The sequence below is a fragment of the Vibrio sp. ECSMB14106 genome (assembly GCF_000972265.1).
GTDB classification, from domain to species: Bacteria; Pseudomonadota; Gammaproteobacteria; order Enterobacterales; family Vibrionaceae; genus Vibrio; species Vibrio kanaloae.
Map to the genome: position 1 here is coordinate 115,344 of NZ_LAUM01000005.1, position 115,343 is coordinate 230,686.

Below are 115,343 nucleotides of genomic sequence, written 5' to 3' on the forward strand. Positions count from 1 at the left end.
CCATTAGTGCTTTGTTTTGCATTCCCTGACCGAATAGCTCAGGCGAGAAGTGCGACTGGCAGTGCTTTCCTTCTTGCGAATGGTCACGGCGCTGAAGTTCGTGATGATGATCCATTGGCGAACAATGATTACATTGTGGTGATTGATTTGATGCGCAGCACAGGACGAGCCAGTCAAGTTTTCTTGGCAACCGCTGTCGATATTGCGCAGTTAGAAGAAGCGTTTCCCAAACTCTTCGTCTGTTCAGATTATGCGGATTGGGATGAGAAGCGTGGCCGCTTGGTTGCTGAGCAGCGAGTGTCTTTGGGTAAACTGATTATCAGCACCAAAGCCTTACCTGAGCCGAGTGCGAATCAGGCAAGCCAAGCACTACTCAATTATATCGCTCGGTGTGGTCTTGATCGTTTACATTGGACGCCCGCCGCGAAGCAGCTAGTTGAACGCGTACGTTGTGCCCAGCTTTGGATGCCGGAGCATGATTGGCCTGCAATGGATGAGATTAGTCTAATTGCACATCTAGATACCTGGTTGTCGCCGTATTTGAATGGCATTAAGTCAGCAAAAGGGTTGTCGAATGTGTCAATTGAACAAGCACTGTCGGCGTACCTTGGTTGGCCATTGAATCAAGAAATCGACCAATGGCTACCGACGCATTACGTGATGCCTACAGGCAGTAAAAAAGCGATTCGATACCAATATCAATCGGAGCCTGTGATCTCGGTGCGAATGCAAGAAGTCTTTGGTGAACAAGACTCACCCTTGATAGCGCAAGGTCGTAAAAAAGTCGTGCTTGAGTTACTTTCTCCTGCGCAGCGACCATTGCAAATCACTCAAGATTTAGCTGGCTTTTGGGCTGGCGCGTACAAAGAAGTACAAAAAGAGATGAAAGGCCGTTACCCAAAACATCCTTGGCCTGATGATCCTGCTAACCATGTAGCAACCACTAAAACCAAACGACAGTTGAACCGATGATGACCAAAATGTTAACGCCCAAAAAGGCACCACCTAAAAAAGCGCCAGCAAAGAAGTCACCTGCGACCAAAGCCAAGCCTCGAAAACCGAGAGCTGCCGCGAAGAAGACCAAGCCAAGAGCAAAAAAATCGGGCAACCGAGGTTGGTTGAAAATCTTGTGGGGGATTACTTGGAAAGCGGGTTTAGCCTTGGCTGCACTGTTGTTGTTTGTTGGTATTTACCTAGACTCTGTAGTCAAACAGCGATTTGAAGGCCAACTGTTTGATTTGCCAACCGTGGTTTATGCTCGTGTGTTGGATCTGTCTCCAGGTACAGCGGTGAATTTAGTCCAGGTAAAGAATGAACTGGATGTACTGAATTACCGTAAGGTGAACTCTCCTCTTCATCCGGGTGAGTACTCTTCCTCGTCAACCAAGATAGAGATGATTCGTCGTCCGTTTGAGTTTGTCGATGGGCCAGAAGCCGATCGTCATGTGATGCTGCACTTTAATGGCAACGAATTAACTCGAATCCAGTCGCTAGAGAGGAAAGGTGACATGGGTTACCTGCGTGTAGAGCCGAAAATGCTTGGCATGCTTGAGAAGAGTAACGAGGAACAGCGTTTGTTCTTAAAACGTAATCAGTTCCCTGAAGTAATGGTTGATGCACTATTGGTAACCGAAGACCGAAACTTCTATCAGCACGATGGAGTGTCCCCGTTAGCGATAGCTCGTGCGATGGTGGTTAACGTTAAAGCGGGGCGAACGGTACAAGGGGGCAGTACGCTGACTCAACAGTTGGCAAAAAACCTGTTCTTGTCCAGTGAGCGCACATTGTGGCGTAAAGTTCGTGAAGCCTATATTGCTCTGATCTTGGATCATCGCTATAGCAAAGACCGAATCTTAGAGGCTTACTTGAACGAGGTTTACTTAGGACAAAATGGCGGTCAAGCCATCCATGGCTTCGGTTTGGCTTCGCGCTTGTACTTCGGTCAACCTATTCAAGAGCTTCGTATTGACCAATTAGCGTTGCTTGTCGGAATGGTGAAAGGACCATCGTATTATAACCCCGTTCGTTACCCTGAGCGTGTTAAAGCTCGTCGTGATTTGGTACTTCGTTTGCTAATGCAACAAGACATACTGACACCGAAACAGTATGAAGAAGCTGCAAGCCGTGATTTGGATATCCAAGATAATCCTCGTATTGCGAGCCGTCAGCCAGCGTATTTTCAACAGGTCAACATTGAACTTAAAAAATATGTGGGTGAGCGATTTGAAGCCAAGAAAGGGATACGAGTTTTTACCTCTCTGGACCCGGTTTCTCAAGACCAATTAGAAAAGTCCATAGCACGTAAGGTGCCTGAGTTATCCAAAACTGGAGGTAATCAGCTTGAAGCCGCGGCGATTGCTGTCGATAGGAATACCGGTGAGATCCGTGCGATGGTAGGGGGGAAGCGTACTGGCTACGATGGCTTCAACCGTGCTCTGAATGCGAGCCGCCCTATTGGTTCACTGGTGAAACCTGCAATTTATCTGACAGCATTGGAACAGCCACAAAAGTACACGCTTGCGACGACTTTGATGGATTCTCCACTCAGTTTGAAAGGCAGTAAAGGCAGCGTATGGAGCCCGAGAAACTTCGATCGTAAGTTTCGCGGTGAGGTGCCTTTGTATGTGGCACTTTCGAAATCTTATAACGTGCCCACGGTTCGGTTGGGGATGCAGCTAGGCATTGATAGTGTCTCAGATACGATTGGAAAGCTGGGTGTCGATAAAAATGAGATACGCCCAGTGCCGTCGATGTTTTTGGGTTCATTCTCACTGACTCCGTTCCAAGTCGCGCAGATGTACCAAACCATTACTAACTCTGGGCGTATCGCGCCGTTATCGGCACTTCGTTCAGTGGTTGATAATGACGGTGAGGTTTTATATCAATCGATTCCTCGCGTATCGCAAAGTGTTGATCAGCAAGCGGCTTGGCTAACGACTTATGCAATGAAGCGAGGGGTGTCGGAAGGCACAGGTCGCTTCTTACAAGGTCAGTTTGCATGGGCAGGTTTGGCCGGTAAAACGGGCACCAGTAACGACAGCCGAGACAGTTGGTTTGTTGGGGTCGATGGCCGTGAAGTGACTACTATTTGGCTAGGGCGTGATGACAATAAACCAACAAAGCTAACCGGTTCTAGTGGTGCGTTACGTGTTTATGCTGATTACTTAAAGCAGAGAACACCTGAACAATTGTTACTGCCGTGGCCAACAGGAGTCGCGACAGCTAGTTTTACCCGAACGTCAGATGGTGCCTTAGAGTTAGACTGTGATGGCGCTGTTAAATTGCCGGTGTGGGATGAGAACGGAAATATTAAGAAGGGCTGTGAAAGTCAACCAAAACAGTGGCTAAAAAAGCTTTTTCAGTGGTAAAGTCGCAGCAGTAAACAATGACAAGGATAGTTTAAAGAATGATTTCTCGTTGGTTAGTGAGTGGCTTGAGCATCGCCAGTGCTGTGATCAGTTTTCAGCTGTTTGCATATACAGCAGTGAAGGTTGATGAGTCTCAGCAGGCTGAACAAGTGGGTCAAAGGCCAACGGTTGCTGTGGTGCTTGCTGGTGGGGGAGCAAAAGGTGCTGCTCATATTGGGGTGCTTAAAGCCTTAGAAGAGATGCGAATTCCGGTGGATTATATTACCGGTACCAGCATGGGCTCTTACGTTGGTGGATTGTATGCGACAGGAATGAGTGCCGACGAGATTGAAAGTTTTATTTATACGGTGGATTGGAATCGTGGTTACCGAGATCGTGTTAACCGTAGTGATCGCCGAGTACGTGATAAAGAATATGAAGACCGCTATCAGCTAAACACCGACCTAGGATTAGGTTGGGGAGAAGTCAAAGCGAGTAAAGGTGTGGTACAAGGTCAGAATATGCTGCGTATTCTACGTGAGACTACGGGTAACTTAGCCCCGATAGACTCTTTTGATCACCTTGCTATCCCTTATCGTTCAGTCGCAACGGACATTATTGCTCTTGAAGAAGTGGTCATCGAGCATGGTTATCTTGTTGATGCCATGATGGCCAGTATGTCGGTGCCCGGAGCGCTTCCGCCTTATGAAGTCGAGGGGCGAATGCTCGTTGATGGCGGCGTGACCAATAATATGCCTGTTGACGTTGCAAGAGCGATGGGCGCTGACATCGTTATCGCCGTTGATATTAGTACTAACTATAAAGGTATGGAAGACTACACCAATTTTCTAGCGGCCGCCGATCAACTCTCTAATTACCTTGTTCGCCGTAGTACTCAAGATCAAGCCGCTACGTTAACGGAGGACGATGTGTTCTTGCGTCCCGATGTTGGACAAATGGAAACGACAGAGTTCGATAAAATGCCGACGGCTTACCATGCCGGATACGAGGAAGCTAGGCAGTATACCGATCAGCTTTCCAAGCTGTCGCTCTCCTACGCGGACTACCAACGCTATATTGATGATAAACAGAAGGCTCGTAGACAGCTTAAACACGGTGACAAAACTGTGGTCGATAAAGTGGTTATCAATAACAACACCCATTACTCAGATAAACTGATTGCGAACCGTTTAAACCTCGATTCTGGTGAAGTTCTGAAAACCAGTGAAATCGAATCCAAAGTACAAGATCTCTATGCATTGGATCGGTTTGAGTTGGTCACTTATGAATTTGAGACTGTTGATGGCGAAGAGCAGTTACAAGTGGATGTTAATGAAAAGTCTTGGGGCCCAAACTACCTCAATTTTCGATTCTTTCTTGAAGATGACTTCTCTACAGAAAGCCAATACTCGATCGGTATCTCTGCCAACTTTACCGATATTAATCAACATGGTGCTGAGTTGAGAACCAACGTCGAGATGGGGACTGATAAGAGAATTGAAGCCGAGCTTTTCTCGCCATTCTTTTCGAGTCAAAAATTGTTCACTTCAGCATCGGTTGTTTATAGCAAAGAGAACCGAAATCTACCGGCAGATATTGACGATATTGAAGAACCGACACTGGACGTAACGAAAGATTATCTCCCAATGACGTATAGTGAATATATCGGTGAACTGGCATTAGGCTATCAACCTACCTTGTGGCAAGAACTGAAATTTGGTCTTCGTTATACTGATGGGGATATTGAGGTATCTTCGTTACCTTCACTGGGCAGCGGTGGCTTCAAGCGTCTTGGTGGATTTATGGGTTACCGACTGGATACTTTGGATAACTTCAGCTTGCCGACCAAGGGTTACTTTGTCGATTTAGAGTACCTTGTCTCTCATGATGACTTTGAAAATGACAGTTCGCTTGGGGATTCTGATTTAACATCGAATAGTGATACTGTTTATGAGTTTTCAGCAAACTTCATGGCTGCACAAAGTATTGAGAAGCATACTTTAGTCGCAAAGCTGGATTTTGGTATGGTCGAAAGCAAAAACTCTGTTTTTCCCATTGATCCGAAAGAGCTTGGTGGATTCCTGAATTTATCCGGTATTCCAAGAAACAGCCTAATAGGCCAGAACTTAGCGTACAGCAGCTTAACTTATCGATACAAGTGGTTTGAAAACGACTTTGGTTTGTTTGAGTCTCCATTCTATATAGGTGCATCGATAGAACATGGTGGAGTATGGTCTAACAATGAGCTGAGCATTGATGAAGCGCCAATGTTCACGGCTGGCTCAGTTTTTGCTGGAGTAGACTCCCCAATAGGGCCCGTTATTCTGGTTTATGGACGAACTGAAGGTAACTACGACTCGGTCTACTTAATTATTGGAACGTCTTACAAATAAACATGAGTGGGAGAAGTGTTTAACTGCGTAAATAGGTAAAAATAGTAAGACTTTCGTCTTAACTTGCTATGTTGGTCAAAATGATAAGATTTTAATTTAACGTTAAATTTGCTATTCTACCGCCCACAGTTTGGCCTCTATGACGCCGCTCATCAATACAAATTGAATGACAAAAATGGCAATGGAGAGCCAAGTTTCCAAGGATGTCCACTTCTTTATTTTACTAATAATTATGAAGGTAAGAAGTGAACCGCAATGAGAGGAAAAAGTCGTGCTTGAAGCCTACCGTAAACACGTCGCAGAGCGTGCTGCCGAAGGAGTTGTTCCAAAACCACTAGATGCTGAGCAGGTAGCTGGCCTAGTTGAACTTCTGAAGAATCCACCCCAAGGTGAAGAAGAAATCATTCTTGACCTACTAGAAAATCGCATTCCACCAGGCGTTGATGAAGCTGCTTATGTAAAAGCTGGCTTCCTCACGGCTATCACAAAAGGCGAAGTCGCTTCTCCACTAGTAAGTAAAGAAAAAGCGGCTGAGCTGCTTGGAACTATGCAAGGCGGTTACAACATCGAGTCTCTAGTATCTCTACTTGATGATGCTGAACTTGCTCCAATCGCTGTTAAAGCATTGTCTCATACTCTACTGATGTTTGATGCGTTCTACGACGTAGAAGAGAAAGCGAAAGCTGGCAATGCAGCTGCACAACAAGTACTTCAATCTTGGGCTGATGCTGAATGGTTTACAGCGAAAGATAAAGTAGCAGAAAAAATCACTGTTAAAGTATTTAAAGTCACTGGTGAAACGAACACCGATGACCTATCTCCAGCGCCAGATGCATGGTCACGTCCTGATATCCCAGTGCACGCCAAAGCGATGCTGAAGATGGAGCGTGAAGGCATTACTCCTGACGAACAGGGTAACGTTGGTCCAATTACTCAAATTGAAGAACTACAAAAAGATGGCATTCCACTGGCTTACGTTGGTGATGTTGTTGGTACCGGTTCTTCACGTAAATCTGCGACAAACTCAGTGCTTTGGTTCATGGGTGAAGATATCCCATTTGTACCAAACAAGCGCACTGGTGGTGTTTGTCTAGGTGGTAAAATTGCTCCAATCTTCTATAACACAATGGAAGATTCAGGCGCACTACCTATTGAACTGAACGTACAAGACATGAACATGGGCGATATTATTGATATCTACCCGTACGAAGGTGTTGTTCACAAAAACGGTTCTGTGATTTCAAACTTCGAACTTAGCAAAGTGCTTCTAGATGAAGTTCGTGCTGGTGGTCGTATTCCACTGATCATCGGTCGTGGTCTTACAGGTCGAGCTCGTGATTCTCTTGGCTTAGCTGAAACAGATCTGTTTGCTAAACCAATCGACCCTTCTGTTTCTGACAAAGGTTACACGCTAGCTCAGAAGATGGTAGGTAAAGCATGCGGCGTTGAAGGTGTGCGTGCTGGTCAGTACTGTGAACCTAAAATGACGACAGTCGGTTCTCAAGATACGACCGGTCCTATGACGCGTGATGAGCTTAAAGACCTTGCATGTCTTGGCTTCTCTGCTGATTTGGTTATGCAGTCTTTCTGTCACACATCTGCATACCCGAAACCAGTTGATGTAAACACTCACCATACGCTACCTGATTTCATCATGAACCGTGCGGGTGTTTCACTTCGCCCGGGTGATGGTGTAATCCACTCATGGCTAAACCGTATGTTGCTTCCCGATACTGTTGGTACAGGTGGTGACTCGCATACTCGTTTCCCATTAGGTATTTCATTCCCTGCGGGTTCTGGCTTGGTCGCATTTGCAGCTGCAACCGGTGTTATGCCGCTTGATATGCCTGAATCTATCTTGGTTCGTTTTAAAGGTGAAATGCAGCCAGGTATCACGTTACGTGACCTAGTACATGCGATTCCTCTATACGGTATCAAGCAAGGTCTACTAACAGTAGAGAAAGCCGGTAAGATCAACGAATTTTCTGGTCGTGTACTAGAAATTGAAGGCGTTGAGCACCTATCTGTTGAGCAAGCATTCGAACTGTCTGATGCATCTGCAGAGCGTTCAGCTGCAGGTTGTACGGTTAAGCTATCTGAAGAGTCTATCTCTGAGTACTTGAACTCGAACATCGTGATGCTTAAGTGGATGATCGCTGAAGGCTACGGTGATGTGCGTACTATTGAGCGTCGTATTACGGCAATGGAAGAGTGGCTAGCAAACCCTGAGTTACTGTCTGCTGATTCAGATGCTGAATACGCTCATGTTATTGAAATTGATCTTGCTGACATCGACCAACCAATCCTATGTGCACCAAACGATCCAGATGATGCTCGTCTTCTTTCTGACGTTCAAGGTACTGAGATTCAAGAAGTGTTCATCGGTTCTTGTATGACGAACATCGGTCACTTCCGTGCAGCAGGTAAGATGCTTGAAGAGTTTAACGGCTCACTAAATACTCGCCTATGGGTGGCTCCGCCAACGAAGATGGATAAAGACCAGCTGACAGAAGAGGGCTACTACGGCATCTTCGGCCGTGCTGGGGTACGTATCGAAACTCCGGGTTGTTCTCTGTGTATGGGTAACCAAGCTCGTGTCGCGGACAAGTCGACGGTAATGTCTACGTCTACGCGTAACTTCCCGAACCGTTTGGGTAACGGTGCGAACGTTTACCTAGCGTCTGCTGAGCTGTCAGCTGTTGGTGCGATTCTTGGCCGAATCCCGACCAAAGAAGAGTACTTAGAGTATGCAGAGAAGGTTAATGCAACGGCTGCAGACACATACCGTTACCTGAATTTCCATAAAATGGGTCAGTACACGGAAAAAGCAGACACGGTTATCTTCCAAGAACCAGCTTAGTTCCTCGTTATATTTGTAGCTGCAGCGTTGTTGACTGCGTACGTTCACCCTAATCACATAGAGCTTCTATGCTCATAGGGATGAACTTACTTGTCGCCTAGCTGCAACTCCAACTATTTAGAGGAACCCAAATGATAGAGCGTCTACTTCGGTAGGCGTTTTTTTATGTCTGAATCTAGGGCGACGAGCGACTCGATCTCTTGATGACTTCGCTATATACTCTCGCCTCATTTTTTACTACCTATTGATTGAGCCTTATTTTTATTAGAGCTTTGGAGCCTTATGGAATTCGAATTTGTTAGAAACACTCTAATGGGTGAATACTATGTGAAATGCAGCATGGGCCATGAGATTGTTGGCCGTTGGCTTCAAGAAGAGATCGGTAAAGATAAGCAGAAATTAGATCATGTGATGGCGCTTATTGATCGCTCCCGACAGGATCTGAGTAATGAGGTGACGCTACTCGGTAAAGAGATCAGCCTAGCGATCAATGAAGATGAAGTCACGATTCAAGAAAACGTACTTGGCCACGATCAAGAGATGGAAGAAGGCAGTGAGTTTGATTTCTATAACTGTGAAAGTCAGGCAAGCTGTGGAATCGATGATTTCGAGCTACTCATTGATCGTTGGATGGATTTCTTAGGTTACTAGCTGTTTCGGGCTTTTAAGGTTCCCGTTGCCCAAAACTGGAGCAACAATCGCGTCACGCATTAAGATAGTGAAAAGGCTGCACCGAATTGGTGCGGCCTTTTTTGTTATTACGGCCTTGTTTATTTTATCCCCTTTAATATCAATGGTTTATTTTTTTGGCACGCTACTTGGATTGTAAGAAGAGAACTAACGGATTACTGAAGAATTTAAGGAACGAATATGAAAATAATAAATGCCATTGTTAAGCCATTCAAATTAGACGATGTACGTGAAGCGCTCTCTGATGTGGGCATTGAAGGTATGACGGTTTCTGAAGTGAAAGGCTTTGGTCGTCAAAAGGGTCACACTGAACTTTATCGTGGTGCGGAATACCAAGTTGATTTTCTACCGAAGGTAAAGATAGAGATTGCAACCCAAGCAGAGAATGTTGACCGAGTTGTTGAAGCAATTAGCCAAGCGGCACACACCGGAAAAATAGGTGATGGCAAAATCTTTGTGTATGACCTAAGCCAAGCCGTACGAATTCGTACTGGTGAAATGGATGCTGAAGCACTTTAAAGAATTACAAGGACTGGAGACTTTAATATGGAACTTACAACAACAGTAACGGAACTACGTTACGCACTAGACACTTTTTTCTTCCTCATTTCGGGTGCGTTGGTAATGTGGATGGCAGCAGGCTTCGCGATGTTAGAAGCTGGCTTAGTTCGTTCAAAGAACACCACGGAAATTTTAACTAAGAATATCTGTTTGTATGCCATTGCTTGTACGACTTTCTTAGTGGTTGGCTACAACATCATGTATGTAAACAATGGTGAAGGCGGCTGGTTACCTTCGTTTGGTGCTTTAATTGGTACGCAGGGTGAAGGTGCAGATCACTCTCTAGAGTCTGATTTCTTCTTCCAAGTCGTATTCGTCGCAACAGCAATGTCTGTCGTTTCAGGTGCAGTTGCTGAGCGTATGAAGCTTTGGTCATTCCTAATCTTCTCTGTTGTACTAACAGCGTTTATCTACCCGATGGAAGGTTACTGGACTTGGGGCGGTGGTTTCCTATCAGAAGCAGGTTTCAGTGACTTCGCCGGATCAGGTATTGTTCATATGGCTGGTGCAGCCGCTGCGTTAGCTGGTGTTTTACTATTAGGTGCTCGTAAAGGTAAATACGGGAAAAATGGTGCAATCTATCCAATTCCTGGTTCAAATATGCCACTAGCAACATTAGGTACATTCATTCTTTGGTTCGGTTGGTTTGGTTTTAATGGTGGCTCTCAACTTATGGTTTCAGATTTTGAGAACGCGACAGCAGTTGGTCAAATCTTTCTGAATACAAATGCGGCAGCTGCAGCGGGTGCCATTGCAGCACTACTAGTATGTAAGACAACTTGGGGTAAAGCGGACCTAACAATGGTACTGAACGGTGCATTAGCTGGTTTAGTTGCCATTACGGCAGATCCACTATCTCCTTCTCCATTATTTGCGGTCGCTATTGGTTCAGTATCTGGTGCATTAGTGGTATTCAGTATCATTGCTCTAGATAAAGCTAAGATTGATGATCCTGTAGGTGCAATCTCTGTACACGGTGTATGTGGTTTCTTTGGTCTAATGGCTGTGCCACTAAGCAACGCTGATGCAACATTTGGTGCTCAACTATTAGGTGCTGCAGTCATCTTTGCATGGGTATTCGGTGCGAGCCTTGCTGTGTGGGCTGTGCTTAAAGCAACAATCGGCATTCGCGTCACTGAAGATGAAGAACTTGAAGGTATGGACATGCACGATTGTGGTGTAGGCGCTTACCCAGAGTTTGTATCAGTAAAGTAAGATCAGCAGCAACCGCCTAATCTGAAAAGTTAAGCTGTAAAGTAAAGCCCTTCAACTCATGGTTGTAGGGCTTTACTATTTATAGTCGCCTGGCTAGCAGTGATATATCAAGCGAGGCTGAGTGTTCAACTAGAAATTGTGATAAGAATGGTTGTAATATATTGTTACAAAAGTGCGAGTTTTAAGATGCTGAACGGAGTGTTTTTTTGTCGGTCGTCATTGTAATTATGTTATTGATGAATATAATAACGCAACTGATAGACATTATCATTTCGATATAAAGGACTTTACAATGAAGAAACTGCTAACACTTTCAGCTCTAGCGTGTAGTGTAATTGCTCCGACAGCAATGGCTGCGGAAGAAGTAAATGTGTACTCTTATCGTCAACCTTTCCTAGTTGAGCCAATGTTCAAGGAATTCACGAAAGAGACTGGCATTAAAGTAAACGTTAAGTTTGCTAAAAAAGGTTTAGCAGAGAAGTTAGCACAAGAGGGTGAATACAGCCCAGCTGACGTTGTATTAACTGTCGATATCAGCCGTCTATCTGAACTTACTAAACAAGATCTAGTTCAATCTGTTGAAAGTGATGTGCTGGAAAAGAACATTCCTGCTCAATACCAAGATACTGCTAACGAGTGGTTTGCTCTAACAACTCGTACACGTAGCGTTTATTCTTCGCGTGACCGTGTTGGTCGCCTAGGTGAAGCGTTCACTTATGAAGATTTAACTAAGCCTGAATTTAAAGGTAAAATCTGTACACGTAGCGGTAAGCACCCATACAATGTTTCTCTAGTATCTTCGATGATTGCTCACAAAGGTGAAGCTGAAACGAAAGAATGGCTAGAAGGCGTAAAAGCAAACCTAGCACGTAAGCCTCAAGGTAACGACCGTGCACAAGTTAAAGCGATTAAAGAAGGTCTATGTGATGTTGCTCTTGGCAACAGCTACTACCTAGGTAAGATGGTTAACGATAAAGAGCAAAAAGCTTGGGCTGACGCTGTTTACATTAACTTCCCTAACCAAGAGACAACGGGTACTCACGTAAACATCTCTGGTATGGCAATGGCTAAATACTCTCCAAATGAAGAGAATGCCGTTAAGCTAATGGAATTCCTATCTGGTAACACAGCACAAAGCATGTACGCAGAAGTGAACTACGAATACCCAGTGAAAGCAGACGTTAAACCTTCTGAGCTTGTTGCTTCATGGGGTGAATTCAAAGCTGATACAATTTCTCTAGACCAGATCGCTGACCACCACGCTGCTGCAATCAAGCTATTAGACGAAGTTAAGTTCGATCTATAACTTATTCTTGTAGGCTTTTGCCCGCAAAAAATCACAACCCCAAGTCGCCACTTTTTGGCCACTTGGGGTTGTTTGTTTTTTGAAAGTCACTTTTTGATACAAAGCTCGCCGTTAATCCTCTGAGTTATGAGCATCTCACCTTGAAGTCATTACAGTATATGGGTATAAATACCCCCACCATTAAAAGGATATGAGATGTATTTGCAAATGCATTTGTGTTTCATTAAGCCTCGTTGTAGTTAGGCGATGAAAGAGAATAATTATTTATGGAACACCAGCAGCGTCATCATTGCTGTATTGCTGGTTTTACCTGTCTTAGCAATTTTTACGACGGCTGTTGGAGAAACTGATGAGCTATTTTCTCATCTGATGTCCACAGTGATGCCCACCTATGCTTACAATACGGTGGTTTTAGTCATAGGAACCATGTTCCTGTCTTTAGTTTTTGGTATTCCGTCTGCTTGGATTATGGCAATGTGCCGTGTGCCGGGTGAGCGTGTTTTACAGTGGGCACTCGTCCTGCCATTAGCAATGCCAGGCTATATCGTTGGATATATCTTTACTGATTGGTTCGACTTTGCTGGCCCTGTTCAGGTTCTACTGCGAGATCTTACTGGGTGGGGACCAGGAGAGTATTGGTTCCCGGATATTAGAACCTTGTCGGGCGCTATTATTGTTCTATCTCTCGTCCTTTATCCTTATATTTATTTGTTGTGCCGTGCAGCATTCATGGAACAAAACGTCTCCTTATTGCAATCCGCCCGTTTGCTAAAATGCTCACCTTGGGAAAGTTTCCGTCGTATCTCCTTACCACTTGTTCGTCCATCAATGGCGGTAGGTTTGTCTCTTGTTGCGATGGAAACCATAGGTGATTTTGGTACCGTGAGTTACTTTGCGGTAAATACTTTAACGACTGCGGTTTACGATACTTGGTTGGGCTATTCGAGCCTAACAGCCGCTGCAAAGATATCGGCAATCATGTTGGTGATCGTCATTCTCTTATTGAGTACCGAGCGATATAGCCGTCGTAAACAGAAACTGTTCCAGAATCAATTCAGCAGTCGCGAAGATTTTCGTTACGATCTTTCCGGTTGGAGAAAATGGTTGGCACTGTTCTGGTGTTGGGGATTAGTGTGCGTTGCATTCTTGTTCCCTCTTGGCCAGTTAATGATCTATGCCTACAAATATTTCGCACAAAGCTGGACGCCTGAATTCAGAGAGTACGCCGTTAACAGCCTTTATGTGTCTGTAGTTGCGGCGATTATTGGCGTTATCATTGCGATGATTGTGAATTTTAATCAGCGTGTTAGCCCAAGTAAGAAAAATCAGGCTTACATGAGACTTGCTTCAATGGGTTATGCCGTGCCAGGCACCGTATTAGCGATTGGCGTGATGGTACCTGTGTTGTTTATGGATCACTTGGTCAATGACATCGCAAAAGTGATGGAGTGGGGGCGACCAGGACTTATTTTCTCTGGTTCCATGTTCGCGCTTATCTTTGCCATGGTGGTGCGTTTTTCGGCGGTTGCTATTGGTAGTATCGAAAGTAGCCTAAGTAAAGTATCTCCTTCATTGGATATGGCTTCTAAAACCATGGGTTGCAATACCAACCAGATGTTGCGTCGTGTTCATTTACCTTTGATTAAGCGCGGCGCGCTGATCGCTGGTTTATTGGTGTTTATCGAATCAATGAAAGAGTTAAATGCGGCATTGCTGTTACGTCCTTTCAATTTCGAAACATTGGCGACTTATGTTTATAACTATGCCTCAGATGAGCACCTAGAATTGGCGGCGATGCCTGCTGTATTATTGGTGTTGGTGGGTTTAATTCCTCTGATCATCGTAAACCGTTCCTTGGAGCAGAAACACTAATGAGTTGTGCATTATCAATTAAAGAGCTGACGTGTAAGTATGAGTCGCAAACCATTTTGGAAGCGCTTTCTTTAGAAGTTGAGCATGGTGAAATTGTTTGTCTGCTTGGTGCAAGTGGCTGCGGAAAAACCACCTTGCTTAAGGCGATTGCGGGTTTACTTCCATTGAGTCGCGGCGTAATGAGCTTAAACTGTCAAACCATCGATGATGGTGAGCGTTGGTTGCCACCAGAACAACGAAACATCGGTATGATTTTCCAAGATTACGCCTTGTTCCCGCACTTGACGGTCAACCAGAATGTCGGTTTTGGCTTGAAAGATCTCTCTGAACATCAAAAGAAAGAGAAGGTCCAAGAGATGTTGGAGTTGGTTCATTTAGATGAATTCGGTGACCGATATCCACACCAACTTTCGGGTGGTCAACAGCAGCGAGTGGCGATTGCTCGTTCTTTGGCATATAAGCCAGACTTACTACTGTTAGATGAACCATTCTCAAACATCGATACTCAGGTTCGCCATGAGTTGATTTCTCAGATTCGTAAGATTTTTAAGAAGCAGGGTGTCACAGCAATCTTCGTAACTCACAGCCGTGAAGAAGCGTTCGCATTTGCAGATAAGATGGCAGTAATGAACCATGGTGTGATTGAACAGTATGGTTCGGCATCTGAGTTATATTTCCATCCTTCGAGTAAGTTCGTTGCAGACTTTTTGGGCGGTGGTAGCTACCTTAATGCACAGCGTATTTCAGAGCATGAATTTGAAACCAGTTTGGGTATGGTTGAAGCCAAACCGCAAACGGAGATCAAATTCGGCAGTGCGTGTGAGCTTCTTTTAAGGCCACAGCATATTCAAGCTAGTTATGAACAAGACAGTGCTATTTCAGTGTTAGAGCAGCAATTTATGGGCGATCACTGTCGTTATGTCATCGAAGCGCATGGTCAGAAGTTATTAGCAACTTCATCAGAAGCACTTGAAGTGGGTATGCCGGTCAACGTAAAAGTAGATACCAAAGGCGTATTGGCTTTTTAAAGAGATATAACGCGATACTAATCGTTACAAGAATCGCGATAAAAAAGCCCAGCACTTTAATCAAAGTACTGGGCAAGGGTTCTTCACTTATAGGCTTTAACAAGGCAGTGATTTGTTAAGGCCATACAAAACTGCTGCACTCTATAAGCCTATAGAGAGAGGAAGTCTTTCACTTTTTGAAGAACATGTTCTGCAGTGTCTTTATCTTCCATTTCTGCGAAGATTCGTAGTAACGGCTCTGTTCCTGAGAAGCGAGCAATGACCCAGCCGCCATTCTTGAAGTACACCTTAGCGCCATCTTCATAGCTGACTTTTTCAATTTCGTATTCAAACTCAGGCAGTTGTTTCTCTACGTAGATTTTTGTGTAGAGCGCTTCTTTCTCTGAAGGTTTGAATTTGCAATCCCCTTCCGCTGTATACGCATAGCCATACTTAGAGTAAATCTCATCAAGTAATTCAGACAGCTTCTTGCCCGTCACACTGATCATCTCAACCAGTAAGCTTGAAGCAAATACGCCATCCTTACCTTTGATGTGGCCTCGAATAGTTAAACCACCCGAACTTTCGCCGCCAATCAGAGAATCATCAGCTTCCATTTGCGAGCTGATATGCTTAAAGCCTACAGGAACCTCAAAGCTCTTCTCTCCATGATCTGCCGCCACTTTATCCAATAGATGTGTGGTTGCGATATTTCGAACCACAGAACCTTTCCAGCCTTTGTATTCCAATAAGTAGTAGTACAGAAGTAGCAGCACTTCGTTAGGGTGAATGAAGTGACCTTTTTCATCAATGATGCCTAAACGGTCGGCATCGCCATCAGTACCAATACCAATGTCGTAACCTTCAGCCGCAACTAAGTGCTTCAAGCGATAGAGCGTTGCAGCATTTGGCGATGGCATCAAGCCACCAAAATCTGGGTTTTTGCCATCGTTGATGACGTCGACATCACAGCGACCGTTAATCAGCACTGTTTGCAGCGCATTTTTTGCCACGCCAAACATTGGATCAATCAGTACACGTAGGTTAGCTTTCTTGATCGAATCGATATCGATGAAGTTGATGATTGAATCAACAAAGTCGTTCATCGGGTTGATGATCTCGATTTCTTTGTCGTTTAATGCTTGTTCGAAATCGACGCGGATAACATCTTCGTTGGTCAGTGTTGCGATTTGCTGTTCGATCTTCTCTGTGATGATCTCATCGGCATCGCGGCCGCCTTCAATGAACACCTTAATACCATTGTAATCAGCGGGGTTGTGAGAAGCGGTAATACACGCCGAGTAGGTGCAGCCCATCTCTTTTGCTTGGAACATCACGATAGGTGTTGGAACAAACTTATCGATGAAGCTTACTTTGATGTTGTTCGCCGCAAGTACTTCTGCAAACCAACATGCGGCTTTATCGGAAAGGAAGCGACGGTCATAGCCGATCACAAACCCATTCTTGGCTGCATCTTCGTTGTTGATGATGTTAGCGAGTGCTTGCGCTACCAAACGGACGTTTTCTCTAGTGAACTCCTCACCAATGAAAGCGCGCCAGCCACCTGTACCAAATTTAATCATTAGAAAATCCTTTTAGTCTCATTGTCTCAAGCCTGTAAAGACTTGAGACAAGAGCTGTTCGTTAAATTGCGTGACTAGCCTAGAACAACGATAACATCGTTCACGCTGTCTTCTGCTTGTACTGGGATTGCGCCTTCAACTGACTCACCATTGATAGTGATAGAGGCAACGCCTTTGCTTACTGCATTCGGGTTTTGCACTTTGATGTTGTAAGTCGCGCCACGCCATTGACGAGTAACCTCGAACTCTGGCCAATCAGTCGGGATACAAGGATCAACTGTTAAGCCTTCAAAGCCTGTACGGACACCAAGAATGAAGTTGGTTACCGCGAAGTAAGCCCAACCCGACGTACCCGTTAACCAAGGGTGGTTTGCACGGCCGTGGTCTTGGTGATCTTTACCCATGATGAACTGCACGTACGAGTATGGTTCTGCGTAACGCGTTTCAATCATGTCGTTTTGGTTGTACGGGTTTAGTGCGTCGTAGAATTTCATCGCACGGTCACCACGGCCAAGTTTCGCCTCTGCTACCCAAGCCCATGGGTTAGGGTGAGAGAAGATTGCACCGTTCTCTTTTACGCCTTGGTAAACGCGAGTTACGAAGCCGATGTCATCGTTTGGTGTTGCAAATGAAGGAGAGTTTAGGTGTAGGCCGTATTCAGAGAATAGGTTCTCATCAACAGCGTCCATCGCTTTCTCACCGCGTTCTTGAGATACCGCGCCAGATAGAACGGCTAGCGTATTTGACTCAAGGTGTACACGACCTTCAGCTTGTTGAGCGGTACCGATCTTGTCGCCATTTTTAGTTAGACCACGGATGTACCAGCCACCCTCGTCATCCCAAAGGTGCGTTTCACACGCTTCGCGAACATTCGCTGCCATTTCAGTGTATTTAGCAACGTCAGCGTCATTATTGCGGAACTTAGCAAGGTCCAAGAATTCTTGTAGCGCCCAGAAGTGCAGGAATGAAACCATTGACGATTCACCGCCACCTAGGTTCAAACAGTCATTCCAGTCAGCACGAAGGCCTTTACAAATACCCGTTTGACCCACGTATTCAGCAGAGAAGTTCAGTGCCGCTTTCATGTGTTCGTAAACTGTCGCGTCGCCACCGTCTGCGTATGGGATCACTTCATCAAAGAAGTCGTGCTCACCGGTTTCCATTACGTATTTGATTATGGTCGGAACGATCCATAGGTGATCATCAGAACATGTGTCCTCAATGCCGTGGATCTTGTCGTCATCTGACGGTGTTGGAACAACCGTTGGTGATTTTGATGGCTCAACGTCGGCTTTCTCTGGATCGAACCAGTCAGGATCGAACAAGTGTAGACCGTAGCCCGCTTTCACTTGGCCGCGAAGCAGGTCGATAATACGCTTCTTGGTCATTTGTGGGTTGGCATGAGGTACTGAAATAGCGTCTTGCGCCGTATCACGGTAACCAAGACCAGTACGACCGCCAACTTCGATGAATGATGCAAAGCGTGACCAAACCACACAGGTTTCCGCTTGGTATAGCGTCCACGTGTTGATCATTGTATCTAAGCCTTCGTTTGGCGACTTAACTTGGAATTTGTTGCAACGCTCGTCCCAGTGATCTTTGATGCCTTGGAAAGCGGCGTCTACGTTTGCTGTGTCTTGGTACTTCTCACGTAGGCGTTCACCGTTGCCTTTACCTATACCAAGTACATACGCAAAGCGAACTTCTTCACCCGGTTGAATCGTGAATTGTTTATGTAGAGAACCACAGTGGTTGTAACAGGTTTGAGCGCTGTTAGAACATTTACCGTTTTCAACTGCAATTGGGTTAGCTTCATCACGATACATGCCAAGGAAGTTGTCACGCTGACCATCGTAGCTGTCTGGCGAGAAAGTTGAAGCTAGGTAGTAGAAGCCTTCAAAGTTGTTAGTGTTGTAGTACAGATCGTATTCCAGAACACCTTCTTGGTAAGACGTGCCCGCAGAGTACAAAGACATCTGATGGTTTTGGTTATCCGATTGAATATGACTGAAAGAGAACTCAACAAACGAGAAAGTGCTGATGGTTCTTGGCTTGTCAGTGTTGTTCTTTAATACAACGTCCCAAACTTCTGCATCTTCACCCTTAGGCACAAAGAGAGTCTTAGTTGCGGTAATGCCGCTGTATTCACATTTGAATTTTGAGTATGACAGACCGTGACGAACTTCGTAGTTCGCTTCATCTAGGCTTTTTGCCACTGGCTGCCAAGAGATAGACCAGTAATCACCCGTCTCATCATCACGCAGGTAAACATAGTGTCCTGGGCGGTCGAATGTGCCGTTTGGACGGAACTTAGTAACACGGTTGTATTCCGGAGAATTGTAGAACGAGTAACCGCCCGCATTGTGCGAAATTACAGTACAAAACTTTTCAGTACCTAGGTAGTTGGTCCAAGGTGCTGGTACATCAGGGCGAGTGATGACGTATTCGCGATTGTCGTTATCGAAATAGCCGTATTTCATTGTCATTTCCTTTTTAACAAACTGCATCAATGCAGCTAATTTTTAAATAGTGATGCTGAGTCGTATCTAACTGAGCACCTTAATTTGAGTCAGCAACTTAATTTAAGTCAGCAACCGTTCGATGTGAGTGTCGCTTTGGTTTGTTTTATTGAGCTTTCCAAGGGTTGCGATAATCAACATTGAGTCTGTCGAGTAATGGCAGATGCCCCTTTAGGCGAGATAGGTAATCTAGCCAGTTTCGGTTGTTTTTATGTGTCCAACATCCTTCAGCTAAAGCGCTAATTCTTGGGAATACCATGTAATCCATACGCTTTTGGTTGGTGACGATCTCACACCATAGAGCACACTGAATTCCGCGGATCCGCTTACGAATTGGGTCGGTGTCGGATATCTCAGCAAGTGCTTCGTAGGTATAAGCTTGTTCTAATGGGATAACGGCAGCCCAATCTACGCCCGGTTCTTCCGGTGCATAATCTTGGGTCATGTCGAGATAGGTAAACTGTGCAGGTTGCAACACCACATCAAAGCCTTGGCGAGCGCAATTGACAGCCGCTTCTTCACTGAGCCATGAGTAGATGATGGTCTCTTTACTCACTTTGTCGCCGTGCTGTGCTTCTTCCCAGCCGACCATGCGTTTGCCGAGTTGCTTAAGCTTGTTTTCGGCATAGCGGAATAGGTGACCTTGTAGGTCTTTGCTGTCTTGGTACTGGTGCTCTTTCATCAACGCTTGAGCAGCAGGGCTGTTGCTCCACACTCCCGGTGGCACTTCGTCTGCACCCATGTGAATTAATTCGCTCGGGAACAGCTCTGCGACTTCTTCAATAACTGCATCTAGAAATTGGTAAGTGCCTGGTAAACCTGGGTTTAGGACGTTGTCGTTGTAGTGCTGAATGCTCTTGTATTGAGTGGTGTCAGCTTGCTCTACCAACATGTCAGGCAGTGATTTGATTGCGGCACGGCAGTGTCCCGGAATATCGATCTCTGGGATCACCGTGATGCTGCGTTGCTCTGCATATTCAATGACTTCGCGAATCTGTTGTTGTGTGTAGAAGCCGCCATAGTTGTCAGCAATGTGGGTGTATTGCGGTTCTAATGCATGATCAGGGCCACGCCAAGCGCCAATTTCTGTTAGCTGTGGCAGGCTCTTTATCTCAATTCTCCAGCCTTCATCATCGGTTAGGTGCCAGTGAAAAACGTTGAATTTGTACTGCGCCAATTGGTTGATCAAACGCTTCACTTGCTCCACAGAGTGGAAGTGACGAGCACAGTCCAACATCATTCCGCGGTACTTAAAGCGAGGTTGGTCGGCGATTTTGCAACATGGAAGAGAAAAACGAGTACTACCCGACGGCTCAATTAATTGTATTAAGCTAGCGACGGCATGGATAAAGCCAGACTGGCTACCAGACTCAATATTAACGTGTTGTGAGGTGATATTTAGTTTGTACTCGGCTTCATCTAAAGTTGGGTTATTACGAAATAGAATGTTGCCGCTATTCTCGGTAACTAGAGATAAATCAAAGGTAGAGAGCAACTCTTGTTCTAACCAAGTCACGGCGTTGTCTGCAAGGTGAGATTTAATCTCAACTTTACAATTGCTGTTTAGTTCAAAATGACCTTGATCAACCTTGAGCTTGTTTGGACGTGGGATGAGAGCTAGCCTTGAAGCGCTTACTGCTGGAAGTTGACTACGTTCACTATAAGGAGATGCTAGCACTATTGGAGAAATAGCCACCGGCAGAACAGAGGCTTCTCCCTTTGAGTACGATTGGATAAAGGCATCATTCAAGCCATCCGAATAGAAGCGGAATGGTGCGCTTTGAATACTGAATTCAAGGTAGTAATGGTTGTTGGCCTTTAACACTGACGAACTTGGTGTGAACGAGTAAAAGCTGCCAACTTGAGTCAGCTCTCCTTGCGATAAACTCTCTGGAAGGATGAATCGATCAAATGCAAAGTGCAGAGACCAATCTTTTACGTCGAGGTCACTTAAGTTATGTACCGTAAGGCCAAATCGACAGTTATTTTTTTGTTCAGAAAGAACAGCTAAGTCGATGCGATAATTCATATAACTTCCCTGCTAAGCCTGTTGATACAAGTTGTGTTGTGGTTTTCCGGCAAACATCAATGCGCCTTCAATAGCGTCGAATTGAGGTTTAACGATCCATTTTTGTACTGGTGGTGATAGCCAGTTGAGAATACGCTCAGCGATACTTCCCATTAAGCACACCTTGTCAGCGCCTTTTCGATGAAGTGCCAAGACAAACATTTCGATATCAGCTGCAGTCTGCTTAAGCATCTCGATAGCCAGCTCATCTCCTTCATTAGCCAATTGAAAAATAACTGGAGAAAATTGACCGTAATCTTTTGGAATCGCGCCTTTTGACCACGCCACGATCGCATCAACATCATTATTGAAATGATTCATAACGTGTTTGGTCAGCGCGGTTTTGTTGCGAATACCATCTTCAGCGAGTAGAACTTGCTGAATTAAACGAAGGCCCATCACTGCGCCTCCGCCTTGGTCTGAAATTGGGAATTCACGACCGCCAACCACATGTTGCTCACCGTCTTTTAGGTAGATACCGCAAGAACCCGTACCACCAATCATGATTGCGCCGTTTTGGCCATTGTGAGCACCAATGCAAGCGCCATAAGCGTCGGTATTTAGTGTCATGCTTGCGAAAGGGTGTGGTTGAGCCATGAAGTCGAACCATGCTGATTTTTGCTCAGCACCAGCCAGTGCTAGGCCAACATGCATGTTTGAAAAATGGTCTGAGTTGAGTTGCCCTTGCTGAGCAGCTTGGGTAATTGCATCAACAATTGAGCTCATCGCTACATCAACACCCAAAAGGATGTTGGCGCTGCCACTTTTCGCTTCACCAATGAGTGTGCCTTGGTCATCGCGAATACGCGCACGACAAGAAGTGCCACCACCATCAATACCTACGTAGTAAAGAGTCATGATTATTGCTCCTTACGCTGTGCTAGGAAATTGAATTGCGCAGCGGTTGCCAATAGGAACCAAGCGCCGTGAGGGATCCATTGCTCGCCCCAGCGCCAGTTTTGGAGCATGTCATCTTTTTGTGCTGGTGGATTGAACGCAATGTCTTGGTCATCTTCAAAGCCAGCGGTGATGCCGTTACAAATACCGCCTTTAGCATTGAAAAAACCAAGCTGCGGTAGGTAGTCAGGGTTGTTATGACCATGACCATCAAGCATGCACATGTGGTATGGGTTGAGCCCCAAGATCCAATCTAAGCTGTTCTGTGACAGCTGGATTAAACGCTTTTGCAGTTCGCTGTCTTGAATGTGTGGCTGAACTAAGTACGCCATGGTTGCGAGTGAACCAAGGCGAGCATTTTCGCCTTGCCACCAGTAGCCAGTTTCGTTCTTCTGAGCGACGAAGAAAGCATCGCGCTTATCACCATCAACATTTTTAACGTACTGTCTTGGGTAGCCAAATGGGTTGGTTACTTTATCGGTGATGCTGATTTCGAACTGACACGCTTGTTCAACAACAATGCGAGCTTGTTCTTTCAGCTCTCTATCGATTTCATTGTTGATGTACTCACACAGGGCAATTACTGGAAGGCCAGCTTCAGCGGCATGAAAGTATGGGCGAGAGCCATCAGTATTAGCTGACCAGAAGTGCTCAAATGAGTCATCTGACTGTTGGCGAGAGGTTAAACGAGTCGCCCAAGTTCTTGCTTCTGTTAGGTATTGCTGGTCTTGAGTTACGCGATACAGCTCATTGGCTGAGAGTAGGGCGCAATACTCATCGATGATGTTCTCTTCGCCATCGTTTAGGTATTGAAGGTTGTGTTCTTTAAGGTGCCAATAGCCTTTCGCAGCTGTATCAAGGTAGGTTTGGCTAGAGTAGCTGCCAGAGGCTTCAAGCTCAGATGCAGCAGCCAATGCTGCAATAGCAACACCTGCACCTTGTCGGTAGCCCGCTTGTAAGTCCGTTGATTTATGACCTTCTTGAGTCGCATAAGCGCAGATATCGCGTTGGTTGATATCTTTACTCCATTTGTCGAATACCGTCATATAGAAGTATCCGTCAGCGTCTTGCATGCGCACTAAGAAGTCGGCACCGAACAGAGCCTCTTCCGTTAGACGAGTCATGGAGAATTTTGGGAAGTCAGGGTTATTGATGGTTAAGCGCACGCTTTTAAGCATGTTCCAAACAACCATAGGAATCTGTTGAGGATTGAGGTAGTTACCATAAGATAGGTGGCTAAAGTACTTACTTACATCGCCTGATGCGTCATACCATCCACCGTGTACATCGACGTATCTGTCAGTGCCGAGAATTTTTGCTTGTCGATCTTTCTTGTCAAAAGTGCCGCCACAACGTTGTGACTTGAAGTAATGAAGCACATCAGAAAAGGTGTGGTTCATTAATAGGTTGCTCCCGATCTCGAACACTTCTGAGCGTAGGTTATCAAAGCGCAGGTAGTAGCGACCAGATTCAGTAACTGAACTGAAATCGATAGTGAAGAATTGTCCTTGATGCCAATTTGCTACATGGCCTTGTTTAACCACATCAAAACTTCCGACAGTCATATGGTTGTCAGCACAGACGAGTAAAGCCGTAGTGCTCGATAGACGAGCTTTCTTTGTTTGTAAGATAGCTTGCTTTGGGCCTGTGGACTCATAGCCAATATGGTTGGTCAATAACAGCATCAATATTCTCCGACAGTCCTAGTTTCTATTGGCTAGGTACTTGAATGTTTTGGATATAAATAGTTAGGGTCCGCAGACCCTAACTTGGACTTTATTGCTTAGCTTTCGTGTAGGTAACAACGTACAAAGTGGTTATCAGCTAACTGTGTAACTCCTGGCAGCTGTTCTTTACACTTGTCCATCGCGTGAGTACAACGGCCTGCAAATGGGCAACCTGCTGATACTGGTGTCCAAAGTGGGATCTCCCCTTTGTTACCTGCTAGTTGGTCGTGTATCGATTTCTTAGGATCTGGAACTGCCGAAACCAATAGCTGAGTGTAAGGGTGTTGAGGGTTAGCAATCACATCATCGGTATCGCCCCATTCCACCATGTGTCCCACGTACATCACTGAAAGATCTTCAGCAATGTAACGAGCGGTTGCGATATCGTGAGTGATGTAAAGAAGTGACATTTGCTTCTCAAACTTCATCTCTTCCATCAGGTTCAAAACACCAGCACGAATCGATACATCAAGCATTGAAGTTGGTTCATCAGCTAATACAACTTCGGCACCTACCGCGATGTTGCGGGCTAGGTTGACACGTTGACGCTGACCACCAGAGAGTTGGTGAGGGTATTTTTGCGCCGTCTCTTTTGGTGGGATTAAGCCTACTTGCTCTAAAAGATCGTAAACGCGTTCTTCTAACTCTTTCTTGTTACCCGGAGATACTTTCTTGTGGATCAACAGTGGTCGAGCAATGTGGTGGAAGATATTGTGCGTTGGGTTCAATGAACCAAACGGGTCTTGCCATACCATCTGCACGCCTTCACGGTAGTGCATAAGATCTTTTCTGCTTGAGATCTCTTGGATATCACGACCTTTGTATTCGATCGTGCCGCCTGAAGGCGCATACATTTTTGCGATCATTTTTGCGGTTGTTGATTTGCCTGAACCAGACTCACCAACCACTGCTAGGCCGCGGCTTTTGTACATCTTGAATGACACGTCGTTAATTGCACGCATCATTGGGGTTTGAATGGTGGTACTGCTTATTGGGAAGTCTTTTACGACATTCTTGCCTTCCACCAATAATTGACCTAAATCTTTGCTCATAATTGTCTCCAGAATCCTTATTCGCTTTGCTTGTTTTTAGGCGGTCGAGCCGCCTTGTTCGTTATTCACGCTGAGTCAGCGTGCAAGCTATAGCTTCCTTTGTACTATTGGGTCACCGTACAGGTGGCAGTTAGACAAATGTCCCGGGTCGATAGAACGCAGCTTGGTTGGCACCTTGGTACACGTTTCATGTACACGGTCACAACGAGCTTGGAAACGACACCCTTCAGGGATCTCTAACAGGTTCAGAGGGTTACCCGGAATACCTGCTAACTTTGTCTTTGGCCCTGTCAGTGGAGGGAAAGAACTTCCCAGCCCTTTGGTGTAAGGGTGGTAAGGGTTTTCTAGAATATCTTGAGAGTTAGCCACTTCGATTAGCTCACCCGAGTACATGATGCCGATGCGGTCAGAGAACTCGACCATCAATGACAAGTCATGGGTGATGAACAGAATCGAGAAGCCAAACTCTTCTTTCAGTGCATAGATCTTTTGTAGGATTTCGCGTTGTACAACCACATCAAGTGCGGTTGTCGGCTCATCCATGATGATCAGCTTTGGATTCAGTGCGAGAGCGATAGCGATAACTAAGCGCTGACGCATGCCACCAGAGAATTGGTGAGGGTAGTCACTCAATCGGCTCGGGTGAATATCTACGATTTCAAGTAGACCTTCAGCACGTTGTTGAGCTTGCTCACGAGTCATGTTGGTGTGACGCATAATTACGTCACAGAACTGCTCTTCCATCGGTAGTACTGGGTTGAGTGCGTTCATTGCGCTCTGAAATACCATCGACATCTCGCTCCAACGGAACGACTGCATACGGTCATCACTGTATTCCAGTATGTTTTCACCGTTGAAGATAACCTCACCACCACTGATGTAAGCGGGCGGCTTATGAAGACGCATAAGAGAGAAAGCGACCGTTGATTTACCACAGCCAGATTCACCAGCTAGGCCGAATACTTCACCTGGAGCGATGTCGAAACTTACGTTGTTACACGCACGAACATCGCCAGACTCTGTAATGTAATCCACGCATAAGTTGCGGATGGAAATTAGTGGTTCAGACATGATTATTTATCTCCGCTCCAAAGTGCATTTTGTGGTGGTAGTTCTGGTTCACGTTCTTCTTTGTCTTGAGCTGCTAGTTTCTTCCAACGCTTCATGCCTTTGTGAGAACGCAGTTGCGGGTTAGCAATTTCATCGACAGCGAAGTTAAGTAGAGCAAGGCCAGTTACAAGTAGTGTCAGTGCGATACAAGGAGCCAACAGTTCCCACCAAGCGCCAATCAGCATTGATGAAGAGGTTTGAACGTTGTAAAGCATGATGCCCCAGCTGATTGTGTTCGGGTCACCAAGACCTAGGAACGAGATGGTTGCTTCCATCATGATTGCGTACATCACCGAACCGATGAAGCTTGCGCCAACGATAGAGATAAGGTTTGGCAGAATCTCTACGAAGATGATGCGGAATGAAGATTCACCCAAAACTTCAGCGGCTTTTACAAACTCTTTTTCACGCAGTGCTAAGGTCTGGGAGCGAACAACACGGGCGCCCCAAGCCCAGGACATAAAGCCGATAACCAAGGTTATGGTGAGTGGCCCTGCCTCACCGATAAAGGCAGCTACTACGAACAGTAATGGGTATTGAGGGATTACTAGCATGATATTCATTGCGGCTGTTAGAACGTCATCGACACGGCCACCGAAGTAACCTGCAGAAACACCAATAACAGTTGCGAGTAAACATACTGTTAGACCCGCACCAAAACCTACAGCAAGAGATACGCGTGCGCCGTATACCACTTGAGACCAAACGTCACGACCCATACGAGTTGTACCTAGTACGTGGTCTGCCTTTTTGGACATGATCAATGTACGACGGTCGTCTGCTAGGTTTTGAGCAACCCAGCCATCAGGGTTAGTTTGTGCAGACTTCACCACGAAACCAGGATATTCGTGTGGGTTACCTGTACGCTTGTCTGGTACATGTTTAGTGATCAATGGAGCTGCAATCGCGCCAAGAATAAAAATACTTAGGATGATGACGCCTGTTAGGGCCATCGGGTTACGCCAAATGAGTTTTAGAAAGTCTTTCATGATTATTTACCACCCTTACGAAGACGAGGGTCAAGAACAACGTAAAGCATGTCTGCAACTAGGTTAAAGAACAGCATGAATAGCGTCATGATAAGCAGCTGACCTTGCAGTACTTGGTAATCACGAGCGTTAATTGCGTTGAAAAGTACGCTGCCAAGACCTGGGTAGTTAAAGATAATTTCGATAATTAACTGACCACCGATTGCCATACCTAGAGACATCGAAAGCGCTGTCACACTTGGTAGCATCGCGTTACGAGCTGCGTAATTGAACACCACTCGGTTTTCGCTAAGGCCTTTGCCTTTCGCCATTGTGATGTAGTCTTCGGCTAGTAGGTTGATCATGTTGTTACGCATGTTTACTAGGAAGCCACCAATTTGAACAATGGATGCACATAGCAAAGGTAAAAAGGCGTGGTAAGCGACATCTTTAATGAATGCCCAGCTTGTCCAATCTGGAATCGTACCTGCGGTATAGGCGTAACCTGTTGGGAACCACTTCAAGCCAATTGCAAAGGTAAATAGTGCAATCATTGCGATAACAACTTGAGGAACTGCTTGTAGAATCAGCATTCCTGGAGTTACGAAGGCATCGTATTTACTGCCGCGTTTCCACGCTGCGAAAATACCTAGGATTGAACCAATAGAGAAAGAAAGAATAACGGCGGTGCCTGCTAAGAATAGCGACCAACCAAATGCTCCACCCAACAGTGTATTAACAGAAAGTGGGTAGAATTGAATTGATGTACCAAGCTCCCAGCTTAGAATGTTCTTCATGTACGCTACGTATTGAACAAAATAGCCGCCATCAACGAAGCCTAATAGTTCTTTCATTGCAGCAATACGCTCAGGAGTAACTTGTACAGAAGCGTTCGCAAACATCATGGTAACTGGGTCACCAGGCATTGCTCTTGGAATAATAAAGTTTAACGTCGCTGCAACTAATAGCGCGACAAAATAAAATGACAAACGTCTTAAAAAATAACCCATAACTCACACCTTACTCACCCAGATTGTTTCCCTGTTTCTGGATTCAGGTCGCTCCTAGCGAAATTTGGAACGAAAAATCCCCTGACGACTAGCGCCATACTTTCAATTGAGAGAGTGGGGATTTTTATAAGCGGCGTAAGAGGTTACGCCGCAAGGATTGAACGATTACTTATTTAACTGGTTTTAGGTCCAGTACATGAAGTAGACGCTCTGGAATACCAGCCCAAATGTTTGGACGGCCTTTTGGATTTTCTTCGTTCCACCAACCAGTGAAGCGAGTTGTGTTGTATTGGTACATGTAAGCACCAGACATCACTGGGATTGTCACTTGGTCTGCAGCGATGATTTGCTGGATACCGTGTGCAATATCTAGCTGCTCGTTCTTATCAGCTGTTTTGTAGAAGCTGTTTAGAAGACCATCTAGCTTGTCGTTTTTGTAGAAGTGCATTGCGAAACGAGGCATACCATCACCAGATTGTAGTGATGAGTTGTAAGCACTGTTCCAGTACGTGTATGGATCCGCACCGTGGAAGTAGTTTGTGTATGCTACGTCGTATGTACCTTCAAGCATTGCTTGGTTGTAAACAGAGAAGTCAGGTGTACGAGCTTTCGCTTTAATACCGATTTCGTTCAGTTGTTCTACCGCTAGTTGAACTGTGTTGTTGAAGTCAGTCCAGCCGTTTGGCGATTGAATCATTAGTTCGAAAGACTTGCCTGATGGAGTGTCAACAAAACCATCTTTGTTTACATCTTTGAAGCCAGCGTCAGCAAGAAGCTTCTTCGCGCCTTCAGCGTTATAAGTGTTGAAGCCTTTGTACTTGTCGTGAGTTTTTTCATCAGACCAAGCTTCAAACGCGTAGCCAAGACCCGATGCGAAATCGTTCACAGTACCGCCGCCGTAGAATGCGATGTCGATGATAGTTTGACGGTCAAGAGCCATAGAGAAAGCACGACGGAAGTCAACGTTGCTCAATGCTTCATGCTTCGCAGCATCAGGGTGCTTGAAGTTAACGATGAATGCCTGTGTACCTGCCGGCGGGTACCAGTAGTGGTGTTTAGGGCTAGCTGCTGCGTATGTACGATCGATATCTGGAACGAAAGAAGACGTCCAGTCCATTTCACTGTTTACAACTTTACCTAGGAATTGGTCGTTGTTCGCAATTTGTGGAACACGTAGACAGTCAACATCTAGGTTGTCTGCATCCCAGTAGTTCGGGTTTGCACACTGGATGTATAGTTGCGCTGTAAACGTATCGATTTCTGTAAATGGACCAGAACCTACTGGGTTCTCATTGGTAAACGTTGATGGATCTTTAACGTCTTTCCAGATGTGCTTAGGTACTACAGGTACTTTAGCAATCTCGTAAGGTACGTTTGAGTTTGCTTCGGTTAGTGTGAACTTAACTTGGTTGTCGTTCAGTTTTTCTACAGACGTTACCCAAGAGTTGATACCAGATTGGTCAAGCTCTGGTTTCTCTTTTACAAGGTTGAAAGAAAAAACAACATCATCAGCAGAGAAAGTTTCTCCGTCAGACCATTTCACACCCTTACGAATGTCGAAAACAACGCTCATCAGATCATCTGACATCTTGAAGTTTTCAGCTAGACGGAACACTGGAGTGTTACCGTGCATTTCGTTAAATACTACTAGCGGCTCATACATGAAGTCAGTTGTAGTATGTAGGTTAGTAGCACCAAGGTACGGGTTAAAGTTACGTACGAATGTAGTGTACTCTTTCGGGTGAACGGTCAGTTCACTGCGTTCTGCAGCGGTTGCTACTGATGCAAAACCTGTTGTAGCAGTTGCAATAATTGCTGTTGCTATTGCTGTTTTTTTTATATTGGCAAGCATAGCTGTTCCTTACTATTTGCTTTCATTTCACTAATGGATTGAATGTTATCTGTCGCTAAATTTGCTTAGTAGATACACACTCTGGTTAAAGGCCTACCTCTTCTTCTTCGTTGCTCCAGATTCATCGCTGATTCCGAGAAGTGGTAAGAGTGGCCTGTAGGCCTTTGGCAGGAGTAAGAAAACACCTTATCGATGAATTAATCAAACTCGTTTCCCGTCAAAAACGTTAAAAATACACAACACCACGTCATTAACGTCAAAATAGGTTGCTTTGGTGGTTTTTTGTGCGCAATTGTTAAGGTGATGTGACTCGCATTTGGTTTTGAGGTTTTTGCTATTTGTAAGTAGTCACTAACGTTAAAGGCTTTTTATTATAATGATTTACCCTACGTTGGTATAATTGTAGATCTTGGTCACTTGCCAGTTTTACGTTAAATTTCCCTAGAAAATTAAATCTGCCGTTCTGTTGTGACTCGCTTCTCAAACTGCAACAAAGAGTCAGCTAACGGTCAGATATGATTGAGAATAGAACGAAAAGTACTGACGGTTACGAGGACGCACTGTCCGTAATTGGCGTTAACTCTTCCTTGTTTAAAGGCGTAAAAAAAGTGCGTTGCAAGTGTTGGGATTCTACTTTTTGTGATTATTAGGCGTACAAAAAAGCCCACGCTAGGTGGGCTCCATTATTCAAAGTATCGTGATGTTGGTTCAGGGTTTAACTGGTCAGTAGTTTCTGAAGTTTATCCCTTAGCATCTCAATGTGGGTTCTTTCTGGCGTCTGTTCTTTGCAGTGTTCCAGTATGAATTCGATTGAGCTCAGTACCGTTCGCCAGCGAGGCGTTTTCGGTAGGGTTTCTACGCGTAGGTATTTGTCTAGCGTTCGAGTTTGCAGCGTACTGCGGTCTAAGTAGACGCGCCACAAGCCACTCTTCTCGGCGAAAGCAAACTTGGTTTCACCAGTCACCGATTCCCAGTAGATGATGGCATTCGTCATCGCATCGACCAGTACCTCACGCATTAATTCCTGTTTATTTTTACCTTCACCGCTCGCTTTATCTGCGATACGAGTAAACTCACCTCCCAGCTCTTTCAGCTGTTGGAGCTTATCTTTGTCACCTTCAAAGGCGTAGCTTGAAAGTGCCTCAACCGCCGTTTCAAGGTTATTGACTCGGTTTGAGTTAACGCCACCACCCACATTGAAGATGTACATGGTGTTGAGCCCTGAGCCTTCAGGTAGCTTAAGGATATCACTTGGAATGCGCTGACGTGTGTCATCTATGTAGATATCAATATCACCGCAGTAGTGGGCTTGTTCTATTTTGAGGTACTTAGGAGCAATGATTTCGTCAGCCATTGAACGCTTAAGTTGCTCTTGCCCACGCCTAAAGAGTTTCGCTGCTGCTTCGTTGGCGAAGCGAATACGTTGATCATCACGAATACATATAATGGCTTCAGGGGCTGATTCTAACTGTTCTAGTAAACGTCCTTGTGTCTCTAGTAAATTAGCTTCAACCATGGCTCTGTGTTTAAGCTCTAGTTGCAGTTGGTCATTTTCAAGTCGTCTTTGCTCAGCTTTGCTTGCTGATAGGTGCGCAGTAATTCGAGCGGCTAACTCTTGTTTGTTGAATGGCTTGGATAAGTAGTCATTGGCTCCGACTTCGAAGCCTCGCACTCGGTCCTCTGCCTGGTTAAGCGCCGTAAGCATGATAATTGGTAACTGTGCATGGTCATATTGTTTACGCAGTGTCTCACAAACCTGGTAGCCACTCATACCAGGCATCATGATGTCGAGTAGAAGTAATTCAGGCTTCTCTTTTTCAATTATTTCAATGGTTTCTGGGCCGTCACATGCGGTACGAACTCGAAAACCTTCTAACTTCAAGAAACTGTCTAATACTCTTAGGTTTACTGGCTCATCATCTGCGATTACTAAGAGTGGGCCGTCAGGGTTTTCATTGATAACGCTGTCTTCTTGTTGAGTATTATCAATTAAATCTGGAGCTTGAAAGTGTGAGTAGTTGCCAGAATTGCTGTAGTTCTGCAATTCTTCTTGCGTAGCTAAAGGTAGCGTAAAGCTGAAGGTAGTGCCAAGCATCGGTTGACTACTTACGTAAAGTGACCCGCCCATAAGCTCAATCAGTTGACGGCTAATGGATAACCCAAGCCCTGCACCTTGACGATAGTTGCCTGCATCTTGACCTGCTTGAACTAAGGGTTCAAAGATGTGCTCTAGATACTCAGCGGGTATACCTTGTCCGGTATCAACAACTTGCACGCGAATGTTGTCGTCAATAACGCTTGCAGAGATGACAATCTTACCTTCTGATGTGTACTTGATGGCATTACCGACCAAGTTATACATCACTTGCTCAAGGCGTTGAGGGTCAGATGAAACTAGCCCCAAATCACTAGGAACTTGGTTAATAATGCGGATTGGTTTACTACCCAGCAGGTGATGTGACAGCTCAAGCACCAAGCTGGTGGCTGCAGACAGATCAACCGCAGATTTCTTTATATCCAAGCTGCCGTAGCGCATTTTGTGGTAATCAAGCAGGTCATCAACCAGTGTTGCTAGTCTCTGACCACTATTAATGATGATATCTAGCTGGTATTTCTGGTTAGATGGAATTGGACCGTTCGCACCAGATATAAGTGCTTCGGCAATACCAACCATCCCATGCAGTGGTGTTCTAAGTTCGTGTGAAGTCGTCGCTAAGAACTCATCTTTAAGTTTGTTGGCCAGTTGCAACTCTTCGTTTTGCTTTTGAATGGTCTTAAGGTTGTCCTCAAGTTCATCATTCTGGCTTCTTATCAGCTGCATCTTTTCGCGAATTGAGCGCTGCATTCGTTCGAAGCTTACGGCAAGGCGGCCTATCTCATCTTTTCTCTCGGTATTGATCATCGTTTCATCAAGATCACCAGCAGATACTTTCTCGGCTGCCCAAGTGAGTTTGAGGAGCGGCGATGTGATGAAGTTGGATAGGTAATGCGATGAAACAAATACAAGAATGATTGCAGTTAACATTACGATTACGAAGATCTTTTCTAGCTGGTGAATTCGGGCAAATGCTTCTTTCTCTGGCAGCTCGACAACGAGAGCCCAAGTTGCATATTTGAGTTCAATTGGCGTATAGGCAGCGATGATCGCTTGATCTTGAGTGTTATCGAACGTACCCACTGCAGTTTCGCCCGCAAGCGCTTTATCAACAACGTCTAGGCTTAAGTTGATCGATTCTTGCGAATGCGCAAGGCTACGCGGCAGGTGATCATCACCCACAAGCAGCGTCTGAATATTTGAACTCTTGTTGAGATCCGCGATAAGTTTCGTTATGCCGTTGATCGGTAATCTAAACATCGCATAGCTGTGCAGATAGCCCTGCTGTACGATAGGCGCACCTAACCATGCTGTTTGTTTACCATTCTCGTCTTTAAAGTCAGAGACAATAACAGGCGTGTAATCCTCATTAGATTTGCGTCGGTCGGTTACGTCTTTTTTTAGTTGTTGAAAGGTAGTGCCTAGGTTTGAATCCTTGTACTTACCTGTCAGTAAATTGGTGCCATAATCATCATGCTTAGATACGGAATAAGCGACGTTACCGTTGATATCAATCAATAAGATATCGTCAAAATCAGAGCGCTTAAGCAGTTCTAGGTAAGCGTTGTGGTAGCGTTTGTGTAGTAGGCGATAACGCTCACTGCCAATAAAACTGTTCGATTCTGGAAGAATAGATGTTTTGATTTGATCGCCTGATCCTTGAATATAACGCTGCTGTGCATTGCTACGTGCTTCGTCAATATCTAGGCCGAGCCTTTGAAATGCATTGATCAATCCATAGAATCGCCCACCACTGGCATTAGCCAGTTCTGATCGTACAAAGCCCATGACTTGGGACTCTTGAGCTTGAAGGTAATCGACGATTTGCTGTTGCTTAGTATCACGAACCGAAACAAGATGTGAGGTGCTTTGTTCCTGTAGATCTTGACTGTGCGACTGGAGGAAGAATATTGCGATTAGTGTCACTGGGGTAATACTGAGGACAAGAAATGCCAGCATTAGAGTATTTTGAAGGCGCTTAAACTTCTGCTTACGATAGAATCTAAACATAAATTGGGTACTACTTTCCTTTGATGTACTGCTAAAAGAGTCGAAAACAAGTACAGAGAATAGAATTAACGGGTTCCAATTTAACGAAATTAACGAGTTTTTTTACTTTGACAAGTAAGTGGTATTTAAAGCGTGTGCAAAAGCTCATTTTTATAAGCTTTTGATAAAAACATGAACAGAAAGCGCAGATAATGCCTCTGCGCTGTGTTGAATAGACTACTTATTTGCGTGGTAGATCGCGAATTTAGTGGTCTTATTTAGAGTCGCGCATTTTCCAAAAGATTGTTCAATAATTGGAATGTATTTTAAGAAGCTGTTCGCAACGATGAATAACTCTCCAGCACGCTTTAAGTGCTTCGGTGCCTGCGCCAGCAGAGTTTCCGTTGCACTGTAGCTGGTGTCTAAACCTGAGTGGAATGGTGGGTTACTGATGATGAATTGGTAGTCTTGTGCTGTATCAGAATAGACATCTGACGCGAAGACTTTACCTGTTAAACCATTCGCTTCCAGTGTTGCTTGGCTTGATGCCACGGCAAATGCACTGATGTCACACATTTCTAGCTCGATATCAGGGTTACGAGACGCCATTACTGCACCTAACACGCCGGCACCACAGCCAAAATCCAGTACCTTGCCTTTTAGTTTTGGCAAAGTATCCAACAGCAGTTGGCTACCCACATCGAACTCACCGTGGCTGAATACGCCAGGAAGACTTTTTACGGTAAGTGATTGCTCACCAATGTTAACTGTGTAGGTTTTAAACCAGTCTTGTAAGTTGAACGCTTGTGGCTGTTCGAAGCATTGGCCCCAGTAGAAAGAACAGCGACGCGCTGAATCGTATTTTACGACCTTGCCGTAAGGCGCAAACATCTTCTCAATACTTTTCACACCAGAGCGGTTTTCACCGACAACGACAATCTCTGTGTCCTTACCTAGCTTGGCAAACAGCATCGCTAACAAATACTCCGCTTCTGCCTTGGCTTTCGGCCAGTAGAGCATCACTAAGTCAGCTTTGGTCTCTTCGGTAAACTCAGCACCGTAAAAACGTTGGATGGTGCTACAACCTTCAAGCTGACGGTAGTAGCTGTAATTAGAAGTGAACACAGAGACAGATTCACAATGCTTCGCTAATTCAACAGGGAATAAGTCTTCGGCCTCACCAGCAACTAAAACATGTTTGCCTTCAAAGTAGGCGAGTTGACGCTGAGCAATCTGGCTTGGGGCAATGTAGGCGGACATAGGACACTCTATTGAATTGTTATCAAAAAATGAGGGCGGATTTTCGCATAATCCGCCCCAAGCTTGAAGTGTTTAATACGCGTTCGGCAGCAAGTTGTCTAAGAATCGGTTAACTCTTGTCTTGCTGGTTTAAAAAGTCTTTAAACTCTTCATCGTAGATATTGAATAGGACAATCGTTATAGCAAAAATCAACGGGCCATAGATAAGACCAATCAAGCCAAACAGTTGAATACCACCCAATAGTGAGAAGAAAATCATCAGGGTGTTCATGCCTGCGCTGCCTTGCATCAGAAGAGGACGCAGAAGATTATCAATTGAACCAACAATTGCCACACAGTAAACCGTTAGGAAAATTGCCCATGTGGTATCACCTGTTAGGAATAAGTAAGTTGCGGCTGGAATCCAGATTAGCGCCGTACCGACTACAGGGATGAAAGAGGCGAAGCCCATCATGGTGCCCCAGAATAGACCAGGGAAACCGGCGATCCACATGCCTAAACCACCAGCAATACCTTGTGCGATTGCGGTTAAGAATGACCCCATTACGGCAGACTTCGATACTTGCTCAATCTCTGTTAGAAGTTTGTCTTCTTGGCTACGAGACAATGGAAGAATATGACGAACGACGCTGATGATTTTATCGTGGTCTCTTAACAAGAAGAACAGAACAAACAGCATCAAGAAAAAATCCATCAAAAAACTGGTCGCATCTCCCAAAATCTTGGCACTGATCCCCACCAGTTTTGAACCAAAGCTAGTCGCGAACTCACCGACTTTTTGAGCGATGGCTTGAGGCTCAATGTTGTCAAAAGGGAGGTAGTTATTTACAAACGACAGCGCTTTGACCACCAATGGATGGGCAAATAGAGTTTGAATGCCACCGTGTGTTACCCATTGATAGGTGTTTTGAGAAAACAGAGAACCTTGTTGAACAATTGCAGCAAACACTGCTAATAAAGGAATAACGATAATAAAAGTCAGTATCACACAAGAAAGCAATGAGACGATGTTTTTTTTCTTTGGTATCTTTCTTTCAAGCCACTCGTGGATCGGGAACATCAAAAGTGAAATGATAAATGCCATTATTATTGAGTTCACATAGGGTTCGATAAGCAGATAACAAGCAAAAGCCGCCGCGAGTAGGGCTATTATGATCACCCAATGGCTAGAATTAATTTTAATTTCTTCTGACACGATAATGGTCTCTATATTGGCATTCTAAGTTTATAATGGCTGCAAAACAGAGAGTTAGCAATGAGGAGTTTTGATTATGGGGTGCTGTGACAAAGATAAGAAATGCCAAGACGAAGAACAGCAAATAAAAAAAGAGATCCCGTGGTTCAGAATGTTCCTTGGTACGTTGATGCTGTTGGTTTTCCTTTTTTGGGAACGTTAGACGCTTTTTGTTAAGTTTTCGAACAAATTGACGGATAATCTAAGTGGAAATACTCGAGGCTGAATAACTCGGCGCACTAAAAAGGGCTGCGTTAATGCAGCCCTAAATTCAATCGGTTAGCGACTTATAAAGGACTTTCGATTAATTACTTTCAGAAGCAATGATCGCGAAACAACGGTCAGCCGCTTCTAGTGTCGCATCAATCTCTTTTGAACCATGAGCCAGAGAAGTAAAGCTTGCTTCAAATGCTGATGGGGCAAGATAAACACCATGCTTAAGCATTAGGTGGAAGAAGCGCTTGAAGCGTTCAACATCACACTTAGTTACATCTTCGTAGCAGGTTACGGTTTCTTGATCTGTAAAGAAGAAGCCGAACATACCGCCAGCTTGGTGTACAAGTAAAGGAATACCGTGCTTGTCAGCAAGCTGCTTGAAGCCATTCGCTAGTTGTTTCGTTTTCGAAGCTAGACGTTTTTCGTTACCTTCTTCTCGTAGAAGGTTCAAACATGCGTAGCCAGCTGCCATTGCTACAGGGTTACCTGAAAGCGTCCCCGCTTGGTAAACTGGGCCTGTTGGTGCGATGTATTGCATCACTTCTTTGCGACCACCAAAAGCGCCCACAGGCATACCGCCGCCGATCACTTTACCAAGGCACGTTAGGTCTGGCTTGATGTTGTAGTAAGCCTGCGCACAGCCTTCAGCAACGCGGAAACCTGTCATTACTTCATCAAAGATTAGCAATGCACCTTCTTGGTCACAGATTTCACGTAGACCTTCGTGGAAGCCTTCTACTGGTGGGATACAGTTCATGTTGCCCGCCACTGGCTCAACGATGATACATGCGATTTCACCTTTGTTTGCAGAGAATAATTCACGTACTGAATCTAGGTTGTTAAACGTTGCCGTTAATGTCAGCTTAGCAAAATCAGCAGGAACACCTGGAGAGCTTGGTTGACCTAAAGTCAATGCGCCAGACCCCGCTTTTACTAGTAGGCTGTCTGCATGGCCATGGTAACAGCCTTCAAACTTGAGGATTTTGTCACGACCAGTGAAGCCACGAGCAAGGCGAATTGCACTCATTGTTGCTTCAGTACCCGAGCTAACCATACGTAGCTGTTCCATTGATGGAACCATCTCAGATACCAGTTCAGCCATTTTGATTTCAGTTTCAGTTGGAGCACCGAAGCTAAGGCCTCGTTGAGCTGCTTCAATGACTGCATCACGAATAACAGCGTGGTTGTGACCCAAAATCATTGGACCCCAAGAGCCAACGTAATCGATATATGCTTTACCATCAGCATCAAAAATAAGTGGGCCATCAGCGCGTTCAACGAAGATTGGCGAACCACCTACGCCATTGAATGCACGAACTGGAGAGTTTACGCCACCAGGAATAGTTTGCTGTGCTTGTTCGTATAGCTCTGCTGATTTGGTCATTGATATATCCTCTTTTGACTGTCGGACCAATTGGCACGCATTGTACCTATCCCGAATCCAACTAGGAATGCTTTCGCCGATATAATCATCCGAATCTGGTTGTTTTGTGTGGTTACACGTTTTAATTGCCAGTTTACAGCAGTAAAAGGGAGGATCCGGTGGTGAATACTTGAACGTTTCAGTCAGGTATTAGATAATCAGCTGAATATAAGAAAATACTCAACAACTATGGTCTCGAATTAGATTTGTATCATGTTGTTTTTGACACAGGTAAGAGAGGTTGTCGTGAGCGAAGTAAATATCCCATTGTCTTTTTCTGATGCAGCAGCTACCCGCGTACAAACGCTAATTGCTGAAGAAGAAAACCCAGAACTAAAACTGCGTGTATATATTACAGGTGGTGGTTGTAGTGGTTTCCAATACGGCTTCACATTTGATGAAAAAGTAAATGATGGTGACACTACCATTGTAAACAGCGGTGTAACGCTGGTTGTTGACCCAATGAGCCTACAGTACTTAATGGGCGGCATGGTTGATTACACAGAAGGCCTAGAAGGCGCACGTTTCTTTGTGAACAACCCGAACGCGACAACAACATGTGGTTGTGGTGCATCATTTAGCGTCTAGCTTTAGTGGAAAGTAGGGCTTGAAAGATTGTAAACGCCGGACTGATGTTCGGCGTTTTTGTTTTAGAGGAACCTTAAAAATACTTACTGCTACTTTAAATTTATTATTTTTCAAAGTATTCCGGCTTTTTGTAAACAGCATATTTTTTAAACTGTCGATCGTGTCCAACTTCATTCTTCGTTGGTCTGTTAAGGTTACTTTTGTACATCAGGAAGTTGTATATAACATGTTAAATTAATTGGCGTAATTAATTATATAGTATAAAAGGATTTGCTATGACCTCTCTCTTTTCTGGCCCATTGCTTTCTCAGAAACTTAAACAGCCATGGTTGGTTTCTTTGATTCTCGTGATGTTGTTGTCTATTTGGCTTGGTTTAGGAGTGGGACAAGCGGAAGAATCGCCAGAGAAAAAAACGGCAGAGGTTCCGCTGGCTAAGGTTTCTTTTCAAACATTCACTTCTTCACCTACCTATAAAAGTATTAATCTCTATGGTAGAACGGCGCCAGATAGACATGCTCGTTTAGGAGCCGAAGTCGCGGGAAAGATTGTTCGATTGAACGTTGTTAAGGGGGATATGGTTAGAGCTGGACAAGCCATTGCTCAGATAGATAAGGGTGATTTAGAAATTCAACTTGAGCGAGCCTCGGCTTTATATCGCTTGAAGCAGAAAGAGTTCAAAGCGGCGCAGTCACTGAAGAAAAGAGGGCTGCAAGGCGAGATAGCCTATACCACCGCAGAGGCTTCACTAACGGAAGCAAAGGCCATGAAGCGCAACGCGGAACTGGCTCTAAAGAATACCGTTATTACTTCGCCTTTTTCGGGCGTGGTTCAAGATTTGATGGTTGAATTAGGGGATTTCGTTGGTGTTGGCGATCCAGTTGCAGGCGTGATTGACCTCGACCCTTTGGTCATCGAAGCCGATGTCAGTGAACGTCATATCCAGCATTTGTTAGTTAATCAGTCTGCCTTGGTTCGCCTGTTGGGAAGAGAAGATGCGGAAGGTCGCTTACGTTATGTTTCTCGAATCTCTTCTGCCTCTACCAATACCTTCCCAATCGAGATAGAAATCGATAACTCTAAAGGTCTATTACCAGCAGGTGTCAGTGCCGAAGTTAAACTCAACCTAGAAACAAGAGATGCAATCAAAATAACACCGGCGATGCTGGCACTGGATGAAGCGGGTAACCTCGGGGTCAAAACTTTGGTCTCTGCTAGTGACTCACCAACGGTGAAGTTTGTGGGCATCCAATTAGTAAAAGCCGAGCAAGATGGCGTGTGGCTCACAGGACTTGGACAACGCGTTGATATCATCACGGTAGGCCAAGGTTTTGTGCGTGATGGCGATTCGGTGATTGCGGTTGCGCAAGGCGCTGAACCCTCAAATGTAACCGCTGAGTAGGAGATTGCCGATGTATTCAATCATTGATGCAGCCTTGTCTCGAGCTCGAACAATGCTCTCCCTTTTGGCGTTAATCCTTGTAGCCGGTGTCGTCACCTATATCACGATCCCCAAAGAGTCGAGCCCAGACATTACTATCCCGATTATCTATGTCTCTGTTGGGCACCAAGGTATTTCGCCAACCGATGCTGAACGCTTATTGGTTAGGCCGATAGAGCAAGAGCTGAGGTCGATTGAAGGCGTAAAAGAGATGACAGCAACTGCAGCAGAAGGCCACGCCTCCGTTGTGTTGGAGTTTAACGTTGGTGTCGATCTTACTAAAGCGATGGCCGATGTTCGTGATGCGGTGGATCTTGCTAAGCCAAAGCTACCAGAAGACAGTGATGAGCCAACTGTGAATGAGGTGACGCTTGCTTCAGAGCAGCCGGTACTTTCGGTTGTGTTATTCGGTACTGTCCCTGAACGAACTATTGTGCAAATAGCCCGCGATCTTGGTGATGAATTAGAAAGCTACCGGCAAATTCTAGAGGTCGATATTGCGGGTGATCGTGATGATATCGTAGAGATTCTCGTTGATCCTTTACTAATGGAAAGTTACAGCCTCGATCAAGCTGATATCTACAATCTGATTGCTTTGAATAACCGAGTCGTGGCGGCGGGTTTCGTTGATACGGGTTATGGGCGTTTCTCTGTCAAAGTTCCTTCGGTTTTTGATTCCTTAAAAGATGTGCTTGAGTTACCTATCAAAGTGGATGGTAAACAGGTGGTGACATTCGCTGATGTGGCTACGGTTCGTCGAGCATTTCGAGATCCAGAGAGCTTTGCTCGTTTAGATGGTAAATCTGCAGTTGTCTTAGATATTAAGAAGCGTGCAGGCGAGAACATCATCGAAACCGTAGAGTTAGTCAAAGCTGTTATGGTCGGAGCTCAACAGCAAGCGGAATGGCCAAATAATTTATTGGTTAAATATACCTGGGATGAATCTAAAGATGTGAAGATCATGCTCAATGATCTTCAAAACAATATCTTATCCGCCATCATTTTAGTGGTGATCGTTATCATCGCAATTCTTGGTGTTCGTACCGCATTACTGGTTGGCATTTCAATCCCCGGGTCATTTCTTACGGGGTTATTGGTTTTGTCTGTATTTGGCTTAACTGTCAATATCGTGGTGCTATTTTCGTTGATTATGGCTGTTGGTATGTTGGTCGATGGCGCGATTGTGGTTACTGAGTTTGCTGATAGGCGGATGCAAGAAGGGGAAGGGCGTAAAGCAGCCTATCGAGATGCGGCTAAGCGTATGGCATGGCCAATCACTGCCTCTACGGCAACAACCTTGGCGGCGTTTGCTCCGTTGTTGTTTTGGCCGGATGTAACGGGCGAGTTCATGAAGTTCTTGCCATTAACACTGATCGCGACCTTAACTGCTTCATTGATCATGGCGTTGTTGTTTGTTCCCGTACTAGGCGGGTTGATTGGTAAACCTCAATACGTATCTCCTCAGAGCCAAGCTCGAATGGTGGCTTTGCATAATGGCGATTTTTCACAAGCAACGGGCTTAACCAAGGCGTACTACCACACATTATCTATTGCGATTAGTCACCCATTTAAAATTCTTTTCGGTGCGATATTACTTGCGGTTGCGGTGGGTTTTACTTACTCCAAGGCCGGGCTTGGTGCTGAGTTCTTCCCTGAAGTCGATCCGCCATTTTTTAACGTCAAAGTTCGTTCACATGGTGATCTTTCAATTCAAGAAAAAGATGAGATTATGCGCGATATCGAACAGATGATGCTGAATCATGATGAGTTCGATACTGTTTACACACGAACGGGTGGCGACGATCAAATTGGTTTGATCTCGATTACACCTGTCGATTGGCAATATCGTCGTAGTGTTAAAGCGATCATTGAAGAGTTGAAGCTACAAACTGAACCTTACCCAGGGGTTGAGATTGAATTCAAGTTTCCCGATGCAGGACCGCCAGTTGAAAATGACTTAGTGATTGAGCTGGCGGCAAAAACACCAGAGCAACTTAATCAGGCGGCTAAAATTGTGAGGCATTGGGCGGACGGCAACCAAGCGCTAACCAATGTTAGTGATACCGCGAGTAAAGACGGTATAGATTGGAAGGTGGATATTCGCCGAGACGATGCTGCCCGTTTTGCTGCGGATGCAACCTTAGTTGGTAATACCGTTCAGTTTGTCACCAATGGATTAAAGATTGGTGATTACCTGCCAGATGACTCATCAGAAGAAGTCGACATCTTAGTGCGTTACCCGAATGATAAGAGAGACATTGGCCGCTTTGACCAGTTAAGAGTCAAAACACCGGCAGGTCTTGTTCCGATTACCAACTTCGCGCAGATTGTTCCTGACCATAAGCAAGACACGATCAAGCGTCTTGATGGTAAGCGAGTAGTGAACATCATGGCGGATATGGAAGAGGGCTATAACCTTGCCCTCGAACTGCCAAAGATCGAACAGTCGCTGAGAGAGTTGGGGCTGCCGAGTAGCGTTGAGTTCCGTATCCGTGGTCAAAATGAAGAACAAGAAAACTCTTCGGCCTTCTTACAAAGTGCATTCATGGTTGCTCTTGCAGTAATGGCGTTGATTCTGATCACTCAGTTCAATAGCTTCTATCAAGCATTCTTGATTCTCAGTGCGGTGTTGTTTTCAACGGTTGGTGTGTTTGTTGGCTTGCTTATCTTCCAGCGTCCGTTTGGCATCGTGATGTCTGGCATTGGGGTTATTGCGCTTGCTGGGATAGTGGTGAACAACAATATCGTGTTGATTGATACCTATAACCAGTTAATTAAAAGAGGCTTAGATAAGCGAGATGCCATTCTAAGAACTGGTGTTCAGCGTTTAAGGCCGGTAATGTTAACGACGATAACCACCATTTTAGGTTTGATGCCAATGGTCTTAGAGATGAACATCGACCTGATAAATCAAAAAATAGAGTTCGGTGCTCCGAGTACGCAGTGGTGGTCTCAATTGGCTACGGCAATTGCAGGAGGATTGGCGTTTGCGACGGTACTGACATTGGTACTGACGCCTTGTTTGTTAATGATAGGGCGAAACAAAAAATCTGAAATAACAGACACTGTGGTTCGACGAAAATAAAAAAGAGCACCTAAATAGGGGCTCTTCTCATATGGTTATTTAACGGTGAAGTTGCTGAAACCTGTAAACGATCTAATTGGTCGCAAGCAACTGACCATATCGCTCAAGGTTTTGTAGTCGGAGCCCTGAATTCGCAATGAAGGTCGTTTTCGTTTTGCCGGTCAACGATTTTGATTGAGGCAGTTTCACCGTCCGTGCATTCTTATGTATGCCGTTGACCAAGAATTCATAGTGTAAGTGTGGGCCAGTCACGCGACCGGTTCCACCAAGAGTACCGATAGTTTGGCCTTGTTTTACGCGCTGACCTGTTTTCACCATACGTCGCTTCATGTGTAGGTACTTGGTGATGTAGGTGTTGCTGTGTCGGATGAACACGTAGTTACCATTGAATTGGTTGTAACCTGACTTTTGAACAATACCGTCACCGGCTGCCCAGATAGGCGTGCCAACAGGAGCTGCGTAGTCAGTACCGCGGTGAGCGCGAACCTTACCGGTTACTGGGTGTCTCCTGGTAGGATTAAAGTTCGATGTTACTCGACGAAAATCAATTGGTGAGCGCAAGAACGCTTTCTTCATTGCTCGACCATTTTCATCGAAGTAGTTGCCGCTCTTATCATCCAATACCGCGGTAAATGAGTCGCCTTGGTTTTTGAATACAGCTGCCATAATTTTACCGCGACCAACCACTTCACCTTCAACCACTTTCTCTTGGTATAAGATTTTGAAGCTGTCGTTCTTGCGAATATCTAACGCAAAGTCGATATCCCAACCGAAGATCCCCGCTAGCTCCATCATTTGATTTGCGGTTAGCCCTGCGCTCACGCCTGCATTCCAGAAATTCGACGTAATATTGGCTTCGGCATAATTGTATTGGTAGGCAATTTCTTTTTTGTCAAAACTCGAGGAAAAGGAATCACCAGACTTGGTGATTTTAAAGTTTTCAAATGCACTAAGCTGTCGTTTTAGCTGAATAAGGTTGTTGTTTTCATCAAAACCAAATTGCAAAACATCGCCGGGTCTTAGGTTAGATAGCTGATTTTTAATATCATTATTGGTATTAAGTAGAGTGATCAGTAAGCGGTATGAGAGGCCGATGCGTTCGAATAAAACAGAGGTGCTTTCGCCAGAGCGAACGGTATATTTTTCCCAATTGAGTACTGATGTTGGTAGTGTGTCACTTGAATTGGTAAGAATAGATGCATTGATAGCTAGTGGGTAATGTTTTCCCACGACTAAAGCGCCAGTGTCGTCACGTAAGCTGTTGACATCAGGGAGTAAGAAAATCGCGACGAAAATTACAGCACTAAAAAATGCGATAAAAGCCCGGTGCAAAATAGGAAGACGTGCAAAAATTGATAACATGTTCCGGTTCGTTTTGTAAATATGATGAAAATCGACGATGGAATAGTGTAACTGGTTTCAAAATACATCGCTATTCAAGTAAGATGTCTAATTATTATATTTTTGCCAAATCTGTGGGAGTGAACAAGAATGGCGAGTATTGAAGCTGCACTAGCCGAGATCAAACGTGGCGTAGAAGAACTAATTCCAGAAGACGAACTGATAGCTAAGTTAAAAGAAGGTCGTCCTTTACGCATTAAGCTGGGTGCCGATCCAACTGCTCCAGATATCCACTTGGGCCATACGGTTATCTTTAACAAGCTTCGTGCTTTCCAAGAGCTTGGTCATGAAGTGACATTCCTTATTGGTGATTTTACTGCAATGGTTGGTGACCCATCAGGTAAGAACTCCACTCGTCCACCACTAAGCCGTGAAGACGTATTGAAGAATGCTGAAACTTACAAAGAGCAAGTATTCAAGATTCTAGATCCTGCGAAAACACAAATTCGTTTCAACTCTGAGTGGTTATCTGAGCTTGGTGCTGAAGGTATGATTCGTCTTGCTTCTAACCAAACCGTTGCTCGTATGCTTGAGCGTGATGACTTTAAAAAACGTTATGCTGGTAGTCAACCGATCGCAATCCACGAATTCATGTACCCACTTCTACAAGGTCACGACTCTGTTGCACTAGAGAGCGATGTTGAACTTGGCGGTACTGACCAAAAGTTTAACCTTCTAATGGGTCGTGAACTGCAAAAAGCGGCAGGTCAAAAACCACAAACAGTATTGATGATGCCACTGTTGGTTGGTCTAGACGGTGTTAAGAAGATGTCTAAGTCTGCGCACAATTACATTGGTATCAGCGAAGCACCAAGCGAGATGTTTGGTAAGATCATGTCGATCTCTGACGATCTAATGTGGAGCTACTACGAGCTACTATCTTTCCGTCCACTTGAAGACGTTGCGGAACTAAAAGCTGGCGTTGATGCAGGTAAAAACCCGCGTGACGTGAAAGTTCTTTTAGCTAAAGAGATCATTGCTCGTTTCCACAGTGAAGCGGACGCAGAAGCGGCTGAACAAGAATTCGTTAATCGTTTTGCGAAGAACCAAGTACCAGATGATATGCCTGAATTCGAATTCGAAGCAGGCCTACCCATTGCTAACGTTCTAAAAGAAGCGGGTCTAGTAAACTCGACTTCTGATGCGATGCGTATGATTAAGCAAGGCGCAGCTAAGCTTGAAGGCGAAAAGATTGAAGACAGCAAATTTGTACCGGAAGCAGGTACCGCCGTTTACCAAGTTGGTAAGCGTAAATTTGCTCGTATTACTATCAAGTAATATTAAGGCTCGATGATTTATCGAAAAGGCATCTATGGATGCCTTTTTTATTCCCCTCAAAATAAGAACTATTGACCGAAATTTGACAAAGTTTTTGAACGTGAGCTGCTACACTGCGCGCGCTGTCAAATTGGCAGTAATTCTGGAGATTTTTATGAACAATACCGACCATCCTCCTAGTTTGAATGGAGAAGAATAACCTGACTCGGTATTGATCTATTGTCCTGCCGTTCCGGTAGGGTATCTTTGTTTTCCCCTCTAATTCTTTTCCACACTCTAGATTCTAACAAATAGACACATCTGTGCGTTAAGCTCTTGGTGCGCCTAGCGGTATGCTTTTTGTGTACTAGTGTAGGCTATTTGTTTTGATGGTCGTTACCTTTGCCAATCGGGAGATTCGTCATGACGGTAATGAACAACACTTTTTTATCTATTGAAGCTCTGTATTCAGAGCAAGACATCCGAGCTGTATCTAATGCATTTCAGCAATACGGACGTGAGCAACAAATTAACCTTTTGAACCGTATGCCACTTGAGGATGCGGTGTTAGTACTTGGACAATGTTCTCTCAGTGCGATTCAGGCCTTACTTAGTGGTTTAGAGGAGCAAGGCTTTGAGAAGCGTTCTCGACATTTAGCTCACCAACTAGGGTTGATCTATTCAGAGGTTGAGCCTCAGCAGGGTTACCTTTCAACGGGGGTTATGAGCCACGTTAGGCAGCGTATCGGTTGGATTATCGCCTTAGCGTTACTTGGTATTGTTTCTGGACTTATCATTGCTCAATATGAAGATATCCTGAGCCAATTGGTACTGCTGGCGATCTATATGCCTGTTATAGCCGCAGCGGGTGGTAACACGGGCACCCAAGCTGCGACTCTGGTGATCAGAGCCTTAGCCACCGGTGAGATGAAGAAGCGCCAATGGGCTCAAGTTTTATGGAAGGAGTTTAGAGTCGCCATTTGCTTAGCTTTTGCTATAGCTGTGGTGATGATCGGTCGTATCTTATTGTTTAGTGATAACCAGTCAATAGGGGAGTACGACATCAATATGATTGCTTTTGCGATTGCGATGGCGCTATTTATTCAGGTGACGATATCAACAGTATTAGGTGCTGGGTTACCGATCGTAGCAAGGTTGTTTAAGCTTGATCCAGCGGTGTTAGTGAGCCCGGTGCTTGCTTCGATAGTTGATATCTCAGGAATGTGGATCTACTTCACTGTCGTGAACTCATTCCTAGGAATCGCTTAGCTCTTATAAAAATAGGCACTTATAAAAATAGTTAAATACATCTGAGAAACAAAAATGGCGCTGAAGATTGAAGGTCTTCAGCGCCATTTTTATTGTTTAAGTAGATGCTTACACAGAACTACGCATTACTTAGATTTGCTTTGTGTTTGACTGAACTCGACCACATCTTTGTAGAAAGCACGTTCAAACTGAGTGATCGGCGCTTCTACTGGTTTGTCTGGATTCTGTTCTTCAGGGAAGTAATCACGGACAAACTGCACAAACAGAGAGTTTGGTTTTCCCGCCTGATCTAATCCGTATCCCGCCATGTTGTAACTGCCGTATAGAGATCCACTCTTGGCAATGATGTTGCCTTGGGTAGGTGCTTTTCTCATGCTTTGACGATATTTGAGCGTTCCATCAGTGCCTGATGTAGGCATAGCCTCAATCAGGTTGAGCTGTTGGTCATTATCCCAGATGTAACGCAGAACCTGAGCCATGGTTTGTGAGGTCATGCGATTATTCCTCGATAACCCTGAACCATCGACCAACTGCGCTTTGCTTAGGTCAATGTTGGCCTTGGTCTGCAATATCTGTTTTATTGCTTCAGTACCATTATTAAAGCTACCGGGCTGGGCATAAAACGTTGCACCAAGCGTTTTGGTTAGGTTGTCTGCGATGAGGTTGTCTGATTTCTTCAGCATGGTATCGAGCAGTTCTGGAAGTTTTTCAGAACGGTGACTCGCGACTAATATGGTTTTGTTTACTTTAGCTTTTTTACCAATAACTACGTCGCCTTTAACTTGGATTTTCAGCTCTTTAAGAAGCGAAGTGACGACTTGATAGGTGTAAAGTTCTGGGTTTTGAATCGCGAACTTGAGTGGTAATGGCTTCTTACGTTCAATCAAGCAACCAGAAAGCTTGTAAGTATTGTTTGGAGTAGTAATGAGCTCTAAGTTGCATTGTGTGGCCTTCTGCCCTGATCGAGTTACGGTGGCTGCGGTGGTTGTCACGTCTATCGGATAATGAGCTGGGATATATACTCGTGTGGTACCGTTATCTTTCGTATAAATAGAGGCTTGTGCGCAGTTGCTGTCTAACGTCATTGCACTAGAAGGCGCGCTGTAACAAACGCCTAGAATGTCCCAAGGCCAACCAACCGCTCGTTGATAGCCCGTAAAAGCCGAGTTATCTAGGTATAAGTTGCCCGTGATGGTTCCGGATTGAGATTTAGCGTATTGAGCTAAAAGGCTTTTTAGATCCTCTCGCTGTAGCGTTGGGTCTCCGCTAAATGAGATCACTGCATCCTTACTAGAACGAGAAATGCTAGTCGTATAGTGAAAGTCATCCCCTAATTCTAATTTAGCCGCCAAAGCCGTGACCAGTTTTAAAGTGCTAGCTGGTGGATAGAAGCCACCACTGTCGATATCCATTTCATTTAAATCGCCACTTAGAGATCCTAAGATTAAACTTGTGCTACTGCCAGCGGGCAGTTTATTTAAAGGAGCGTAAGCGAAAGAGGTAATTGAGTAGCTACCAAGTGATAAGCCACATAGAAGTAGTGTGGGTAGAAGGTGCATAGAAGATTTTCTTGGATGGCTGATATTTTCAGTATACAGATATAAAAAAACGCCCGCTAGATAGCGGGCGTTTTGATTCTCAATTAACTAATCAATTAGATAATCAGAATTAGAAGTCGTAACGTAGACCTAGAGCTATTTCGTCTTCAGCGTCAGCAGAAGTTGCTGAAGAGCTTAGTTGCGCAGTGCTACCGATCTTATCGCCTTCAGAAATTAGGTTGAAGTTGTAAGATACGTAACCACGGAAGTTAGGCTTGAAGTAGTACGTAGCGTCGATTGCGATGTTGTCTGCAGACGTTTCATCGTTAGTTTCAGCGTTGTTGTACGTAGTTGTAAATACAGTTTGGCCAAGAGTGTAAGCTGCTGCTAATTCGTAACCTGTGTAGTCAACAGAATCTTTGAATGCTGCTGCTTTTTCGCCGTCTGTGAATACACCTGCGAAGTACAGGTCAGAGATAGCGTAAGAACCAGAAAGCATGTACTCGTTAGATTGGTCTTGGTCTGCGTAACCAGCACCTAGCTTAACGCCAGTCTCGCCGATCGCGTAGATAGCAGATAGAGAGTAGCCATCTGCGTTGTTATCAACGTATTCACCTGCAGCATTTTCCGAGCGGTCAGCAAAGCGGTAGCTTGCTTTTAGGCCTAGGTCTTGGAATTGACCTTTGTAAGAAAGCATGTTGTCAGAACGGTCAGCTACAGCGATTTTGTCTGCAGCAGAGTTACCGTGGTAAGCCATGATATCGGTGAAGTCTGTGATTACACCTAGAGCACCTTCGTTTTTACCGTAAGTCACTTCACCAAATGTACCGCCTAGACCAGCGTACGTGTAACGGTTAGTAATGTCAGTGCTATCTTCGTTATCTGTAGCGCCACCGTTTTCGTTTGTTGTGAATTCACCTTCGTAGAAACCAACGCCGTATAGGCCGTCTTGGATTTCAACTTTACCTAGGAAGTTAAGACGGATACGTGTTTTGTCTTCAGCTTTGCCATCTTTTAAAGATAGACGAGCTTCAGCACGGCCGCCCATTTCAACAGAGTTACCGTCTTGGTTGTATAGTTCTGCCGCGTTAGCGCCAGTAGCAAGAGCTGCAGCAGATACAGCAAGCGCGATCATAGTCTTGTTCATGTTATTAATTTCCTAATTACTGTCCATAAAGGTATTTATCAAGGATTTGAATCCTTTTTGTGTATTACTCGTATTAATCAAGCTTCATAATCATGCTTAGAGCAAAAGTGCAAAACTTGCTAGAGCAATTCATGGGGTTCTTTTTACCCTTAAAGTTCAATGCTTCGTTAGTAAAATGATATCAATAAAAATACTGAACGCTGTTTTATTGGTTTTTTTGTTATTTAAACTGTTGTTTTAAAATAATTTTAGTTGAAGTGTGATCTATGTTTATTTGGTTTGTTTTTGTTATTTTTAGGTATTTTATCTCCGATTTGTTGGTCGGGAGATTAGTATTGATTTTTGTGATGCCTGTAATTTAGACTTAGATAAAGCTTTTATAATGCAAAGTTGAATAAAGATGATTTAGCTATCAAGTTTGTTTACACTAAGCCATATCGTTTTGTTTCTACCACCCAGTAAATACGTTGGGTGGATTTATGTTGGCCAAAGAAAGCTTTGGCATAGAGGTAAAAAATGGAAAAGGTTCCAATGACAGTACGTGGCGCTCAGCAGCTACGTGACGAATTAGATCGCCTACTTAAGCTACGCCCTGTTATCTCAGCAGCTATTGGTGAAGCACGTGAACTAGGTGACCTAAAAGAGAATGCTGAATATCACGCGGCTCGTGAAGAGCAGGGTATTTGTGAAGCTCAAATCCGTGATATCGAATACAAGCTATCGCTGGCTCAGATCATCGATGTAACGCAAATGGATAATACGGGCAAGATTATCTTTGGTACGACAGTGACGCTTATCGATGTGGATACAGATGATGAGTTCCGCTACCAAATCGTCTCAGAAGACGAAGCAGACATCAAAACGGGTCGCATTTCTGTGAAATCGCCAATTGCTCGTGGCCTTATCGGTAAAATGGAAGGCGACGAAGTAATAATCTCCACCCCTGGAGGTGACAAAGACTTCGAAATCGACAAAGTAGAATATATCTAATTGAATTGTCTTTGTTTTTGATAAGTAAAAAGGTCGCTTAATGCGACCTTTTTCGTTTCTCACGCTACACTAAAAGATAAGAGCAGTAGATCTTTCTTTGTGATGCTAGCTTATTATATCGCTAACTTATTTACGTGGAATCTCGATTTTTCGTGCTTCTGACTGACGGAACAGTACTAGAACCTTACCGATAGTCTGGACTTTCTCAGCTTTAGATTCACGTACAATGGCGTCGATAATCAGTTGCTTAGTCTCACGGTCTTCTGATGCAACTTTAATTTTGATCAGTTCGTGGTGGTCTAGAGCTAATTCGATTTCCGCTAGAACAGCTTCAGTAAGTCCATTTGCGCCCATTAGCACAACAGGTTTTAAACTGTGAGCTAGGCCCTTTAGATGCTGCTTTTGTTTGGTACTTAGGTTCATTACGCGGCCAATTTTCTTTACTATTAGGGTTGAAAAAACCTATTTTAACGCCATCTAAAGCTTAAGACTATAATTTATTCAGTAATTAGTACTTTCCTCTAATTTAGGTATCCAATGAGTAAACAGAAACATTCGGCTAGTTCAGGCCGTTGGTTGAAGGAGCACTTCGACGACAAGTACGCAAACGAAGCAAGAAAAAAAGGTTATCGCTCGCGTGCTTATTTCAAAATGGAAGAGATTCAGACGAAAGATAAATTGATGTCTCCAGGGATGACTATTGTGGATTTGGGGGCCGCACCTGGCGGTTGGTCTCAATATGCTGCTAAGATTGCGGGAGACAGCGGACAAATCATTGCGTGTGACTTATTGCCAATGGACCCTATTGCTGGGGTTAGTTTCTTACAAGGCGATTTCCGCGAAGATGTTGTGCTAGAAGCTCTACTGGAACGTATACAGCCAAACATGGTCGACGTAGTGATGTCAGATATGGCGCCTAATATAGCAGGTAATAATTCTGTGGATCAGCCACGAGCTATGTATTTAGTTGAATTAGCTTTGGATATGTGTCGACAAGTTCTAGCTACCAATGGTAGTTTTGTTGTAAAAGTATTCCAAGGCGAAGGGTTTGATCAATATGTTAAGGACGTCCGTGAGATGTTTAAAACAGTCAAAGTTAGAAAACCCGACTCTTCTCGAGCTCGCTCTCGTGAAGTGTTTATCGTAGCCACTGGTTACAAAGGTTAACGATTCTCTTCTAAGAGTTAGAGTTAACAATATGGCTACAGGTTATAAACTGTAGTACCCTACCTTTAATTACAATTAGTTATCGAGAGGCTGACACCTTGAGTGACATGGCAAAAAATTTAATTCTGTGGCTTGTTATCGCTGTAGTGTTGATGTCGGTATTCCAGAGCTTTGGCCCTGGGGAAAGTAACGGCAGATCAGTAGATTACACCACGTTTGTACAGGAAGTTGGCCAAGGCCAGATTCAAGACGCACAGTTCAATAACAGCGAAATCACTTTCACACGTCGTGGCGGTGGTGCTAAGTATGTAACTTACATGCCTGTTTATGATCAAAAGCTACTTGATGACTTAATTAATCAAAACGTAAAAGTTCAGGGTACACCACCTGAAGAGCAGAGCCTGCTTGGCACTATCTTCATCTCATGGTTCCCAATGATCTTACTGATTGGTGTATGGATTTTCTTCATGCGTCAAATGCAAGGCGGTGGCGGCGGTAAAGGCGCGATGTCTTTCGGTAAGAGCAAAGCTCGTATGATGAGCGAAGAACAAATTAAAACGATGTTTGCTGATGTTGCAGGTTGTGACGAAGCAAAAGAAGACGTTAAAGAACTTGTTGACTACCTTCGTGACCCTAGTCGTTTCCAAAAACTAGGCGGTAAGATCCCGACAGGTATTCTGTTGGTTGGTCCTCCTGGTACTGGTAAGACATTGCTTGCAAAAGCGATTGCAGGTGAAGCGAAAGTACCTTTCTTTACTATTTCAGGTTCTGACTTCGTAGAAATGTTCGTTGGTGTTGGTGCATCTCGTGTACGTGACATGTTTGAACAAGCGAAGAAGGCTGCACCATGTATCATCTTTATCGATGAAATCGATGCCGTAGGTCGTCAACGTGGCGCTGGTGTTGGTGGTGGTCATGATGAACGTGAACAAACGCTGAACCAAATGCTGGTTGAGATGGATGGTTTCGAGGGTAACGAGGGTATTATTGTTATTGCTGCGACTAACCGTCCAGATGTACTTGACCCAGCATTACTTCGTCCGGGTCGTTTTGACCGTCAAGTTGTGGTTGGTCTACCTGATGTACGTGGTCGTGAACAGATTCTTAAAGTACACATGCGTAAAGTTCCATTATCAGGTGATGTTGAACCATCTCTGATTGCTCGTGGTACTCCAGGTTTCTCTGGTGCAGATCTAGCGAACCTTGTTAACGAAGCGGCGCTATTTGCTGCTCGCGGTAACAAGCGTAATGTATCTATGGTTGAGTTTGAACTTGCGAAAGACAAAATTATGATGGGTGCCGAGCGCCGTTCGATGGTTATGTCTGAAGAAGTGAAAGAGTCAACGGCTTACCATGAAGCGGGTCACGCAATTGTTGGTCGTTTGGTGCCTGAACACGATCCTGTGTACAAGGTGTCAATCATTCCACGTGGTCGTGCGCTTGGTGTAACTATGTACCTCCCCGAGCAAGATCGCATAAGCATGTCTCGCCAACATCTAGAGTCAATGATCTCTAGTTTGTACGGTGGTCGTCTTGCTGAAGAACTTATCTATGGTAAAGACAAAGTTTCGACTGGTGCGTCTAACGATATCGAACGTGCAACTGATATTGCTCGTAAGATGGTTACGCAGTGGGGCTTCTCTGAAAAACTGGGCCCTCTTCTATATGCTGAAGAAGAAGGCGAAGTTTTCCTAGGTCGCGGTATGAGCCAAGCGAAACATGTTTCTGACGATACTACTAAGCTGATCGATGAAGAGATTCGTATCCTAATCGACCGTAACTATGCTCGTGCGAAGCAAATTCTTGAAGAGAACATGGATATCATGCACTCGATGAAAGATGCGCTAATGAAGTTTGAAACGATTGATGCTGGTCAGATTGATGACTTGATGGAACGTAAAGACGACATTCGTGAGCCTGCTGGTTGGGGTGATCAGGCGAAAGCAGAACCTGCAAAGGAAGAAGCTAAACCTGAAGCGAAATCAGAAGAAGCAACAGCTGAAGAGTCGAAAGTTGAAGAAGTTAAGTCTGAATCAGATGATGCTCAAAACAAAGATTCTTAATCACTAATCTATAAATTAAAACCCTGACTATGCTCAGGGTTTTTCTGTTTATAGCCTTAAGTGTTTTACTTTTTAAGAGCTGCATTTCATGATATTAAAAGCAAACAATAAAACTCTTGTTTTAGACCGCCCACATGTAATGGGCATCCTCAATATCACCCCTGATTCTTTCTCTGATGGTGGGAAATTCAATTCATTAGATAATGCCTTACTGCAAGCAGAACGAATGATTCAAGCTGGCGTGAGCATTATTGATATTGGTGGTGAATCGACTCGCCCAGGAGCACCTGACGTTTCCCTAGAAGAAGAGCTTTCCCGGGTGATTCCTACAATTAAAGCAATTCGCGCTAAATTTGATGTTTGGATCTCTATTGATACCAGTAAACCTGAAGTGATGCGCGAGGCTGTTGAAGCGGGGGCTGATTTGATCAATGATGTGCGCGCATTGCAAGACCCCGGAGCTTTACAAGTTGCCGCCGATGCGAATGTGCCAGTTTGCCTGATGCACATGAAAGGTCAGCCAAGAACCATGCAAGCCAACCCAAATTACGATGATGTCCTAACGGATGTCGAAGCGTTCTTAAAAGAAAGGGTAGAGGCTTGTGAGGCTGTTGGTATATCAAAAGAGCAGCTGATTCTGGATCCTGGTTTTGGTTTTGGTAAAACCATTGAGCATAATTACCACCTATTAGCGCACCTTGAAAAATTTCACACGCTTGGGTTGCCAGTCTTAGCGGGGATGTCGAGAAAATCGATGATCTTTAAGCTACTAGACAAAGCCCCAGCAGATTGCATGGTCGCTAGTGTCACTTGCGCGACTATCGCTGCAATGAAAGGGGCTCAAATTATTCGCGTTCACGATGTTGAAGACACGTTAGAAGCGATGAAGATAATCGAAGTGATGAATAACAATCACTAATAATAATTAAGGAAAATCCACATGTCAGATAAAAGACGTTACTTCGGAACAGATGGTGTGCGTGGCAAGGTAGGCCAATACCCGATTACCCCTGATTTTGTTCTGAAGCTTGGCTGGGCTGCGGGACGTGTTCTTGCGAAACAGGGTACAAAGAAAGTAATCATTGGTAAAGATACTCGTATTTCTGGCTACATGCTTGAATCAGCTTTAGAGGCAGGCCTTGCTGCAGCTGGTCTTCAGGCGACCTTTACAGGCCCTATGCCGACCCCGGCTGTTGCTTACCTAACACAAACATTCCGTGCGGAAGCTGGGATAGTTATCTCTGCGTCACATAACCCATATTACGATAATGGCATTAAATTTTTCTCTTCGGAAGGTACAAAGTTGCCTGATGATATTGAATTGGCCATTGAAGCAGAACTAGATAAAGACATTGAGTGTGTTGATTCTTCTGAGCTGGGTAAAGCAGTACGTCTAAACGATGCGGCTGGTCGTTACATTGAATTTTGTAAGAGTACATTTCCAAATCAGATGACGCTTGCTGGAATGAAGATCGTTGTCGATTGTGCACATGGCGCGACCTACCATATTGCTCCTGCTGTATTCAGAGAGCTTGGTGCTGAAGTGATTGCGATTGGTGTTGAGCCTAACGGTACCAACATCAATCACGAAGTAGGCGCAACAGATGTTAGAGCGCTGCAAGCTAAAGTACTTGAAGAGGGAGCGGCTTTAGGGCTTGGTTTTGATGGTGACGGCGACCGCATCATTATGGTTGATGAACTCGGTAACAAGGTAGATGGCGACCAAATCGCTTACATCATTGCTCGTGATGCATTGCGTCGTGGTGAGCTGAAGGGGGGCGTTGTTGGTACATTAATGACCAACCTTGGTATGGAAAACGGCCTTAAGCAGCTAGGTATTCCATTTGTACGTGCCGCTGTCGGTGACCGTTATGTAATGGAGCAGCTTCTGGCTAAAGGTTGGAAAATCGGTGCTGAAAACTCTGGTCACGTTATCTTGTTGGATAAAGTAACTACGGGTGATGCTATTGTTGCTGCCCTGCAAGTACTAGCATCAGTCGTGGACAGTAATATGACATTGAATGAACTTTCTCAAGGTATGACTTTATACCCTCAAGTTCTCGAAAATGTTCGCTTCAGCGGAGACTCAAACCCACTAGAAGCAGAAGCGGTTAAGGCGGCTGTGGTTGAAGTGGAAGCTGAACTTGGTGAGAAAGGTCGTGTACTACTTCGTAAGTCTGGCACAGAGCCTTTACTGCGCGTGATGGTCGAGGGTGAAGACGCTGAACTTGTTCAATCATCTGCACTTAAGATTGCTGATGCAGTAAAAGCTAACTGCTAATCAGCCTTAACTTTAACAGGCGTACTGAGTGTTCCCTGTTATTAGAAATGGTTGAGTTATATAGGGGCTAAAGGGACCTGAGTGTGTTTAGTGTCGCTTTTGGCCTTTTTTTGACCACTCACTTGGTAAAGACTTATTTTTTGGAAAAATCCTCTTGTCAGGCCACGCTGCATTCGCTAGTATTGCTCGGCCTTCAGTTAGGAGGCCGCTAGCCTTGTTCATGAAAGTATTTTTTGAACGGCGCTGGCTCAACAATTAGGAACATAGGTGGAAAAATGTTTACAGTTCTACTTGTGATTTACCTGTTGGCAGCGCTTGGTGTAATTGGCCTAGTGTTGATTCAACAAGGTAAAGGCGCAGATATGGGAGCCTCTTTCGGTGCTGGCGCTTCAAACACTGTGTTTGGTGCTGGTGGCTCAGGAAATTTCCTTACCCGAATGACTGCAGTTTTTGCAACTACATTTTTTATCCTTAGCTTAGTACTTGGTAATATGTCTACACATAAAACTGAGTCTCAGTGGATTGACCCGACCCAAGGTCAGGTAATTCAACAAGCTGAAGATGCAGTGAGTGAAGTTCCGACGCAAGGCGACGAAATTCCACAATAATCTGTAAAGATTTGATGCCGAGATGGTGAAATTGGTAGACACGCTAGCATGAGGTGCTAGTGCCTTAGGGTGTGAGGGTTCGAGTCCCTCTCTCGGCACCATGTTTACAAACTTGTAAAACATCTTGTTGGGCGTATAATGCTCACAAGTCGGACGCGGGATGGAGCAGTTTGGTAGCTCGTCGGGCTCATAACCCGAAGGTCGTCGGTTCAAATCCGGCTCCCGCAACCAATTTTCAATGCTATAATGTAGCATGTGTTGGTGGCAAGTTTGCACAGTGTGAACCTCACTGTGAGCTAAGTGAATATCTAATATGATAACTCTTAGCATATAAGGGTCCAGCAATAAAAACCCCGGCTTATACGGGGTTTTTTGTTATCTAAGCATTTGTAAATGCGTTTAGATAATATTTGCTTGGAATTTAAATTGGGCTTTGAGCCCTTTTTTTGTTTCTGGAGTGGTTAAATGACTGGTTTAGAAAGACAACTTACTGAAATGCTTGACGCTCCAGTAGCAGCATCAGGTTATGAGTTAGTTGGATTAGAATTTATTCGTGCTGGTGAGCACTCAACGCTACGTATTTACATCGATTCACCAAACGGTATTAATGTAGATGATTGTGCTGAAGTTAGTCACCAAGTCAGTGCCGTAATGGACGTTGAAGATCCAATTTCAGTGGCTTATAACCTTGAAGTGTCTTCACCAGGTTTAGAAAGACCATTGTTCAAAGCAGAGCATTACCAACAATTTATTGGTCACGAGGTAAGCATCGTTTTAAAAATGGCTGTCGGCAACCGTCGTAAATGGAAAGGTAATATCCAATCTATCGAAGGCGAGACAGTGAAAGTATTGGTAGAAGGACAAGAAGAAGAATTCGTCCTTAGCAATATTGCGAAAGCTAACCTGATCCCTAAATTTTAGTTCTCCTAGAGAGAAGAGCTTAAGAGGCTAGATTAATGAACAAAGAAATTTTGGCGGTAGTAGAAGCTGTTTCTAATGAGAAAGCAGTTCCTCGTGAGCGTATTTTTGAAGCGCTTGAAATCGCGCTTGCTACGGCAACAAAAAAGAAAAGCGAACTAGAAATTGAAGTTCGTGTTGAGATTGACCGTAAAACGGGTGATTTCGAAACTTTCCGCCGTTGGGAAGCTGTTGAGGAAGTTGAGTTTCCAACAAAAGAAATCTCTATTGAAGCTGCAAAGTACGATGATCCAGAGATCGAACTTGGCGGTTTCATCGAAGATGATATCGAATCAGTAACGTTTGACCGTATTACGACTCAAACAGCTAAGCAAGTTATCGTACAAAAAGTACGTGAAGCTGAGCGTGCTCAAATTGTTGAACAGTTTATTGATAACGAAGGCGAGCTAGTAACTGGCGCAGTTAAGAAAGTTAACCGTGATACCATTATTCTAGACCTTGGTAATAACGCAGAAGCGGTAATCCTTCGTGATGACCAACTTCCTCGTGAAAACTTCCGTCCAGGTGATCGTGTTCGTGGTCTTCTATACGCAGTGAAACCAGAAGCTCGCGGCTTCCAGCTTTTCGTTACTCGTTCGAAGCCAGAAATGCTAGCTGAACTATTCCGTGTTGAAGTACCTGAGATTGGTGAAGAGCTAATTGAACTTAAAGGTGCTGCACGTGACGCTGGTTCTCGTGCTAAAATCGCTGTGAAAACAAACGACAAACGTATTGACCCTGTTGGTGCGTGTGTTGGTATGCGTGGGGCACGTGTACAAGCTGTTTCTAACGATCTTGGCGGTGAACGTATCGATATCGTGCTTTGGGACGATAACCCGGCACAATTCGTAATCAACGCTATGGCTCCTGCTGATGTTGCTTCTATTATCGTAGATGAAGATACACATTCAATGGACATCGCGGTTGAAGCTGACAATCTAGCGCAAGCTATCGGTCGTAGTGGTCAAAACGTACGTCTAGCATCTCAACTAACTGGTTGGGAACTGAACGTCATGACTGTCGAAGATCTTCAGAAGAAGCACCAAGAAGAAGCAGTTGCTTCTATTGAAAACTTCATGAAGCATCTAGATATTGAAGAAGACTTTGCTCAAATGCTTGTTGAAGAGGGCTTCTCTACGCTTGAAGAAGTAGCATACGTTCCTGTGAACGAGCTTCTTGAAGTAGATGGTCTAGACGAAGGCATTGTTGAAGAACTACGTAACCGCGCAAAAGACGCACTGACTACTCTAGCGCTAGCGCAAGAAGAAACTTTCGACGGTGTCGAGCCAGCTGAAGATTTACTTGCACTTGAAGGTCTTGAGCGTGAAATGGCTTATAAGCTAGCAGCAAAAGGCGTTGCGACATTGGAAGACCTAGCTGACCAAGGCGTTGATGAACTAGAAGGCATCGAAGACCTAACTGCAGAGCGTGCAGGCGAGCTAATTATGGCTGCGCGTAACATCTGTTGGTTCGGCGACGAAGAATAATTCAGCAAGGAGAGAAAGCGGTATGACACAATTAACAGTTAAAGCACTGAGTGAAGAGATTGGTACGCCAGTTGACCGCTTAATTGAACAACTTGCTGATGCAGGCATGAAGAAAGCAGGGTCGGATCAAGTGACTGATTCAGAGAAGCAAACATTGCTAACGCACCTTAAAAAGGAGCACGGCGATACTTCTGGCGAAACAGAACCGACTCGTTTAACTCTTCAACGCAAGACCCGCAGCACGCTAAGTGTTGCCGCTGGAGGCGGTAAGAGTAAGGATGTTCAAGTCGAGGTACGTAAAAAGCGTACTTACGTGAAACGCAGCACTATTGAAGATGAAGCGAAACGTGAAGCTGAGGAAGTAGCTAATCGTGAAGCGGAAGAGAAAGCACAACGCGATGCTGAAGAGCAAGCGAAACGTGATGCTGCAGAGAAAGCACAGCGCGAAGCCGAAGAAAAAGTTAAACGTGAAGCGGATGCAAAACGTGATGCTGAAGAGAAGGCTCAACGCGCACAAGCTGAAAAGGCTAAAAAAGACATGAATTCAAAAAATGCAGACGCTAACGCACAAGCGAAAAAAGAAGCGGATGAACTTAAAGCTCGTCAAGAGCAAGAAGCAACTCGTAAAGCAGAAGCTGAAGCAGCTAAGCTTGTTGAAGAAGCTCGTAAGTTAGCTGAAGAAAACCAAGAACGCTGGTCTGAAGAAGAGAAGAAGAAGAAAGAGCAAGAGAAATCTGCGGATTACCATTTGACGACTTCTACTTACGCTCGTGAAGCCGAAGATGCAGCAGATAAAAAAGAGGAGAAAGCTCCTCGTCGTCGTAAGAAGAAAGCGGCTCCGGCTAACCAGCCAGGTAATAACCGTGGTGGTCGTAACCAACGTGGTCGTGGTGGTAAAGGTAGACTTGCTAAACCAACTTCAATGCAGCAAGGCTTCGATAAATCAGCAACTGTTGCTAAATCTGACGTTGCTATCGGCGAGACTATCGTTGTTTCTGAACTGGCAAGCAAAATGTCAGTTAAAGCAACTGAAGTTATCAAAGTGATGATGAAGATGGGCGCTATGGCGACTATCAACCAAGTGATTGACCAAGAAACAGCGCAGCTTGTTGCTGAAGAGATGGGCCACAAGGTTATCCTTCGTAAAGAAAATGAATTAGAAGAAGCAGTACTAGCTGACCGTGATAGCGATGCTATCGCAGAAGGTCGTGCTCCTGTTGTAACTATCATGGGTCACGTTGACCACGGTAAAACTTCAACACTGGATTACATTCGTAAAGCACACGTTGCTTCTGGCGAAGCTGGCGGTATCACACAGCACATTGGTGCTTACCACGTGGATACTGACAATGGTATGATTACGTTCCTTGATACTCCTGGACACGCGGCGTTTACTGCTATGCGTGCTCGTGGTGCTCAAGCGACAGATATCGTTGTACTTGTTGTTGCAGCAGACGATGGCGTAATGCCACAAACAATCGAAGCAATCCAGCACGCGAAAGCGGCAGGCGTTCCTCTGATTATTGCTGTGAACAAGATCGACAAAGAGGGTGCAAACCCAGACAACGTTAAGAATGAGCTGGCTCAATACGACGTTATCCCTGAAGAGTGGGGCGGCGAGAATATCTTCGTTCACATCTCTGCAAAACAGGGCACAAATATCGATGGTCTTCTAGAAGCAATTCTTCTTCAGTCTGAAGTTCTTGAGCTTACTGCGGTTAAAGAAGGCATGGCTTCAGGTGTTGTTGTTGAATCCCGTCTTGATAAAGGCCGCGGTCCAGTTGCAACAGTATTAGTACAGTCTGGTACTCTAAACAAAGGCGACATCGTTCTTTGTGGTCAAGAGTACGGCCGTGTTCGTGCAATGCGCGATGAGAACGGCAGAGACATCGAAACTGCAGGTCCATCTATCCCTGTAGAAATTCTAGGTCTTTCTGGCGTACCTGCATCAGGTGACGAAGCGACTGTTGTACGTGATGAGCGTAAAGCACGTGAAGTTGCGAACTACCGTCAAGGTAAATTCCGTGATGTTAAACTAGCTCGCCAACAAAAAGCGAAACTAGAGAACATGTTCGCGAACATGACGGCTGGCGAAGTAGCTGAGCTTAACGTTGTACTTAAAGCTGACGTTCAAGGTTCTGTAGAAGCGATTGCCGACTCTCTACTGAAATTGTCAACTGACGAAGTTAAAGTGAACATCGTAGGTTCTGGTGTTGGTGGTATTACTGAAACTGATGCAACGCTTGCTGCAGCTTCTAACGCTATCATCCTTGGTTTCAACGTTCGTGCTGACGCAACTGCGCGTAACACGGTTCAGAATGAAAACCTAGATCTACGTTACTACTCAATCATTTACCAACTGATTGACGAAGTTAAACAGGCGATGGGCGGTATGCTTGCTCCTGAATTCCGTCAAGAGATCATTGGTCTTGCACAAGTTCGTGACGTATTTAAGTCGCCTAAACTTGGCGCAATCGCTGGTTGTATCGTTACTGAAGGTACGATTAAGCGTAGCAACCCAATCCGTGTACTTCGTGAAAACGTTGTTATCTACGAAGGTGAACTAGAGTCACTTCGTCGCTTTAAAGATGACGTTCAAGAAGTTAAGAATGGTTACGAGTGTGGTGTCGGCGTTAAGAACTACAACGACGTTCGCGTTGGTGACCAGATCGAAGTATTCGAAATCGTTGAGGTTAAACGTACTCTAGACTAATCAGTCTGTACGACTCGACATATTGACTAAGGTTACTAACATTACTACTAGTAAAGGTAATAAGTAATCGGTTGTTGAATACACCATGGGGGGCTGGTAATTACCAAGCCCCCCATCTTTCTAAGTGAGAAAAGAAAATGTCAAAAGAATTTAGCCGCACACAACGTGTGTCCCAGCAGCTTCAAAAAGAACTTGCTCTTATCCTACAACGTGAAGTTCGTGACTCACGTATCGGTATGGTAACGATTTCAGACGTAGAAGTGTCTCGTGACCTTGCTTACGCAAAGGTGTTCGTGACTTTCCTATGTATCGGTGAGCAGACACCTGAATCTTGTTTAGCTGCGCTTAAAGAGCACGAAGTACCAGTACGTATGATGCTAGGTAAACGTATTCGTCACCGCTTAACACCTGAAGTTCGCTTTACTTACGACAACACTTTGGTTGAAGGCATGCGCATGTCTAACTTAGTGAGTGAAGTACTAAGTGACGACAAGCGTAAGCAAGAAGAAGCTGGTCGTACTGACGAAACTCAGTCTAAGGACGAAGAGTAATGGCTCGCCGTCGTAAAGGTCGCCCAATTAACGGGGTAATTCTGTTAGATAAGCCGACAGGTATTTCATCTAATGATGCACTGCAAAAAGTAAAACGCATTTACTTTGCAGAGAAAGCAGGGCACACCGGTGCTCTGGATCCTCTTGCGACTGGTATGCTGCCAATTTGTCTTGGCGAAGCAACGAAGTTTTCTCAGTTTCTGCTAGATTCTGACAAGCGCTACGTAGTGATAGCCAAGCTTGGTGAGCGCACCAACACCTCAGATTCTGATGGTGAAGTAGTTGAAACGCGTGAAGTGAATGTGAGTCAAGAGCAGCTTGAGCGTTGCATTGCAAGCTTCAAAGGTGAAACTGACCAAATCCCATCAATGTTCTCAGCATTGAAGTATCAAGGTAAGCCTTTGTACGAATATGCTCGCGCAGGCATTGAAGTGCCTCGAGAGTCTCGTAAGATCACGGTTTACTCTATTGAACTGCTTCGCTTTGAAGGTGATGAAGTTGAAATGGAAGTACATTGTTCGAAAGGCACTTACATTCGCACAATTACCGACGATCTTGGTGAAATGTTAGGTTGTGGTGCTCACGTGACCATGCTTCGTCGCACTGGTGTAGCAAAGTACCCCTATGAGCGTATGGTGACTTTGGAGCAGTTAAACGAGATCCTAGAGCAAGCACAGGCGCAAGAAGTTGCACCTAAAGAATTGCTTGATCCACTGCTGATGCCAATGGACACTGCTGTTGAAGACTTACCAGAAGTAAATTTGAATGCGGAACTGACTGACTTAGTCCAGCACGGTATGCCCGTTCAGGTTTCTGGATCGCCAACTGAAGGCACGGTTCGAATGACCAGTGGTGAAGAGAAGCTGTTTGTTGGCGTTGCTCAGATTGCTGAAGATGGCCGAGTTGCACCGAAGCGTTTGGTTGTTTTCAGAGATGAAGAGCCACAAGCGTAGCGATTAAGTCGCGTCAGACCTTAGTAGTTTTTCTTGAAAAACGAGCAAATAAAATAGAAAGCGAACGCCTAATATAGGTGGTTCGCTTTTTTTGTTTTTAATGGGTTCGATTGTTATTGCACCAACTGACAAACTTCCCTATAATCCTCGGCTCGCGTAGCGGCTGAATCAGAGATTGGCTGCTACAAATATAAACTTACTCTTATCAGGAGAGAATTATGTCTCTGAATGCAGAAACTAAAGCAGCAATCGTTGCAGAATACGCACAATCTGAAGGCGACACAGGTTCACCAGAAGTACAAGTAGCACTACTTACTGCTTCTATCAACCACCTACAAGGTCACTTCAAAGCACACAAACACGATCACCACAGCCGTCGTGGTCTACTACGTATGGTTTCTAGCCGTCGTAAGCTTCTTGATTACTTGAAAGGCAAAAACCTTGCTCGTTACCAAGACCTAATCAAGCGTCTAGGCCTACGTCGCTAATAGCGATGTCTGCGAAGACAGTTTGAAGAAAAGGAGCATTTGTGCTCCTTTTTTTGTGTCTGTAAGAAAATGTTTGGCCAGATGCTCAGAATATCATCTGGCTTTTTCTGATAGGAAATATATCTCCTAATAAAAATAGTTTATACTACGCCCGGCTAAAGCGTTTTCAACGTTTGGCAATCAACCCTCTCAAGAGATTACAGTCACAGATGTCGGCCAATAGGTCGCGACTATTCAAAGGCGGATTTGGTTTTAATTCGGCGTATGAACACATACAAAGAGTCACCATCCTAAGTCCCTTTTCACTAGTCGCGATTGGTAATATCTTGAGTCATTATTCACTTAATCTAAAGTTATGACTTTAGAGCTAAGGATATACAATGTTTGAAAAACCAGTTGTAAAATCGTTCCAGTACGGTAACCACACCGTTACTCTAGAGACGGGCGTAATGGCACGTCAAGCTACTGCTGCTGTAATGGCAACGATGGACGATACATCAGTATTCGTTTCTGTTGTTGCTAAGAAAGAAGCTGTTGCGGGTCAAGATTTCTTCCCTCTAACAGTTAACTACCAAGAGCGTACATACGCTGCGGGTAAAATCCCTGGTGGTTTCTTCAAGCGTGAAGGTCGTCCATCTGAAGGTGAAACGCTAACTGCTCGTCTGATTGACCGTCCAATTCGTCCACTTTTCCCAAGTGCGTTTAAAAACGAAGTTCAAGTTATCGCTACGGTTGTTTCTATCAACCCTGACGTAAACCCAGACATGATCACTATGATCGCAACGTCTGCTGCACTTGCTATCTCTGGTGCTCCATTCAATGGTCCTATCGGTGCTGCACGTGTTGGTCACATCGACGGCGAACTTGTTCTTAACCCATCAAATACTGAGCTTGAAAACTCTAAACTAGACCTAGTTGTGTCTGGTACAGAAGGCGCAGTACTTATGGTTGAATCTGAAGCAGATAACCTATCTGAAGAAGAAATGCTTTCAGCTGTTGTTTACGGTCACGACCAACAACAAGTTGTAATCAAAGCAATCAACGAGTTTGCTGCTGAAGTCGCAACTCCAGCTTGGAACTGGGAAGCACCAGCAGTTAACACTGAGCTTAAAGCTCAAGTTGCTGAACTTGCTGAAACTCGTCTATCCGACGCGTACCAGATCACTGAAAAAATGGCGCGTTACGAGCAAGTTGGCGCAATCAAGAACGACGTTGTTGAAGCTCTAATTGCACAAGACGAAAACCTAGATGAGCGCGAAATCCGCGGCATGCTTGGTTCTCTAGAGAAAAACGTAGTACGTAGCCGCATCATCGCTGGCAACCCACGTATCGATGGCCGTGAAAAAGACATGGTTCGTGCGCTAGACGTACGTACTGGTGTTCTTCCACGTACACACGGTTCTTCTCTATTCACTCGTGGTGAAACTCAAGCACTTGTTACTGCAACGCTTGGCACACAACGTGATGCTCAAATCATCGACAGCCTAATGGGTGAGAAGAAAGACAACTTCCTTCTACACTACAACTTCCCTCCATACTGTGTAGGTGAAACTGGTTTCGTTGGTTCTCCTAAGCGTCGTGAAATTGGTCACGGTAAGCTTGCTAAACGTGGTATCCAAGCAGTAATGCCTTCTGTTGAAGAATTCCCATACACAGTTCGTGTTGTATCGGAAATCACAGAATCTAACGGTTCTTCTTCAATGGCTTCTGTATGTGGTACATCTCTAGCGCTTATGGATGCTGGTGTTCCAATCAAAGCTTCTGTTGCGGGTATCGCAATGGGTCTTGTTAAAGAAGGCGACGATTTCGTTGTTCTTTCTGACATCCTTGGCGACGAAGATCACCTAGGTGATATGGACTTTAAAGTAGCAGGTACTAACGCTGGTATCACTGCACTTCAAATGGACATCAAGATCGAAGGTATCACTAAAGAGATCATGCAAATTGCACTTAACCAAGCGCAAGGTGCACGTAAGCACATCCTTTCTGTAATGGATGAAGCTATCTCTGGTGCTCGTGAAGATATCTCTGAATTCGCTCCACGTATCCACACAATGAAAATCAGCTCTGATAAGATCAAAGATGTTATCGGTAAAGGCGGCGCAGTTATCCGTGCTCTTTGTGAAGAAACGGGTACTACAATCGAAATCGAAGACGATGGCACAATCAAGATTGCTGCTACTGAAGGCGCAGCTGCTAAAGAAGCTATCCGTCGTATCGAAGAGATCACTGCTGAAGTTGAAGTTGGCCGCATTTACCAAGGTAAAGTTGCTCGTCTAGCTGACTTCGGTGCATTCGTTACTATCCTTCCAGGTAAAGATGGTCTAGTACACATCTCTCAAATCGCTGACAAGCGTGTTGAGAAAGTGTCTGACTACCTAACTGAAGGTCAAGAAGTTCCTGTTAAGGTTCTTGAAATTGACCGTCAAGGCCGTGTACGTCTAAGCATGAAAGAAGCAGTTGAAACGCCAGCTGAAGGCGAAGCACCTGCTGCTGAGTAATTCTCAGTGTGTCGATGGTGATATCGCTTTTTAGTGATTTCTAACCCATTGGTAAAAAAGCATGTTATAAAGGGGAGCATATCGCTCCCCTTTTTTTATTGCGGTCATAACAGGAGTAATTATTTGTGAAATGGTTTCAAACCGCGAGTATGTGTTTACTGCTTGTACTAACAGGTTGTGCGACAACATCAGATAACAACTCACGTTGGGTTTATCCACCGATGGCTGTGCCACTGCAACCAAGCGTTCAGCAAGAAGTTCAAATTGCACGTCTTAGTCAGTTATTACAGCGGCCAGATTTGAACGATGAAGTTCGATCTAAGATGCTGTTTGAACGTGGTAATTACTACGACAGTGTTGGCCTGCGTGATCTCGCGCGTCTTGATTTCAACCAGTCTCTTTCATTGAACCCTGCTCAACCTGATATCTTCAATCTTTTGGGTGTTTACTTTACACAGGTAGGGGAGTTTGATGCGGCTTATGAATCTTTTGATTCTACGTTAGAGCTTGATCCTGCAAACTCTTACGCAGAAAGAAACCGCTCTATCGCGCTTTACTATGGCGAGCGTTACGACTTAGCCAATGAAGAGATGATGAAGCACTACGCCGATGACCCTAGCGATCCGTTTCGCGCTCTGTGGTTGTACATCATTCAGCACGAGCTAACGCCAGAGCAAGCTAAGCTTGATTTGCAAAAACGTTACGAGAGCCGTGATGAGCAGTGGGGCTGGGTATTAGTCGCGATTATGCTTGATGACATTACTGAAGAGCAGGCTTTCAAGGCGATCTTAACCGGTACTCGTGATAACACGTTACTAGCGCAGCGCCTAACAGAGACGTACTTCTATCTTGCTAAGCGTTACCATATGAATGGTGACTACGCGAATGCTATCTCTTTGTACAAGTTAGCGGTTTCTTTTAACGTGTATGAATACGTAGAACATCGTTACTCTTTCTTAGAGTTAAGCCGTATCTTCACAACGCTTAAAGCTGAGCACTTAGCGCAAGTTAAGCTGGCTGAGGCCGAAGAAGAAGCTAACGCTAAGTAAGCAACACATTTTGATTCCGAAAAGCCGCTGCTTGTCAGCGGTTTTTTTATGCTCATTTTTTATGATCTTCATCTTGTTTTGATTGCTTTTTATTTAAACAATACTAAAATAGTTAGCCTTGCTAACTAAATGCTATTCTTTGATTAGGTGAGTATGCTGAACCAGAATTTAGAAAAGATTGAGCGCTTCGCCTCTAAGATATGGCGCACTCAGGTAAATGAAGATCCTATTTGCCAATTGAGCTTCAATGAGTATGACTATTTGAAGGTCATACAAGCCTCTCCTGAACCGATCCGATTGACTGATCTGGCGATTGAGATGCAGGTGACCAAGCCTTCAGCAACCACTATGGTTCAAAGGCTAGAGAGAAAGGGGCTTGTGGAGCGTAAAGCTTCGCTCGAAGATGCGAGATCTAAGTTAGTGGTACTGACCAGCAAAGCGGAAGTTGGCTTGGAAGAAGAAAGTAAGATCTATCAGGTCATGGCACAGATACTGGAAAGTCGTTTGTCTGAGCAAGAATCTCAGCAGCTAAACCTATTATTAAATAAAGCTTTGAAGTAAATAATTTAGATATTTAGTTAGCCTTGTTAACTAATTTTTCAAGTCATATCTCGTTGGTATGCGACTCACAAATGAAAGTAGAGTAAGAAATGAGCAACCCAATTAGTCGCCAGTTTTGGCGATACACAATCCCTACCGTGGCGGCCATGTTGGTTAATGGCCTGTACCAAGTGGTGGATGGCATCTTCATTGGGCGCTATGTGGGGTCTGATGGACTTGCAGGTATCAATGTTGCGTGGCCTGTGATTGGTTCGATTCTCGGTATTGGTATGTTGGTGGGTGTGGGTACAGGTGCGCTTGTCTCGATTCGCCAAGGTGAAAAAGATACTCAAGGCGCTAAGCAGATTTTAGCAACGGGCTTAACCTTGTTGTTGGCGATAACCCCCATTGTCTCTGCATTGTTGTTTTTGTTTGCTGATAACTTCTTGCTTTGGCAGGGAGCTGAAGGGCGAGTGTATGAGCTTGGCCTGCAGTACTTACACATTCTGATTGGTGCTAGTGTCTTCACGCTAGGTTCCATTGCGATGCCGTTTTTACTGCGCAACGATGACAGCCCGAACTTAGCGACGATACTGATGATCGTTGGTGCGGTGATTAACATCGTACTCGATTACCTGTTTATCGCGCTCTATGGTTGGGAGTTGATGGGCGCAGCATTAGCAACAGCGATTGCCCAGTTTGTGGTAACGGGCCTTGGCTTGGCTTACTTCTTCTCACGTCGAGCAAACCTACGTTTACGTTGGAATGAGTTGAGACTGAAGCTGGATGTGATTCCACAAATCTTCGCGATTGGTACATCAAGCTTCTTTATGTACGCTTATGGTTCGATGATGGTGGCGCTGCACAATGCGTTGTTCTCTCAATATGGCGACCAGTTAATGATTGGCGCTTACGCGATTTTGGGCTACATCGTGACGGTTTACTACCTCACGGCTGAAGGTATCGCCAACGGTATGCAACCATTGGTGAGCTACAACCATGGTGCGCGTAACCAAGCGAACATCCGTAAGTTACTTAAGATAGCGATGATGAGTTCGGTATTGATTGGTGTGGCGTTCGTGCTGCTTCTGAACGCGTTCCCACGTGAGTTTGTATCAGTATTTAACTCAGACGAACCTCAGCTAGTAGAGTACACCGTGTTGGGTATTCGACTTCACATGTTTGCACTGGCGCTGGATGGCTTCTTGGTAGTAGCAGGTGCTTACTATCAGGCAGTGAACAAGGGCAGCAAGGCGATGTTTGTAACGATAGGCAATATGCTGATCCAGTTACCTTTCTTGTACATTATGCCTAAGTTGTATGGTGTACCGGGGATCTGGATTGCGTACCCACTGTCTAACATCGCGCTAAGTGTTGTGGTGATGGTGATGCTCTACAAAGACTTAAAGAAGCTCGATGCCTCACCGATGGAAACCGCGGCGGTATAGGTCGCGTTTCTTAAGTCGAATTAAAAAGGTCTAGCGAATGCTAGACCTTTTTTGTATCTGTTTCTGGTTAGTTCAATGCGAGGAACTAGATGTTCTTAACGTCTAAACCTGCAAGCTGATGCCAGTAACCATTACATTGGCGACTTTCAATCTTCATCGGTTTTTGACCTTGCTCGTTCGCTCTGAAGTTATTGATTTCAGAGAAGGTATCGATACCGAGTGGGCTTAAACGAACCACATCAACTAAGTCGTGCATATTTGGCAAATCATTGACTAGGTTGTAGCAGTAGCCTGATTGCGTCTGGATGCCATTAAGGTTGAATACTGATTGGCCTTCTTGGCTTTCTACTTGTAGTCCTGTTGGGTACTTGATACAGCAGGTTTCGCAATCGTCTTTAGCTTTGTTTTCAGCGCGAGCGGTAAAGCAGCGTGCCGAGTAAGCAAGTGGCAGGTAGCCGTGGCTAAACACTTCAACTTCGAACTTGTTACGAATATTTAGCTCTTCGCACTGGGTCATTACGTTGCTTAGCCATTCGCGAGAAAGCTCAACTGGCATACACCAACGTGTCATACCTTGTTTCAAGAACAGGTTCAGCGTGCGTGCGTTGTAGGTGTTTACTGCAGGGCCAACTACGAAAGGCACTTTGCTTTCGCTGGCCAGTTGAATTGCAGATACATCATTGGCTTCTATCGCAAAGTCACCATTATCGATGTACTTCTTCATGATGTTGACTTCGCTTGGCGCTTCGAGCAATGCCATGGTCGACAGCACCACTTGCTTACCGGAAGCAGACAGCTCTTTAGCTATGCCCATCCAATGTTTCGCTTTCATCTCACGACGCTTTGAGCACACAGCTTCACCTAGGTAGATGATATCAGCAGAGCTTGATTTAGCTTGCTCATAGAAGCTTTCAACGTCTTGTTTTGGCCAAAAATAAAGTAGAGGGCCTAATGCGTATTTCATTGAGTTCTCCATTTGGCTCTATTGCCATTTACGGTGATAAGCGCCAAGCGTGGTTTGTGTACCTTCCGATACATTCGCCAGTGTCGCATTCCAAGCTTGTTCCACTTGGTATTGTTCTGGGTTCGCTAAGTAGCGATCGATGGCCGCGCGCCAAGTGCGAGTGACTTGTTCAACATAAGCAGGGCTACGTTGGCGACCTTCAATCTTCACTGAGGCAACATTCGCCGCGAAAAGCTCAGGCAACATAGATAGCGTGTTGAGGCTGGTTGGCTCTTCAAGTGCGTGATAGCGCTTACGTTCACCATCGATCTCGGCTTCAAAGCGGCCTTTACACAGCGTTGGGTAACCTGCGTTTTCACCTGCTTCGTACTTATCGATAAGGATTTCGTTCAAACGAGACTCTAGACCGGTTTCTGTTTCTTGCCAGCGAACGTATTTCGCCGGAGAACAAGCACCAACAGTATTTGGTGATTCGCCTGTCATGTATGAAGAGAGGTAGCAACGGCCTTCTGCCATGATGCACAAGCTACCAAAAGCGAATACTTCAAGGTCAACGTCAGAAGTGATATTACGAGAAAGCTGTTTGACCTGATGAATCGATAATACACGCGGTAACACCACACGCTTAACGTTGAAGTTTTTGTGGTAGAAGTCGATAGCCGCCGCATTGGTCGCTGATGCTTGTACTGATAGATGAAGCTCTAACTCTGGGTATTTGTTTGCCGCGTACTCGAGCAGGGCTATATCTGCGATGATCAGCGCATCAACACCCAGTGCAGCAGCGTTGTCTACGGCATTGGTCCAACGGTCGAAGCCATTTGGGTGAGCAAATGTGTTTAGGGCAACATGAATTTTTTTGTTGTGGTCATGCACATACTGCACAGCACGATCGAGCTTTTTACCCGCAAAGTTTAGGCCTGCAAAGTGTCGGGCATTGGTATCGTCTTTGAATCCGATATAGACAGCATCCGCACCACAATCAATAGCGGTTTTCAAAGCAGGTAAGTTACCCGCTGGGCATAAGAGTTCCATTTGCTCACTACCAGTAGAATTAAGTTGAGGTGAGCATTTTATGAAGAATTATGAATGACAGAATTGATGTAAGGCAGGTTTAGATGGATAAATCTGCTTTTACTCCGTTTGAGGTACTGACGAGTGAGCACTGTGTATGTTGGTTTATCTCTAAAAGGGAAGCGTTTCGAATCGTCTAATTAATTCTTATGACGGCGGTTTTGGGCAAACAACTCTTCGACATCTTGTTTCGGTTGCGGGCGGTAGAAGTGGAAACCTTGAATCGAACTACAGTTGAGATTAGACAGCAGAGTCGCTTGCTCACTGGTTTCGACACCTTCTGCAACCACGGTTAAATCGAGAGATTTACCTAGGTTGATGATGTTTTCAATTACGGTGATTTGTTTTGGTAGGGTATCGATGTCAGAGATGAAAGCACGGTCTATCTTAAGCTCATCAATTGGGAAGCGAGCAAGGTAAGACAGTGAAGAGTAACCGGTACCAAAATCATCGATAGATAACGCAAAGCCAAGTTTCTTAATTGCATTGAGCATCTGCAGTGTGTGTTCACTATCGCTCATTACTGCACTTTCGGTCAACTCAAACGTAATCGCGCTTGGGTCTAGCTCTGTAGAGCGCAGTAATTTTTCAACGTAATCAATCAGTTTTGGGTTACCAAACTGTTCTGGAGAAAGGTTGATTGCAACGCGACCTGGGAGGATGCCTTGCATCTTCCAACGCTTAACTGTCGCAAATACCTCACGCATTACCACACGACCAAGTTGTTCGATAAGACCTGCACGTTCCGCAACTGGGATAAATGCGGCAGGGCTGATGTAGCCTTCAACAGGGTGCTTCCAACGAACCAGAGCTTCTGCGCCGTTGATGGTGAAATCTCGGGCATTCACTTTCGGCTGATACCAAACCTCGAGTCCATTTTGTTGCAGTGCTTTTTGCAGCTCTATCTCAAGCCACAGTCGCATACGCGCTTCTTTGTTCATCTGTTCGTTGAACTTAATCAGGCGATTACGACCACGATCTTTGGCTTCGTACATTGCCGTGTCGGCATTTTGCAGCAAGATACGTGCGTCTGTACCATCTTTAGGGAAGCTCACACTACCAATCGAACAGGCTAAGCGTTTACTGAAATGGTGAAGATCGAAGGGTTGATTGATCAAGGAAATGATTTTTTCAGCGAGCATTTCAGGCGTTTGCTGATGTTCAGGCTCTGGTAGGATTATACCAAACTCATCACCGCCTAAATGCCCAATAACGGCTTTACGAGGCAGTAAGCGTTTAAGACGTGAGGCGACCTCTTTAATCACTTTGTCACCAATGTGGTGACCGAGTGAGTCATTAATATTTTTAAAGTTATCAATGTCTAAGTAGAGCATCACCACAGGCGTTTCATTGTGAATGAACTGCTCAAGACGCTTGGTAAACCCAACTCGGTTGTAGAGCTTGGTCAGTGCATCTATGTAGGCATCTTCACTGTTAGCGGGTGCAAACTGTTTTGCGGTATCTTGTGCGTCTTGGATAAGCACTAGCTGGGTGCTGCTTCCAAGAACGGCAGTAGAATCAATATGCAGTTGTACCTTACGTTCAAAACCGCATCTGGCTCCCGTTAAGCAAACCAAACCAGACTCGGTAATAATAGAGCTCAGCCTATTATTAAAGACGGTTTTGGTTTGTTCATCGATAAATAAGCGACCTAACTCCTCACCAATCAACTCAGTAGTGGAGTTGAAACCAAGCAAGCGTGCTGCCGCTGGATTTGATGATAAAATGTAGTCGCTTTCGACTAGCAATAACCCGTCAGGGAGTAGTTGAGATAGCTTGTGAAATTTTGCTTCGGATTCTTCTAAAGAGCGAACAAGCACTTGGTTTTCTGATGTATCGAAGGCATGAAAAACGATGTAGTCGATTTTGTTACCATTTGTCAGAGGAGAAAGGCTGAAATAAAGACTGGTATCGAGGTCGGTTTCGTTGAGAGTGATTTCGGCTTCAATTTTTTCACCATTGAATGCACGCTCGTAATAAGGTTTCAGGTGTTGGTAAAATTGTTCGCCTAAGGTTTGGCGATCATTCATGCCGACAAGCTCTGCTTGATTTAAACCTGCAATATCACAGTAACGCTCATTAACCATAAAATAATTATGTTGAGCATCAAGAACGGCAAAAAAGAACGGACTGTTTGCTGTTAGCTGGGTAAACCAATGTTGTAGTTGCTGGGGAGGCATCAAAGTACTACCAATTCTCCAAGAGCTTAAATATTCACTATAGTTAGATACTCATAGCTTTTTTTATCGTTCGTATTAACTTGTGAGATCAGCGAGCTGCTGTATTTTGTTAACTCAATTACTATAACTTATACCACGATTCTCAATATATCAAAGCTCTTGCACCAAAGGGGCGCAAAATTGATACATAACAGTAACTGAGTTCTTAGCATCATTTATGATGCATTCCATATTATTGACAAAGTTACGGATAAGTCACGTGATAAACAAGATTCGCACTCAACTAGTTCAAAATGCCGCATCAATTTTGCGATCTCCAGTCCAGTTATTGCCTAGAATAGTACAAAAAACAGTCTTATTAGAAGCAATGAAAAGTGTATTTAAGGAGTCTTTGGAAGATGGTGACTTTGAGTTCTTAGAAAACAAGTGGCTTAAAGTCTCAATAATAGATTTGGGGTTAAGTTGGCATATTAGCTATAAAAATGAGCAACTAGTTGTAGCTGATAAAGCCGTGACTGAAGATGTAAGCTTTAGCGGAAACCTGAACGATCTTGTGTTGATTGCTGGTCGTAAAGAAGACCCAGATACACTTTTCTTCCAACGTCGATTGTCTATTGAGGGCGATACTGAGCTCGGTTTAGAGATTAAAAACTTGATGGATAGCGTAGATTTAGATTTATTGCCGATTCCTATGAAAACTTTGTTAAATCAATTAGCTGATTTTGTGCAGAAGGGAGTACAATCCCCAGATACACAAAGTGAGGTAATGAATGCTTATTCGAACTGAAGCACCGGCAGATATACTTGTCATTGATCGTCTGTTGAAATCTGTTTTTGAAACAGATGCAGAAGCTAATTTGGTTATGAGCTTACGTGAGAATAGTCATTTAACGCTATCGCTGGTGGCTTGTTCTGATGAAGGCGAAGTGGTTGGTCACCTGATGTTTAGCCCTATCACTCTTGATGGCGACGATCATAACTGGCAGGGACTAGCGCCGCTTGCTGTGAAAGAAGAGTTCCGTAACCAAGGCATAGCTAAATCATTGGTTGAAGATGCTTTCTCTACTTTGATGGATTTCGGCTACCCAGCCTGTGTTGTGCTTGGTGATCCTGCTTATTACGGCCGCTTTGGTTTTAAGGCGGCGAGTGAGTTTGGACTGAGCTGTACTTGGGATGTGCCTAAAGGTGCTTTCCAAGCTATCGAGTTAGTTGAAGGTGTGCTTACTGGTCATTCCGGTGAAATTGCTTACAGTCCTGAGTTCAACGACTTATAAGCTGATTTACCACGTAATATGATGCAAACTGATTTAGTCTAAATAAAGGAGCTTGATGCTCCTTTATTTTTTGTTAGTATCAGCCCAGCTCTGATGAGCTCTTTTTAAGTTTGCTCTGATAAGCAACCAACATCAACCTAAGGTTATACCGCTAGATATGCCACAAACACACGCACAATACCTGCAAGAGATGGACATTAGCCAATGGGAGCTTAACCATCCAGAACGTTTGGCGGGTTATGAATCTGAATTGGTTCCGCTATCGAGCGACTGCAAGTTACTGTTAGTTTCGCCTGAAAAGCCTCAGGAAGACCTTGCCGTGATGTTTGAGCGTGTACTCAAAAGCATCAAGCTCGACTTATCTCAAGCCTTACATATTCAGCCTCTACATCTATCTTCTATCGAACTCGGTGATGTTGAATGGGTGTGGTTTGCGGGTTGTGAGTCTGCCCAAGAGCTGAAAGCAAAAACATTACAATCGCCATTACTGTCTGACATCAATGGTAATAACCAACACCGCCGCGACTTATGGCAACAAATTTGTGCTTATGACTAATCAATTTTTACCCACTTCAGAACAACACCTAGACGCCATTTGGCAGATAGAGCAGGCCGCGCATTCTCATCCTTGGTCTGAAACGATGATTCGAGACCTCGAAAGCCGAGGTGCTTGCCACCATGTACTTGAAGTCGATGGACAAGTGGTTGGGTATTTCTTCGCGCAGAATATCGTTGGTGAAGTCACGCTACTTAATATTGCTGTCGACCCAAGCCAACAAGGCAAAGGGTATGGGAAAGCGTTAACCGAACATTTCCTTGATATGTGCGAACAAGCTGACGCTGAAAGTGCTTGGCTGGAAGTTCGCGAAAGTAATGTGAATGCGTTTAATCTTTACGAGAAGGCTGGCTTTAATGAAGTTGACCGTCGTCGTAACTATTACCCAACCAAGCAAGGCAACGAAGATGCGATCATTATGAGCTATCTTTTTATGGCCTTTAGCTAGTCATGCTACGTCTTTTAGCCGACTAGATAACTAACCACAGAATTAGCCACAAAATAGGGTGTAAACTGACTCTTTAGAAAGTGACACGCTTTCTGTATAATCCGCACACAGAATTCAAGGGCAAGTATTATCTACTTGCCCTTTTTACGCTTTAGATCAGCAAAGGGCGACTATGTCTTTCCAACAAGAAGTGAGCAAACGTAGAACGTTTGCTATTATCTCTCACCCGGATGCGGGTAAAACCACGATTACTGAAAAAGTTCTTTTATTCGGAAACGCGATTCAGAAAGCGGGTACCGTAAAAGGCCGTGGCTCTAACCAGCACGCTAAATCTGACTGGATGGAGATGGAAAAAGAACGTGGTATCTCGGTAACTACGTCGGTAATGCAATTCCCATACAATGATTGCCTAGTAAACCTACTTGATACTCCAGGGCACGAAGATTTCTCGGAAGATACGTACCGTACACTGACTGCGGTTGACTCTTGTTTGATGGTTATCGATGCTGCGAAAGGTGTCGAAGACCGTACTCGTAAACTCATGGAAGTCACTCGTCTGCGTGATACGCCAATCGTTACCTTTATGAACAAACTTGACCGTGACGTTCGTGACCCAATGGAAGTGCTTGATGAAGTGGAAAGCGAGCTAGGTATGGCTTGTTCTCCAATCTCTTGGCCAATTGGTTGTGGTAAAGAGTTCAAAGGTGTTTACCACATTCACCGTGATGAAACGATCTTGTACGAATCTGGCCACGGTCATGAGATCCAAGAAGTACGTATCATTAAAGGTCTAGATAACCCCGAGCTCAATGAAGCGGTAGGTGATGATCTGGCGGAAAGCGTACGCGAAGAGCTAGAGCTTGTTATCGGTGCGTGCCCTGAGTTTGATCATGAGTTGTTCCTTGCTGGTGAACTGACGCCTGTTTACTTCGGTACTGCTCTGGGTAACTTTGGTGTTGACCACATGCTAGATGGCTTAACTGAGTGGGCTCCAGGCCCTCAAACTCGTAAAGCGAACGAGCGTGATGTTGTTGCGACAGAAGAGAAGTTTTCTGGTTTCGTCTTTAAGATCCAAGCAAACATGGATCCTAAACACCGTGACCGTATCGCATTTATGCGTATCGTATCGGGTACTTACAACCAAGGTATGAAAATGAATCATGTTCGTACTGGTAAGAACGTAAGTATCTCTGATGCGGTAACCTTCATGGCGGGAGACCGTGCGCGTGCTGAGAAAGCGTATGCTGGAGACATTATCGGCCTACATAACCACGGTACAATCCAGATTGGTGACACCTTTACGCAAGGTGAAAGCTTAAAGTTCGCTGGTATTCCAAACTTTGCGCCAGAACTATTTCGTCGTATTCGTCTACGTGACCCATTGAAGCAGAAGCAGCTTCTAAAAGGCCTAGTTCAGCTTTCAGAAGAGGGCGCAGTACAAGTATTCCGTCCTATGCAGAACAACGACCTGATCGTTGGTGCGGTTGGTGTCCTTCAGTTTGACGTAGTTGTAGCGCGCTTGAAAGCGGAATACAACGTAGAAGCTATCTATGAGGGCATTAACGTTGCAACCGCTCGTTGGGTTGAGTGTGACGACGATAAGAAACTGGAAGAATTCAAGCGTAAGAACCAATCTAATCTAGCGTTAGATGGTGGTGATAACCTATCTTACATTGCACCAACGATGGTGAACTTGAACCTAGCTTCTGAACGTTTCCCTGACGTTCAATTCCGAGCGACGCGCGAACACTAATTTCTCCGCGATCTATTCGAGTTAAACAAAAACGTCTATTGTTCTGCAGTAGGCGTTTTTTAATGCGTTTTATTTAAGGTTTAAAGGTTGAGGTTAGAGGTAGTTATGTTGGGTTGGATAAAAGTTTGGATTAAGAAATACGATAAGTGGTGCGAGGAGCTTGGCTTAACGCCAGAGAATAAGCGCAGCTGTGTGGCCTATCGCCGTGACCCTCAAGGACAACATGCAGAGATTAGGAAAGATGACAAAGGAATTAAGTAGTTTTCCGTTGTTTGACACTCATTGCCACGCGGACTTTGATACCTTTAAGCAAGGTGTTGCGCTTGATAAAGGTATTGACGGTTACGTCAAAGAAGCGAAACAAGCACACGTCGAGAAGCTACTCATTCCTTCTATTGGCCAGAGTAACTGGAGGAAGCTTGATAAAATCACTCAAGCTCATCCTAATGTTTATTACGCTTTAGGCTTCCATCCTTACTTCTTGGACCAAGCTGATGACAATCAGTTTTCAGAGCTTCGCCAGTTGCTTTCTTTAAGGTCAAATCAATGTGTTGCGATAGGAGAGTGCGGACTCGACTTTTTTGTGGATGTTGATCGAGAGAAACAAGAGCGCTTTTTCATTCAGCAAATTGAGCTTGCTAAGGAGTTCGAGTTGCCTTTAATTATCCACGAGAGAAAGTCTTACAACCGATTAATTGAACTATTGAAGCAACAAAGGTTCACTTTAGGTGGGGTAATTCATGGCTTTTCAGGGAGTGAACAGCAAGCTTTGGCGTGGATTAAGCTCGGTTTCTATATTGGTGTTGGTGGAACGATTACTTACCCAAGAGCACAAAAAACGCGCACAACCATCGCAAAACTGCCTCTAGAATATTTGGTGTTGGAAACCGATGCTCCGGACATGCCAACGTATGGTAATCAAGGAGGTGTTAATCATTCCAAACAGTTAGTTACGATATCAAATGCGCTTTTTTTGATCAGAAAAGAATCAAGGCAATCGATTGCAGCGCAAGTTTGGGAAAATAGCCATCTTGCATTCGGTATACGTGAATAAAATCGAAGGTTTTTGTTTATCGTTTGCGCGAATTACACTTATATCGTGATTGGTCTCACATTTGTGTGTGAATGGTACATAAATCTTATACGAAAGTGTGAGGGCGGCATTACTTTATTAGTGGTCGCATGAGTATAATTGCCTCCGCTTTATAGCCCCATTTTGTAACACGCCAATAAATAACTAATAAGGAAGTCATAAACTATGAGCCTGTTTATGAGCCTCGTCGGAATGGTTGCACTGATTGCAATCGCAGTACTACTATCTGACAACCGCAAAGCTATTAATCTAAGAACCGTGGGTGGCGCTTTCGCTATCCAATTCGCACTTGGTGCATTCGTACTTTACATCCCTTGGGGTCGTGATCTACTTGCAGGTTTCTCTGCTGGTGTAGCAAACGTGATCGACTATGGTAAAGACGGTACTGGTTTCCTATTCGGCAGCCTAGTTAACTTCTCAGTTGACGGTATCGGTTTCATCTTTGCTTTCCAAGTTCTACCGACTCTGATTTTCTTCTCTGCACTTATCTCTGTACTTTACTACATTGGTATAATGCAAGTTGTAATCAAAGTGCTTGGTGGTGGTCTTCAGAAAGCTCTAGGTACTTCTCGCGCCGAGTCTATGTCTGCAGCAGCAAACATCTTCGTTGGTCAAACTGAAGCACCTTTAGTTGTTCGTCCATTTGTTCCTAAAATGACTAACTCTGAACTATTCGCAGTAATGTGTGGTGGTTTGGCTTCTGTAGCTGGTGGTGTACTAGCAGGTTACGCATCTATGGGTGTACCTCTAGAGTACCTTGTTGCAGCGTCATTTATGGCAGCACCTGGTGGTCTACTATTCGCTAAAATCATCAAGCCAGAAACAGACACACCAGACGATACCATCGCTGATGATATTGACGGTGGTGATGACAAACCTGCGAATGTTATCGACGCAGCAGCAGGTGGTGCATCAGTTGGCCTACAACTAGCACTTAACGTTGGTGCTATGCTACTAGCATTCATCGGTCTGATTGCTCTAATCAACGGTATGCTAGGTGGCATCGGTGGTTGGTTCGGTATGGAAAATCTAACCCTAGAACTTCTTCTAGGTTGGATCTTTGCACCGCTAGCATTCATCATCGGTGTTCCATGGGAAGAAGCAACCATCGCTGGTTCTTTCATTGGTCAGAAAACGGTTGTTAACGAATTCGTTGCATACCTAAACTTCGTACCATACGTTGGTGAGAACGCGCAAGTTGTTGCAGCAACTGGTCAAGTGATGTCTGAGAAGACTCAAGCTATCATCGCATTCGCACTATGTGGTTTCGCAAACCTTTCTTCAATTGCGATTCTTCTAGGTGGTCTAGGTGGTATTGCACCAAGCCGTCGCCACGACATCGCACGTATGGGTGTTAAAGCGGTAATTGCTGGTACTCTATCTAACCTGATGGCAGCAACAATTGCTGGCTTCTTCCTGTCTTTCTAATTAGTTAGAAATCGATATATAGACGCCATCATAATATCGCCCCGTAGCAAGAAATTGCTGCGGGGCTTTTTTGTTTTTAGGCCTAGTAATTTTGAGTACTAGCATGAGTGAATGCTTGGTGTCTAAAATGGGTCTAGAATGTTTTTTTGAGATACAAACCGTTTGCGTTCTAAGGAGCACTACAATTTATTGATGGATACCTATAATGTATAAGCTTAAGGGATAGGATGTCTCTTGTTGGCAAGAAAGTAACCGCGAGATCGATTCTAGCGTTATTCTTTTGGGATTTAGCCAAACTTAGCGATACGCTATAGATGTTAGACACAACATGACTGATTTGTTGTGCCATAGACCAAACTGGTACTGTGCGGTGACAAGGATTGCAATTGATAACGAAAGTTGTCAAGTCTTCAGGGAACCAAGTCCGTTCATTTGTGGCTACTGAGCATGACTAAAATATCCATCTATACTGGGTGGATGGCAAAGTAGTTAACTATTTGAATATATTGATCGGAGATAGAAATGAGCGATTTAAAAGCAGCAGCTCTACGTGCACTTAAACTTATGGACCTAACAACGTTGAATGATGACGATACTACTGAGAAAGTAGTGGCGCTTTGTCATGATGCGAAGACTGCAGTAGGCAACACAGCTGCAATCTGTATTTACCCTCGCTTTATCCCAGCCGCTAAGAAAGCGTTGCGTGAGCAAGGTACTCCAGAAGTACGCATTGCGACTGTAACTAACTTCCCTCATGGTAATGACGACATCGAAATTGCTGTTGCAGAAACAAAAGCAGCGGTAGCGTATGGCGCAGACGAAGTTGACGTAGTATTCCCATACCGTGCTCTTATTGCTGGCAACGAAGAAGTTGGTTTTGAGCTAGTTAAGCAATGTAAAGCCGCTTGTGGTGACATCACGCTTAAAGTGATCATCGAAACCGGTGAGCTGAAAGAAGAAGCACTGATCAAGAAAGCTTCTCAAATCTGTATCGAAGCGGGTGCAGACTTCATCAAAACTTCAACAGGTAAAGTGCCAGTAAATGCGACTCCAGAGTTCGCGCGCATGATGCTTGAAGTTATTCGTGATATGGGCGTTGCTAAAACAGTGGGTTTCAAACCTGCTGGTGGCGTACGTACAGCTGAAGATGCAGCACTATACCTAGCAATGGCTGATGAGCTACTAGGCGCTGAGTGGGCAGACAACATGCACTACCGTTTTGGTGCGTCAAGCCTACTAACTAACCTTCTTAATACATTAGAAGTGACAGACGAAACTGCGGATCCAGCAGCATACTAATTTACTCGTCATATTTGACGCCGCAGCGTTGTTGCCTGCGCAAGTTCCTCCTAATCACATAGAGCTTCTATGCTCATAGGAATGAACTTGCTGGCCGCCTAACTGCAACGCCAAATATTTAGAGTATTGATAACAATTAAGTCTGTTTGATGGAGTGGCGTTAAGTCACTCCATATTACCTCTTTCCCTACAAACCATACTCACTAGAGTTTGGGAGGCACTAATGTATCTACCTCAAGAAATTATTCGCAGAAAACGTGACGGTGAAGTCCTAACAGCTGAAGAAATTAACTTCTTCATTCAAGGTGTCGCTAAGAACACGGTTTCTGAAGGACAAATTGCAGCATTCGCAATGGCTATCTTCTTTAACGAAATGACAATGCCAGAGCGTATCGCATTAACGTGTGCAATGCGTGATTCAGGCATGGTGATTGACTGGAGCCACATGAACTTTGATGGCCCAATCGTTGATAAACACTCTACTGGTGGTGTTGGTGACGTAACTTCTCTGATGCTTGGCCCTATGGTGGCAGCATGTGGCGGTTTCGTTCCAATGATCTCTGGTCGTGGTTTAGGCCACACAGGCGGTACGCTAGACAAACTAGAGTCTATCCCTGGTTATAACATTACACCCACCAACGATGTGTTTGGCGAAGTCACTAAAGATGCTGGCGTAGCGATCATCGGTCAAACAGGCGATCTAGCACCTGCAGACAAGCGTGTTTACGCGACCCGTGATATCACAGCAACCGTAGACAATATCTCGCTCATCACAGCTTCAATCCTATCTAAGAAACTGGCTGCAGGCCTTGATTCTCTAGTGATGGATGTAAAAGTGGGTTCAGGCGCATTCATGCCAACGTATGAGGCCTCTGAAGAGCTAGCGAAATCTATCGTTGCAGTAGCAAACGGTGCAGGCACGAAAACAACAGCAATCCTAACGGACATGAACCAAGTTTTGGCTTCTTCAGCGGGTAACGCAGTAGAAGTGCGTGAAGCGGTTCAGTTCCTAACGGGTGAATACCGTAACCCACGTTTGTTGGAAATTACGGTGGCATCGTGTGCGGAAATGTTGGTATTAGGTAACCTTGCAAAAGACTCAGACGAAGCGCGTGAAAAATTGATGGCAGTGCTGGATAACGGTAAAGCAGCAGAGTGTTTCGGTAAGATGGTTGCGGGCCTTGGTGGTCCAGCAGATTTCGTAGAAAACTACGATAACTACCTAGAGAAAGCAGAAATTATTAAGCCAGTGTATGCGCTAGAAAGCGGTGTGGTATCAGCAATGGATACTCGTGCAATTGGTATGGCTGTGGTTGGTATGGGCGGTGGTCGCCGTGTAGCAACAGACAGTATTGATTACGCAGTTGGTTTTGAACACTTCATTCGCCTTGGTGAAGTAGCAAGTGAAGATAAACCATTAGCAATGATTCATGCTCGCAACGAACAACAGTGGCAAGAAGCTGCAACGGCATTACAAAATGCAATCACTGTGGGTGGAGAATATACAGCAACGCCAGACGTTTACCGTAAGATTCGTTCTGAAGACGTGTAAATAACAGGTATCGGCATACCTAGTGTATGTCGATAAACAGAGTTCTGGTGCAAAGAGCATTAAGTTGGTGAAGAAAATGAAAAGAGCATTTATTTTAGTTTTAGATTCATTCGGTATCGGTGAAGCAGCGGATGCAGACAAATTCGGTGATGTTGGTTCTGACACTATGGGTCACATCGCAGATCATTGTGATAAAGGTCTTGCAAACACTGCAGATCGTCAAGGTCCTCTGACGTTACCAAACCTGTCTAAGTTAGGTTTAGCCATGGCTCACAAAGAGTCTACAGGTCGCTTCGCTCCAGGTATGGATGCAGACGTTGAAATCATTGGCGCTTACGGCCACGCTGCTGAGCTGTCTTCTGGTAAAGATACGCCATCAGGTCACTGGGAGATCGCTGGTGTACCGGTACTGTTTGACTGGGGTTACTTCACTGATAAAGAGAACAGCTTTCCAAAAGAGCTGACTGACCGCATCCTTGAGCGTGCAGGTTTGTCTGGTTTCTTGGGTAACTGCCACTCATCAGGCACTGAAATCCTAGATAACCTAGGTGAAGAACACATGAAGACTGGCCTACCAATCTTCTATACTTCAGCGGACTCTGTTTTCCAGATCGCTTGTCATGAAGAGACATTCGGCCTACAAAACCTATTAGACCTTTGTCAGATTGCTCGTGAAGAGCTAGAAGACTACAACATCGGCCGTGTTATCGCGCGTCCGTTCGTTGGCCCTGGCAAAGGTCAATTTGAGCGTACTGGTAACCGTCGTGACCTTTCTGTTGAGCCACCTGCAGCAACTATCCTGCAGAAACTTGCTGATGAGAAGGGCGGTAACGTTCACTCAATCGGTAAGATCTCTGATATCTACGCAGGTTGTGGTATCACTCAGAAAACCAAAGCGACAGGTATTCCTGCGCTATTTGAAGCAACCAAAGAAGCGATCAATGAAGCGGGCGACAACACGATTGTGTTCACTAACTTTGTTGACTTCGACTCTGCTTACGGCCACCGCCGTGATGTTGCGGGTTACGCAGCGGCACTTGAGTACTTCGATGGTCGCATCAATGAAATCATCGATATGATGAAAGAAGATGATGTACTAATCTTAACTGCAGACCACGGTTGTGATCCGACATGGCCAGGCACAGACCATACTCGTGAGCACATCCCTGTGATTGTTTACGGTCAAAAGGTTCCAGCTGGCTCTCTAGGCCGTCGTGATACGTTCGCTGATATCGGTCAAAGCTTAGCGTCATACTTTGGTACATCGCCAATGGGATACGGTACAAGCTTCCTATAATAGTTAACTAAGAGAGAGGGGAACCTCTCTCTTCTTTTTTGTTGTTTTGAGATTAAGGATATTTTCAATGGCTACTCCACATATTAATGCTGAAATGGGTGATTTCGCTGACGTAGTTCTCATGCCAGGTGACCCGCTACGTGCTAAATACATCGCTGAAACCTTCCTAGAAGAAGTCGTTCAAGTGTGCGACGTTCGTAATATGTTTGGTTACACCGGTACCTACAAAGGTCGTAAGGTTTCGGTAATGGGACATGGTATGGGCATTCCATCTTGTTCTATTTACGCGACTGAGCTGATTAAAGACTTTGGTGTGAAGAAGATCATTCGTGTCGGTAGTTGTGGCGCAGTGAGTGAAGATATCAAAGTGCGCGATGTGGTTATTGGCATGGGCGCATGTACTGACTCAAAAGTGAACCGTATTCGCTTTAAAGGTCACGACTTCGCAGCTATCGCAGACTACAAAATGGTACGTGCGGCAGAGGATGCAGCCAAAGCGCGTGGTGTTGATGCCAAAGTCGGAAACTTATTCTCTGCTGAGCTGTTCTACACGCCAGATCCTGAAATGTTCGAGGTGATGGATAAATACGGCATTGTCGGCGTAGAGATGGAAGCGGCAGGCATCTATGGTGTGTGTGCGGAATACGGCGCAAAAGCTCTAACGATTTGTACTGTGTCAGATCACATTAAAACGGGTGAGCAAACCACATCAGATGAGCGTCAAACAACTTTCAACGACATGATGGTTATCGCACTAGAGTCTGTACTTCTTGGTGACCAAGAGTAATCGTTCTTCGCTTTAGCTTGATAAAGCAGCAGATAACTAAAAGCCCCGTTGCTGCCTGAGCGTCGGGGCTTTTTATTGGATTACTGTATTTATTCTGAGTCTAATTTGTTTATGAGCTTACGTTTTTAAGCAGTAAATTCTCACCAGACTTGGTCGGTCTTCTACGAATCAGCATGATAAACAACACACCACTGACAAAACCCATTAAGACCATACCAATCATGTAGCGATCACTTTTACGGTAGTGGTGATCAGAAATCGCCGTCATTTTACCAGTTTCGAAGGTTACACGAATAAAGCCAATGATCGTATGTTCTGCAGAATAAATAGGTTCGACTAATTGCTGTCTGCCAATACTGGCAGTTGAAAGTGGCGTGTCTAAACCAAGAACCTCACGTACAGAGAGTGCTTTTTCGCTCGAAGCCAGCCGGATCCCTTCTGCATCATAGATGGTGGTATCAAATACCAGTCGGTCTTGAGAGAGCTGGTTAGTCAGCTCAAGCAGTCGTTCTTGGTCTTGTTGTAGGATCATCTTGCTAGCGGAAAGTGATGCCTGAGAGATCAGCAGCTTAGTTAACGTCTCTAGCTGTTTTACTTGGATTTTCTCATTACCTTTACTGATCACGACCGTGTTTTTTATCGTTACAACGAACATCGCAGCCAGCAAAATTAGCGCTAGCATTCGTAAAGCGTTACGTATTGAGAACAATGATTCATTCATGTTTCACGGAGCCTGAAATAAACAAATGTTATGATTAAGACATATTGAGACTTGCGTTTTCAAATTGCAATAGGTTAACGTTTAGCATAGTTAATTAGGAATCATACACATGGATGCTCAGAAATATCTGCCGATTAAAAGGCATACGACATTATTAACTCGACTCCCCGAGACCCGCTTTGCTTCTCAACTCGCTAAGGCTAAAGCGAATTGGATTGTGTTCGGTGAGTACCTTTCACCACAATCTTTTGATGACATCGACTTTTTCACTGGCACTTACAACACCATCCTTGATACGTGGAAGGTTGGGCATTATGAAGTGGCTTTGATGTCTGGTAATTTAACCCCAGCACACGAAGAGATCCTACAAGCATTAAAGCTCGATTATGCTTGTCTTAGTGAGGTCCCAGATTTATCGAAGCCGGGTTTGATTGTGATGGATATGGATTCCACCGCAATTCAGATTGAATGCATTGATGAAATTGCGAAGCTAGCTGGAGTGGGGGAGTTAGTTTCTGAAATCACCGAGCGTGCGATGCAAGGAGAACTGGATTTTGAACAGAGCTTACGCCAGCGAGTAGGAGCACTTAAAGGGGCTGATGAAGCTATCTTGGAGCAAGTGCGTCAATCACTGAGATTCATGCCTGATTTAGTCTCTCTTGTTAATACTCTGAATAAACTTGGCTGGAAGACGGCTATTGCATCTGGCGGCTTTACTTACTTTTCGGATTATTTGAAAGACACGCTAGACCTTGACCATGCTCAATCGAACACTTTAGAAATCGTTAAAGGCAAGCTGACGGGTAAAGTTTTGGGTGATGTGGTTTCAGCGCAAACCAAAGCCGACATCTTAGTTGAACTGGCTGAAGAGTATGAGCTTGAATTGCATAATACGGTTGCAGTTGGTGATGGCGCGAATGACTTGGTTATGATGAATTCAGCGGGTCTCGGTATTGCCTACCATGCGAAACCTAAAGTTGAGCAACAAGCTCAAACAGCAGTGCGCTACGCAGGGTTAGGCGGGGTACTTTGTATCTTGTCGGGTGTATTAGCTAAGCAGCAAAAGATAAGTTGGCAGGCGAAACCTTAAGGTTGTCTCTTGATAAAGCTCTATTAGTAACTAATTTATAATAGAGCTCAGGTATAAAAAAGCAGGTGATGAGCTTGCTTTTTCTATTTTCAAATCCGGTAAATTCATGATTCGATAAATCGATACCGCTATTTACGACATGTTTATTTAGCGCGTCAGCTCCAATCGAATCAACACTTCATCGGTAATATCTTCTACTTCGCCATAACCAATAAAAGCGGTGACCTCGTTCTCCAATTTCTTTGCTTGATGCATGCTAATTCTTGAGAGCTCTTCTAAATCCGATTGGAACAAACTCGTCAGCGGATTAAAGATTGGAGCGGTCGTTACTCTTAGCACGTACACATCACCTAAATGCTGTGCCTTTTTAATGAATAAGATCCTTTCTTTTGCTGAAGCGAAGTCTTTGATCAATTTAGTATGTACTGATTGTATTTTGTCACCAAACTTAACTGCGGCAATGTAGACATCATGGTGTTTAGGCTTTGCACCTTCAATTCTTTTCAGTGGCTCAGCCAATAGCGAGTTAGAGTGTCCTTTGAAAATAGGTTCGAGTGAGAACTTTTGGTTGTGTCCTAGTTTGGCGAGTAGCGCGAGATGCTTATTCAATGGAAAGTTTACACCAATGATCTTACAGCGCAGCGTTGAGCCAGGTTTATCAATGAATATTGGGCTGCTGACCATTTTGCTAAGCAATATATTGTGCAACGATTCGAGGAGTGAATGCGTTGGTAGTATTTCTTGTTTCTTAATTAGCTTACTCTGGTTCTGATCAATAAGCCCATTGAGAAAGGCGATAGTACGCATTGTTTTAGCGCTCTCTTCGATAACTAATTGTACTTTGCGACCGTTCGGGCTTACTCGAATTACGTGATAAGGGACAATGCTTAGAGGCAAGTTTTTGTCGTAAAGCTGTAGCTCATTGAAGTTGACCAATACCGGATCATCAATCTTGAGTACCATCGGTTGTTCAAGAGTAATGCTGAGTCCACGTTTCGATATGTCTAAGGTTTGCCCGCTCGCTGTAACGCCATCTTGTGATGTGAGTTGCAACGGTGACTTAAATTGGTATCTCGGCTCTTTACGACGAGTTTGGGAATCAAAGTAGATGCTTTTAATATTCCCAACCACGGTACGTGGGTGGCGGAATCGATTCAGCTCACTGCTTGGAATCCGTGGTTTTTCACTCAATAGATAGTCAGCAGCACTTTCGTGATCGCCTATTTCCTGCAAAATGCCGCAATGGGTCAATTGCGCAGAGCTTTGAGCTAGCGTATCTGAATGCTTGGCCAAGGCTTGTCGCTCGCTATCTGATAGTTCGAAAACAGAAAATTTGAATGCCTTCCAACTCTTACGTTTCCCTCCGATGTGCCAGAACAGTTGTCTTTGTTCACGAGAAGCTTCCGGTAGCATCATCGAGTAGAACAAGGTCTTATTCTGATGTTCGTGGGTAAATGAGTAGATGACGTTACTTGTACCTTTCACACCAGGTTTAGCTAGTAAGTTCATGCGTTGTTCGTTGAACAAGGTCCCCAGAGCTTGCTGGTTCCTTTCGTCGTGCCAATATTGCCATAGCGGGTGGTTGTTGTCCGTGAGTAGGGTGAGCTTTAACTCACTGCCACTGAAGAACAGAGGAAGATTACAGGTGTGCTTTAGATAAGTGTGTTCAATCCCACGAGTACGAGTTCGAATAACCCTGTCTTGATTCTCATGGCTGGTTTTCTTACTGGTGCTATTTAAAGACTCTTCAAGTAAGCGAGCCACAATATTGGTATCGCTTACTTTGATCGTTCTCAAAAATTTGACGGCATCGTTCTCGTAAGACTCATCAATGCCAAGAACTCGAAATTCAACGGTTTGGTTAACATCGATTTCTTGCGACTTTTCAACCATCTCTGTGAACTTAACACTGATGATCTCACCGAGATTGTATTTAAAGGCGCTTGGCACCTTGAACTTGGCACCCGATGGGGAGATATCTACCGTTACCCCATGTAAGCTTTGCCCCTTAGAGGTGGTGATTTCAACCTGTGAGCTGATTTTTAGTCTGTTTTCTTGGCGTTTTAAGTCATAGCCTAGATTTATGGCCTCGGCTTCATATGGACTATTAGCATTGGTGATATCATGGTGATCTTGAGAGGCGGTTTTAACAGCACTGTGGTGTTGCTGGGTCCGTGGTGTCATCACTAATTCCCACGTACCCTCGGTATAGCCTTTAAATTTTTTAGTACCACGCTGGTACGCGTTTAAGGCAATGTCATCGAGCCAGTGTTTGCGACCGTCTAGAGTAAATTGACGACACTCGTTATCAATCCTCCCGCGTAAATCAATGCTCTTTGTACACGGAGCCATGATACGATTCAGTTCCATTTTAACAAGCAGTTTGAGAGACGGAGATTCGCCTTCTGTCATTTGAGAAAGAAGGAATTCGAAATCTTCGGCGTGGTAAGCCGGGATAAGTCGTTCTGCTACAGATAGAATTTCAGATTGCTTCATACTTTTCTTGTTAGAATGGACGGTGCGTTATTGTTATCGACAAGTTGTATTTGATCTTTAGATATTCATGGCTCTACTGCAACGTTTATTTTTATGTGTACGGTCAACGGGGTCACAAAATAGCAACATTGACCAGTTGCCAAGCTAATTATTGAGGTTTTATGGCTAAAGCAAAACGAGCTTATGTGTGTAATGACTGTGGTGCTGACTTTCCACGTTGGCAGGGGCAGTGCAATGCATGTGGTGCTTGGAACACGATTACAGAAGTTAGGTTAGCCGCTTCACCTCAGGTAGTGCGTAATGAAAGGTTATCTGGCTACGCGGGTGGGGCTACAGAATCGAGCGTTCAGACATTATCGGAAATTAACCTGCAAGAAGTCCCTCGTTTTAGCAGTGGCTTCAAAGAGCTTGACCGTGTGCTAGGCGGCGGTGTCGTGCCTGGTGCTGCTATCCTGATTGGCGGTAACCCTGGTGCAGGTAAATCAACACTGCTGCTGCAAACCATGTGTCAGCTCTCTTCTCAGTTACCTACTCTCTATGTGACAGGTGAAGAATCATTGCAACAAGTAGCAATGCGAGCTTCTCGACTTGGTTTACCGAAAGAGCATCTCAAAATGCTGTCTGAAACGAACGTGGATAAGATCTGTCAGGTTGCGGAAAAAGAACAGCCAAAGATCATGGTCATCGACTCAATCCAAGTTATGCATGTCGCTGATGTTCAGTCATCACCAGGCAGTGTTGCTCAGGTTCGCGAGTCAGCAACCGCATTAACACGTTACGCAAAACAGAATAACGTTGCGGTATTCTTAGTTGGACACGTAACGAAAGACGGTACGCTGGCGGGGCCAAAAGTACTTGAACACATTATTGACTGTTCTGTTCTTCTGGATGGTGGGACAGATAGCCGTTTTAGAACATTGCGCAGCCACAAAAACCGTTTTGGTGCGGTGAATGAGCTGGGGGTGTTTGCCATGACAGGTCAAGGGTTAAAAGAAGTCAGCAACCCATCTGCTATATTCTTGTCTCGTGGTGAAGAAGAAACCTCGGGCAGTTCAGTGATGGTTGTATGGGAGGGGACTCGTCCGCTTCTTGTTGAAATCCAAGCTCTGGTCGACTATTCACAGCTGGCTAACCCGCGCCGTGTCGCTGTCGGCTTAGAGCAAAACAGACTTTCACTGTTATTGGCGGTGCTGCATAAACATGGCGGCTTACAAATGGCTGATCAAGATGTGTTTGTGAATGTCGTCGGTGGTGTTAAAGTAACCGAAACCAGTGCTGATCTTGCGTTGGTGATGGCACTACTATCTAGTTTCAGAGACCGAGCATTACCCAAAGATGTGGTGGTATTTGGTGAAGTAGGCCTAGCTGGTGAGATTCGACCTGTACCGAGCGGGCAAGAACGTTTAAATGAAGCATTCAAACACGGCTTTAAGAAAGCGATTGTACCGGCGGCTAATATGCCTAAAGGTGGCATTCCAGGAATGCAGATCCACGGTGTGAAAAAGTTATCAGAGGCAATTAATGCTTTTGATGAGTTGTAATTGAACTCACTTCAGCTACTCTATACAGCAGCAATTCAGTCTAATCTTAAAGCCGATTGAACTTTGGGTTAGCACTATAAATAACAATCACTTAGATTGTTACTACTTGAGTGCCTTTTTCTATATGTTAGAAAAAGGCAAAGTTTTTTAGACCCAAATGCATGCAAAGCTATCAGTCTTCACAGATTGTGATATACTCTGCGCGCATTTTATATCCTATTAACAGAGTAAGACAATGGCAGATTTATCGAAATACAGAAACATTGGTATTTTCGCGCACGTTGATGCGGGTAAAACAACTACCACTGAGCGTATCCTTAAGCTAACTGGTCAAATCCACAAATCTGGTGAGACACATGATGGCGAATCAACTACTGACTTCATGGAACAGGAAGCTGAGCGCGGTATTACTATCCAATCAGCAGCTGTAAGCTGTTTTTGGAACGATCACCGTCTAAACGTTATCGATACTCCTGGACACGTTGACTTTACAGTTGAAGTATACCGTTCTCTTAAAGTACTTGATGGCGGTATCGGTGTATTCTGTGGTTCTGGTGGTGTTGAACCTCAATCAGAAACTAACTGGCGCTACGCTAACGAATCAGGTGTATCTCGTCTGATCTTCGTTAACAAACTAGACCGTATGGGTGCAGATTTCTACAACGTTGTTGACCAAGTTAAAAACGTTCTAGGTGCAACTCCTCTAGTTATGGTTCTACCAATCGGTCGTGAAGACGAATTCGTTGGTGTTGTAGACCTACTAAGCCGTAAAGCATACGTTTGGGATGACACTGGTCTTCCTGAAAACTACGAAATAAAAGATGTTCCTGCGGACATGGTAGATGACGTAGAACAATACCGTGAAGAGCTAATCGAAACTGCTGTAGAGCAAGACGATGACCTAATGGAAGCTTACATGGAAGGTGAAGAGCCTTCTATCGAAGACGTTAAGCGTTGTATCCGTAAAGGTACTCGTGACCTAGCATTCTTCCCAACTTTCTGTGGTTCTGCATTCAAAAACAAGGGCGTACAAATCGTTCTTGACGCTGTTGTAGATTACCTACCTTCTCCAACTGAAGTTGATCCTCAACCTCTAATGGACGAAGAAGGCGAAGAAACTGGCGAGCACGCTATCGTTTCTACAAGCGAGACATTTAAAGCGCTTGCATTCAAAATCATGGATGACCGCTTCGGTGCCCTAACTTTCGTTCGTATTTACTCTGGTAAATTGAACAAAGGTGACACTATTCTTAATGCCTTTACTGGTAAAACTGAGCGTGTTGGCCGTATGGTTGAGATGCAAGCTGATGACCGTAACGAACTAACTAGCGCACAAGCTGGTGACATCATTGCGATCGTTGGTATGAAGAACGTGCAAACTGGTCACACTCTATGTGATCCTAAGCACCCAGTAACGCTTGAGCCTATGGTATTCCCAACTCCAGTAATCTCAATCGCTGTATCTCCAAAAGATAAAGGCGGTTCTGAGAAAATGGGTATCGCGATCGGTAAAATGGTTGCAGAAGATCCATCTTTCCAAGTTGAGACTGACGAAGAGACTGGCGAAACTATCCTGAAAGGTATGGGTGAACTTCACCTAGACATCAAGGTAGATATCCTTAAGCGTACATACGGCGTTGACCTAACTGTAGGTGCTCCTCAAGTTGCTTACCGTGAAACTATCACTCAAGCAATTGAAGATAGCTACACGCACAAGAAGCAATCTGGTGGTTCTGGTCAATTCGGTAAGATCGATTACCGTATCAAACCAGGCGAAGCTGGTTCTGGCTTCTCATTCAAGTCTTCTGTTGTGGGCGGTAACGTTCCTAAAGAATTCTGGCCAGCAGTTGAGAAAGGCTTTGCATCTATGATGGAAAACGGCGTACTAGCTGGCTTCCCTACTCTAGACGTTGAAGTTGAACTTTTCGATGGTGGTTTCCACGCAGTCGATTCATCTGCAATCGCATTTGAAATCGCAGCGAAAGGCGCATTCCGTCAATCTATGCCTAAAGCTGGTGCGCAACTTCTTGAGCCTATCATGAACGTTGACGTGTTCACTCCAGACGATCACGTTGGTGATGTTATCGGTGACCTTAACCGTCGTCGTGGCATGATCAAAGATCAACAAGCTGGCGTTACTGGTGTTCGTATTAAAGCTGACGTCCCTCTTTCTGAGATGTTCGGCTACATCGGTCACCTACGTACTATCACTTCTGGTCGTGGCCAATTCTCTATGGAATTCGCACAATACGCACCATGTCCAACTAACGTTGCTGACGAAGTGATTGCAAAAGTTAAAGCAGAAAAAGAAGCTGGTAAGTAATTAGCCCTTTTCTCAATTAGTTAAAAAAGCCCCGCAAGTGAAAGCTTGCGGGGCTTTTTATTGCTTGTAACATACTGCGAGATGCGAGATGCGAGATGCGAGATGCGAGATGCGAGATGCGAGATGTGATGTGCCCCCTAAAAAGTAGACACAGGGGTTGTCCCGTATTTAATCAACACGGGACAGATAAAGAAGGGAGAGACTAACGCTTTAAGTCGATGTAAATTTGCTCTACTTTGGTACGAGCCCAATCTGTTTTACGCAAAAACTTTAAGCTCGATTTAATACTCGGGTCTTTTTTAAAGCAGTTGATGTTCACCATGTAACTCAACTCTTCCCAACCGTAATGTTCAACCAGTTCAGTCAGTAGCTTTTGTAGAGTGATACCGTGAAGTGGATTATTGTCTTGTGTCATGAGATGTTCTCGCCATTTATTTGAGCTAAGTATACCAGTTTCGCTTTATGAATTATCCGACCATTTGAGTTCGTAATCGGAGTGGATAATCGAAAGCTCTTCTCTACCTGTATTACCAAATAATCTAACCTGAGCCTGCATCCACTCTTCGAAACGTTTTATTTTTTCTCGATGAAAGTAACCAGGAGGCGCGCACAAAAAGTAATTGTATTTGGGCTTGAGCGCAATGTTACCAATTCTTACTAACTTCTTTTCTTGCAAATAACGATACACTAAGCTGTGTTTAACAAGCGCGACACCTTGAACGGATAGCGCACCTTCTAACACAAAATGAGAGCCATCAAATTGCAATGATGTGCGGCCAGCTTTTACCCCTACGACTTGTAACCAGAGATTCCAATCCATATCAGGCCAACGGTCTTCAATAAGTTCTGCTTTATGCAGATCGTCGATGTCATAGATACCGTGTTTCTCTTGATAGATAGGGTGACAAACAGGGTAAATGACCTCGTCCATCAACCAGCGTGATTCGATGTTTGGGTAGTCTCCATGACCATATCGAACGCAGACATCAATATTAGAATCTTCAAAGGTTACTAACTTGTTGGTCGGTTCGATCAGCATAGATAAATCTGGATGACGCTCGCGAAAATCGCCAATTCGAGGCACTAACCAATGTTGTGCAAAAGAGGGCACGGTAGAAATTGATAATTGAGTGGGGTTAGGGTCTTGGTTGATTCGTCTTACACCATCTTGAATATGAGCAAAGCCTTTCTTCGCTTGTAGATAGAGTACTTCGCCTTCATGGGTTAATACTATTTTTCGGTGTTGGCGAATAAACAGATCTGCGCCTAACCACTCTTCAAGTTGGCGAATTTGTTGGCTGACTGCTGCTGCCGTGACAAATAGCTTTTGTGCGGCGAGTTTAAAACTGCCTGTTTCTGCCGCCGTGTAAAAGTAATAGATCCCTTGAAATGGTGGGGTTCGCTCTCTCACATTAGTTTTCCTTAACTGAATGCCAGTATCTATCGTTTGTCGCTAGTGCGCTATTAGCCGATTATTGACCACGACAAAGCGGAAAATCAATAGGAGAGTTGCAATGAACACAATAACAGAGATATCAACTACTCATCATTCATTCTTATCATCGTTTCCAGTTAAGAAATTCTATTCTAAGTTTAAGGTGTATCTTCAGAATCGTAGAACGAGAAAACACTTATCTGAACTGTCGGATCATTTACTTGAAGATGTTGGTATTACCCAAAGTCAGGCTAACGAAGAGCTGAGAAAACCGTTTTGGAAGTGAGCTAGATTAGCACTTAGGATAGGTTTAATAATTGTAATCTGAGCGGAATAATGAAGGGAGCCGTAATGGCTCCCTTTCTATTTTGGTTACTCTTCCCAAACTACCAATTTATCTTTCGGCCAGTTATGTCCGACTTCGTGGTACTTTTGTTCAAGTATATGTCGCTTTATTTTGAGAGTAGGGGTAAGTACACCATTATCGATGCTCCAAGGTTCCTTAATCATCAGTACACCCTTGATCTTCTCGTGTGAACCGAGCTGCTCATTCATTTTCTCGATAACGCGCTTTGTCGTGCTCTCATAGCGAGCTCTATCGAAATTAGGGAAGTCATGCGGTACCACAAGTAGGATAGGACCTGGTAAGCCTAAGCCTATCAAACACATCATTTCTACGCGGCTATACTCAAAGAGTTTATTCTCGATAGGGACGGGAGCAACAAATTTACCTTTAGCGGTTTTAAAGGTATCTTTCTTACGTCCACGAATCGTTAGGTAGCCTTCGCTATCAATATCGCCAATATCTCCAGTATGGAGCCAACCTTCTGAATTGAAAGATTCTTGGGTCGCAATATCATTCTTGTAGTAGCCACTGAATAGGCCCTTGCCTCGAACAAGAATCTCTTCGTCTTCCGCTATTTTGAGTTCGATCCCTGGACCTGCATTACCAACCGTACCAATTTTATCGGCTCTGAATGGGTAGTTGAGCGTGCTGTAGGCGAAAGACTCTGTCATGCCCCATGCCTCGGTAATGTGCAAGCCAACACTCTCATACCATGCCAGTAGAGCGGGTGATACCGGAGCTGAGCCACATCCAAGAACACGGGCTTGGTCTAACCCTAAACCATCAGCAAGCTTCTTCTTGATGATGTTATTGATAAACGGAATCTTAAGTAAGAAGTTCAGTTTCTTCTGCGGCAATTTGTCTTGGATTCGCTGCTGGAACAGCGTCCATAAACGAGGAACTGAAATAAACAGAGTAGGACGATGCATTTTCACATCATCAATAAACGTGTCTAAAGACTCTGGGAAAGCCGTGACTACGCCACCCATCACTGAAGAACCAAAGATGTAAACGCGCTCTGTAATATGGGCAAGCGGTAGGTAAGAAAACAGGCGATCGCCAGGTTGGATTCCAATATGGTCAATCAACCTTTGAACAGACCAAGTAAACGCGCCGTACGTGAGCATTGCGCCTTTTGGTAGCCCTGATGTACCCGATGTATAAACAAGTGACATCAGCTTATCATCGTGATGCTGAGGGCGTTTGGTTGATGGTTCATGTTTATCGATGAGTTCTTCAAAAGTATGATGACATTTTGCTGCACTGTCGTAAGGAAGCGAGATGCTTATCAGGCTTGGGTTGTCATCTAATACTTTTTGCGTTGCAGTAGCATCGTCGAGTTTACCCGCAATCACAATCTTACTTTCGCTGTGTTCAATACAGTATTGAATCGTATCGGCACCAGCCGTTGGGAAAATAGGGACGCTAACAAAGTCCCCCAACATCATGGCAAGATCGCAGATAAACCACTCTGCACAGTTTTTAGAAACCAGAGCTACTCGGTCACCAGGTTTGGCGCCAAGAGCTTCTAGTGCAGAAGCAAGTTTGAGTGCTTTATCGGCCACTTCTTTATAAGTGAACTCCACAAACTGGCGATTAATTATTTGTTTTAAATAGACCTCATCTGGGCGTTCTTCTGCCCATTTTAAAATCATATCATTGGGTGTAGGGAGAGCTGTTGCTTGTTCTTGGCTAAACTCGTTAGGCTGAATCATTGTCTAACTCCATGTTTTTCGCTAAGTTATTTTTTGTTAAAATCATGTTAAATGTACCATGTTTTTTTATTTTTGAGAGTAAAATTAGCGTTTTCTGTTATCCATGCACGTGCGCCTGTAACTTGCCGGTGTTACTCCGGTCCTTTTCTTAAAAATTCTCGAGAAGTACGAGACATCCTTGTATCCACATTGATAGGCAATTACCGCAATTTTCGACTCGGTATCCGCCTTAATCAACTTTTTAGCTAGTAGAATTCTTTTGTCACAAACAAAGTCTCTAAAGCTTACCCCAAAGTGTAGATGAAACTTTTTCGAAAAGTAGGTTGTTGAACAATGGCACTTCTCGGCGATCTCCGTTTCTCTGATTTCTTTGTTTATGTTATCCATCACATAGTTAACAACCTCAGAAGTAAACAATTTGGTAGGCAGTTGATTGTTGTTATTTATGTCTCTGTCGAAATCGAAGTGAGGTTCGAAGATATGCTGTGTTTTACGCTTAAGTTCTTCGAATGTACTGGTCAGATGATTACTGTTTGTTTCGATAGTGAAAAATATATTCTTATGATTTCGAACGATATTAGGTAACTGGTCCGAGCAAATAATGACTATTCGCTTGTTCAAGTTTTCACAAATAGACAATGCCATTGTAAGTAGTTGAAGTTTATCCGGTCTATTCAAGATGAAAAATACCAGTCTGACATCTAAGTTACTGATTATAGATATATCTTGCTTATAATTTTCAATGGGGAAGTAGTGATTTATTTTATTGATAATAACAGAATTAAATTCACTGTCTTTATCTGATAATAAAGGTGTTACTACTTTCATATAAATACCAACTCTGTTTCATATTAAACTTCGAGTTTAAAAATAGATAAATTAAGATGCATAATAATTAGATTAGAAGTACCACAAAAAAGTGCAAGTAAATGGCAAGAAAATCCTAACCTAATATATTGTTCACTTCTAGATTTAGTTTACAGGTAAACAAAGCCTGATACGTAAATCAAGGAGAGGTTCTCATGGATAAGTTTTTGAATAATTGTAAAGAATTCATGAAAGATGAAGAAGGGTTGACCGTTGTCGAATATGTGATAGGAGCAGCATTGTTGGTTCTCGCTATAACAACCGTATTTACAAATCTAGGCACACAACTTGCAGCCAAACTGAATACTATTATTGGAAGTATTGGTAATGGTACTCCATAGCTTCGGACGGCTTCGCTATGAATAGTACAAGTATGAAAAAGCAAGCAGGGTTGACAGTTGTTGAGTACGTGATGGGCGCTGCCTTGCTTGCTCTTTTCATTGGATTCGTTTTTTCTGGAATGGCAACAGCCTTACTTAGTAAATTCCAGAGTATTGTATCGAGTGTATAAATAGAAAATATGATTAATGAACCTTCTGCTTTCTGGATGTTATTAATTGCAGTTTCGGTATACGATGTTGAGAAACATCGTATACCAAACAAAATATTGATACTGTTTTTGTTCGTGTACTTTTTATCAATGTTTAACCGTAATTACACCTTTGATGTTTTTCTCATGTCCTTAGTTGGATTCGTGGCGTTTTTTTGTTTTGGATTACTCTTATATTTCGTAAGAGCTATGTCAGCAGGAGATGTGAAGCTATTAGGTATTGTGGGTATGTATCTCGGGTGGGGACAATTACTTGATGCGTCGTACTTTATCTTACTTTCTGCTGGAGTGATCGGGAGTTTCTATCTGCTATATAACTTTGCCAATTCGAGTAATTTCACTGTTAAAGGTTATTTTGAAAACAAGTTGATTGCGCTTGGTGGAGTCGCTCCTGTAATAGATAAAAGCGGGAGTTTGCATGCTAGGTATTCAAATAAGGTGACGATGCCTTTTGCACCCTCTGTTGTTATGGGATTGGCGATGTATAGCTACTTTACTTAAACCTGTTGTTGGTTAGCTTTGTGGAGAGGAATAATATATGGATATTATAGGGCGTACTGCTCCAACAACTTTGAAGCCTCAAATTTCAGCCCCGGCCGTTCCTACATCTATTGATATGTTGGGTGTTCCTGAAGTCGTTATTGAAAACCTCGTACTCAAGCATTTGTCTGCTTACCCTAAATCGGATGTGTTAGAACTCTCTAATTATATGTGTGTTGTTACCCATATTGTGGAAAGTGCTCTGGCCGTTTTAAGGAAAAAGTCGTTAATTGAGGTATTCCAACCTAACTCAGATCTTTTGATTTCTTCAGTTTCCCATAGTCATGTCCGTTACTCCTTATCTGAGAAAGGGCTTGAAGAAGCCGATCTCGCTTTTAAGCGTGATGCTTATTTAGGGCCAGCTCCTGTCTCGCTTGCCCAGTATAGCGACGTTGTGCAAAAACAAGACTTGAGGTGTGAGCTAGTAACTAGGCCACATGTCGAAGCGGCGCTGAGTGATGTGTATGGTGTAGAAAAGATGATTTCAGTGTTGGGGCCTGCCATCAATTCGGGGCGCGCTTTGTTGTTGTATGGGCATGCCGGAACGGGTAAAACCTTTGTTGCGAGCCGCATTGTCAATGCTTTACACACTTCTGTTTTTATCCCTTATGCCGTTTATGCATTAGGTAACATTATCAAGGTGTTCTCGGCGCAACATCATAAACCGTTGGATAGTAACGGCAGCGATCAAAGCATTTCCCTGAAAGATCAGTACGACAAGCGTTGGCTTAATTGTGAAAGGCCTAATATTCAGGTGGGGGGAGAGCTCACTATGGATATGCTTGAAGTGAATCATTCAGAGAACAGTCGAGTCTGGTTAGCCCCAGTTCAAATGATGGCAAATAATGGGATCTTTATCATTGATGACCTTGGTCGTCAGCCCATGCCGGTGGATGCGCTTCTTAACCGTTGGATTGTACCGATGGAGTACTCATTCGACTATTTGTCGCTGCCTAATGGTCAGCAGATAACGATGCCATTTGTGTTAACGCTTGCCTTTTCTACCAATCTAAACCCCAAGAAAATAAGCGATCCTGCCTTTTTACGTCGTTTAGGTTACAAGATTGAATTCAAGCCACTTAATCAGCGAGATTATGAAGCTTTATGGATGAGCGTTGTTGCTGATAAAGAGGTAGAGCTTCAAGACGGGTTTTTTGAGCGTTTGTCTCAAATGCACACGCTTTTAAAAGTGCCACTTTTCCCATGTTTACCGAAAGATCTCGTTGGTATAAGCAAAGACATTCTTTCGTTTGAGCAACTCCCACCTGTTATCACATTCGATATTCTTTCCATGGCATGGGAAGTTTATTTTACCTCTGATGGACACGAGGAAGAGAATAATGAATAAGAGTCAAGTTTTCCTACTGTTTTTACTGTCCGTAGTATTCGGCTTAGCGGCTGTATTTTTTGCTAAGCAGTGGATGGATGATCAAGTTCAGCCAACCGTTGAAGTTGAAACGGTCGAGCGGCACCCCGTTGTTGTCGCATCACAAGAAATTGAAGCCGGAACTATTATCGAGGATCAGTTTTTAACCACCAGATTGATGGAAGTTGATTGGATTAATGAAAATAACTATTCGGATAAAGCAGAGCTGATTGGCAAGGTTGTTGCGAATACTGTCTATGCGGGAGAGGTGCTTCACAAGTTACGATTTACTGTACCAGGAGAAGGGTCAACGCTTGCAGCTCTTATCCCTGAAAATAAGCGCGCAGTAACAATACGAGTTGATGACGTTATTGGTGTGGCTGGTTTCCTATTACCGGGTAATAAAGTGGATATTCTCAATACTGTTTCTTATGGTAAAAATTCTGCAGCGACTCGAACTGTCCTCAAAAATATCAAAGTGTTAGCGGTAGACCAAACCGCTAAAACCAATGAAAACAGCCCCATCATTGTACGTGCTGTGACGTTAGAGGTTTCCCCCAAAGATGCGGAGAAATTACTAACAGCGAAAAGTAAGGGGAGTATTCAGCTAACGTTGAGAAACCCACATGAAGTTGAGAAAAAAGTGGTTCGTCGATATGTGCCTAGACCAAGTGTCACCATTATCAAAGGTACAGAAACATCTAATGTGCGCGTCAAGGATTGAGGTGAAATATGAGAATATTAATTGCGTGTGTTTTGAGCCTGATTTGTATTTCTACGGCCAGTGTTGCGGCGTTACAAACGGGAAAAACAGTCACGGTTCCACATCACAAATCAACGCATGTGGTGTTGTCTGGTAAAGCAAGCAAAGTGTCGCTTGGAGACCCAGAAGTTCTTGATATTGTGATGTTGAAATCCAACGAACTATTTCTAATCGGGAAAAAGTTAGGAGCGACCAATTTGATGGCTTGGGATTCAAGAGGTCAGTTGATCGAGTCTATCAATATCGAAGTTACCCATGATCTTAATAGCTTAAAAGCAAAGTTGTATGAATTTTTGCCTGACGAAACGATTGAAGTGCATAGTGCACAAAATCGATTGTTGTTGAGCGGTCAGGTCAGTAACCAACAACAAATGAATGTGGCGATGCGAATCGCAGAAACCTATTCGTCAGGGCAGGCTGCTGACGCATCAAAAGAAAGTGGAAGTGAACAAGCTGCCGCAACTGGTGTTATTAATTTGATGTCGATCGGAGGGGCTCAGCAGGTGATGTTAGAGGTGACGGTTGCTGAGGTTCAAAGAAGCTTGGTAAGAAAATTTGATGCCAATTTTCATTTCTTCCAAACCAGTGGATCTGACTTTTCTTGGGGGGCGTCTTCAGTCCCTGCCGGTGTGTTAGGTGCAACCCCTATTTTCAATATTCCTACCTCTACTGATTACGGTATTTTAGGTTCTTTCATTGATAGTAATACATTGTTTACTTTCGCATTGGACGTAGCAAAACAAAATGGTGTGGCAAAGGTCTTGGCTGAACCGAATTTAACAGCATTAAGTGGATCTAAGGCTGAGTTTTTAGCGGGTGGAGAGTTTCCTATCCCCGTGCCAGACGAAGACGGTATTACTATTGAATATAAAGAGTATGGGGTAGGGCTCAAGTTCATTCCGACGGTACTCAGCGATAAGAAAATCAATCTAAATCTAGCGGTAGATGTGAGTGAGATTGCAAACAGCAGTTCATTGACCATCGATCCTGGCACCACAAATGCGACTTATTTTATCCCACCGATCACTCGACGCAGTGCTTCTTCAACATTGGAGTTAGCTGATGGACAAACCATTGGTATTGCAGGGTTATTGAGTGAAAATGTTCGTGACATCAGTAATAAAATGCCTGGTATCGGTGATGTCCCTATTTTAGGGCAGCTTTTTAATAGCCAAGAATACGTATCTGGAGAAACTGAACTCGTGATTTTAGTGACTCCGAGGTTGGCGAAGCCTATCGATAGAAATAAAGTGACCCTGCCGACAGATGCTTTTGTGAATCCTAATGACTTGGAATATTACTTGTTAGGTAGGAGCGCTTACATTGCAGAGCCGTCAGAATCAGGTTCAGAACGTTCTAAAGCTTCAGAGGACATTACGCCAAATGATGGTGGTAGTGAAGGCTCATTTGGTCATGACTTATAAGGAGATAGATATGATTAGAATAATGATGGTCTTTCTCGTGATGGTGTTAGTTGGCTGTGCAAATGATGCTCGCTTAGGGCATTCAGTCGCACTAGTGAAAACAGAACAAACGTATAACCCTAATGCGACCCAAGAGAATTTACTCATAGTACCGGATGGTACAGGGGAGCGGATGCAGACTGGCTACGACCGATATGTTGGAAGAGGTGAAAACGACCTTTCCGGAAGTAATAGCCAGATCTTAGAAGAGTTTAATTAAATCTGGAGGTACTCACATGTTGTATCGAGTATCACGAAGTCCTAAAAAACAGCAAGGCTTAGTTGCGATATTGGCGACTGCTGCCTTATTGGTTTTTTTAGCGGTCTCAGCGTTAGCTGTAGACATCAATCATATGATTGTAAATAAAACGCGCTTACAAAATGCTGTTGATTCTGCCACGTTGGCTGCTGCAACCATATTAGATAGCAGTAAAGATAAAGACGCTGTAGACGCTGAGGTTGTTACTGCACTTAATACGATGGCAGCTTCAACGGGGAATCATGAAATTGATTTCACCACAGCCTCTATAAACATTGATTATTCCAATGATCCACAAGATTTTACAGGAACCGCCACTTTCGGTGCCAACGATGATGTTTATGTGCGTGTTCGAGTGGACTCATTGGATATGGATGAGTTTTTTATTCAGTTGTTTGGTTTAGATAAAGAGGTGTCAGCAAGTGCTGTTGCGGGGCCTAGCTCAGGCCTCGATTATACTCCTGTTGTACCCATTGGGGTGTGCATTGGTGACGGCACCTCCGATAACGATATTTCTCCAGAAGATGGTTACCATGATGAAACCGGAGAAGCCATAACCAGTGTGTTTGGCTATGAGGTAGGGACTGTTCATGCCTTGAAGGTGGGAGACAATAGCTTATCTGAAATGGGTAATGGTAATTATCACCTGTTGGACTTTGGTTCTGGTGGTAAAACAATCAAAGAAGGCTTAGGTGGTGGTTATGATCAGCCAGTCAAAATTGGTGAAAATATCACAACCAAACCTGGTGGCACGGTTGGCCCGACAGGCGATGGTTTGAATACTCGTTTTGGAGATTATGGCGGTGGCTTGTCTGCATCTGATTATCCTTCGGACTATGTCACTACTGAGCCCGCAGATGAGATCACAATTGATGCGAGTACTGGAGAAATAGATTTTGATGATAGCTATGACTATGCTCAATATAAGATAGACACGAACGCCTGTATAGCAAGTGGTGGTTCTGGGTGCGCCTCTAATGGGGTTGCTTGGCGTCGTATTTTACCGATACCTATGGTGGATTGCTCAGGTAAAAGTGGCGGTACTACTGAATTTACAGTGAATAAAATTGGTTGCTTTTTCTTGCTGCAAAGGGCACCAACCAATAACTCAGGTACACCAGCCGTTTTTGGTGAGTTTATCCACTCTTGCAGTGTTGTTGGTGGCTCTGGTAGTAATCAGTCGACAACCGAAGGGGCTTATAGGATTGTTCTGTATAAAGACCCCGATAGTGGGGAGTCTTGATTATGATTTTATCTAATAGACATCAACGTGGTTTTGCTGCCGTAGAGATGGTGCTCGTGGCCCCTGTATTGTTGTTCTTTTTGGTTTTGGTTCTTGAACTAGGTAACATTCTGATTCAATACAACATTATCTCCAAGTCTGTACAAAATGGAGCACGATATGCTGTTAGTGAGGTTTACGATACCAAAGGTGGCACTATTGCACCAACTTTGGAGATTAAAAATGTGGTGGTTTATGGTCAAAGTAGCGTAGGGACAGCTATTTTATCTACGTTGACAACCTCTGATGTGACGGTTGAACCTGATCCTATTGGTAGTGGTGATTATGTGCAGGTGAGTGTGACGTATGATTACGTTCCAAACTTCTTGTCTATTCCCTTCTCTACGGAGAATTTCGCCATTCCATTAAGTGCAACTTCGGTGATGAGGGTATTGTGATGAAAAGGCTTAACGGGCGTACCAAAGGGCTTGCCATTATTGAGTTCACTATAGTCTCGTCGTTCATGTTTCTCTTGATTTTTCTTATTTTATCGTTAGGGGTTTATGTATTTTCGCTGCAAATGGTGAGTGAAGGAACGAGGAAGGCTGCTCGATTAGCGACGGTATGTTATGTGCTCGATAGAGATAATATAGCGGGAATGGTTGTTGATGATTTACCGCTTATTGGGTTTACTAGTGCGAACCTAGAAGTGGCTTACTTAGACGCTAGTGGAGCAGAGGTTACTTCTGATTTTGAAGCGAACTTTGGCACTATTAAGTTTGTGCGTGCTAGGGCTACGGGTTATGGCATTCAGTTAATCAGTAACCTAAGCTTTCTAGGTACGAATGGATTTCTTGCTGCTCCTGCGTTTGAAACAATATTACCAGCAGAAAGTTTGGGAGTGGTGAGGCCTGAAACTGAAACTAGCACTAACATATGGAATAGATGCCCATAGGCGGTTATTTAAAGGAGATGAATATATGGGGGAAGCGATCAAAATAACGCCTAATGAGAATGATATTACGCGTTTAAAAACGAATCTTAAAGTGTGGGTCATTCATAACAGTGAAAGTTTTAAATCGCATGTGAATCAAGAGCTCAAGAAATGCAGAAATGTCAGTATTACATCATTTTCTTTAGCTGGTATGAATGAGGAGTATTTAAAAGGCGTTGATGTTCCGGAGCTTATTTTCGTCGAAGCCAGTGGTAGCTGGGCTCAAAAGATGGTTGAGCTTCAAGGGTATGATTTATCGTTAGAAGATAAAGAGCTATCTTTAGTGGTGCTCGGAGATGAAAGTGACAGTGGTTCAATAAAGATTGCATTACGTTTAGGAGCATCAGACTTTTTACCTAATACCGTTACTCTTTCTGACTTACTTCCATTATTAAAGAAAACGGCATCGGAAAAGCTTGAAAACTCCAGTTACGGTGAGTTTATCTTGTTTTTGAATACCAAAGGCGGAATGGGGGCGACGACGCTTGCTTTAAATACTGCGATTGAAGTGGCAAGTCATCACGCTGGAGAGGTACTTTTACTAGATATTGATCTTCAGTTTGGAGTTATCCCGGATTATTTAAATATCACTCCAACTTACAGTATCTCTGATGCTATTAACAGCTCCAATGATCTCGATGAGATATCTCTAGGATCTTTAGTAAATAAGCACGAGTCTGGCTTACATGTCCTAAGCTTTAAGCATGAAAACAATGCTGATGATTATGGACAGGCTCAGAAAATAGGCCGATTGCTTCCTATCTTACGTCGCTTCTACCCTTATGTGATCATTGATCTTTCAAGAGGCTTAGATCATGTGTTTGCATCAGCGATATCACCAGCCACCAAAGTACTTTTGGTTTCGCAGCAAAGCTTGGTTTCAGTAAAAAACACAAGTCGCTTAATCAAGTCTTTGAAGTTTGAATATGGGTTACAAAGTGATGTGATAGAGGTGATCCTAAATCGTTATGAGAAACGACATTCAATTAAGTTAAAAGACATTGAACAAGCGGTAGGTGATCATGACATACACCTTATACCTAATGATTTTAAGGTTACATTAGAGAGTGCTAATTTGGGGCAGCCATTTGTTCAATCTCGAAAGAAAAGCTCTATTACTCGCTCTATTATTGACTTATCTCATGTTCTTTCACCGCTAGAGCACGAAGAAAAAGGGTGGTTAAAAAAGTTGTTTTCATGATGCATTGATGAAAAGTAAACACGAGGGATTGTGATGTTCTTTAAACGAAAAAATATAAACCCAGAGTTTGAACATAAAGCAGAACAGATTTCGCATGAGTCCGAAGGTGCTAATACGGTTGAGCGTTTACAAAGTGTAGAGATATCGAATAATACTCAGAAAGTAGACGTTAATGAAGAGAAAGAAAAAACGGTTAATGAAGCTCGCAAAGTATTAGAACATGAGCTCTCTATTAAGCATTTTTTCCATAAGCAGCTTCTTGAAACTTTGGATCTCGGTTTGCTATCGAGCTTAGAAAAAGAACGGGCTAAAGTTGATTTACACGAAGCTATCGTGCAATTGATGTCTGACGACCGCAATCATGCACTAAGTGCTGAAGGTCGAAAAAGGGTGATTAAGCAGATTGAAGATGAGGTCTTTGGCCTTGGTCCATTAGAGCCGTTGTTGGCTGATCAAACAGTGTCAGACATATTGGTCAACGGTCCTAAAAGTGTTTATGTAGAACGCAGAGGTAAGCTTGAAAAAACGCCTTATACTTTCCTTGATGATCGCCACCTTAGAAATATTATTGATCGAATTGTAAGTCAAGTCGGTCGACGTATAGATGAATCATCACCTATGGTGGATGCTAGATTGCTTGATGGCTCTCGGGTGAACGCTATTATTCCTCCCTTAGCTCTAGATGGCCCTTCTGTTTCTATTCGTCGTTTTGCTGTTGATCGCTTAACTATGAGTAACCTACTGGAATATGACTCGGTTTCTCCGCAGATGGCTAAATTTGTGGAAGCTGCAGTTAAAGGTGAGCTAAATATACTCATATCTGGAGGAACAGGCTCAGGAAAAACGACAACACTCAATATTTTTTCTGGTTTCATTCCTCGAGATCAACGAATTATTACCATAGAAGACTCGGCGGAATTACAACTTCAACAACCTCATGTCATTCGCTTAGAAACCCGCCCTGCTAACCTAGAAGGGAAGGGAGAAATTAGTCAGCGAGAACTCGTAAAAAATACCTTGCGTATGCGCCCCGACCGAATCGTGGTTGGTGAGGTTCGTGGTAGCGAAGCCGTTGATATGCTAGCTGCGATGAACACGGGCCATGACGGCTCACTTGCTACCATTCATGCGAATACCCCCCGTGATGCCTTGAGTCGGGTCGAGAATATGTTCTCGATGGCAGGGTGGAACATATCAACCAAAAACTTACGAGCTCAAATTGCTTCGGCTATCCACCTTGTTGTTCAAATGGAACGCCAAGAAGATGGCAAGCGTCGTATGGTGAGTATCCAAGAGATCAACGGCATGGAAGGTGAGGTGATTACGATGTCGGAAATATTCCGTTTCCAGCGTAAAGGTATTGATGAAGACGGCAATATTATCGGTTATTTCACGGCAACGGGGGTTGTGCCTCAATACCATGACCAGTTAGTCAAACGTGGACTCGACCTGCCTTTCGAGCTCTTTAGTGAGACCAAAGGCTAAGGATATATTATGGACAATGTAAGCGTTTCATTAGGTCTATTATTCATTGCGGTTCTTTTTATTTCTCAAGCTTTGTTGCTCCCTGCTGCAGGTAAGAAAGCGAAGCATAAAGAGTTGTCTCGACGTTTGAAAGAGACGCAACGTAATATCGATGCAGAGAGTTTGTCATTACTAAAAGAACACTATAACAAAGATTTATCTCCAGTAGATCGCAAGTTAATCGTCATTCCATATTTTGCTGGCTTAAAGAAAATGTTGGAACTAGCCGGCTTTAAATTAGCATTGAGCCGCTTTTTACTCATAGTTTCTCTTTGTGGTGTGTCGCTTACATTGATAGCGATAATGACCAACCAAATGTGGTTCATTAGTGTCGCGGCATTCATTTTTGTTTGGGTTGTCGCCTATCTATTTGTGCAAAATCGAGTGACCTACCGAATGGCTCGATTTGAGGAACAGCTTCCCGAGGCTTTAGATGTTATCCGACGAGCATTGCAAGCCGGGCAACCGTTGGTTCAATCATTTAACGAGGTTGGCGAAGAGCTTCCTGATCCTATAGGTGCCGAGTTTAAGAACACTTATAACCTGCTCAACTATGGTTATGACTTACGTTTGGCAATTTTACAAATGGCAGAGCGAGTCCCAACCGTTTCAATGCTAGCTTTTTCTAGCGCCGTAATGTTGCAGAAAGAGACTGGGGGAAACTTATCCGAGAATTTGCAAAAGGTATCTGAAGTACTTAGAGCGCGTTTTAAACTGGAAAGGAAAGTCAAAACGCTCTCGGCTGAGAGTCGGTTGTCAGCATGGATCTTAACGTTATCACCCTTTGGTTTGTTTTTTGCTATGCGGGTAGCTGGTCCCGAATACATCGAGCCACTTTACACAGATCCACGCGGTCTCTCTATGGTGAGTGTCGGTATAGTTCTTTTGGCTATCGGAGCCTTGTGGATTAAAAAGATCATCAGCATAGAGATTTAACTTATGGAATTATTAAATATTGAAGTTTGGAAGCAGATGTTAGCAGACTTTGGGGTCAGCTCTCAGATGGTTATCTATTCGATGATTTTGCTTACAACAGTCTTGTTAACACTAACGCTTGGATTTCTTTTTTTAGGAGCCCGCTCTCCTTTGGACAAGAAACTGAGACAAATATCAGAAGACGGATCTCCGACTGGCAGGAAACCTTATAACTTCTCTAATACGCTCGAATCATTAAGCCCTTTTTTAAGTAAAGGTAATAAAAAAGATAATGAAACCTACTCGGAAAAGTTGATGCATGCAGGGTTTCATGAAAAGAGTTCATTATCGGTTTTCTATGCGTTGAAGGTTCTATCTAGCTTGATAGGTATCGTCGCTGCTTTTATGGTTTATTACATAGCGTTGGGCGGAGAGTACAATAATTTACTCATCATGATCTGTGTTTTTCTTGGTACATTCACACCTAATATTGTTCTATCTAAGCTACAAAAAGAGCGTCAGAAAAAAATCAGAAACGGTGTTCCTGATGCATTAGATCTTCTTGTTGTATGTACTGAGTCTGGACTTGGTTTTAATGCGGCTCTTGGTCGTGTTGCATCAGAGCTCTATGTCTCTCAGCCTGAACTTGCGGATGAACTAGAGACGGTATTTGCTAAAATTCAAGCGGGTGTCACCATGCCTGACGCACTTAGGCAGCTTATCGAACGAACCGGGTTAGTCGAATTGGAAGGTTTGGTTTCTTTGCTTTCTCATGCATCGAGAATGGGCGGTAGCTTAGCGCAAACGCTTCGTGATTATACTGAAGATTTTCGAGATAAACGGCAGCAAGCTGCTGAGGAGATAGCAGCAAAAATACCGACCAAAATGTTATTTCCTATGTTGATATTTATTTGGCCTTGTTTTTTCATTGTCGCACTTGGCCCTGGGCTACTTATCGTAATGGACGCATTGAGTGCGCCGGGAGCAAGTTTATGATTTTATACAATAAGTTTCTTCTTCTATTATTGCCAATTTTGCTACTTGGTTGTGCATCTTCTGATGAACCAACCAACCAATTTGATGCCGAATTGTATTCGGGTAAACCAATCGATAGTTTGACTAGTGATGATCCACCGCTAAATGAAAAAGAAGCAATTATGCGCGGTGACATTGCTCTGCGAGACAACAATATAGACTTGGCGTTGTATGAATACATACGCTCTTTGTCTTTCCCTGAGCAAGAGTTTCACGACAAAACGCTGTTTACTATAGGTAAAATCCATTCATCTCGTGGCAACGCAGCGCTTGCCGAGAAAGCGTATTTGGCTGCCTTAGATTTCAATCCAGCACATACCGAGGTATTGGAAGAGTTGGGCGTTTTGTATACCAAGCAACGACGAACAGATGAAGGTCGAAGTTATTTCTTTAAAGCGATTAATGCCGACCAAGTCCGTTTAAAAAGCAGTGAAACAATCCAAAACTACCAAGCGTTGAGTCAAAGTGAAGTGGCGAGTTTGAAGGTAGACAGTATGTCTCCAGCATTGGCTTATATGGGAATTGGTGTGTTGGAAGATGTTGACGGAAAGCATCAGATCGCACAAGAGTACTTTAAAAAATCACTGACGATAGACAAAAGCTCAGTCAAAGCTTTGTTGAATATGGGTTACTCCCACTACATGTATGGTAACTACAAGGAAGCGTATCAATATACTCGCTCAGCTTTGGAGATAGAGCCAAACAATGAAAAAGCTCAGAACAACCTTGCGCTGATTTACCTTGCATCAGGAGACATAAAAAAGGCAACCAATGTATTTATGAGGCATATGGAAGTGTCGGAGGCGTTGAATAATGTGGGGTACTTCTTAATCCTGCAAGGAAAACCTGCTGAAGCTGTTCCTTATTTACAGCAAGCCATCGATAAGAAACCTTCTTATTACAAGGTAGCCAACGAGAACCTGAATAGAGCACTAGCTGAAGTGAGAGAAATGGAACAATAGTGGTTTGATTTTGGCTTAATGAAAAGGATATTCATATTGCCTAAAAGTGAAAGCTTCAATAGAGATATCATTGTAATTTCTGTCTTTTGGCTAGTTTGTGCCACTGTCATATTTTTTAATAAATGGGAGAGTGTTTCAGCTCTTAACCTGAATGACAATGACGACTATATGCGTTTTGTTCAGTTTCAGGAATGGATGACAACTGGTCGTTGGTATCTGGAGCCAATGACTGACTTTAACGCTGATGATGGTCTTATTATTCATTGGTCACGATTTCCTGACTTAATGTTATCGTTAGTGGCTTTTCCACTGTTATTTCTGGTTGATGATAATCTTGCTTATGCTATTTCAATCTCTGTTGTTCCATTGTTTTATTTATTGCTATATGTGTTGGCATGCTTTTACTTATGCGAGCATTACTTTGGGAGAAAGTATCGATTTATAAGTATGATGTTTTCTGTATCTTCCCCTACAATTATTCATTTCTTACCTGGTGCTATTGACCATCATAATATTCAACTTATTTTAGCTTCTCTCTTTTTATCTATAACACCTATCAAGCTTATCGATCTTAAACAATCATGGCGTGTCTATATTCAATCTTTTTTTCTGTCTCTATCTTTATGGACTGGGATGGATAATATATTGTTATTTATGGTTTTCTTTATTTTTTATACAGTGTATTGCTGTTTTTTTTGCCGAGAGTGGTTTGGTTATGTATCTAAGTTATATTTTACCTGTTCAGTTTTTGGTGCTTTTGCAGTCCTATTGAATCGGCCGTATGATGAGTTTTTTATTTTCAAGTATGACGAGATCTCATTTATTCTTATTATTTTATTTTTTAGCGGATGGACATTTGTTAACTTATATAATCGTTCAGTGAATGAAGAACAGAATTTTACTCAAAGATTGATATTATTACTTACTCTTAGTTTGTTATGTTTAGCCCCTGTTGCCGCTCTTTACCCATCACTCACCAGTGCATTTTTAATAGATTACCCACCGATACTTAAGGTATATTGGCTTGATCAAGTTTCCGAAGCAAAATCTATCGCAACATACATCGCAATGAATGGTTTTTTTTCCTTAGATAATTATGTTTTGCTATTAACTCCTGCAATTTTATATCCATTATTTAGGCATAAAAACCACCACTGTACCATTCTGTATCTTATTCTTATTTGTAATATAGCACTTGCGGTTTTTTGGCAGGTTAGAGTTATTAGGTTGTGTTTTGTCATAGCTGCTCCTTTACAGGCCTACGTTGTTATCCGAATGTCTGAATACATCAAGTTTTCAATATTGAAAGCAATCGTTATTTTTTCAGGAACGCCGTTAGCGATTGCATTTAGCATTCTTGTTTTGTCACCCACGGACGACGTTAAAACTCAATTAAATGGTAGTAAACCACCCAATCTATTTGACGTTTTAAAGGACAATGACATTAACTCACAAACGATACTTTCAGGTATGGAGACGGGATCTCCAGTACTAGCGAAAACCAACAACAGTATTATTGCTGCGCCTTATCACCGAAATATTGTCGGTAACCAGTTTCTGATTGAGGTGATGTTGGAAGAAGATCTTGTGTTGGCTGAACAAAAGATTATAGACAAAAACGTCGATGTTATTGTTGTTGGCAATGATCCTCATTTGTTAATTTTAAAAAAATCAGCGGGAGAGGGGGCATTTATTAATAAACTTTATAGCTCAGATACACCCGCTTGGTTGGAGGTCATACACGATGATATTGAAAGTGGTTACCGGGTCTTTAGGGTCAGGGGAAGTTTATGAATAGTATGAAAATTGCAGTATTACTCCCGTGCTATAACGAAGCTGGTGCGGTAGGGAAAACGGTCATTTCTTTTCAACAAGCTTTACCTAATTCTACTATTTATGTGTATGACAACAATTCAACTGACAACACGATAGAGGAGGCGATGCAAGCCGGTGCTGTTGTTCGACATGAACCTCGTCAAGGTAAAGGCGAAGTTGTGAGGAGGATGTTTTCGGATATTGATGCTGACATTTACATTATGGCAGATGGTGACGATACCTACGATGCGTCAATATGCCCCACATTGATCGATCAGCTCGTAACTGAACAGCTCGATATGATCATCGGTAGCCGAGAGCGTTCTTCAGGGGCTTACCCCAAAGGACATATTTTCGGTAATAAGATGTTCTCGACACTTATCAACCGAGGGTTCGGCGCTCAATTGAGTGATGTATTTTCGGGCTATCGAGTTATGAGTCGTAGGTTTGTTAAAACAGTTCCAATTTTTAGTGATGGCTTTCAAATTGAAACGGAATTAACCGTACACGCGTTGCACCATAATATGTCAATCAAAGAAGTTCCAACTAAGTATCATTCAAGACCTGAAGGCACTGCTAGCAAGCTGAATACATTGAGTGATGGTATTAAAATCCTTAACTTTATTTTGTTCTTATTAAGAGACGTAAAGCCGATGTTTTTCTTCGGTGTGTTGTCAGTGTTGCTTTGTTTTATTTCATTAGGATTAGGGATTCCCGTTATCCTATATTTTATCGATACAGGGTTAGTTGAAAGAGTACCTACTGCTATTCTGTCTAGCTCAATTGCACTTATTGCGGTGATGTCTTTCTTTTGTGGCTTGATACTCGACAACGTGTCACGAGGTAGAAGAGAGATGAGAATCCTCTCAATATTAAGAAGTCACGATCACAAGCTATCAAAATAGGGTTCAGGTATGAGAATAAGCAAGGACGAAGATAAAGAATGGCTCAACTATTTATCTCGATTCAGTGACGAATATGATGAGCGGGTTTACAGCGGAAATACAACGGGTTATGTGATGAGAGCTGGCCATGTAGCGTGCGAAAAGCCATTTGGTGGAAGTGAACACTTTTCGAGAGTGTTAGAAGTGGGATCCGGAACGGGTGAACACTTACTGCATGTTAAGCACACTTTTGATGAATATATTGTAAGTGATGGTGATGCTGCGGCGCTTGAGTTGGCCCAAAAGCAGCTCAATCATATCAACTCTTACGATAAACTTACTTTCGATGTGACCAATGCTAGGCAATTAAACTTTGAAAATAATAGCTTTGATCGAGTGATTGCAACTCATATATTGGAACATTTGTATGAGCCCCATTTAGCTATCAAAGAGTGGTTAAGAGTGTTAAAGCCCGGAGGGACTCTTTCGATTCTGATTCCTACTGATCCTGGAATAGCATGGAAGATTGGTCGGTACTGTACGACGAGGAAGCAAGGTCTGGCAAAAGGTTGGAATTACGATTATATAATGGCAAGAGAGCATGTAAATCCATGTAATAATCTAATTGCGTTCTTAAGGTACTATCTTCCTGAACATCAAAAATCATTTTGGCCGATGAGTTTTGTGCCTCTTATTGACTGCAATTTATTCTTCAATTTTCACGGAATTAAGCCTGATTCTAGTTCTTAAAAGAAGTAAGAAGCAAGCGACTCGCTCACTTCTTACTATAAATCTTTTAGACTGCTAAACCTGTCATTGCGCCAAAGGCCATGAATAATCCGACAAGCCCTACAATAGGTAACTTCACGGTTTTCAATAGCCAAATACCAACAATGATCAGAGCGAAGTCTAAGCCGCTGCTCACCGCACTAGTGAAAATGGGCTGATATAGAGCCGCAAGCAGCAAACCAACAACGGCTGCATTTACCCCTGAAAGTGCACCCGCCACCATAGGTTTACTCGCAATTGCTTGCCAGTTCTTCAGTACGCCCAGTAGCAATAAAAAGCCAGGTAAGAACACGGCAATCGTTGCTAGCAGTGCGCCTGTAATTGGCGCTGATGGCATTAATACATAACCTAGGTAAGTAGCTAATGTAAACATTGGTCCTGGGACCGCTTGTGCCGCGGCATAGCCGGTTAAGAATGCATCTTGCGATAGTTGATCGCGAATACCATTTTGTAGTAAAGGAAGAACTACGTGACCGCCACCGAATACCAAACTGCCTGCTTGGTAGAACTGGCCAAACACTTCAATGCCCTGAGAGTATGCGCTGAACAGAGGAAGGCAAACTAATAGGGCGACGAAAATAACGAGCGGTGTTATGGATATTTTGTGTGTCGATGGAACCGTCCTTAGCTTTTGCGAGGTTAAGAACTTACTGCCAACGGTCGCTGCAAATAGAAGCACTAAAACTTGAGGCCAGATCCCTGGAACCAACAGTAGCACGATAGCAGTAATCACACATAAGGCAGTCGCTACCTTCGATTGGCAAAAGTTCTTATACATGCCAAACGTTGCATCAGCCACAACCACAACCGCAAGTAATTTCAAACCGTGAATGATTGAATTGAACAGTGGCGCTTCCAATAACTGATTGCTCACTAAAGCCAATATCAGCATCAGGATGACAGATGGGGATGTGAAGCCGACAAAGGCGGCAATAGCACCAGTCAAGCCACCTTTCTTGTAGCCAACCGCAAAGCCAACTTGGCTTGAACCTGGGCCGGGTAGAAACTGGCTGAGAGCAACAATTTGCCCATACTCTTCGTCAGATAACCA

The 115,343-nt window shown here is 44.0% G+C and carries 94 protein-coding genes and 2 tRNA genes (2 of these 96 cut by a window edge); 68 read left to right on the top strand and 28 right to left on the bottom strand.

Annotated elements, in window-relative coordinates:
• The 10 genes from hrpB to WR49_RS05395 form a co-directional block, all read left to right on the top strand.
• Positions 1-972: the 3' end of an ATP-dependent helicase HrpB gene (gene hrpB, locus WR49_RS05350; protein ID WP_231574687.1), read on the top strand. Its footprint begins 1,467 nt before the window's first position; the window shows 972 of its 2,439 coding nt (coding positions 1,468-2,439); its start codon lies beyond the left edge, outside the window; the stop codon is at positions 970-972.
• Entirely contained in the window at positions 969-3,368 is a 2,400-nt protein-coding gene (gene mrcB, locus WR49_RS05355; RefSeq protein WP_046223328.1) for a penicillin-binding protein 1B, read from the top strand. Before hrpB ends, mrcB begins: the two co-directional genes overlap by 4 nt.
• 38 nt (positions 3,369-3,406) lie before the next feature.
• Complete coding sequence (locus WR49_RS05360) at positions 3,407-5,740, top strand: patatin-like phospholipase family protein (RefSeq protein ID WP_046223329.1); 2,334 nt, start codon at positions 3,407-3,409, stop codon at positions 5,738-5,740.
• A gap of 271 nt (positions 5,741-6,011) precedes the next feature.
• On the top strand, positions 6,012-8,600 hold the full coding sequence (gene acnB, locus WR49_RS05365; RefSeq protein ID WP_046223330.1) for a bifunctional aconitate hydratase 2/2-methylisocitrate dehydratase: 2,589 nt from the start codon (positions 6,012-6,014) through the stop codon (positions 8,598-8,600).
• A 282-nt stretch (positions 8,601-8,882) separates the two neighbouring features.
• A complete protein-coding gene (locus tag WR49_RS05370) occupies positions 8,883-9,251 on the top strand; it encodes a YacL family protein (protein WP_017056635.1) in 369 nt (122 codons plus the stop codon).
• A gap of 219 nt (positions 9,252-9,470) precedes the next feature.
• Complete coding sequence (glnK, locus tag WR49_RS05375) at positions 9,471-9,809, top strand: P-II family nitrogen regulator (RefSeq protein ID WP_017056636.1); 339 nt, start codon at positions 9,471-9,473, stop codon at positions 9,807-9,809.
• 27 nt (positions 9,810-9,836) lie between these two features.
• On the top strand, positions 9,837-11,066 hold the full coding sequence (locus WR49_RS05380) for an ammonium transporter (protein WP_046223331.1): 1,230 nt from the start codon (positions 9,837-9,839) through the stop codon (positions 11,064-11,066).
• A gap of 292 nt (positions 11,067-11,358) precedes the next feature.
• A complete protein-coding gene (locus WR49_RS05385) occupies positions 11,359-12,372 on the top strand; it encodes a Fe(3+) ABC transporter substrate-binding protein (RefSeq protein ID WP_046223332.1) in 1,014 nt (337 codons plus the stop codon).
• 246 nt (positions 12,373-12,618) lie between these two features.
• Entirely contained in the window at positions 12,619-14,244 is a 1,626-nt protein-coding gene (locus tag WR49_RS05390; RefSeq protein ID WP_046223333.1) for an ABC transporter permease, read from the top strand.
• The gene (locus WR49_RS05395; RefSeq protein ID WP_017056640.1) at positions 14,244-15,272 is read left to right on the top strand and encodes an ABC transporter ATP-binding protein; all 1,029 of its coding nucleotides are present in this window, start codon (positions 14,244-14,246) and stop codon (positions 15,270-15,272) included. The genes WR49_RS05390 and WR49_RS05395 overlap by 1 nt, the downstream gene beginning before the upstream one ends.
• 149 nt (positions 15,273-15,421) lie before the next feature.
• On the opposite strand, the gene WR49_RS05400 is transcribed toward WR49_RS05395, so the two are convergent.
• The 13 genes from WR49_RS05400 to WR49_RS05460 form a co-directional block, all read right to left on the bottom strand.
• Positions 15,422-16,834, bottom strand: coding sequence for a phosphoglucomutase/phosphomannomutase family protein (locus WR49_RS05400; RefSeq protein ID WP_017056641.1), 1,413 nt, complete (start codon positions 16,832-16,834; stop codon positions 15,422-15,424).
• 74 nt (positions 16,835-16,908) lie between these two features.
• Positions 16,909-19,314 carry a GH36-type glycosyl hydrolase domain-containing protein gene (locus WR49_RS05405; RefSeq protein WP_046223334.1) on the bottom strand — a complete coding sequence of 802 codons (2,406 nt, stop codon included), beginning with the start codon at positions 19,312-19,314 and terminating at the stop codon, positions 16,909-16,911.
• A 145-nt stretch (positions 19,315-19,459) separates the two neighbouring features.
• Positions 19,460-21,382: a beta-N-acetylhexosaminidase gene (locus tag WR49_RS05410; protein ID WP_046223335.1), complete on the bottom strand. Its 1,923-nt coding sequence runs from the start codon at positions 21,380-21,382 to the stop codon at positions 19,460-19,462.
• Positions 21,383-21,394: 12 nt separating this feature from the next.
• Positions 21,395-22,279 carry an N-acetylglucosamine kinase gene (locus WR49_RS05415; protein WP_046223336.1) on the bottom strand — a complete coding sequence of 295 codons (885 nt, stop codon included), beginning with the start codon at positions 22,277-22,279 and terminating at the stop codon, positions 21,395-21,397.
• Positions 22,280-22,281: 2 nt separating this feature from the next.
• The gene (locus WR49_RS05420; protein WP_046223337.1) at positions 22,282-24,003 is read right to left on the bottom strand and encodes a glycoside hydrolase family 9 protein; all 1,722 of its coding nucleotides are present in this window, start codon (positions 24,001-24,003) and stop codon (positions 22,282-22,284) included.
• A 98-nt stretch (positions 24,004-24,101) separates the two neighbouring features.
• A complete protein-coding gene (locus WR49_RS05425; protein ID WP_017056646.1) occupies positions 24,102-25,097 on the bottom strand; it encodes an ABC transporter ATP-binding protein in 996 nt (331 codons plus the stop codon).
• Positions 25,098-25,184: 87 nt separating this feature from the next.
• Positions 25,185-26,168, bottom strand: coding sequence for an ABC transporter ATP-binding protein (locus tag WR49_RS05430; protein WP_017056647.1), 984 nt, complete (start codon positions 26,166-26,168; stop codon positions 25,185-25,187).
• A gap of 2 nt (positions 26,169-26,170) precedes the next feature.
• Positions 26,171-27,196, bottom strand: coding sequence for an ABC transporter permease (locus WR49_RS05435; RefSeq protein ID WP_017056648.1), 1,026 nt, complete (start codon positions 27,194-27,196; stop codon positions 26,171-26,173).
• 2 nt (positions 27,197-27,198) lie between these two features.
• Positions 27,199-28,185: an ABC transporter permease gene (locus WR49_RS05440; RefSeq protein WP_017056649.1), complete on the bottom strand. Its 987-nt coding sequence runs from the start codon at positions 28,183-28,185 to the stop codon at positions 27,199-27,201.
• Between the two features lie 169 nt (positions 28,186-28,354).
• On the bottom strand, positions 28,355-30,037 hold the full coding sequence (locus WR49_RS05445) for an ABC transporter substrate-binding protein (protein WP_017056650.1): 1,683 nt from the start codon (positions 30,035-30,037) through the stop codon (positions 28,355-28,357).
• A gap of 715 nt (positions 30,038-30,752) precedes the next feature.
• The gene (locus WR49_RS05450; protein ID WP_046223338.1) at positions 30,753-34,142 is read right to left on the bottom strand and encodes a response regulator; all 3,390 of its coding nucleotides are present in this window, start codon (positions 34,140-34,142) and stop codon (positions 30,753-30,755) included.
• A 216-nt stretch (positions 34,143-34,358) separates the two neighbouring features.
• Positions 34,359-35,381 (bottom strand): 16S rRNA (guanine(1207)-N(2))-methyltransferase RsmC, encoded by a 1,023-nt coding sequence (gene rsmC / locus WR49_RS05455; RefSeq protein ID WP_046223339.1) that lies wholly within the window; start codon positions 35,379-35,381, stop codon positions 34,359-34,361.
• 109 nt (positions 35,382-35,490) lie between these two features.
• Complete coding sequence (locus WR49_RS05460) at positions 35,491-36,576, bottom strand: AI-2E family transporter (protein ID WP_046223340.1); 1,086 nt, start codon at positions 36,574-36,576, stop codon at positions 35,491-35,493.
• Between the two features lie 76 nt (positions 36,577-36,652).
• On the opposite strand from WR49_RS05460, the gene WR49_RS21695 reads away from it, so the two are divergent.
• Positions 36,653-36,778, top strand: a complete 126-nt coding sequence (locus WR49_RS21695) for a hypothetical protein (protein ID WP_017056654.1) — start codon at positions 36,653-36,655, stop codon at positions 36,776-36,778.
• A 141-nt stretch (positions 36,779-36,919) separates the two neighbouring features.
• Here the strand turns inward: WR49_RS21695 and hemL are convergent, their stop codons facing one another.
• Complete coding sequence (gene hemL, locus WR49_RS05470) at positions 36,920-38,215, bottom strand: glutamate-1-semialdehyde 2,1-aminomutase (RefSeq protein ID WP_017056655.1); 1,296 nt, start codon at positions 38,213-38,215, stop codon at positions 36,920-36,922.
• Positions 38,216-38,500: 285 nt separating this feature from the next.
• On the opposite strand from hemL, the gene erpA reads away from it, so the two are divergent.
• The 3 genes from erpA (at position 38,501) to WR49_RS05485 (ending at position 43,366) form a co-directional block, all read left to right on the top strand.
• On the top strand, positions 38,501-38,842 hold the full coding sequence (gene erpA, locus WR49_RS05475; protein WP_004734539.1) for an iron-sulfur cluster insertion protein ErpA: 342 nt from the start codon (positions 38,501-38,503) through the stop codon (positions 38,840-38,842).
• Between the two features lie 275 nt (positions 38,843-39,117).
• Positions 39,118-40,242 carry an efflux RND transporter periplasmic adaptor subunit gene (locus WR49_RS05480; protein WP_046223341.1) on the top strand — a complete coding sequence of 375 codons (1,125 nt, stop codon included), beginning with the start codon at positions 39,118-39,120 and terminating at the stop codon, positions 40,240-40,242.
• 10 nt (positions 40,243-40,252) lie between these two features.
• Positions 40,253-43,366: an efflux RND transporter permease subunit gene (locus tag WR49_RS05485; RefSeq protein ID WP_046223342.1), complete on the top strand. Its 3,114-nt coding sequence runs from the start codon at positions 40,253-40,255 to the stop codon at positions 43,364-43,366.
• Between the two features lie 72 nt (positions 43,367-43,438).
• On the opposite strand, the gene WR49_RS05490 is transcribed toward WR49_RS05485, so the two are convergent.
• On the bottom strand, positions 43,439-44,728 hold the full coding sequence (locus WR49_RS05490; protein ID WP_046223343.1) for a peptidoglycan DD-metalloendopeptidase family protein: 1,290 nt from the start codon (positions 44,726-44,728) through the stop codon (positions 43,439-43,441).
• Between the two features lie 129 nt (positions 44,729-44,857).
• Between WR49_RS05490 and tyrS the strand changes: the two genes are divergently transcribed.
• Positions 44,858-46,045, top strand: a complete 1,188-nt coding sequence (tyrS, locus tag WR49_RS05495; RefSeq protein ID WP_046223344.1) for a tyrosine--tRNA ligase — start codon at positions 44,858-44,860, stop codon at positions 46,043-46,045.
• A 402-nt stretch (positions 46,046-46,447) separates the two neighbouring features.
• Positions 46,448-47,293 (top strand): magnesium transporter, encoded by an 846-nt coding sequence (locus tag WR49_RS05500; RefSeq protein WP_046223345.1) that lies wholly within the window; start codon positions 46,448-46,450, stop codon positions 47,291-47,293.
• A 125-nt stretch (positions 47,294-47,418) separates the two neighbouring features.
• Here the strand turns inward: WR49_RS05500 and dacB are convergent, their stop codons facing one another.
• Both dacB and WR49_RS05510 read right to left on the bottom strand, forming a co-directional pair.
• Positions 47,419-48,852, bottom strand: a complete 1,434-nt coding sequence (gene dacB, locus WR49_RS05505) for a serine-type D-Ala-D-Ala carboxypeptidase (RefSeq protein ID WP_046223346.1) — start codon at positions 48,850-48,852, stop codon at positions 47,419-47,421.
• A 109-nt stretch (positions 48,853-48,961) separates the two neighbouring features.
• Positions 48,962-49,978, bottom strand: a complete 1,017-nt coding sequence (locus tag WR49_RS05510; RefSeq protein WP_046223347.1) for a porin — start codon at positions 49,976-49,978, stop codon at positions 48,962-48,964.
• A 516-nt stretch (positions 49,979-50,494) separates the two neighbouring features.
• Between WR49_RS05510 and greA the strand changes: the two genes are divergently transcribed.
• Positions 50,495-50,968, top strand: coding sequence for a transcription elongation factor GreA (greA, locus tag WR49_RS05515; protein ID WP_017056663.1), 474 nt, complete (start codon positions 50,495-50,497; stop codon positions 50,966-50,968).
• A gap of 126 nt (positions 50,969-51,094) precedes the next feature.
• On the opposite strand, the gene yhbY is transcribed toward greA, so the two are convergent.
• Positions 51,095-51,391, bottom strand: a complete 297-nt coding sequence (yhbY, locus tag WR49_RS05520; RefSeq protein WP_004734509.1) for a ribosome assembly RNA-binding protein YhbY — start codon at positions 51,389-51,391, stop codon at positions 51,095-51,097.
• Between the two features lie 114 nt (positions 51,392-51,505).
• Between yhbY and rlmE the strand changes: the two genes are divergently transcribed.
• From rlmE to WR49_RS05605, 17 genes are all read left to right on the top strand, one after another.
• Positions 51,506-52,135 carry a 23S rRNA (uridine(2552)-2'-O)-methyltransferase RlmE gene (gene rlmE, locus WR49_RS05525; RefSeq protein WP_017056664.1) on the top strand — a complete coding sequence of 210 codons (630 nt, stop codon included), beginning with the start codon at positions 51,506-51,508 and terminating at the stop codon, positions 52,133-52,135.
• 107 nt (positions 52,136-52,242) lie between these two features.
• Positions 52,243-54,198 carry an ATP-dependent zinc metalloprotease FtsH gene (gene ftsH / locus WR49_RS05530; protein ID WP_046223348.1) on the top strand — a complete coding sequence of 652 codons (1,956 nt, stop codon included), beginning with the start codon at positions 52,243-52,245 and terminating at the stop codon, positions 54,196-54,198.
• Positions 54,199-54,286: 88 nt separating this feature from the next.
• A complete protein-coding gene (gene folP / locus WR49_RS05535) occupies positions 54,287-55,117 on the top strand; it encodes a dihydropteroate synthase (RefSeq protein ID WP_046223349.1) in 831 nt (276 codons plus the stop codon).
• Positions 55,118-55,138: 21 nt separating this feature from the next.
• Positions 55,139-56,479, top strand: a complete 1,341-nt coding sequence (gene glmM / locus WR49_RS05540) for a phosphoglucosamine mutase (RefSeq protein ID WP_017056667.1) — start codon at positions 55,139-55,141, stop codon at positions 56,477-56,479.
• Between the two features lie 275 nt (positions 56,480-56,754).
• Positions 56,755-57,087, top strand: coding sequence for a preprotein translocase subunit SecG (gene secG, locus WR49_RS05545; RefSeq protein WP_004734504.1), 333 nt, complete (start codon positions 56,755-56,757; stop codon positions 57,085-57,087).
• 16 nt (positions 57,088-57,103) lie between these two features.
• Positions 57,104-57,188 (top strand) — tRNA-Leu (locus WR49_RS05550).
• Positions 57,189-57,241: 53 nt separating this feature from the next.
• Positions 57,242-57,318: transfer RNA gene (locus tag WR49_RS05555), tRNA-Met, on the top strand.
• A gap of 234 nt (positions 57,319-57,552) precedes the next feature.
• Complete coding sequence (gene rimP, locus WR49_RS05560; protein ID WP_017056668.1) at positions 57,553-58,008, top strand: ribosome maturation factor RimP; 456 nt, start codon at positions 57,553-57,555, stop codon at positions 58,006-58,008.
• A 35-nt stretch (positions 58,009-58,043) separates the two neighbouring features.
• Positions 58,044-59,531 (top strand): transcription termination factor NusA, encoded by a 1,488-nt coding sequence (gene nusA / locus WR49_RS05565; RefSeq protein WP_017056669.1) that lies wholly within the window; start codon positions 58,044-58,046, stop codon positions 59,529-59,531.
• A gap of 22 nt (positions 59,532-59,553) precedes the next feature.
• A complete protein-coding gene (gene infB, locus WR49_RS05570) occupies positions 59,554-62,244 on the top strand; it encodes a translation initiation factor IF-2 (protein ID WP_046223350.1) in 2,691 nt (896 codons plus the stop codon).
• A gap of 137 nt (positions 62,245-62,381) precedes the next feature.
• Positions 62,382-62,795, top strand: coding sequence for a 30S ribosome-binding factor RbfA (gene rbfA, locus WR49_RS05575; RefSeq protein ID WP_017056671.1), 414 nt, complete (start codon positions 62,382-62,384; stop codon positions 62,793-62,795).
• Positions 62,795-63,748: a tRNA pseudouridine(55) synthase TruB gene (truB, locus tag WR49_RS05580; RefSeq protein WP_017056672.1), complete on the top strand. Its 954-nt coding sequence runs from the start codon at positions 62,795-62,797 to the stop codon at positions 63,746-63,748. Before rbfA ends, truB begins: the two co-directional genes overlap by 1 nt.
• 218 nt (positions 63,749-63,966) lie before the next feature.
• Positions 63,967-64,236, top strand: coding sequence for a 30S ribosomal protein S15 (gene rpsO, locus WR49_RS05585; protein ID WP_010436144.1), 270 nt, complete (start codon positions 63,967-63,969; stop codon positions 64,234-64,236).
• A gap of 380 nt (positions 64,237-64,616) precedes the next feature.
• A complete protein-coding gene (gene pnp / locus WR49_RS05590; protein ID WP_017056673.1) occupies positions 64,617-66,737 on the top strand; it encodes a polyribonucleotide nucleotidyltransferase in 2,121 nt (706 codons plus the stop codon).
• A 125-nt stretch (positions 66,738-66,862) separates the two neighbouring features.
• On the top strand, positions 66,863-67,786 hold the full coding sequence (gene nlpI / locus WR49_RS05595; RefSeq protein WP_046223351.1) for a lipoprotein NlpI: 924 nt from the start codon (positions 66,863-66,865) through the stop codon (positions 67,784-67,786).
• A 153-nt stretch (positions 67,787-67,939) separates the two neighbouring features.
• Positions 67,940-68,347, top strand: coding sequence for a MarR family winged helix-turn-helix transcriptional regulator (locus WR49_RS05600; RefSeq protein WP_017056675.1), 408 nt, complete (start codon positions 67,940-67,942; stop codon positions 68,345-68,347).
• 89 nt (positions 68,348-68,436) lie between these two features.
• Entirely contained in the window at positions 68,437-69,774 is a 1,338-nt protein-coding gene (locus tag WR49_RS05605) for an MATE family efflux transporter (RefSeq protein WP_046223352.1), read from the top strand.
• Positions 69,775-69,859: 85 nt separating this feature from the next.
• On the opposite strand, the gene WR49_RS05610 is transcribed toward WR49_RS05605, so the two are convergent.
• From WR49_RS05610 to WR49_RS05620, 3 genes are all read right to left on the bottom strand, one after another.
• Complete coding sequence (locus WR49_RS05610) at positions 69,860-70,738, bottom strand: U32 family peptidase (RefSeq protein ID WP_017056677.1); 879 nt, start codon at positions 70,736-70,738, stop codon at positions 69,860-69,862.
• 18 nt (positions 70,739-70,756) lie between these two features.
• Positions 70,757-71,770 (bottom strand): ubiquinone anaerobic biosynthesis protein UbiU, encoded by a 1,014-nt coding sequence (gene ubiU / locus WR49_RS05615; RefSeq protein WP_017056678.1) that lies wholly within the window; start codon positions 71,768-71,770, stop codon positions 70,757-70,759.
• 179 nt (positions 71,771-71,949) lie between these two features.
• Positions 71,950-73,989, bottom strand: a complete 2,040-nt coding sequence (locus WR49_RS05620) for a bifunctional diguanylate cyclase/phosphodiesterase (protein ID WP_046223353.1) — start codon at positions 73,987-73,989, stop codon at positions 71,950-71,952.
• Between the two features lie 259 nt (positions 73,990-74,248).
• Here WR49_RS05620 and ubiT point away from each other — a divergent pair, with 259 nt between their 5' ends.
• The 12 genes from ubiT (at position 74,249) to deoD (ending at position 85,476) form a co-directional block, all read left to right on the top strand.
• Positions 74,249-74,776, top strand: a complete 528-nt coding sequence (ubiT, locus tag WR49_RS05625) for a ubiquinone anaerobic biosynthesis accessory factor UbiT (protein ID WP_029627023.1) — start codon at positions 74,249-74,251, stop codon at positions 74,774-74,776.
• On the top strand, positions 74,760-75,263 hold the full coding sequence (locus tag WR49_RS05630) for a GNAT family N-acetyltransferase (protein ID WP_046223354.1): 504 nt from the start codon (positions 74,760-74,762) through the stop codon (positions 75,261-75,263). The genes ubiT and WR49_RS05630 overlap by 17 nt, the downstream gene beginning before the upstream one ends.
• A gap of 157 nt (positions 75,264-75,420) precedes the next feature.
• A complete protein-coding gene (locus WR49_RS05635; protein ID WP_046223355.1) occupies positions 75,421-75,819 on the top strand; it encodes a DNA polymerase III subunit psi in 399 nt (132 codons plus the stop codon).
• Positions 75,812-76,267, top strand: a complete 456-nt coding sequence (gene rimI, locus WR49_RS05640) for a ribosomal protein S18-alanine N-acetyltransferase (protein WP_017056683.1) — start codon at positions 75,812-75,814, stop codon at positions 76,265-76,267. The genes WR49_RS05635 and rimI overlap by 8 nt, the downstream gene beginning before the upstream one ends.
• A 172-nt stretch (positions 76,268-76,439) precedes the next feature.
• Positions 76,440-78,020: a peptide chain release factor 3 gene (gene prfC / locus WR49_RS05645; protein ID WP_046223356.1), complete on the top strand. Its 1,581-nt coding sequence runs from the start codon at positions 76,440-76,442 to the stop codon at positions 78,018-78,020.
• A gap of 105 nt (positions 78,021-78,125) precedes the next feature.
• Positions 78,126-78,281, top strand: coding sequence for a DUF5363 family protein (locus WR49_RS21435; RefSeq protein WP_161752728.1), 156 nt, complete (start codon positions 78,126-78,128; stop codon positions 78,279-78,281).
• The gene (locus tag WR49_RS05650) at positions 78,262-79,074 is read left to right on the top strand and encodes a TatD family hydrolase (RefSeq protein WP_046223357.1); all 813 of its coding nucleotides are present in this window, start codon (positions 78,262-78,264) and stop codon (positions 79,072-79,074) included. Before WR49_RS21435 ends, WR49_RS05650 begins: the two co-directional genes overlap by 20 nt.
• 204 nt (positions 79,075-79,278) lie before the next feature.
• Entirely contained in the window at positions 79,279-80,541 is a 1,263-nt protein-coding gene (locus tag WR49_RS05655; RefSeq protein ID WP_046223358.1) for a NupC/NupG family nucleoside CNT transporter, read from the top strand.
• A gap of 522 nt (positions 80,542-81,063) precedes the next feature.
• The gene (gene deoC / locus WR49_RS05660; protein WP_017056688.1) at positions 81,064-81,840 is read left to right on the top strand and encodes a deoxyribose-phosphate aldolase; all 777 of its coding nucleotides are present in this window, start codon (positions 81,064-81,066) and stop codon (positions 81,838-81,840) included.
• 223 nt (positions 81,841-82,063) lie between these two features.
• Positions 82,064-83,392: a thymidine phosphorylase gene (gene deoA / locus WR49_RS05665; RefSeq protein WP_017056689.1), complete on the top strand. Its 1,329-nt coding sequence runs from the start codon at positions 82,064-82,066 to the stop codon at positions 83,390-83,392.
• A gap of 76 nt (positions 83,393-83,468) precedes the next feature.
• Positions 83,469-84,689 carry a phosphopentomutase gene (locus tag WR49_RS05670; RefSeq protein WP_046223359.1) on the top strand — a complete coding sequence of 407 codons (1,221 nt, stop codon included), beginning with the start codon at positions 83,469-83,471 and terminating at the stop codon, positions 84,687-84,689.
• 67 nt (positions 84,690-84,756) lie between these two features.
• The gene (gene deoD, locus WR49_RS05675) at positions 84,757-85,476 is read left to right on the top strand and encodes a purine-nucleoside phosphorylase (RefSeq protein WP_046223360.1); all 720 of its coding nucleotides are present in this window, start codon (positions 84,757-84,759) and stop codon (positions 85,474-85,476) included.
• Positions 85,477-85,585: 109 nt separating this feature from the next.
• Here the strand turns inward: deoD and WR49_RS05680 are convergent, their stop codons facing one another.
• Complete coding sequence (locus WR49_RS05680) at positions 85,586-86,197, bottom strand: YtjB family periplasmic protein (protein ID WP_032547914.1); 612 nt, start codon at positions 86,195-86,197, stop codon at positions 85,586-85,588.
• Positions 86,198-86,306: 109 nt separating this feature from the next.
• Between WR49_RS05680 and serB the strand changes: the two genes are divergently transcribed.
• Positions 86,307-87,287 carry a phosphoserine phosphatase gene (serB, locus tag WR49_RS05685; RefSeq protein ID WP_017056693.1) on the top strand — a complete coding sequence of 327 codons (981 nt, stop codon included), beginning with the start codon at positions 86,307-86,309 and terminating at the stop codon, positions 87,285-87,287.
• 147 nt (positions 87,288-87,434) lie between these two features.
• Here the strand turns inward: serB and WR49_RS05690 are convergent, their stop codons facing one another.
• Positions 87,435-89,783 carry a PilZ domain-containing protein gene (locus tag WR49_RS05690; RefSeq protein WP_046223361.1) on the bottom strand — a complete coding sequence of 783 codons (2,349 nt, stop codon included), beginning with the start codon at positions 89,781-89,783 and terminating at the stop codon, positions 87,435-87,437.
• A 161-nt stretch (positions 89,784-89,944) separates the two neighbouring features.
• Between WR49_RS05690 and radA the strand changes: the two genes are divergently transcribed.
• Complete coding sequence (gene radA, locus WR49_RS05695) at positions 89,945-91,324, top strand: DNA repair protein RadA (RefSeq protein ID WP_046223362.1); 1,380 nt, start codon at positions 89,945-89,947, stop codon at positions 91,322-91,324.
• A 235-nt stretch (positions 91,325-91,559) separates the two neighbouring features.
• The gene (gene fusA / locus WR49_RS05700; RefSeq protein ID WP_017056696.1) at positions 91,560-93,647 is read left to right on the top strand and encodes an elongation factor G; all 2,088 of its coding nucleotides are present in this window, start codon (positions 91,560-91,562) and stop codon (positions 93,645-93,647) included.
• Between the two features lie 202 nt (positions 93,648-93,849).
• Here the strand turns inward: fusA and WR49_RS05705 are convergent, their stop codons facing one another.
• Both WR49_RS05705 and WR49_RS05710 read right to left on the bottom strand, forming a co-directional pair.
• Positions 93,850-94,062, bottom strand: a complete 213-nt coding sequence (locus tag WR49_RS05705) for a VF530 family DNA-binding protein (RefSeq protein ID WP_012604684.1) — start codon at positions 94,060-94,062, stop codon at positions 93,850-93,852.
• Positions 94,063-94,107: 45 nt separating this feature from the next.
• Complete coding sequence (locus WR49_RS05710) at positions 94,108-95,058, bottom strand: LysR substrate-binding domain-containing protein (protein WP_046223363.1); 951 nt, start codon at positions 95,056-95,058, stop codon at positions 94,108-94,110.
• A gap of 103 nt (positions 95,059-95,161) precedes the next feature.
• Between WR49_RS05710 and WR49_RS05715 the strand changes: the two genes are divergently transcribed.
• Positions 95,162-95,368, top strand: coding sequence for a DUF1127 domain-containing protein (locus WR49_RS05715; protein ID WP_017056698.1), 207 nt, complete (start codon positions 95,162-95,164; stop codon positions 95,366-95,368).
• 86 nt (positions 95,369-95,454) lie between these two features.
• Here WR49_RS05715 and WR49_RS05720 read toward each other — a convergent pair whose 3' ends face one another.
• On the bottom strand, positions 95,455-97,143 hold the full coding sequence (locus WR49_RS05720) for an AMP-binding protein (RefSeq protein ID WP_046223364.1): 1,689 nt from the start codon (positions 97,141-97,143) through the stop codon (positions 95,455-95,457).
• Positions 97,144-97,227: 84 nt separating this feature from the next.
• Entirely contained in the window at positions 97,228-97,971 is a 744-nt protein-coding gene (locus WR49_RS05725; RefSeq protein ID WP_046223365.1) for a helix-turn-helix domain-containing protein, read from the bottom strand.
• Positions 97,972-98,165: 194 nt separating this feature from the next.
• Here WR49_RS05725 and WR49_RS05730 point away from each other — a divergent pair, with 194 nt between their 5' ends.
• Genes WR49_RS05730 through WR49_RS05810 form a run of 18 tightly spaced genes read left to right on the top strand, consistent with a single transcriptional unit; the run spans position 98,166 to position 114,253 of the window.
• On the top strand, positions 98,166-98,351 hold the full coding sequence (locus WR49_RS05730) for a Flp family type IVb pilin (protein ID WP_046223366.1): 186 nt from the start codon (positions 98,166-98,168) through the stop codon (positions 98,349-98,351).
• A 32-nt stretch (positions 98,352-98,383) separates the two neighbouring features.
• The gene (locus WR49_RS21440; RefSeq protein ID WP_197078520.1) at positions 98,384-98,521 is read left to right on the top strand and encodes a hypothetical protein; all 138 of its coding nucleotides are present in this window, start codon (positions 98,384-98,386) and stop codon (positions 98,519-98,521) included.
• A gap of 9 nt (positions 98,522-98,530) precedes the next feature.
• On the top strand, positions 98,531-99,061 hold the full coding sequence (locus WR49_RS05735; protein WP_046223367.1) for an A24 family peptidase: 531 nt from the start codon (positions 98,531-98,533) through the stop codon (positions 99,059-99,061).
• A 37-nt stretch (positions 99,062-99,098) separates the two neighbouring features.
• Positions 99,099-100,448, top strand: a complete 1,350-nt coding sequence (locus tag WR49_RS05740) for an ATPase AAA (protein WP_046223368.1) — start codon at positions 99,099-99,101, stop codon at positions 100,446-100,448.
• Positions 100,441-101,190, top strand: coding sequence for a Flp pilus assembly protein CpaB (gene cpaB, locus WR49_RS05745; protein ID WP_046223369.1), 750 nt, complete (start codon positions 100,441-100,443; stop codon positions 101,188-101,190). The genes WR49_RS05740 and cpaB overlap by 8 nt, the downstream gene beginning before the upstream one ends.
• An 8-nt stretch (positions 101,191-101,198) precedes the next feature.
• Entirely contained in the window at positions 101,199-102,653 is a 1,455-nt protein-coding gene (locus tag WR49_RS05750) for a type II and III secretion system protein family protein (RefSeq protein ID WP_046223370.1), read from the top strand.
• The gene (locus WR49_RS05755; protein WP_029627027.1) at positions 102,643-102,912 is read left to right on the top strand and encodes a hypothetical protein; all 270 of its coding nucleotides are present in this window, start codon (positions 102,643-102,645) and stop codon (positions 102,910-102,912) included. The genes WR49_RS05750 and WR49_RS05755 overlap by 11 nt, the downstream gene beginning before the upstream one ends.
• A 16-nt stretch (positions 102,913-102,928) precedes the next feature.
• Positions 102,929-104,194: a TadE/TadG family type IV pilus assembly protein gene (locus tag WR49_RS05760; RefSeq protein WP_046223371.1), complete on the top strand. Its 1,266-nt coding sequence runs from the start codon at positions 102,929-102,931 to the stop codon at positions 104,192-104,194.
• Positions 104,195-104,196: 2 nt separating this feature from the next.
• On the top strand, positions 104,197-104,631 hold the full coding sequence (locus tag WR49_RS05765; protein WP_046223372.1) for a TadE/TadG family type IV pilus assembly protein: 435 nt from the start codon (positions 104,197-104,199) through the stop codon (positions 104,629-104,631).
• Positions 104,631-105,128, top strand: a complete 498-nt coding sequence (locus WR49_RS05770) for a TadE/TadG family type IV pilus assembly protein (RefSeq protein ID WP_170963274.1) — start codon at positions 104,631-104,633, stop codon at positions 105,126-105,128. Before WR49_RS05765 ends, WR49_RS05770 begins: the two co-directional genes overlap by 1 nt.
• A 25-nt stretch (positions 105,129-105,153) precedes the next feature.
• Positions 105,154-106,368, top strand: a complete 1,215-nt coding sequence (locus WR49_RS05775; RefSeq protein ID WP_046223374.1) for an AAA family ATPase — start codon at positions 105,154-105,156, stop codon at positions 106,366-106,368.
• A 33-nt stretch (positions 106,369-106,401) separates the two neighbouring features.
• On the top strand, positions 106,402-107,853 hold the full coding sequence (locus WR49_RS05780; protein ID WP_046223375.1) for a CpaF family protein: 1,452 nt from the start codon (positions 106,402-106,404) through the stop codon (positions 107,851-107,853).
• 9 nt (positions 107,854-107,862) lie between these two features.
• Positions 107,863-108,828 carry a type II secretion system F family protein gene (locus WR49_RS05785; RefSeq protein ID WP_046223376.1) on the top strand — a complete coding sequence of 322 codons (966 nt, stop codon included), beginning with the start codon at positions 107,863-107,865 and terminating at the stop codon, positions 108,826-108,828.
• Between the two features lie 3 nt (positions 108,829-108,831).
• Positions 108,832-109,803: a type II secretion system F family protein gene (locus tag WR49_RS05790; RefSeq protein ID WP_046223377.1), complete on the top strand. Its 972-nt coding sequence runs from the start codon at positions 108,832-108,834 to the stop codon at positions 109,801-109,803.
• Positions 109,800-110,804: a tetratricopeptide repeat protein gene (locus WR49_RS05795; protein WP_046223378.1), complete on the top strand. Its 1,005-nt coding sequence runs from the start codon at positions 109,800-109,802 to the stop codon at positions 110,802-110,804. The genes WR49_RS05790 and WR49_RS05795 overlap by 4 nt, the downstream gene beginning before the upstream one ends.
• 18 nt (positions 110,805-110,822) lie before the next feature.
• A complete protein-coding gene (locus WR49_RS05800; RefSeq protein WP_046223379.1) occupies positions 110,823-112,598 on the top strand; it encodes a hypothetical protein in 1,776 nt (591 codons plus the stop codon).
• Positions 112,595-113,524, top strand: a complete 930-nt coding sequence (locus WR49_RS05805) for a glycosyltransferase family 2 protein (protein WP_046223380.1) — start codon at positions 112,595-112,597, stop codon at positions 113,522-113,524. Before WR49_RS05800 ends, WR49_RS05805 begins: the two co-directional genes overlap by 4 nt.
• Before the next feature lie 9 nt (positions 113,525-113,533).
• On the top strand, positions 113,534-114,253 hold the full coding sequence (locus WR49_RS05810) for a class I SAM-dependent methyltransferase (RefSeq protein ID WP_046223381.1): 720 nt from the start codon (positions 113,534-113,536) through the stop codon (positions 114,251-114,253).
• 46 nt (positions 114,254-114,299) lie between these two features.
• Here WR49_RS05810 and chrA read toward each other — a convergent pair whose 3' ends face one another.
• Positions 114,300-115,343, bottom strand: partial view of a chromate efflux transporter gene (chrA, locus tag WR49_RS05815; RefSeq protein WP_046223382.1) — the 3' portion only. Its footprint extends 105 nt past the window's final position; 1,044 of the gene's 1,149 nt are visible here — the last part of the coding sequence; its start codon lies beyond the right edge, outside the window — the gene reads right to left on this strand; the stop codon is at positions 114,300-114,302.

Excerpts from the sequence above, each read along its gene's own strand:
- WR49_RS05805 (WP_046223380.1), top strand. The coding sequence starts at position 112,595 with ATGAATAGTATGAAAATTGCAGTATTACTCCCGTGCTATAACGAAGCT.
- rbfA (WP_017056671.1), top strand. The coding sequence starts at position 62,382 with ATGTCAAAAGAATTTAGCCGCACACAACGTGTGTCCCAGCAGCTTCAA.
- WR49_RS05400 (WP_017056641.1), bottom strand. The coding sequence starts at position 16,834 with ATGATTAAATTTGGTACAGGTGGCTGGCGCGCTTTCATTGGTGAGGAG.
- WR49_RS05810 (WP_046223381.1), top strand. The coding sequence starts at position 113,534 with ATGAGAATAAGCAAGGACGAAGATAAAGAATGGCTCAACTATTTATCT.
- WR49_RS05655 (WP_046223358.1), top strand. The coding sequence starts at position 79,279 with ATGAGCCTGTTTATGAGCCTCGTCGGAATGGTTGCACTGATTGCAATC.
- WR49_RS05420 (WP_046223337.1), bottom strand. The coding sequence starts at position 24,003 with ATGCTGTTATTGACCAACCATATTGGCTATGAGTCCACAGGCCCAAAG.
- WR49_RS05750 (WP_046223370.1), top strand. The coding sequence starts at position 101,199 with ATGAGAATATTAATTGCGTGTGTTTTGAGCCTGATTTGTATTTCTACG.
- WR49_RS05445 (WP_017056650.1), bottom strand. The coding sequence starts at position 30,037 with ATGCTTGCCAATATAAAAAAAACAGCAATAGCAACAGCAATTATTGCA.
- glnK (WP_017056636.1), top strand. The coding sequence starts at position 9,471 with ATGAAAATAATAAATGCCATTGTTAAGCCATTCAAATTAGACGATGTA.
- WR49_RS05755 (WP_029627027.1), top strand. The coding sequence starts at position 102,643 with ATGACTTATAAGGAGATAGATATGATTAGAATAATGATGGTCTTTCTC.
- deoA (WP_017056689.1), top strand. The coding sequence starts at position 82,064 with ATGTATCTACCTCAAGAAATTATTCGCAGAAAACGTGACGGTGAAGTC.
- yhbY (WP_004734509.1), bottom strand. The coding sequence starts at position 51,391 with ATGAACCTAAGTACCAAACAAAAGCAGCATCTAAAGGGCCTAGCTCAC.
- WR49_RS21695 (WP_017056654.1), top strand. The coding sequence starts at position 36,653 with ATGGGGTGCTGTGACAAAGATAAGAAATGCCAAGACGAAGAACAGCAA.
- WR49_RS05490 (WP_046223343.1), bottom strand. The coding sequence starts at position 44,728 with ATGTTATCAATTTTTGCACGTCTTCCTATTTTGCACCGGGCTTTTATC.
- WR49_RS05370 (WP_017056635.1), top strand. The coding sequence starts at position 8,883 with ATGGAATTCGAATTTGTTAGAAACACTCTAATGGGTGAATACTATGTG.
- WR49_RS05770 (WP_170963274.1), top strand. The coding sequence starts at position 104,631 with ATGAAAAGGCTTAACGGGCGTACCAAAGGGCTTGCCATTATTGAGTTC.
- cpaB (WP_046223369.1), top strand. The coding sequence starts at position 100,441 with ATGAATAAGAGTCAAGTTTTCCTACTGTTTTTACTGTCCGTAGTATTC.
- WR49_RS05435 (WP_017056648.1), bottom strand. The coding sequence starts at position 27,196 with ATGAAAGACTTTCTAAAACTCATTTGGCGTAACCCGATGGCCCTAACA.
- deoD (WP_046223360.1), top strand. The coding sequence starts at position 84,757 with ATGGCTACTCCACATATTAATGCTGAAATGGGTGATTTCGCTGACGTA.
- WR49_RS05485 (WP_046223342.1), top strand. The coding sequence starts at position 40,253 with ATGTATTCAATCATTGATGCAGCCTTGTCTCGAGCTCGAACAATGCTC.
- WR49_RS05510 (WP_046223347.1), bottom strand. The coding sequence starts at position 49,978 with ATGAACAAGACTATGATCGCGCTTGCTGTATCTGCTGCAGCTCTTGCT.
- WR49_RS05600 (WP_017056675.1), top strand. The coding sequence starts at position 67,940 with ATGCTGAACCAGAATTTAGAAAAGATTGAGCGCTTCGCCTCTAAGATA.
- ftsH (WP_046223348.1), top strand. The coding sequence starts at position 52,243 with ATGGCAAAAAATTTAATTCTGTGGCTTGTTATCGCTGTAGTGTTGATG.
- WR49_RS05795 (WP_046223378.1), top strand. The coding sequence starts at position 109,800 with ATGATTTTATACAATAAGTTTCTTCTTCTATTATTGCCAATTTTGCTA.
- WR49_RS05605 (WP_046223352.1), top strand. The coding sequence starts at position 68,437 with ATGAGCAACCCAATTAGTCGCCAGTTTTGGCGATACACAATCCCTACC.
- tyrS (WP_046223344.1), top strand. The coding sequence starts at position 44,858 with ATGGCGAGTATTGAAGCTGCACTAGCCGAGATCAAACGTGGCGTAGAA.
- WR49_RS05800 (WP_046223379.1), top strand. The coding sequence starts at position 110,823 with ATGAAAAGGATATTCATATTGCCTAAAAGTGAAAGCTTCAATAGAGAT.
- prfC (WP_046223356.1), top strand. The coding sequence starts at position 76,440 with ATGTCTTTCCAACAAGAAGTGAGCAAACGTAGAACGTTTGCTATTATC.
- WR49_RS05425 (WP_017056646.1), bottom strand. The coding sequence starts at position 25,097 with ATGAGCAAAGATTTAGGTCAATTATTGGTGGAAGGCAAGAATGTCGTA.
- WR49_RS05720 (WP_046223364.1), bottom strand. The coding sequence starts at position 97,143 with ATGATTCAGCCTAACGAGTTTAGCCAAGAACAAGCAACAGCTCTCCCT.
- pnp (WP_017056673.1), top strand. The coding sequence starts at position 64,617 with ATGTTTGAAAAACCAGTTGTAAAATCGTTCCAGTACGGTAACCACACC.
- WR49_RS05705 (WP_012604684.1), bottom strand. The coding sequence starts at position 94,062 with ATGACACAAGACAATAATCCACTTCACGGTATCACTCTACAAAAGCTA.
- WR49_RS05680 (WP_032547914.1), bottom strand. The coding sequence starts at position 86,197 with ATGAATGAATCATTGTTCTCAATACGTAACGCTTTACGAATGCTAGCG.
- glmM (WP_017056667.1), top strand. The coding sequence starts at position 55,139 with ATGTCAGATAAAAGACGTTACTTCGGAACAGATGGTGTGCGTGGCAAG.
- WR49_RS05775 (WP_046223374.1), top strand. The coding sequence starts at position 105,154 with ATGGGGGAAGCGATCAAAATAACGCCTAATGAGAATGATATTACGCGT.
- WR49_RS21435 (WP_161752728.1), top strand. The coding sequence starts at position 78,126 with ATGTTGGGTTGGATAAAAGTTTGGATTAAGAAATACGATAAGTGGTGC.
- WR49_RS05790 (WP_046223377.1), top strand. The coding sequence starts at position 108,832 with ATGGAATTATTAAATATTGAAGTTTGGAAGCAGATGTTAGCAGACTTT.
- WR49_RS05630 (WP_046223354.1), top strand. The coding sequence starts at position 74,760 with ATGCTTATTCGAACTGAAGCACCGGCAGATATACTTGTCATTGATCGT.
- radA (WP_046223362.1), top strand. The coding sequence starts at position 89,945 with ATGGCTAAAGCAAAACGAGCTTATGTGTGTAATGACTGTGGTGCTGAC.
- WR49_RS21440 (WP_197078520.1), top strand. The coding sequence starts at position 98,384 with ATGAAAAAGCAAGCAGGGTTGACAGTTGTTGAGTACGTGATGGGCGCT.
- hemL (WP_017056655.1), bottom strand. The coding sequence starts at position 38,215 with ATGACCAAATCAGCAGAGCTATACGAACAAGCACAGCAAACTATTCCT.
- WR49_RS05725 (WP_046223365.1), bottom strand. The coding sequence starts at position 97,971 with ATGAAAGTAGTAACACCTTTATTATCAGATAAAGACAGTGAATTTAAT.
- infB (WP_046223350.1), top strand. The coding sequence starts at position 59,554 with ATGACACAATTAACAGTTAAAGCACTGAGTGAAGAGATTGGTACGCCA.
- fusA (WP_017056696.1), top strand. The coding sequence starts at position 91,560 with ATGGCAGATTTATCGAAATACAGAAACATTGGTATTTTCGCGCACGTT.
- nusA (WP_017056669.1), top strand. The coding sequence starts at position 58,044 with ATGAACAAAGAAATTTTGGCGGTAGTAGAAGCTGTTTCTAATGAGAAA.
- ubiU (WP_017056678.1), bottom strand. The coding sequence starts at position 71,770 with ATGGAACTCTTATGCCCAGCGGGTAACTTACCTGCTTTGAAAACCGCT.
- folP (WP_046223349.1), top strand. The coding sequence starts at position 54,287 with ATGATATTAAAAGCAAACAATAAAACTCTTGTTTTAGACCGCCCACAT.
- WR49_RS05395 (WP_017056640.1), top strand. The coding sequence starts at position 14,244 with ATGAGTTGTGCATTATCAATTAAAGAGCTGACGTGTAAGTATGAGTCG.
- greA (WP_017056663.1), top strand. The coding sequence starts at position 50,495 with ATGGAAAAGGTTCCAATGACAGTACGTGGCGCTCAGCAGCTACGTGAC.
- dacB (WP_046223346.1), bottom strand. The coding sequence starts at position 48,852 with ATGCACCTTCTACCCACACTACTTCTATGTGGCTTATCACTTGGTAGC.
- WR49_RS05690 (WP_046223361.1), bottom strand. The coding sequence starts at position 89,783 with ATGAAGCAATCTGAAATTCTATCTGTAGCAGAACGACTTATCCCGGCT.
- WR49_RS05390 (WP_046223333.1), top strand. The coding sequence starts at position 12,619 with ATGAAAGAGAATAATTATTTATGGAACACCAGCAGCGTCATCATTGCT.
- WR49_RS05650 (WP_046223357.1), top strand. The coding sequence starts at position 78,262 with ATGACAAAGGAATTAAGTAGTTTTCCGTTGTTTGACACTCATTGCCAC.
- truB (WP_017056672.1), top strand. The coding sequence starts at position 62,795 with ATGGCTCGCCGTCGTAAAGGTCGCCCAATTAACGGGGTAATTCTGTTA.
- WR49_RS05480 (WP_046223341.1), top strand. The coding sequence starts at position 39,118 with ATGACCTCTCTCTTTTCTGGCCCATTGCTTTCTCAGAAACTTAAACAG.
- WR49_RS05385 (WP_046223332.1), top strand. The coding sequence starts at position 11,359 with ATGAAGAAACTGCTAACACTTTCAGCTCTAGCGTGTAGTGTAATTGCT.
- secG (WP_004734504.1), top strand. The coding sequence starts at position 56,755 with ATGTTTACAGTTCTACTTGTGATTTACCTGTTGGCAGCGCTTGGTGTA.
- WR49_RS05635 (WP_046223355.1), top strand. The coding sequence starts at position 75,421 with ATGCCACAAACACACGCACAATACCTGCAAGAGATGGACATTAGCCAA.
- WR49_RS05620 (WP_046223353.1), bottom strand. The coding sequence starts at position 73,989 with ATGCCTCCCCAGCAACTACAACATTGGTTTACCCAGCTAACAGCAAAC.
- WR49_RS05500 (WP_046223345.1), top strand. The coding sequence starts at position 46,448 with ATGACGGTAATGAACAACACTTTTTTATCTATTGAAGCTCTGTATTCA.
- WR49_RS05785 (WP_046223376.1), top strand. The coding sequence starts at position 107,863 with ATGGACAATGTAAGCGTTTCATTAGGTCTATTATTCATTGCGGTTCTT.
- WR49_RS05450 (WP_046223338.1), bottom strand. The coding sequence starts at position 34,142 with ATGTTTAGATTCTATCGTAAGCAGAAGTTTAAGCGCCTTCAAAATACT.
- WR49_RS05415 (WP_046223336.1), bottom strand. The coding sequence starts at position 22,279 with ATGACTCTTTACTACGTAGGTATTGATGGTGGTGGCACTTCTTGTCGT.
- WR49_RS05410 (WP_046223335.1), bottom strand. The coding sequence starts at position 21,382 with ATGAATTATCGCATCGACTTAGCTGTTCTTTCTGAACAAAAAAATAAC.
- WR49_RS05735 (WP_046223367.1), top strand. The coding sequence starts at position 98,531 with ATGATTAATGAACCTTCTGCTTTCTGGATGTTATTAATTGCAGTTTCG.
- rimI (WP_017056683.1), top strand. The coding sequence starts at position 75,812 with ATGACTAATCAATTTTTACCCACTTCAGAACAACACCTAGACGCCATT.
- WR49_RS05740 (WP_046223368.1), top strand. The coding sequence starts at position 99,099 with ATGGATATTATAGGGCGTACTGCTCCAACAACTTTGAAGCCTCAAATT.
- serB (WP_017056693.1), top strand. The coding sequence starts at position 86,307 with ATGGATGCTCAGAAATATCTGCCGATTAAAAGGCATACGACATTATTA.
- WR49_RS05430 (WP_017056647.1), bottom strand. The coding sequence starts at position 26,168 with ATGTCTGAACCACTAATTTCCATCCGCAACTTATGCGTGGATTACATT.
- rpsO (WP_010436144.1), top strand. The coding sequence starts at position 63,967 with ATGTCTCTGAATGCAGAAACTAAAGCAGCAATCGTTGCAGAATACGCA.
- deoC (WP_017056688.1), top strand. The coding sequence starts at position 81,064 with ATGAGCGATTTAAAAGCAGCAGCTCTACGTGCACTTAAACTTATGGAC.
- rsmC (WP_046223339.1), bottom strand. The coding sequence starts at position 35,381 with ATGTCCGCCTACATTGCCCCAAGCCAGATTGCTCAGCGTCAACTCGCC.
- WR49_RS05440 (WP_017056649.1), bottom strand. The coding sequence starts at position 28,185 with ATGGGTTATTTTTTAAGACGTTTGTCATTTTATTTTGTCGCGCTATTA.
- WR49_RS05405 (WP_046223334.1), bottom strand. The coding sequence starts at position 19,314 with ATGAAATACGGCTATTTCGATAACGACAATCGCGAATACGTCATCACT.
- mrcB (WP_046223328.1), top strand. The coding sequence starts at position 969 with ATGATGACCAAAATGTTAACGCCCAAAAAGGCACCACCTAAAAAAGCG.
- WR49_RS05360 (WP_046223329.1), top strand. The coding sequence starts at position 3,407 with ATGATTTCTCGTTGGTTAGTGAGTGGCTTGAGCATCGCCAGTGCTGTG.
- WR49_RS05730 (WP_046223366.1), top strand. The coding sequence starts at position 98,166 with ATGGATAAGTTTTTGAATAATTGTAAAGAATTCATGAAAGATGAAGAA.
- WR49_RS05780 (WP_046223375.1), top strand. The coding sequence starts at position 106,402 with ATGTTCTTTAAACGAAAAAATATAAACCCAGAGTTTGAACATAAAGCA.
- WR49_RS05610 (WP_017056677.1), bottom strand. The coding sequence starts at position 70,738 with ATGAAATACGCATTAGGCCCTCTACTTTATTTTTGGCCAAAACAAGAC.
- WR49_RS05760 (WP_046223371.1), top strand. The coding sequence starts at position 102,929 with ATGTTGTATCGAGTATCACGAAGTCCTAAAAAACAGCAAGGCTTAGTT.
- WR49_RS05670 (WP_046223359.1), top strand. The coding sequence starts at position 83,469 with ATGAAAAGAGCATTTATTTTAGTTTTAGATTCATTCGGTATCGGTGAA.
- rimP (WP_017056668.1), top strand. The coding sequence starts at position 57,553 with ATGACTGGTTTAGAAAGACAACTTACTGAAATGCTTGACGCTCCAGTA.
- WR49_RS05380 (WP_046223331.1), top strand. The coding sequence starts at position 9,837 with ATGGAACTTACAACAACAGTAACGGAACTACGTTACGCACTAGACACT.
- rlmE (WP_017056664.1), top strand. The coding sequence starts at position 51,506 with ATGAGTAAACAGAAACATTCGGCTAGTTCAGGCCGTTGGTTGAAGGAG.
- WR49_RS05715 (WP_017056698.1), top strand. The coding sequence starts at position 95,162 with ATGAACACAATAACAGAGATATCAACTACTCATCATTCATTCTTATCA.
- WR49_RS05765 (WP_046223372.1), top strand. The coding sequence starts at position 104,197 with ATGATTTTATCTAATAGACATCAACGTGGTTTTGCTGCCGTAGAGATG.